This is a genomic window from Streptomyces sp. R818 (assembly GCF_056172735.1).
Genome location: NZ_JAOCNE010000003.1, coordinates 367,830 through 456,559 on the forward strand (window position 1 = coordinate 367,830; position 88,730 = coordinate 456,559).

Genomic DNA, 88,730 nt, shown 5'->3' on the forward strand with positions numbered 1-88,730 from the left:
GAGCACGGCTTCCGCGGCACCGCGCAGGCGGGCGGCTCCGAGGGCCGCTACGACGACCCGGCGACCGGACTCCCCGTCTACGACACGTACCTGAAGAGCGGGCAGGCGCTGGCCGACATCTTCACGGCGTCCGGCGTCGACACGGTCGTCTTCGACATCCAGGACGTGGGCGCGCGCTTCTACACGTACATCTGGACGCTGTACGACTGCATGGAGGCGGCGCAGCTCGCGGGGAAGCGGTTCGTGGTCCTTGACCGCCCGAACCCGGTTACCGGCCGGAACGCCTACGGCCCGATCCTGCACAAGGAGTTCGCCACGTTCGTCGGCCGCCGGGAGATCTCGCAGGCCCACGGCATGACGGTCACGGAGCTGGCCCGCCTGTTCAACGCCGAGTACCTCGCCCACCCCGTCGAACTGGCGACGGTGACCATGACGGGCTGGCGGCGCGACGACTTCTACGACGCCTCGGGACTCCCCTGGGTGCCCCCGAGCCCCAACATGCCCACCCCGGACACGGCGCTCGTCTACTCCGGCACCTGCCTCTTCGAGGGCACGAACCTCTCCGAGGGCCGCGGCACCACCCGCCCGTTCGAACTCCTGGGCGCCGACGGCATCGACGGCCGCTGGGCTGCGAAGGCCAACGAGGAGAACCTGCCCGGCGTGAAATTCAGGGAGGCCTACTTCGCCCCGACGTTCTCCAAGTTCCAGGGCAAGACGATCGGCGGCGTCCAACTCCACGTCGACGACAGGGAGAAGTTCGACCCGGTCCGCACGGGCATCGCCCTCCTCATCACAGCGAAGTCGACCTGGCCCGGCTTCGCCTGGCGCCCCGACAACTGGATCGACAAGCTGACGGGCTCCACCCAGGTCCGCACGATGATCGACGCGGGAGCGACCACGACCGAGGTGGTGGCGGCCTGGCAGAACGAACTACGCGCCTTCCGCGGAACCCGAGCGAAATATCTGTCGTACAGGTAGCCCCCGCCAGGGGCGCGGGGAACTGCGCGACCAGCCACGACGAAACCCGCACCCGGCAACGATCTCACCACCCGAGACATCGCATCCCACCCATTGACTGCAAGATACAGCTACCGCAAAAGTACGGAGCGTGCTCAAAGAAGACCCGACCAGCCAGAACACGGCCCCGGCCACGCCGAATCCGCACCCCCAGGCGGAGAGCCTGAGACGCGTGGCGGTGGCCAGCTTCATCGGCACAGCCATCGAGTTCTACGACTTCTACGTCTACGGAACGGCCGCCGCGCTCGTCCTGAACGAGGCGTTCTTCCCGAACCTGTCCTCGCTCAACGCGACCCTCGCCTCGTTCTCGACGTACGCCGTCGCGTTCGCCGCCCGCCCCATCGGCTCGCTGATCTTCGGGCACTTCGGCGACCGGATCGGCCGCAAGTCGGTCCTGGTGGCGTCGCTGCTCCTGATGGGCCTGTCGACGGCGTGCGTCGGTCTGCTTCCCGGCTACGACACGCTCGGCGTCTGGGCGCCGCTGCTGCTCGTCCTGCTCCGGTTCCTGCAAGGCGTGGGCCTGGGCGGCGAGTGGGGCGGCGCCGCGCTGCTCGCGGTGGAGCACGCGCCGCGCGGCAGACGCGGCATGTTCGCGGCGTTCCCCCAGCTCGGCCCGTCGGTCGGGTTCTTCGCGGCGACGGGCATCTTCTGGCTGCTCTCGGAGTCGCTGTCGGACGACGCGTTCCAGTCGTGGGGCTGGCGCGTCCCGTTCCTGCTCTCCTTCCTCCTGGTCGCCGTCGGCCTGTTCGTCCGGCTGAAGATCAGCGAGACGCCGGTCTTCGCGAAGGTCATGGAGAACCAGGAGGCGAGCAAGGCGCCTGCCCTGGAGGTGTTCAAGCGCCATCCCCGGGAGATCCTGCTCGGCGCGGGCGGCATGGTCGTCGCGTACGGCCTCTTCTACACGGCGACGACGTACTGCCTGGCCTACGGCACGAAGACGCTCGGCGTGCCGCGCTCCACGATGCTCGCGGTGTCCCTGGTGGCGTGTCTGTTCCTGGCCGCCGGCACGTGGCTGGCCGCGACGCGCTCCGACGCGGGCGGCCGGCGCAGGACGGTCCTCGCGGGCTCGGCCCTCGCCGTCGTCTGGGGGCTCGCCCTCTTCCCGCTGATGGACACCGAGCAGCCCGTGCTCATCGCGCTCGCGCTCGGCGGCGCCCTGTTCTGCATGGGTGTGGTCTACGGCCCGATGGGCGCCTACCTGCCCGAACTGTTCGGGGTCCGGGTGCGCTACTCGGGCGCCTCCTTCGCGTACAACCTGGGCGGGGTCCTCGGCGGCGCGGTGGCTCCGCTGGTGGCGACGCGGCTGCAGGACGCGTTCGGGTCGTCGTCGGTCGGCTGGTACGTGAGCGCGATGGCGGTCGTCTCGCTGCTCTGCGTCCTCGCGCTGCCGGAGACCCGCGAGCGCGAACTGGCCTGAAGCGCGCGGCGCGGTCCTGACGCACGTATGGCCAACCCCCGGCTCCCGCAGGACGATGCGGCACACCGTACGGACTACTGCCACGGGGGTGGGCCATGGCCGGACCGGAAGTTCATGTACGTCCCTACTGGGAGCTGGTGTTCGACGCCGACGGGGACACGGAGCCGGGGCGGCGCGACCGGCTGCTGCGTGAGGTGCGCGAGCGCGGCGTCCGGGACCTCATCGTCCTGACGCACGGCTGGAACAACGACCGGGACATGGCGGTCCGGCTCTACGACCGCTTCTTCGCGCCGTTCCCCTCCCTCGCGCCCGGCGCCGAGATCGGGTACGCGGGACTGCTGTGGCCGTCGATCCGCTTCACCGACGAGGAGATCCCCGACTTCGACCCGGCGCGGGCCGCCGCCCCGCAGGCGCCGCGCACGACCCTCGACAAGGGCACCCGGCAGGCGCTCTCCACGACCTTCCCGCACAGTGACACGGTCGTGCGGAAACTGGCCGAGCTGCTCGACCGGCATCCGGACCAGGCGGACGCCTTCGACCAGTTCGGCGGCCTGACCAGGCAGCTCGTCGGAATCCGCCCGACCGCGCTCGGCGCGGACGTCGAGGGCGAGGGCTCGCCGCACACCGCGCCCGCGATGCTCCAGGAGAACACGCGGGACATGTGCGAGCAGTTCGCCGAGGCGCTGGAGGCCGCGGCGAACCTGGCGCAGTTCAAGCTGCCCGGCGGCCTCGCCAAGGCGTGGAAAGGCGCCCACGAACTCCTGCGCCAGGCCACGTACTTCGCGATGAAGAAGCGCGCGGGCAAGGTCGGCAAGGACGGTCTCGGACCGCTGCTCGGCCGCCTCGCGCACGACGCCCCGGACGTGCGGGTCCATCTGGTGGGGCACAGCTTCGGGGCGCGGCTCGTGTCGTTCGCCCTGGCCGGTATGCCGGACGCCGCGCGCAACGTGAAGTCGGTGACGCTGCTCCAAGGTGCCTTCTCGCACTACACGTTCGCGGGCCGCGGCGCGCTGAAGGGGAAGCAGGCGCGGATCGACGGCCCGCTGGTCTCGTGCTACTCGCACTTCGACACGGCGCTGTCCACGATGTACCCGCTGGCGTCCCGGCTCGCCGGGGACGACCGGAGCGCCATCGATCTCGGCGTCCGCTGGGGCGCCATGGGCTACGACGGGATCCAGGACGTCCCGGGCGCGGCCCGGCTCACGCTCGCGGAGGCGCTGCGGACGGGCGTGCCGGGCAAGGGGTGCGTGAGCGTGGACGCGGCCCAGGTCGTGCGCCGCGGCGCGCCCCCGGCCGGCGCCCACAGCGACATCCTCCACGAGGAACTGGCGCGGGTGGTGCTCGCGGCCGGACGGGTGCGCGCGTAGGGCTCACGCGGCGGGCGGCTCGCGCTGCCGCCCGCCGCGTTCGTGCGCGTCTCAGCGGTGCGTCCCGTCTCAGCGGTGCGTCGGGAACTCCACCACCTGCTGGTACGTCGGGCGGTTCTGCCACTGGATCCCGCGGTGCGTGATCCCGCCGAGCGCCCGGTGCACGATGGTGTCCGCGCACCACTGGTCCCCGGCCTTGCAGCTGTCGTCACCGGGGTAGACCTCGGTGGCGGGTTTGGCCGCGGCCGTGGCGAGGCTGGCCAGCAGCGCGGTGCGGCAGGCAGTGAGCGACCCGGCGCCGCAGTACGTGTCGCCGAGCTTGCCCTGGACCGGGCGGCCGAGGACCGTGCGCAGGTCCTTGTCGACGTAGCCCCACCAGCCGTACTGGAACGAGGACCCGGCGTGCGACCCGGTGGGTCCGTGTCCGGCGGACGGCGCCTCGTCGATGCTGAGCTGGCCGCTGAGCGCCTGGTAGAGATCGGCGCCGAGCCCCGGCTTGAACTCGGCCTCGACCAGGAGCGGCCACCAGGCGTCCATGATCCGTACGGCGTCCGGGTGCGCGTACGTCTTCGAGCCCGCGGCCGTCTGATTGCGCTGGGCGCCCGCCTTGCCCCAGGCCTCCAGCTGCTGCACGGCCTTCTCGGCCGCCGGGTCGGTGACGGGCGCGCTGCGGATCACCGCGAGCAGCTCGGGAAGGACCTGTTCGCCGCGCAGGTCGGTGACGGCGGCCTCCTCCATGGCCTGGGTGAGGGAGGCGCGGGTGACGCCGCCCTTGGCGGTCAGTTTCTTCACGCGGTCGTCGAGGAGGTTGCCGCGGTGCACGGCGCCGAGGCTGAAGTTGGCGGCGGTGAAGTCCTTGGCCTGTTTGTTGTTCCAGGAGATGTAGTAGTCCTGGTTGAGGGAGTTGGGGTGCTGGGACGGCGGGGTCAGCGCCGCCGTGTTGTTCGCCGGGTCGAAGTCCTGCCACTCGTAGGCCTGTTCGCCCTTGACCGGCAGCGACATGTCGACGTCCTTGGCCCGGACCGGGTTGCTGCCGCTGTTGTAGTACGCGATGTCGCGGCTGTCGGCGTAGAACCAGTTGAAGGCGTAGCTGATGTTCTGGGCCGCCTTCTGGAAGGACGCGGCGTCCGTGACGTAGGACGGGTCGTTCAGCATCTGGAAGCCGATGATCGAGTCGGCCTCGTGGCGGTAGGTCGAGCGCAGCGCCGTGTAGGCGACGGGTTTGCCGTCGACGGTGGCGCGGTGCGTGACGATGCCGTACTTGGTGCGGAAGACCTGCATCCGGTAGGAGCCCGCGGCGGTGGAGTCGGCGACCGTCGGCTTCCAGGAGTTGGTCTTCTCCAGCTTCTCCATCGGGGTGCAGGTGCCCCGGTAGACGTAGGAGGTCGAGTTCTTGGTGGGTGTGCCGCCGCCCGGTTCACAGAGCGGGACCGCGTAGGTGTCGGTGATGTCCTGCCCGGCGGACGTCGCCGACCAGGAGTAGTCCTGGCCGCGGCCGAGCTGGATGTACATGCCGACGCCCGCGAAGGAGACGCCGCGCGCGCTGATCCCCGGCCCTTGCAGCTCCTGCATCATCAGCAGCTGTGGCGCGAAGTAGCCGGTCTGCGGTCCGAACACGGCGACCGGGTGGCCGGAGGCGGTGTGCTTGCCGGAGACGAGGAGGGCGTTGGACATGCCCTTCTTGGAGGCGGAGTCCTTGAACATGTCCGCGGGGAGCACCCCGTCGTCGTACATGCCCTGGAGCGGCTTGAGCTTCGCGGACGTCTTGACCGGGTCCTTGGCGACGGTGCCGGATCGCGCGGCCGTCGCCGCCGAGCCCGTACGGTCGTGGACGAGCTGCTCGCGGGTGACGGAGTTCTTGTCGGGCATGGCCTGGCCGCGCGCGTTCGCCGGTTTCTGGCCGTAGGGGAAGCTCGTGCCGTCGTGGATGGTGGTGACGGTCTCGGGGTCGTTGCGCTGGCGGAAGGACTCCCAGACCTGGGTGCCCTTCTCGACGCCGTACTTCTCCTGCGCCTTCATCAGCGAGAGGGCCGCGTCGACCTCTCCCCCGCCGCCGTTGCCGAAGAGACCGCCGACCACCGAGGCCAGCGCGATCATGTCCGTGATCTTGAACGGCTGTATCTCGCCGCTGTTGGTGATCGCGTCGATCTTGCCGGTGAGCACGTACTCGCCCGGGAAGTAGCGGCCGTTCTTGGACTTGACCCGGTAGGCGTTGAGGCCGTCGATGTAGGCCTGCGCGTCCTCCATGGCCTGCTGCCCGCGGGCGCCGCCGGTGGACCTGATGTAGTCGACCTGCTTCTGCAGATCGTCCTCGGTGTACGGGGCCTGCGGCCAGAACTCCTGCTCGAGGCCCTGGTTCGCGAGGGCACCGCCGGCGAACGAGGTCAGCTCGCCCCGGCCGATGTGCCGGAACAGGTCGATCAGCCACATGCGGTCCTGACCTGCGGCGTATCCGGCGCCGAACTCGGTTCCGTAGCGCGTGGAACCTTTGATGTGGGGTACGCCGTTCTTCTTGTCACGGGTGATCGTCACATCGTCGCGAGGGCGGGTGACGGATTGCACCTGACCGTCGGGGACACCGAAGGAGGCATCGTTGAAGAAGTTCGTGAGCGTGTCATCCGTGAGTGAGGGGTAGCCGGAGGACAGGGCGTCATAAGGGCCGAGCTGATCGTCGGCGTGAGCGGGCTGGGTACCCAGCAGCTTGTGGGCGAGGATCTCGGCGAGCGTGGCGCTGCCGTTCGCCCCGGCGGCAGGATGTCCGCGCACTGCCCCTTGCAGTAGTCGCTGACGGGTGCGGGTTCGTCGGCGGCCGTGGCCGTCGAGAGAGGGGAGAGCAGTCCCGCGGTGAGCACGAGCGCCGCGGCGGCCGTAATTCTCCGCAAGGAGCCGCCGGACTGGCCGACCGGCTTTCTGTGCAGGGTGGTTCGTGGGATGCGTCGTCGCATGCCTGTTCCTCCCGACGATGGTGAGCCGGAGGTTACCGGCGGTTAGCCGACGACAGAAGATGAACATGCGTCACGTTTTCGGAATCCACACAGGGATCAGAAGAATCACCGTCTGGAAAAGGGATCCGATTCGCGTGTCGATACGTCTACTCGGCGACGTCGTTCTTTTGCTGCGGCGACGCCGACGTACGTGTGACGGAGGTGCAGGGCGATGGCTGGATTCCGAAGTCTGGCAAGACAGGTGCGCGATCCGAGGAGCGATCTGGCGCTGAGGCGCTACTCGCTGCGCAAGTGCCTGGAGCGGTTCGCTCCCTACGGTCACCGGGCCACCTGGGACCATCTGTGCTCGCGGGCCGGGTTCGGCCCCGAGGACCGCTCCCCCGAGTCGGCCCGCCTGGTGGCGGCCCTGGAGGAGCTGGAGGAGGCGCGGGCCGTCTGGCTCGCCTACGAGGCGTCCTTCGCCCAGCGGCGGCGCAAGGAGAAGCACGACGGGCTGCGCCGCCCGGGCAGCGTCGACGACTGGCACCGGCTGACCTGGGGCGGCTTCGGGGTGGCCTGGTGCGACGACCCCACGGTGCACCCCGGCGCGCCGCTCGCCGAGGTGCTGCGCAGGCTGATCGCGGCCCTGGAGCGCGAGCCCGGCGACAGCTGCCCCGTGTGCGCGGACACCTCCCTCGTCTGGCAGCACGACCTGGCGCACGAACCGTCGTCGGGCCCCGTCTGCTCCCACTGCGGCATCGTCGTGCCGCGCCCGGTCCTCACCGACGAGGCCGTGGCGGCGTCGAGGCGGGTGCGGCAGCTGGTCACGGCGTAGGGGACGCGGGGACGCGGGGAGGACGTACAGCGCGACGGGGGTGCGCCGCACCCCCGGCTCTCACCACTGCTCTCACGACTGCGCGGGGACGTGCTCCAGGCGCTCGCGGTTGAGCAGGTGCTTGGGCAGGTACGGTGCGTCGACGGCGACCGGGAACTCCATGTCGTACGCGAGGCAGGCGAGCGCGAGCGGACCGAGCGCCACGCGGGCGCGCGGCGCGGCCGAGCTCCCCCAGTAACCGCCGTGCTGCGCCAGGGCTTCCTTCAGCGCGTCGGCGAACGCGTCGTGGTCCTGCGTGAGCAGCCGGTGGAACAGGGCGACGGGCTGGTAGTCGACGGCGTTCAGGAAGTCCTTCGGGGCGAGCGTCGCGCTCTTCGGGTGCGACGCCTCGATGGTCGCGACGAGCTTCTCCACGACGTCGTCCACGGGCCGGCCCAGCCAGTGGCTCTGCAGCGTGTCGATCCAGTGCAGGACGTACGCGTCGACCGAGGTGTCCGGGGTGCCCGGGGTGTCCGGCATCTCATGGCCGCGCAAGGCGTCGAGCGGGACCTCGCACAGCCGGGTCGTGCGGTCGCGTTCGCGCAGGACCAGGCTGACGTAGAAGGCGTCGAGCCAGGCGCGGGCCTCGCCCCGCACGCCGGGTCCGGTGGCGGGCACGGTCAGTTCGCGCTCGCCCAGCCGGCACGCGACGGAGCGCGTCCGCGTGAACAGCGCCGTGCCGAGGTGCAGGGCGGCGACCCAGGCGTCCAGGGTCTCGACGCGGTCGGCGGCCGGATCGGCCTCGGCGCTCGCGTGGGCGAGGGTGAGCGCGCGGCCGAAGGCGTCGGCGAGGGCGTCCGGGTCCGGCCGGTCGGCGTCCAGCCCGCTGATCGCGTCGGCGGTGGCCGCCGTACGGGCGTCGAGGCGGGCCGTGTCGGCGGCCGACGTGTCCGAGGCGAGGTGTCCTGACCGGTCGAGCCGGTGCAGCGCCCGCATCGCGGCGAGGAGTTCGGGCGGCGGGCGCAGCGAGAAGGTGCGCGTGTCGTGGTCGATGGCGGTGAGGGAGGTCAGCTGTCCGTCGTGCCACCAGTACACGCGCGGCGAGAGCGGCCCGGGGCCGTCCTCGTGGGCCCGGAAGGCGTACGTGGCCAGGTCGTTGATCGCGTCGGCGGCGCCGCCGTCCACGATCGGGTGGAACGCGAGCAGGTGCCGGGTCGGGACGACGACCAGCGCGCCCGCCTCCGGCATCCGGCGCCCGGTGACCTCGGCGACCAGCTCCGGCAGGACCAGCGCCTTGGTCGACACGAACGGCGAGTCCCCGTACACGGAGTACAGCACGGCGTGCCCGTCGAGCCGCACCTCCTCCGAACGCAGCGGCTCCCGTACGAGGTTGCGCCCGGCCGCCTCCCACAGCGCGGCGGCGCCCGCGCGCTCCACGTCCTCGTCGCTGAGCAGCCGCACGGAGGCGGGCCCGTCCAGGGCGAGCGCGAGGTGCAGCCCCTCGGCGACCCCGCGCACGTACGTGAAGCCGTCCGCCGCCTCCGCGGGGACGACCCCCGGCGGCACCAGGCGCAGACAGGTCCGCGCCAGCAACTCCTCGGCGCTCTCGCCGCCTTGGGAAGAACCGTGCGGGCGGTCGGCGGTCTGCGGGGCCCCGGGGGTCTCATGTGCTGTCACGCCCCCGACTCTACGAGGCGTCAGGGCCTGATCACGTCCGTCTGGATCGCCAGTTTGAACTCGGCCAGGGTGATCGGCACCGCGAGCTTGGTGTCGCCGGTCCGCGCCGACACCTTGAAGCCGACCGGGGTGCCCGGGTGGACGAACATCTGCCAGGTGTAGGAGCGGTACTGGCCGCCGCCCGTCGCCGAGATGTCCGTCGTCGCCGTCGAGTCGTAGCGCGTCGACAGGTTCAGCGGGTCGCGCACGAAGCGGGCCCGGTACTCGGTCGCCCGGCTGTCCGGCGCCCAGAAGATCAGCGCGGACAGGGTGGCCCAGCCGTCGTGGCTCGGCCAGATCAGGCCGGAGCGCGCGTCCGGGTACGTCGAGGTGCCGCCGCCCGCGGCCGGGTCGTGCATCTGCCACGGGTCGTACGACTCCTCGGCCGTCGCGTACGGGTAGCGCACGAGGTGGTAGCCGTCGCTGTCGTAGGTGATCTTCTGCGCGCCCGAGTGCGCGGACTCGTACTTGAGTGAGCAGACTGCTACTGGCATGTCGTGTCCGATCCCCGCCGCCGGTCGCTGCCGGCACCATGCTGGCACCATCGAGTGCATGGTGTTCGTACAAGTGTGTCTGAACGGTGCGCGCGGGGCGAGCGACGGAGCGGTGGTGCCGCTCTCGCCCGGGGCGCTCGCCGAGGCCGCCGCGGCGGCGGTCGCGGCCGGCGCCTCGGATGTGCATGTTCACCCCAAGACACCGTGCGGACAAGACACGTTGGCGCCACGTTCGGTCGCGGCCACGCTCGACGCGGTCCGGGAGCGGGTGTCCGTGCCGGTCGGGGTGACCACGGGGGCGTGGGCCGAGCCGGATCCCGCGGAGCGGGTGGCGCGGATCCGGTCCTGGACCGTGTTGCCGGACCACGCTTCCGTGAACTGGCACGAGGAGGGGGCGGAGCGCGTCGCCGCGGCGCTTCTTGAGCGGGGGGTCGGGGTCGAGGCGGGTGTCTGGTCGGGGACGGATGCGGCGGAGAGGTTCGCGGCGTCTCCGCTGGGGCCGCGGGTTCTGCGGGTTCTCGCCGAGGTGACCGAGCATGGCGCCGGGGGCGCCGAGCCGGCCGCTCGATCGTTGCTGCGGGATCTTGGTTCGGCCCATGGGCGGCCCGTGTTGTTGCACGGGGAGGAGGGTGGGGCCTGGCCCGTGGTGCGGCTGGCGGTTCGGCTGGGGCTGCCTACTCGGGTGGGGCTTGAGGATGTGCTGGTGTTGCCGGACGGGGCGCGGGCCGCGAGCAATGCGGAGCTTGTGCGGAGTGCGCTGGGTTTTTGCTCGGGTGCCTGAGCGTCTGCCCGGTTGGGCTTGTGTGTGCGTGTGACCGTGGTACGTGGTTGCTCGCGCAGTTCCCCGCGCCCCTCAAGGGGCTTCGCCCATCGCCAGGACTCTTGTTCCTGGCAACAACGGGCTTCGGCGGTGGGGGCGTTGGGCGGCTGCCCCTCCTGATGCTGCCGGGCGGCGGCGCCCGGCGATCTTCCTGCGTCTCGCCCAGGAGTACGGCCCGGGGCCCGGCATCGCCACGCTCGTGTTGCGGCTCCTCGGCCCCGCGCTCACGCCCGCGCCGGACGCTGCCGAGACGTCCGGCTCTCCTCGCCCGCTCGACCCTCCCGACGGTCCCGGCGCTCCGCCATCAGCCGGGAACCCGTGAGCCGGTCGCCGAAGACGTCGTCCGGGTTGGAGAGGACGCAGGTCTCCATCGAGAGGCAGCCGCAGCCGATGCAGTCGGTGAGGTGGTCGCGCAAGCGGCCCAGCTGCTTGATGCGCTCCTCCAGTTCACCGCGCCACGCCTCCGAGAGCCGCGCCCAGTCCTCGCGGTTCGGGGTGCGCTCCTCGGGCAGTTCGGCGAGGGCGTCGCGGATCGTGGCGAGCGGGATGCCGACGCGCTGCGCGGCGCGGATGAAGGCGACCCGGCGCAGGGTGTCGCGGGGATAGCGGCGCTGGTTGCCCGGGGTGCGACGGCTGCCGATCAGCCCTTTGGACTCGTAGAAGTGCAGGGCGGAGACGGCGGCCCCGCTGCGCGCCGAGAGCTGGCCGACGGTGAGCTCGTGGATCTTCTCCGGAATCTGGGGCACCCGGCCGAGCCTAGTCGGGGGCGGGGGACGTTGTTAGCATGACCAGAGAGCTGAGCAAGCGCTTAGACAGCGCTTGGACAATGGACCTGGGAGGTCACTGGAGATGGCGGAGCCGCGGGTTTTCAAGGATGCCGACGAGCTGAAGGCCGCGGTCGGCGAGCAGCTGGGCCACACGGACTGGGTGGCGGTCGAGCAGGACCGGATCGACCGGTTCGCCGAGGCCACCGGTGACCACCAGTGGATCCACGTCGACCCGGAGCGCGCCAAGGAGGGCCCGTTCGGCACGACCATCGCGCACGGGTATCTGACGCTGTCGCTGCTGCCGCTGTTCGGGCCGCAGCTGATCTCCGTCGAGGGCGTGAAGATGGGCGTCAACTACGGCACGAACAAGGTCCGCTTCCCCGCCCCGGTGCCGGTCGGCTCGCGGCTGCGGGCGACGGCGAAGATCACGTCCGTGGAGGACGTGGCGGGCGGGGTGCAGGTGTCCGTGGCGTTCACCGTGGAGCGCGAGGGCGGCGAGAAGCCGGTCTGCGTCGCGGAGTCGGTGTCCCGCTACTACTTCTGAGCCGCTAGGGCCTGTCGTCAAATTCCCGTCTGCCCCGCGACGCCTGGCACGCTCCCCCAGCCTTCGGCCGGGGGGACCCCCACTCGCCGCACCGGGCACAAGGCCAAGTACGTCCAGTACGAGGCCTTGCACCCGGCACGCCGAGAGCACGCACCAGACGCCGCGGGGCCGCCCTCCGGGCGACGACGGGAATTTGACGACAGGCCCTAGTTGCGGGCACCCACCATGCGGAGCACGAGGTCGGCGTAGAGCGCGCCGACCTCGTCGGGCGTCCTGCGGCCCTCCGCGTTGAACCAGCGGGCCACGTCGATGCAGAGGGAGAGCACGGCGACGGTGGTGCCGGGGACGTCCGGGACGTCGAACTCCCCCGCCTGGACACCGTCGTCGATGATCTCGCGGACGGCGGCGTCGCTGCGGCGGCGCAGGGCGACGATCGCGGGCCGGTGCTCCTCGCCGAGCGAGTCCAGCTCGTACTGGACGACGCGGGCGGTCGTGTGGTGCCCGGCGTGCCAGCGGACGAAGGAGCGGACCGCCTCGGTGAGCCGCTCGGTGGCGCTGCCCCCGCCGTCGACCGCGCGGCGCAGGATCATCAGCGCCTTCTCGTGGCCGATGGTGCTGATGCGGAGGAGCAGCTCCTCCTTGGTCTTGTAGTGGATGTAGAGCGCGGCCGGGCTCATGCCGGCCCGGCTCGCGATGTCGCGGGTCGTGGTGGCGTGGTAGCCGCGTTCGGCGAACGCCTCGACGGCCGCGACGAGCAGCCGCCGGGCCGCGTCGGGGGTGACCTCGGCCCACGGCACCTCGTCGACGGCCTGGTCCAGAGCCCGCTCGTCCTGCGTCATCGGTCCGCTCACATCCTCTTGGGTACGTGCGCCCACACCATACCTCCCGGGGTGAGCGGGCGCTTAGCACCCGTACGAGGATGATCGTCAAGAGGCCGGTCGCCCGGCTCAGGCGACCGGCTTGAACGGGTCGTGGTCGGCCAGGATCTTCTCCAGGCGGGCCTGGTCGACCCGGCTCACGATCTGCCCGGCCTCCTGGCGGTCGCGGATGACCTTGGCCATGGTGAAGGCCGAGGTCGTCAGGTAGAGCACGGAGATGGCGAGGAAGGCGCGGATCCAGCCGCTCACGTCGAGGCGGTAGATCCCGACGGACACGGCGGTGAGCGCGAGGGCGAAGGACGCGATGGCCTGTCCGTAGTAGGCGGCGGTGTTCTGCTGCTTGACCGGTGTGTCGTTCATGCCGCACAGCATGGAGCGGATGTGGCCGCGGCCACATCCGCTCACCTACTCACCGCCGCTCACCGCCGCCTAGGTATGTACTCAGCGTGCGGTCACGCGGTCCCGGAACCGAAGCGGCGGCTGAACTCGTCCGCGAGCGTGCCGCCCGCGGCTTCGACCAGCCGGCCGACGATCGGGTGGACCACCAGGCCGGTGACCGCGCCGGCCATGGCCGGCAGATGACGGCCGAACCAGCGGCGCACGTACTCCATCGTGGACAGATCGGGCTCCGGCGCCGTCGCCGACTCCTCCAGTTCGTCGAGGAGCTCACCGGCCCGCTCCGGGGCGTCCGCCGGGAGTGACGCGCGTACGCGGGCGAACTCGGCCCGCAGTCCGGCGAGGTCCTCTTCCGTGACGGGTGCGGCGGAGGCCGGCGCCTCGACCCGGCTGACGGTGTTGTCGCGGCCCACGACCACTTGGCCGGAGACGTCTCGCGTGTGAATGTCGTAGCGGTCACCCGGGGTGTGGGACATGGGACCTCCTCAGTCGGTTTCCGGGCCTGGCGGGGGCGTGGACGGCGTGTCGGTCGGGGACGGCACGGAGGTCGACGGCTCGGGCACGCCGGTCCCTGTCACCGTCAGCGTGATGTCCTGATCGCCGTCGTCGTCGGGGATCACGACCTGTGCGCTGTAGTCGCCGGGCTTCTGCGGCCGGAAGGTCACCTGGAACTCGCAGGAGCCTCCTGGTCCGGAAGCGGGCGGGCACGACGTCAGCCCCGTGTCCCAGTTGCTCCGGTCGTCGGCCCGCAAGGCGTTCTCGTCGTCGCATGCGAGCCACGGGAAACTCTCGGCCTCGGTCTTCTGCTCGCCGACGATCACGGTGCCGAAGTCACGGGGGCTGAGCGGAACGGGGGGACACGGGTCGCCACCGGAGCCGATCGGCCGCCCGGGGACGACAGGCGGGGCCGAGGGTGACGAGGGCGATGCCGTGGTGCCGGAGCCGGACGGGACGGGGCTCGTCCGCGGAGCCGACGTGTTCGGGTCGGTCGGGAGCAGGTCGCTCGGGATCGCGGGAGGGCGGGGCACCACGGCCGGTGGTCCGCTGTCGCCGCCGGCCAGGTGGACGGCGGCGAACGCCCCGCTCGCCACCAGTGCCACCGTGCCCGCACCCACCGCCACCGGATGTGCCGAGACGGTGCTCCACACCGACCGGTGCGCCATGCGGGCTCCCCGCGCGCCGACGGCGCCGGGATGGACCGCGGGGCCGTGCCCCGGCGCGCCGCCCCCGGGCGGACCGGGTGGCGCGGGTCCCGCTCCACCGCCGGGCGGGCCGGGCGGTGGAGGGCCCGGTGTACCGCCCGCCGGGGCGCCGGCGCCGAGTCCGCCACCGCCCTGGACCGCCACGTACCCGGCGCCACCGCCACCGCCGCCCGCGCCCATGGCCACTCCGCTCAGGGCGAGCCGCCGCTTGTGCGCCTCGTGGCGGAAGTACGTCTCGCCCGCGTCGTCCCCGAGCGTGTGCGCCGCTGTCCTGCCGTGTTCGAGGATGCGCCGCCACATGCCCCAGCGCAGGGACAGCGCGAGGAGCGGGGCGGCGGCGCGTGCGAGGTCCCGCGCCACCGCGTGGTCCTGGCGCCAGGCCGCCGACGCGAGGATCCGGCCGGTCACCGCTGCCGCCGCGCCCGCCTCGCGCCGGGTGGCGCGGAGCCGCAGCCACTGGGTCAGCGGGGGCGCCAGCCACGCGGCGTCGCCCACGGGACCCGTCCGCCGGGCGACGAGCGCGGCGAACCGCCCGCAGGAGCGGAAACCGTCGCCGTCGGCCTCGACCAGGCGCAAGGTCGTGAGCTCCGCCACCGCCGACCGGTCGGCGCGCGCCCCGAACACCTCGAGGAGCAGCAGGGGTACGGGAAGCGGATCGAGTACGCAGAGCAGCCGCAGGAGGCCGACGGCTCCCGGCGACAGCCGGGCGGCGACGCCGACGGCGAGAGCGGTCTCGTCGACGCGGAACGCTTCGGGCGGCCACGGGTCCCGGGCGGCGCCGTGACCGCGGACGGCCGCTTTCATCGCCGCGGCCGTCTGCACCAGGGTCTGCGGATGTCCCTGGACGGTGGCGATCAGGTGCCGGGCCGCGTCCGCCTCGGCTCCCTGCGGCAGGTGCCCCAACTCCCGTACGAGCAGTGCGAACGCGGCGTCCGCGGGGAGCCCTTCGAGCCGCATGGGCCGGCTGTCGAAGCCCTCGATCCACTGGGCCGAGGCGGTGAGCAGATCACAGCCTGCCGTCATGTCCCGGAGGAGGGTCATGTCCTCGGCGGTGGCGGTGAGGTCGTCGATGACGAGCAGGATGCGCAACGCGCCGAGCAGGCGGCGCAAGGTGCTCGGCACCGGTTTGTACCCGCCGGACTCGTGGCCGCTCTCGGTCTCGTAGCAGGTGTGGAACAGCTCCTGGAGCAGGTCCTCCAGCGGCATCCCTGTCGCGGTCAGACGGACGACGGGGCGGCCTCGGTCGGCTTGGTCGGCGGCGAACCGGTGCAGCAGCGCGCTCTTCCCGACGCCCGGCGGGCCGAACACCTGCACGGGTTTCCCGCCGTCCAGCCAGCGTCCGATCGCCGCGAGTTCGCTGTCCCGGCCGATGAGCGCGGGCCGCCGGGGCCGCTGCGAACCGAGCGGGTGCGGACGCGGCCGGACCCGCGGCGGCCCCTCGGCGCGGTAGGAGACATGCGCGCCTTGCCGGGCGTTGATGACGACGTTGCGGTCCCCGACGACGACCTGACCGCTGACGTCCCCGCGCAGGTTGATCCCGCTCATGTCACCCATGGGCTCGCCTTTCCCCCGTCAGCCCATACCAGCGGTGTACGCCTGATCCGGGCCCTTCTCAAGGGGGAGGCGGCGTCAGAACGCGGAGACCCCCGTCAGGGCGCGGCCGATGATCAGTTTCTGGATCTGGCTCGTGCCCTCGTAGAGGGTCATGACGCGGGCGTCGCGGAGCAGCTTGCCGACCGGATACTCGTCGATGTAGCCGTAGCCGCCGAAGACCTGGAGGGCGTTGTTGGCGGCGCGGACGGCGGCCTCGGACGCGAAGAGTTTCGCCTTGGAGGCGGCGGTGGCGAAGTCCTCGCCGCGGTCGATGAGGTCGGCGACGCGCCAGGTGAGGAGGCGGGCCGCGTCCACGTCGACGGCGATGTCGCTGATCAGCTCCTGGACGAGCTGGTACGAGGCGATGGACTTGCCGAACTGCTCGCGCTCGCCCGCGTAGCCGACCGCGGCGTCGAGAGCGGCCTGGGCGATGCCGACGCAGCCCGCGGCGACCGACATCCGGCCCTTGGCCAGGGCGGACATGGCGATGGAGAAGCCCTTGCCCTCGGGGCCGAGCATGGCGGTGGCGGGGACGCGGACGTCCTCCAGGACCAGTTCGGCCGTGGCCTGGCCGCGCAGGCCGAGCTTGCCGTGGATGGTGCGGCGGGTCAGGCCGGGGGCGTCGGTGGGTATGAGGAAGGCGGAGACGCCCTTGTGGCCGGGGGCGTCGGTGGAGCGGGCGAAGAGGAGCACCACGTCGGCCCAGGTGCCGTTGGTGATGAACATCTTGGAGCCGTTGACTATGTAGTCGTCGCCGTCGCGGACGGCCCGCGTCGAGAGGTTGCCCGCGTCGGATCCCGTGCCGGGCTCGGTGAGGCCGAAGCAGCCGAGCGCCTCGCCCGCGGTGAGCCGGGGCAGCCAGTGCCGCTTCTGGTCCTCGGTCCCGTAGGACTGGATCGTCTTGGTGACCAGGCCGAGGGAGACGGAGACGATGCCGCGCACGGAGGAGTCGCCGCGCCCCAGCTCCTCGGTGACCAGGCAGTACGCGAGGTGGTCGCCGCCCGAGCCGCCGTATTCCTCGTCGATGGTCAGGCCGAGGAAGCCGACCTCGCCGAGCTTCTTCACGATGCCGCGGTCGACCTCCTCGGCGCGGTCCCAGGCCACGACGTTCGGTGCGATCTCGCGGTCCACGAAGTCCTTGGCGAGCCGACGGACGGCCGTCTGCTCCTCGCTCAGCTCCAGATGCACGGACGACTCCCAGGTGACCTTTAATTAGCACTGCTAGTTTTATGGGGACAGCCCTACTATGTGCCGCATGGCCCGACCGCGCAAGCCCCTCCTGAGCACCGACCGCATCGTGGACGCGGCCCGCGCCCTCGTCGACGCCGAGGGGCTCGCGGCCGTCTCGACCCGGCGGCTCGCCGCCGAGCTCGGGGTGAGCGGGCCCTCCCTCTACAACCACTTCCGCACCAAGGACCAGATCCTGGAGGCGGTCGCCGACTCGGTCAGCGCACAGGTCGACCTGTCGATGTTCGAGGCCGGGGATTCGCGCGGGTGGCGGGAGGCGCTGCACGACTGGGCCGTGTCCTACCGGGCCGCGCTGCGCGAGCACCCCAACATCGTTCCCGTACTGGCGCAGGGGCCCGGGCGGCGGCCCGCCGGGCTGCGGCTCGCCGACGCGGTGTTCGGGGCGATGGTGGACGCCGGGTGGCCGCCCGCGCAGGCCACGTCCATCGGGGCGCTCATGCGGTACTTCGTGATGGGGTCGGCGCTCGGCTCGTTCGCCGGGGGGTTCGTCGACGACGAGACGGCGTACGACCCCGCCGACTATCCGCACCTCGGGCAGGCGCACCTCCTCGCGGAGCATCAGGACGTGGTCGACGACCGGGCCTTCGAGACGGGGCTCGCCGCGCTGCTCGACGGGCTCGGGGTGCAGTACGAGGCGGTCGTCGCGGCCGCGCGCTGACGGTTCGGCCCGCGCCGAACCGTTTCCGGCGCATCCTTGGCGCATGGCTGCTTCCGCTTCCGCCTCCAAGGAACCCGGCGCCGCGCGGTTCGCCGCGCTGGCGTCGCTCATCGCCGACGAGACACGGGCGGCGATGCTGCTCGCGCTGCTTGACGGGAAGGCGTGGACGGCCGGTGAGCTGGCCCGGCACGCGGGGGTCGCGGCGTCCACGGCGAGCGAGCATCTCGGCAAGCTGGTCGTGGGCGGGCTGCTTGCCGAGGAACGGCAGGGGAGGCACCGCTACCTCCGCCTCGCCGACGCGGCCGCCGCGCAGCTCGTCGAGGGCTTCGCCGCGTATGCCGTGCCCGGCGGGGGTGAGCGGGCTCCTACGTTGCGGGCGGCTTCGGCGCGGGATGCGATGGCGCGGGGGCGCACCTGTTACGACCATCTGGCCGGGCGGTTGGGGATCGCGGTGACGGAGGGTCTTGCGGGGCGGGGGTTCTTGCGGGTGGAGACGGGGTTCTCGCTGACGGAGGCGGGGGTTTCCTGGTTCCTGGGGCTCGGGGAGCTCGGTGCGCGTCGGGGAGGGCGGCGGCCGCTTGCGCGGGGGTGTCTGGACTGGACCGAGCGGAGGCTCCATCTGGCCGGGGTGGCCGGGGCGGTGCTTTGCCGGCGGGCGTTCGAGGCGGGCTGGGTCGAGCGGATCGGCTCGGAACGGGCCGTTCGGGTCACTGGGACGGGGGCGGAGTTCTTTGCGGCGGAGCTTGGGATGCGCGGTGAGTTCTGACTCCGGCCGGACCCGCCTCCCCGTCTGCCGCATTGCTCGACGCCGGCGAGTGCGGCTCCCGTCGTGGCTGGTCGCGCAGTTCCCCGCGCCCCTGAAAGCCTGCGGCTCCGCCGCGCCTTCAGGGCCACACACTTGCGCGCGCCCCTGAGGGGCGCGAGGAACGGCGCGGCCAGCCACCACGAGAGCCGCACCCTCCCACAACCCCCACCAGGCAGCGCACGCAGTGCGCACGCCCAGGGGCGCGGGGAACTGCGCGACCAGCCACCACGAGAGGCACACCCTCCCACGACCCCCGACAGGCAGCGCACGCAGTGCGCACGCCCAGGGGCGCGGGGAACTGCGCGACCAGCCACCACGAGAGGCGCACCCTCCCACGACCCCCAACAGGCAGCGCACGCAGTGCGCACGCCCAGGGGCGCGGGGAACTGCGCGGCCAGCCACCACGGCGGTGCGCGCGAAGACGGACCGGACAGAAGCGACCCGCAAGGAGAAGACCCCGCATGTTCACATCCCGCTCCGGCGCAGCCACACTCGCCGCCGCCGCCACCGTCACCCTCTGGGCCAGCGCCTTCATCGGCATCAGGAGCGCCGGCGCCCACTACTCCCCCGGTGCCCTCGCCCTGGGCCGCCTGCTCACCGGCGGCCTCGTGCTCGGAGCCATCTGCGCCGCCCGAAGAGAGGGCCGGCCCCCACGGGCGGCCTGGCCCGGGATCGTCGTGTCGGGCGTGCTGTGGTTCGGCGTGTACATGGTCGCCCTGAACTGGGGCGAGCAGAAGGTCGACGCGGGCACGGCGGCGCTGGTCGTGAACATCGGCCCGATCCTCGTGGCCCTGCTCTCCGCCGGGCTCCTCGGAGATCCACTCCCGCCGCGCCTGCTCGCGGGCATGGCCGTCTCCTTCGCGGGCGCGATAGCCGTCGGCTTCTCCATGGCGGGCCGGGACGCCAACGGCACCGCCTCCGTCGCGGGCGTGGCGCTCTGCGTGATCGCCGCGATCGGCTACGCCTGCGGCGTCGTCGCCCAGAAACCGGCGCTCGCGCACGCCAGCGCCCTGCAGGTGACGACGTTCGGCTGCTGGATCGGCGCGGCGGCGTGCCTGCCCTTCGCCGGACAGCTCGTGCACGACGCGGCCCGCGCCCCCGCCCCGGCGACCCTGAACGTCGTCTACCTGGGCGTCTTCCCGACCGCCCTCGCGTTCACGACCTGGGCCTACGCCCTGGCCCGTACGTCGGCGAGCCGGATGGGCGCGACGACGTACGCCGTGCCCTCCCTGGTCGTCCTGGCGTCCTGGCTGCTCCTCGACGAGATCCCGGGGATCGTCACGCTCGGCGGGGGCGCGCTGTGCCTCGTCGGGGTGGCGGTGTCCCGCTCCCGCCGCCGCCCCGCGACGAGCGAGGCACCCGTACCGGTCAGAAGATGACCAGCGCCCGGCCGCCCTTGCCCGCCCGCATGGTGTCGAAGGCGGTCGGGATGTCGTCCAGGGTGATGTGTTCGGTCACCATCGAGGCCAGGTTCAGGCGGCCCGCACGGATGTGCGCCGCCAGGACCGGGAGGTCGGCCGCCGGGTCGGAGTTGCCGTAGACGCAGCCGGCGAGGGTGCGGCCCCAGTGGAAGATCTCCAGGGCGTTGAAGGTGACCTGCTGGTCCTTGCCGCCGATGCCGACGACCGTCGTCCGGCCGCCGCGCCGGGTCGACTCCCAGGCCGTACGGATGGTGACGGCCCGTCCCACGCACTCCACGGCGACGTCGACCCCCTGCTTGCCGGTGAGACCCCGGATCTCGCGGGCCGTGGTGTCCGACGCGACGACGTAGTCCGTGGCGCCCGCCTCCCGCGCCAGCGCCTCCTTCTCCGGGGACACGTCCACCGCGATGATCTTCGACGCGCCCGCGATCCGCGCCGCCTGCAGCGTGGCGAGCCCGACCCCGCCGACGCCGAACACCGCGACCGTCTCGCCCTCCCGCACCCGCGCCGAGTGGTGCACGGCGCCGTACCCGGTGAGGACGGCGCAGCCGAGGAGGGCGGCGTCGGTGAGCGGAACGCCTTCCGGCGCGGGCAGGACGCACTTGGCGGCGACGACCGTCTCCTCGGCGAACGCGGCGACGTTCAGGCCGGGGTGGAGGTCGGAGCCGTCGGAGGCGCGTCGGGCGTAGACGTTCCCGGCGCCCGCCAGCGCGTCGGCGCACAGCCAGACCTCGCCCAGCGCGCACGCGTGACAGCTGCCGCACGACGGCGCCCAATTGAGGACGACCTCGGCACCCGGCGTCACGTGCGTGACGCCCTCGCCGACCGCCACGACCGTGCCCGCGCCCTCGTGGCCGAGGACCGCGGGGACCGGTACGCGCATCGTGCCGTCGCTCAGCGACAGGTCGGAGTGGCAGACCCCGGCGGCGGCGAGCCTGATGCGGACCTGGCCGGGACCCGGCGCGGGCAGGTCGATGTCGGTTATCTCCAGCGGGGAGCCGACGGCGGGCAGGACAGCGGCGCGGACCATGAAGAGATCGATCTCCTTCGGGACGGAAGCGACAGGGCTGCGGCGACGACACCGCGAAGGGACAGAACCGAGGGGTCAGAACTGGAGCGACTTCGTCTGGAGGTACTCCGACAGGCCGTGCGGGCCCAGTTCGCGGCCCACACCCGACTGCTTGTACCCGCCGAACGGGGCGAGCGGGTTGAACCGGCCGCCGTTGATGTCGACCTGCCCGGTGTCCATGCGCCGCGCGAAGGCGACGGCCTCCGCCTCGTCCCCGGCCCAGACCGCGCCCGCGAGCCCGTAGACGGTGCCGTTGGCGATCCGTACGGCGTCGTCCTCGTCCTCGTAGCGGATGATCGAGACGACCGGGCCGAAGATCTCCTCCTGGGCGATGGCCATGTCGGGGGTGACGTCGGCGAAGACGGTCGGCTGGACGTAGTAGCCCTGCTCGCGCGGTGCGTCGGCGCCGCCCGCGACGATGCGGGCGCCCTGCTCGACACCCTTCTCGATGTAGCCGCGCACGCGCGCCTGCTGCTTGGCGTTGACGAGCGGGCCGATGCGGTCGCCGTACTTGGCGGCGGCGGTCGCGGCCAGCTCGACGGCTTCGTCGTACTGGGACGTGTGGACGAGCATCCTCGTCCAGGCGCTGCACGTCTGGCCCGAGTTGCCCATGACGTTGGCGACGCCGACGTTGACGGCCTTGCCGAGGTCGGCGGAGGGCAGGATGACGTTGGCGGACTTGCCGCCGAGCTCCAGGGCCACGCGCTTGACGGCGGCGCCCGCCGTCGCGCCGATCTGCCGTCCGACCGCCGTCGAGCCGGTGAAGGAGACGAGGTCGACGTCGGCGTGCTCGGCGAGGGCCTGGCCCGCGACCGCGCCGATGCCGGTGACCAGGTTGAAGACGCCCGCGGGGATCCCCGCCTCGTCGACCGCCTCCGCGAAGAGCTGCGCGGTCAGCGGGGTGTCCTCGGCGGGCTTGAGGACGACGGTGCAGCCCGCGGCGAGCGCCGGGGCGACCTTGGCGACGATCTGGTGGAGCGGGTAGTTCCAGGGCGTGATGGCGCCGACGACACCGACCGGCTCGGCGTAGACCGTGGAGTTGCCGATCTTCTCCTCGAACGGGTACGAGGCGGCCAGCTCCGCGTACGAGCCGGCGACCAGGACGGGGACGCCCGCGTGCACGGTCTGCGAGAACTTCAGCGGGGCACCGAGTTCGGCGGTGACCGTCTCGGCGATCTCCTCCTTGCGGGCGGCGAGCACGTCGCGCAGGGCGGCGAGCTTCGCGGCGCGCTCGGCGGGCGGGGTCGCGGCCCAGCCGGGGAAGGCGGCGCGGGCGGCGCGCACGGCGGTGTCCACGTCCTCGGCGGTGCCCGCGGGGACGTGACCGATGACCTGTTCGTCGGCCGGGTTGACGACGGCGATGGTGTCCCCGCCCGCGGCGGCCCGCCACTCGCCGCCGATGTACATGCCGTCGTGGGCCTTCATGGCTCCTCCTCCTGGTGCGTCTACGCTCGCGCTCGTCCTGCCGGGACCTAAACTAGCGGCGATAGTTTTGGGGCGCCAGAGACGTCGGTCACGTGTTCCCGCGGGGCTTCGGCGGGGGGCGCCTACGCGCCGTTGCGGGTCGAGGTTTCGTCGGCGGGTGACGGGCTCGTCGTGGTTGCTCGCGCCGTTCCCCGCGCCCCTTCGGGGCGCTTCCTCAGCGCCCCGGACGCGACCTACGCGCCGTTGTCTGCCGTGCTCTCCTCGGCGGGTGACGGGCTCGTCGTGGTTGCTCGCGCCGTTCCCCGCGCCCCTTCGGGGCGCTTCCTCAGCGTCCCGGACGCGACCTACGCGCCGTTGTCTGCCGTGCTCTCCTCGGCGGGTGACGGGCTCGTCGTGGTTGCTCGCGCCGTTCCCCGCGCCCCTTTGGGGCGCTTGCCCAGAGCCGATGCGACCAGCAGCAGGGCGCCCAGCATCACGAACGGGGCCGCCGTGCCCGCCGCGCCCGCGACGAGCCCGGCCGTGGCCGGCGCCGCGACCTGGCCGAGCCGGTTGCCGGTCAGGCGCAGGGCCAGGGCGGTGGAGCGGGCACCGGGCGGCGCCGCCTGCACGACCGTCGTCATCGACAGCGGCTGGCCCACGCCCAGGCAGAATCCGAGCAGGACCAGCATCACGCCGAGCGCCCAGACGGGGACGGGCAGCGCGATGCCCGCGCACAGCACCGCGGCGAGCAGACAGGTCGTGGCGATCAGGGCGGAGCGGCCGAGCCAGTTGATGAGCGGCGTCATGACGAGCCGGCACGCGATCGTCGCCCCCGCGCGCAGGCTGAGCAGCACGCCCACGACGGCCGGCGCGATGCCCCGGTGCTCGCCGACCACGGGGAGGTAGGCGGTGAGGATGTCGGTCGCGGAGAGCACGGCGAGGCTGATGAAGATGCCGCCGGGGACGCCGCGCGTGCGCAGGATGCGGTGGACGGGGACCCGCGCCGCACCACTCCCCGTCGCCCTGGCCCCCGTACGCCGGTGCTCGATGCGCCACAGTGACGTGAGCGCGAGCGCGCAGCCGCCCGCCGCGACGAGCAGGGCGAGCGCGCTGGTGCCCGCCAGGTCCGGGCCGCCGATCAGGGCGCCCGCCGCGACGGGCCCGACGAGCTGGCCGAGGGAGGCGCCGATGGTGAAGTGGCCGAAGTTGCGGTCCTGTTCGTCGGGGGCGGACTGCCGGGCCACGATCGACTGGGCGCCGATGACGAAGCAGAGGTGGCCGAGGCCCATCACCCCGCTCCACGCCGCCATGGCCGCGAGGGAGTCCGCGAGGCCGCTGAGCGCGCAGCCGCCGGAGATCAGCACGACGCCGACGGGCAGCAGCGGGGCGCAGCGGCCGTGGTCCGTGCGGCGGCCGAGCGGGACCGCGGCGAACAGCGGGAGCAGGGCGTAGACACCGGCGATGACGCCGACGGCCCGTTCGTCGGCGCCGAGCGCGAGGGCCCGGTAGGAGACGGCGGGCCGCGCCATCGACACCGCCGCCTGCGCGCAGCTGAAGGCGATGACGAGGCGCAGCAGCCACGTACGGCTCACCGGTCACACGATCCCGAAGAGCAGGCCCGCGCCGAGGACCACGAGGGCGGTCAGCGCGGCCCATTTCACAGTGAACTTCGTGTGGTCGCCGAACTCGACCTTCGCCATGCCGACGAGCACGTACACGGCGGGCACCAGCGGGCTCGACATGTGCAGCGGCTGGCCGACGAGGGAGGCGCGGGCGATCTCCAGGGTGGAGACGCCGTGCGCGTTCCCCGCCTCGGCGAGGACGGGCACGATGCCGAAGTAGAAGCCGTCGTTCGACATGAAGTACGTGAACGGGATGGACAGCACGCCCGTGACGAGGGCCATGTGCGGGCCCATCCACTCGGGGATGCCGTTCACGACCCACTCCGCCATGTGGTCGACCATGCCGGTGCCCTGCAGGACGCCGGTGAAGACGGCGGCGGCGAAGACCATCCCGGAGACGTTGAGGACGTTCTCGGCGTGCGCGCCGATGCGGGCCTTCTGGTCCTGCATGTGCGGGAAGTTGACGGAGAGCGCGAGCGCGGCGCCGAGCAGGAACAGGACCGGGATGGGCAGCAGCTCCATGATCATCGCGGTGAGCAGGGCGACGGTGAGCAGCGCGTTGAACCAGTACAGCTTGGGGCGCAGAGTGGGGCGGTGCGGGTCGAGCCCGGCGAAGGTGTCGCCGTCCTCGTTCTCGTACGAGGGTGAGGGCGCGGGGTGCTCCCCCCCGCCGGCGACACCGGCACCGCTACCGGTCGCGGCACCGGCACCCGCGCCGACCAGGACCTTCTCGTCGGCGGTCTCGGTCACGGCCTCCTCGGCGACGGGCTCCAGGGACAGGTGGCCGAGCCGCTTGCGCTCGCGGCGCCCGAGGACGTAGGCGAGGAGGAGGACGGCGGCCATGCCGACGGCGAGCGCCGGGATCATGGGGACGAAGATGTCGCTGGCGTCGACCTTGAGGGCGGTGGCGGCGCGGGCCGTCGGGCCGCCCCAGGGCAGGGTGTTCATGACGCCGTTGGCGGTCGCGGCGACACCGGTCATCACGATGAGGCTCATCTTCAGGCGCTTGTACAGCGGGTACATCGCCGAGACGGTGATCATGAAGGTGGTGGAGCCGTCGCCGTCGAGGGAGACGATCGCGGCGAGCACGGCAGTGCCGACGACGATGCGTACGGGGTCGGCCTTCGCGAACCGCAGGATGGCCCGCACGATCGGGTCGAAGAGGCCGACGTCGATCATCACGCCGAAGTAGACGATCGCGAACATCAGCATCGCCGCCGTGGGCGCCAGGTCGCCGATGCCCGCGATCACGTAGTCGCCGAGGTGCGCGCCCTTGCCCACGAGGACGCAGAAGAGAGCGGGGATGAGCACGAGCGCCGCGATCGGCGACACCTTCTTCGCCATGATCAGCACCAGGAAGGTGGCGATCATGGCGAAGCCGAGGATGGTCAGCATGGAGTGGGTCCCTAAGGTCTCTGTTCGCCGTTGAACTGCCGCCCGGGGAGGTGGCGGTCAGCGAGACGTTAGGGGCGCCGCGAACGCGTTAACAAGACGTTGACACGTGAGCAATAAGCGCAAAACTCCAGGTCACGCGGGTGACAACGGGGCGGCCTCGACCTCTACGGGGACGGCGTTGAGCACGGCGGTGCCGGAGAGCGGGTCGAGGAGGCTGCCGTCGAGGAGCTGGTTGACGTTGACTCCGGGGTCCTGCGCGGCGACGCCGAGCCGGGTCCCGGGCCGGTCGTGGCCCCAGCCGTGCGGCAGGCTGACGACGCCGGGCCGCACCGCGTCGGTCACCTCGACCGGCGCCACGACCTCACCGCCCGCCGCCCGCACGCGCGCGGGCGCGCCGTCGCGCAGCCCGAGCCCGGCCGCGTCGTCGGGGTGGACGTGGAGGGTGCAGCGGTTGGTGCCGCCGACGAGCGCGGGGATGTTGTGCATCCAGCTGTTGTTGGAGCGCAGATGGCGCCGTCCGACGAGGACGAGCCCCTGGTCGTCGTCGGCGAGGGCCCGGCGCAGGCGCGGCAGGTCGTCGGCGATCGGCTTGGGCAGGAGTTCGACGCGGCCGCTGCGGGTCTTGAGGAGGCCGGGCAGGCGCGGCTCCAGCGGGCCGAGGTCGATGCCGTGGGGGTGGGCGAGGAGGTCGTCGAGGGTGAGGTCGTACGGGCCGAGGCGCAGCATCATGTCGAGCCGACGCTCGGGGCCGGTGTCTCCTCGCAGTGCGCGGGCGAGCCGCTCCGGGTCGGCGCCGAAGACGGGCGAGTGCGGAGTGGCGACGGCCTTGGCGAGCGCGGCGCCGATGACCATGTCGTCGACGGCCTCGACGGGCGCCCCGTGCTGTCCGCTCGCGGCGAGGATGAGGCGGGCGTGGAGCGTGCACTCGTCGGGCTGCCCGTCCGCCAGGGGTATGGCCGCGCGGGTGTAGCGGACCTGGTTGCGTACGGCGAACGTGTTGAACGCGAAGTCGAAGTGCGCGCTGCGCGAGGGCGGGGGCGGCGGAAGGACGACGTGCGCGTGGCGTGACGTCTCGTTCAGGTACGGGTCGACGCTGACCATGAAGTCGAGCGAGTCCAGCGCCTTGTCGAGGCGGTCGCCGTCGGGCGCGGAGAGGACCGGGTTGGCGGCGATGGCGATGACGGCCCGGATGGCGCCCTCGCCGGGGGTGTCGATCTCCTCGGCGAGCGCCGCGAGGGGCAGTTCGCCCTTGGCCTCGGGGTGTCCGGAGACGCGGCTGTGCCAGCGGCCGAGGGCGAATCCCTTGCCGGGTCCGGCGGGGCGGGGCGCGGGGGCGGTGGCGGAGAGCGGGAAGAGGGCGCCGCCCGGGGTGTCGAGGTTGCCGGTGAGGACGTTCAGGACGTCTACGAGCCAGCTCGCCTCGGTGCCGAAGGCGACGGTGCTGCTGCCGACCCGGCCGTAGACGGCGGCGGTGGGGGCGGCGGCGGTGGGGGCGGCGGCGAGTTCGCGGGCGAGGGTGCGGAGGATGTCGGCGGGGACGTCGCACCGACCGGCGACGGCCTCGGGACTGAACTCCGCGACCGCGTCCGCCAGTTCATCGAGCCCCTGCACGTGATCGGCGAGGTGCGGTCCGACATCGACGAGCTTCTCCTCGAAGAGCACGTGCACGAGCGCGGCGAGGAGCAGGGCGTCCGTGCCGGGCCGGATCGCCACGTGCCGGTCGGCGAGCCTGGCGGTGCGGGTGCGGCGCGGGTCGACGACGGTGAGGGTGCCGCCGCGGGCGCGCAGCGCCTTGAGCTTGCCGGGGAAGTCGGGCGCGGTGCACAGACTGCCGTTGGACTCGACGGGGTTGGCGCCGAGAATTAGGAGGTGGTCCGTGCGGTCGAGGTCGGGCACCGGAATGGCGTTGGCGTCGCCGAAGAGCAGACCGCTGGAGACGTGCTTGGGCATCTGGTCGACGGTGGACGCGGTGAAGAGGTTGCGGGTGCGCAGGGTGCTGAGCAGGACGGGCGGGTAGAGGGCGCCGGCCATGGTGTGCACGTTGGGGTTGCCGAGGACGACGCCGACGGAGTTCGCCCCGTACGCGTCGACCACGGGCCGCAGCCCGGCCGCGACGGCGTCGAACGCCTCGTCCCAGCCGACCTCCTGGAGCCGCCCGTCCTTGCGCACGAGGGGCCGGGTGAGCCGGTCGGGGTCCTCGTCGAGGGCCCCGAAGGAGGCGCCCTTCGGGCAGATGAACCCGGCGCTGAACACGTCGTCGCGGTCGCCCCGGGCGCCGGTGACGCGGGTCCCCTCGATGGTGAGACTGAGTCCGCACGTCGCTTCGCAGAGCGGGCAGATGCGCAGGGCGGTGCGGGGCATGTCGTCTCCCGGGGCGGTCGCTGAGCGGTTGCTTGGCAAGCGGGCGAGTCGAGCATACCGAGCGGTATGGAGAAGGGGGAGCGGGTCGGCGGAAACCCGAAACCGGACAGGCCGGCCGCGCGGTCCGTTCAGCGGGCTCGATCAGCGGGCTCGATCAGCAGGTCCGATCAGCAGGTCCGATCAGCGGGCCCGTTCAGTCGAGCACCCGGGCCAGGTACGCCCACAGCAGCTGCCTGGTCTCCTCGATGATCCGCTCATCCCCGGCCGGGTCGAGCCGGAACGCCAGGCGGACCAGGGCGTCGGCGGCCTCGACCGCGACGAGGAAGGTGCGGCGCAGGGCCGCGTCGGGGGTGCGGCGCAGGTGGGGGGTGAGGAGGTCGGTGAGGGTGTCGGCGACGCGGTGGTTGGGGTTGGCGTCGGGGTCGCCGACGGGGATCTGGGTGCCGAAGTCGACGAGGGAGAAGCCGGGGGCGGTGCGCTTCATGGCCAGGTACTCGTCGAGGACGGCGTCCATGGCGCCGCGCCAGTCGTCCGTGGGGATGGCCGCGAGCCGCTCGGCGACGCGCTCGGCGTAACGCTCCAGATTGCGCTCGGCCAGGGCGTCGACCATGGCGCGCTTGTTGCTGAAGAACCGGTAGACGGAGCCGATCGGCACGTCGGCCCGGGTCGCGACGGCCCGCGTGCTCAGGTCGTCGTAGCCCTGCTCGTCGAGGAGTTCCGCACAGGCGTCGAGGATCCGGCTCAGCCGCTCGGCACTGCGCTGCTGGACGGGGGCGCGCCGCAGGGACGTGGGGTGGGACATGCCGGTCAGCCTACGGGGCCCGCCTACGGGGGCGGTTCGGCGTCCGATGCGGTGGGGTCGGGGCTTGTCCCGGGCGGGGATGGCTCGGCGTCCGGCGCGGTGGGGGCGGGGCTTGTCCCCGGGGACGGTTCGGCGTCCGGCGCGGTGGGGTCGGGGCTTGTCCCGGGCGGGGACGGTTCGGCGTCCGGCGCGGTGGGGGCGGGGCTTGTCCCGGGCGGGGGCGGTTCGGTGTCCGATGCCGTGAGGTCCGCCGTCGCCTCGACCGGTTCGCCGTCGACCGCCCAGACCGTGTGGTCGTCGGCGTAGAGGCGGGCGGTGAGGTGGTGCGTGCCGCGGGCGAGGCGGGCGGGCGGCAGCCGGTAGGCGGTGGTGTGGAGGCGGGCGAGGGGGCGGCCGTCGAGATAGAGCCGGGCGTAGCCGCGGCCGTGCGCGGCCTCGGCGGGGGTGCCCTCCGGGCTGAGCCGGAAGTCGCGCACGCGGATCCGGACGTGCCAGCCGCCCGGCCGCGCACCGTCCGGCTGGACGACGACGCCGATCTCCGGGGCGTCCTCCTCGGGGATCTGCCGGTACGGCCTGCCCTCGTCGTCGGTGCGGTCGGTGAGGACCTCGCCGGCCGTGCGCGGACCGCCGCCGTCGCCCCCGCACCCGGCGGCGGGCCCCGTCAGCACGGCGCACGCCACGGCGGCGACGGCGGCGCGCGGCCACGGTGTCCTGAGCCTGACCGGAAACCCCGGAGTCCTGACCGGAAACATGACCGGGAGAGTAGAGCAACGCTCACTTTCATGGATCCCCTCGGGGAGGAGGTCGGCCCCCGAGAGCCCGAGGGGCCCCGCACGTCCGGAAAGGGCTCTTGCGCGGGTGATCTCCGAATCCTACGGTTGAGCATAGGAATCAGGGACGAGGGAGCGAAGATGAGCGGGGACGCACGCAAAGCGGCCGAGGGTCTGGCCTATCTGTCCGGTTTCGGGAACGAGCACCAGTCGGAAGCGGTGCCGGGCGCCCTGCCGCAGGGCCGCAACTCCCCCCAGCGCGCCCCGCTCGGCCTCTACGCGGAGCAGCTCAGCGGCACGGCCTTCACCGAGCCCCGCGCCCACAACCGGCGTTCGTGGCTCTACCGCATCCGCCCGTCCGCCGCGCACCCCGAGTTCACCCGCGTGGACAACGGCGCCCTGCGCACCGCCCCCTTCACCGAGGCCGTCCCCGACCCCAACCGGCGCCGCTGGAACCCGCTGCCCGACCCCGCGCCCGGCACGGACTGGCTCTCCGGCCTGTGGACACTCGGCGGCAACGGCGACGCGACCCAGCGCACCGGCATGGCCGTCCACCTCTACCACGCCAACTCCCCCATGACCGGGCGGGTGTTCAGCGACTCCGACGGCGAACTCCTCATCGTCCCCGAACACGGCGGGCTGCTCCTGCGCACCGAGTTCGGCCTGCTCGCCGCCGAACCCGGCGAGGTCGCGCTGATCCCGCGCGGGGTCCGCTTCCGCGTCGAGCCGCTCGACGACACGGCCCGCGGCTACGTGTGCGAGAACTACGGCGCCCTGTTCCGCCTCCCCGACCTCGGCCCGATCGGCGCCAACGGCCTCGCCAACGCGCGGGACTTCCGGGCGCCGGTCGCCGCGTACGAGGACGATGCGGAGGGCGCGGGCTCCGTCGAGGTCGTCAACAAGTTCTGCGGCAACCTCTGGACGGCCACGTACGACCACTCCCCGCTGGACGTCGTCGCCTGGCACGGCAACCACGTCCCGTACGTGTACGACCTGCGCCGCTTCAACGTCCTCGGCACGATCTCCTACGACCACCCCGACCCGTCGATCTTCACGGTGCTCACGTCGCCGTCCGACACGCCCGGTCTCGCCGGGGTGGACTTCGTGGTGTTCGCGCCGCGCTGGCTGGTGGGCGAGGACACGTTCCGGCCGCCCTACTTCCACCGGAACGTCATGAGCGAGTACATGGGGCTGATCGAGGGGGCCTACGACGCGAAGGCCTCCGGCTTCCTGCCCGGCGGGGGGTCGCTGCACAACATGATGTCCGCGCACGGGCCCGACCGGGAGACGTTCGACCGGGCGAGCGCGGCGGAGCTGGTCCCTCAGCGGGTCGACGACGGGCTGGCGTTCATGTTCGAGACGCGGTGGCCGATCACGGCTACGGCACAGGCGTCCCGGGCGGGGCACTTGCAGCGGGCTTACGACGATGTGTGGCGCGGGCTGGAGCGGCACTTCAGGGGGTAGGGGGTGCGCCTTGGCTGCTGCCGCCGGGTGGCGTTCCTGGGCGGCTGGGTGCGCCTCGGCGTCTGCCCGGTGCGGATCCCTCGCGGCCGCCGGCCGGTGGGGGCTGGTCGCGCAGTTCCCCGCGCCCCTGAGATGCGCACTTCGTGCGCCATCTCAGGAAGGCGCGCGGGGGCGGAGCCACGTGCTCCGTGGGGGGAAGGCGCGGCGGAGCCGCAGGCCTTCTGGGGCGCGGGGAACTGCGCGACCAGCCACGACGCGCCCGCACCCGGCAACACCCCGGAGGGGCACCGCGGGGAACTGCGCGACCAGCCCCCACCGGCCGGTGGCCGCCCACGACCAACACCCGGCAGACGAACAGGCGCATTGCAAGACCCCGGCCCCGACAGATACGGATACCCCGTGACGTCATTCGCCCCGGACTCGATCGTCCTGAACCGCAAACTGCCCCTCTGGTACCAGGTGTCGCAGTCCTTGCGCGCCTCCATACTGGGCCGCTCCCCGCAGGACCCCCTCCGCCTCCCCACGGAGGAACAGCTCGCGCTGCATTACGGGGTCTCGGTCCTCACGATGCGCCAGGCGCTGAAGGAGCTGGAGGACGAGGGGCTGATCACGCGGCACCGGCGCCGCGGCACGTTCATCGAGCCGACGGCCCAGCAGGGCGCCCCCGTACGGCTGCTCGGCTCGGTCGACGCGATCGTGGCGCAGCAGTCCGGCATGGTGACGGAGGTCCTCGCGCACGGCACGGCACCGGTCCCGGTGCAGTACGCCGAACTGTTCCCGGGCACGGAGTCCGTGGCGACGTACCACCGGCTGCGCTGCGACGAGAAGACCGGCGAGCCGACGAACCACGCCCGCAACTACGTCCGCCCGGACCTCGGCGACCGGGTCGACGTGGCGGATCTGGCGCGCTGGCCGATGACGAAGGTCCTCCGCGACGTGCTCGGGGCCCGCATCAGCCGCATCACGGACTCGGTGGAGGCCCGCCTCGCGGACCCGGAGACGGCCCGGCTGCTCAAGGTGCCGCTGCTCAGCCCGATCCTGCACTACACGGGCGTCACCTACGACGAGGAGGGCCGGGTCCTCGACGTGGCCGTCATCCACTACCGCGGGGACCGCTTCTCGTTCACGGTCACGCTGGACGCCCACTGACCGGACGCGGAGGCCACGTACCATGCCGGGCGTGACGAACGACGGGCCGCTCACCGACGCCATGCCGCTCGCGGACCTCATGCCGTGGTCCGTGGCGCCCCTGCGCCTGGGCCGTGGCTGGCCGATCGCCCCGGACGCGGCGTCACTGAAGGCGCGCTGGGACGCGTTCGTCGCCGCCCCGCCGGACCGCCGCGAGGCGCTGCTCCAGCCGTCGCGCGCCCGCACCCTGCGCATGGGAGCCGCCCAGCTCCCGCGTCAACGCGCCGGGACCGAGCCCCTGGCCCGCGCGGAGGGGCCGTGCCCGGAGCCGGTACGGATCCTGCACGGACCGTTCGACGAGCAGTGGCTCATCCCCGACCAGCGCCTGATCGACGCGACCCGTCCGGAACTGTGGCGCGTGGCGGACGACCGCCAGCTCTTCCTCGTCGAGCAGGGCTACGTCCCCGACGCCGGCGGCCCCGCGCTCCTTGCCTGCGCCATCCTCCCCGAGGGCCGCTCCCCCGCCGGCCGGCCGGGCCGCATCCGCCCGCTGTACCGGCGCCCCGGCGCCGCCGAACCCAACATCGCCCCGGGCCTGCTCGCCCACCTCTCCACCCTCTACGGCCACGAGGTGCACCCCGAATCCTTCCTGGCCTGGACTTTGGCCACCGCCGCCCGGGACGCGAAGGAGGTCCGCGTGCCGCTGCCCGTGGACCCGGAGGTCTGGGCGCGCGGCGTGGAGCTCGGCCGCCGGACGCTGTGGCTGCACCGGCGCGGCACCGGCACCGACCGTCCGAAGCTCCCCGGCGGCCGCCGCCCGTACGTCCGCGCCCCGCTGCCGCCCCGCCCCGCCGAACTCCTCTACGACCGCGAGGAGGAGGCCCTCCTCATCGGCGACGGCCGCATCTCCCCGGTCCCGGCATCCGCGTGGGACTTCCACGTCAGCGGCGTCCGTGTCCTGGACCAGTGGTTCGCCCGCCGCACGACCCCGGCGGACCCGGGCACGCTGGCGGCGATCCGCCCGTCGACGTGGCCCCAGCAGTGGACGTCGGAGCTGCTGGAACTCATCGCGGTTCTCGCGCTCCTGGCCGAACTGACGCCCCAGCGCGACGACTTGCGCGCCGACCTGGGCAGCCTCCTCGGCCCCCACCACCTCCGCCAAGCCGGCATCCTCCCGATCCCCGCACCATCCCGCCGCCCGGCAACAGTCCTGGACCAGCCGGAGGAGGGCCCGGGCGGCCAGTTCGCGTTTCTCTGAAATGCCGCACGCAGTGCGCATTTCAGGGGCGCGGGGAACTTCGCGACCAGCCACGACGCCGCGTCGATCGCACACCGACGGAACCCCCCGCCCCGGCGCGCTCACCCACCCACAAACCCCGCCAAGGTCCGCCGCAACGCCCGCTCGAACACGGCCTCCAGATCGATCGGCCCGGAATCCTCACTGAACGCGGCAGCCAGGCGCGGATACCGTCCCGACGCCACCTGCCCGCCCAGATAAGCGATCCGCACCGCCTGCTCCTCCTCCGCGCTCCACGGCAACGACCGCGTCCGCTCGACACCGGAGATCTCACTGGAGACGTACGTCGTCACCACCCCCGTGACAGCGGCGATCAACTCCATCTTCGTCCCGTACGGAAGCTCGAGCGGATCCAGGCACCGCAGGCAGTACTCCAGATACGTCAGCGCGTTCGGGCTGAACCCGTACACGGGTGACATCAGCCGCGGCAGCCACGGATGCCGGTGCATGATCAGCCGAGTTTGCCGCGCCAGCGACAGCACGTCCTCCCGCCACTCACCGCTGGGCTCCGGGAACACGTACTCAGCACTGACCGCGTCGACCATCAGCTCGTACAGGTCCTCTTTGCGCGGCACGTAGTTGTAGAGCGACATCGTGCCCATGCCGAGCTCACCGGCGATCTTGCGCATGGAGACCGCGTCGATGCCCTCCGCGTCGGCCACACGCACGGCCGCGGCCGCTATGTCGTCCCTGCTGTGCGCGGGACGGGGCCCGCGGCCGGTGCGCTCGGGGCGCGCCCAAATCACTTCGGGTACGGCCGGTCGGCCCGCCATTGATCATCACCTCGCGCACCATCGTAGGCACGGAGACAGTTACGTACACCGTACGTAATGCGCTACGGTGCACCCATGACTTCTACGTACGCTGTACTTAGTGAAGGTCTGAAGAAGCGATTCGGAAGGGCGGACAAGGCCGTACACGCCCTGCGCGGCCTCGACCTGTCCGTGCGCGAGGGCACGGTGTGCGGCCTGCTCGGACCGAACGGGGCGGGCAAGACGACGGCGGTCCGGCTGCTCACGACCCTGCTCCGCCCGGACGCGGGCACCGCGCGCGTCGCGGGGCACGACGTCGTGCGCGCCCCGGACGCGGTCCGCCGCAGCATCGGTGTCACCGGCCAGTACGCGTCGGTCGACGGGGAGCTGACCGGGCGGGAGAACCTGCGCCTGTTCGCCCGGCTGCTGCGCGCGCCCCGGTCGAGAGCGGACGAGCTGATCGAGCGGTATGCGCTGACCGAGGCCGCGGACCGTCCCGCGCGCACGTACTCGGGAGGCGTGCGCCGCCGCCTCGATCTCGCGTCGAGCCTGCTCACACGGCCCGCCGTGCTCTTCCTCGACGAGCCGACGACCGGACTCGACCCGCACAGCAGGAACGCGATCTGGGACGCGGTCCGCGAACTGGCCGGCGCCGGCACGACCGTCGTCCTGACCACGCAGTACCTGGAGGAGGCCGATCAGCTCGCCGACGAGATCGTGCTGATCGACGAGGGCCGCGCCGCGCACTCCGGCACGCCCGCCGCGCTCAAGGCGCTGGTCGGGAGCTACGCGGAGGTCGTCGTCCCGGACGGCGCGGGCGAGCGGGCGCTGCACGCGGCGGCCGTCGTCCTCGACCAGCTCACCGGCGCCCGGCCCCGCCTGGACGCGGAGCGGCGCACGGTCGGCGCGGTCGTCCTCGACCCGGCCGTCACGCTCCCCCGCGTCGTACGGGAACTGGACGCGTCCGGCGTCCCGTTGATGGACGCCACCCTGCGCCCGCCGACGCTCGACGAGGTGTTCCTGCGCCTCACCCGCCGCACCAGCCACCAAGAGACCCGGGGAACCAGGGAGGTCGCCGCATGAGCACCGCGATCCTGTACGACGGCACGGCGATGCTCGGCCGCCACCTCCAGCGCGTCCGGCACGCCCCGGCGATCACGGTCATGACGCAGACGATGCCGATCGTGTTCCTGCTGTTCTTCGGGTACGTCTTCGGCGGCGCGCTCGCCATGCCGGGCACCGACTACCGTGCCTACCTCGTGCCGGGGATGCTCGTGGCGACGGCCGCCAACGGGGTCATGACGGGGATGTTCGCGGCGGCGCAGGACACGCACCGCGGGGTCATGGACCGGTTCCGTACGCTGCCGATGAGCCGGGCCGCCGTGCCGCTCGGGCAGGCCGCCGCCGATCTGCTGACGACCGCGGCCGGTCTGGTGCCGCTGGTGCTCGTGGGGCTCGCGATGGGGTGGCGGATCGAGGGCGGGGCGGCCGGGGCGGTGGCCGCGTTCGGGCTGCTGCTGCTCTTCCGGTTCGCCACGACGTGGGCGGGCATCCTGCTCGGGCTCGTCTCGCGGAGCGAGGAGGCGGCGGGGCAGCTGGGCAGCGCCACGTTCATGCTGCCGCTGCTGTCGAACGCGTACCTGCCGACCGACGGGATGCCGGGGTGGGTGCGCACGCTCGCCGAGTGGAACCCGATCAGCGCGGTGTGCACGGCGGTCCGTGACCTGTTCGGCAACGCGCCGGTGCCGGACGGCGCTTCATGGCCGGTGGCGCACCCGGTCGCCGGTTCGCTCGGCTGGTGCGCCCTCCTGCTCCTGCTGTGCGTGCCGCTCGCGGTCCGCCGCCACACCCACGGCGGGCGCTGAGCGGCGGAGCAGGCCGTGGACGATGTGGAGACGGAGAAGGGCCCGCACCCTGCCTCCTCGCCGGGACGTCCGCCGCAAGCCGTGGGGATGACGGTCGCGAAGATGCGCAGCGGTACGCCGGACGGCGCGAAGGTCGGACGCGGGCCCGAATTCTGCTGGACGGGCGGCCCGCTAGTGGCCGCCGAACAGCGTGCGGCGCAGGCGCCGCAGTGGTGCGAAGAGCGAGACCCGCCGCACCCGCGCGGCGCTGCCGCCGCGCCTGTGCGCGGTGTCACGCGCGGTGAGCTCACGCATCAGTGTCGTCGCCTCCGCCACCTCGCCCTGGGGCACGGCGGGACCGCCGAGCACCGCGAGATGGCGGTCGAGACGCGAACTGGTCGCGCTGCTTCCGCACGTGATCGCAGGCACACGAGGCCTGCTGCGCACTGTTATCTGTTCCATGTCACTCCCCACCCGTACGAGGGCACCCGGCCCGGGCAGGTTAACCCTATCGCCCCATCGGGACACTCGTGTATCCCGGCCGCACGATTCACCTACCCCGCGGGCAGGTTGACGACCCAAAGTCGATTACTCTCCGAATCCGACTGAATATAGGGCGAGTTGGACAAGCGGGGCACTTGACGGCCGTTCGGAGCCGCCGTCGGGCTCCTCGGTGACAGCCAGTGAAGAAGCGCTCGGCGTCAAGCCGGAGGCGAGCAACGGCGTGTCGGGGCCTCTGTCGGGCAGCACGGCAAGGGATCGCGGGGGTTCCGCGTCCGACATCAACCAGAGTTGGTGATCTTGTCCGCGGGGCGGGGCGGCAAGATCCGTGACCGTGATCACTGCCTCGCGCCGCGCCGGGGAGACGACGGCGGCGAGCCCGTCGGTCCGCGCCGCGCGGGCGTCGGGGGCGGCGAGAACGTGGGCCATCTCACGTGCCTCGTACCGCTTTTCGTCCAGCCGGTCCTGAGTACGGGTCAGTTCCACGCCGAGCAGCGCCGTCGCGAGCAGCGCGAGCGCGGCGGCGCAGGCGGCGAGCGGCACGAGGAGCGGGCGGCGCGCGCGGGGCGGCGCCACGGGCCGCGCGGGCGGAGCGGGCCACGGGTCCTGGTCCACCGCCCGGATCCCGGTCAGCACCCGGTCGCGCAGGCCCGCCGGGGGCGGCGCCGTCGTCACGCGGGCCAGGCGCACCGCGTCGGCGGCGTACGACCGTGCCTCGGCGGCGCAGCGCCCGCAGCGGGACATGTGCCGTTCGAACGAGGCGAGTTCGCGCGGGGCGAGTGCGTCGAGGGCGTAGGGCGCGGCGAGCGCGTGGCGGTCGTACGGCCACCGGGGCCGGGGGCTCACGCCGATGCCCCGTCCAGGCAGGCCCGCATTCGCAGGAGGCCGTCGCGCATGCGGGTCTTCACGGTGCCGAGCGGTACGGAGAGGCGGCGGGCGACCTCGCGGTAGGTGTAGCCGTCGTAGTAGGCGAGGGTGACGGCCTGGCGCTGGAGGTCGGTGAGGCGGCCGAGGCAGCGGCGCACCCAGTCCCGTTCGAGGCCGCTCTCCACCTCCTCGGCGACCTGGTCGAAGGGCGGGACCTCCGCGCGCCGGGCCACCCGCTGCTCGCGCTCGCCGGCGGCGCGGACGCTGCGCACGCGGTCGACGGCCCTGCGATGGGTGAGGGTGAGGACCCAGGAGAGGGCGCCGCCGCGGGCCGGGTCGTAGCGGGCGGCTGTCCGCCACAGTTCGAGGAGGACCTCCTGGGCCACCTCCTCGGCCTGCGCCGGGTCGCGCAGGACGCGCCGCGCGAGGCCGTAGACGGGGCCGGACACCACCTCGTACAGCTCCTCGAAGGCCCGTTCGTCGCCGCGTCCCACGCGGGTGAGCAGTTCGTCGGCGGCGTCCGTGACGTCCATCAGTCCCCCATCGGTCCCGTTGCGCGCATTGTGCTGCCGCGAGTGGTTCGGAGACAGGGGCACGCCCGGATGGGCAGCACGGTATGGGCGCCGCCCAGGGGCGCGGGGAACTGCGCGCTCAGCCCGCGAAAAGCCGCGGACGCGTCTGCTCATGCACCGAGCAGACGCGTCCGCGGCTTTCGTCGTGGCTGGTCGCGCAGTTCCCCGCGCCCCTGGGGGGGCGGCTGGCACCCCGTACCCATTCACCGCGCGCCCCCATCCCCACCAATCCGCGAAGCGCCCCGCCCCGAATGGCCGTCATGAAGCTCGCGGCCGTGCGGGCACCGAGGACAGACCCGAAAGGGGTTCGGACGCGATGACAGCAACTGCCAGGAGTCGCCGGGGGGTTCGCCCCCTGGCCGCGCTCGTCGCGGGCGCGCTGGCCGCAGGGGGGCTCGCAGCCGCCGGTGCGACCGCGCTTCAACCAGGACAGGCCCATGCCTCCAGCCACCGGGAGGCCCCGCTGATCTCGGGGGACCCGCTGCACGACAACACGGACGTGTACGCGTTCGTCAGCCCCGACAAGCCGGACACGACGACGCTCGTCGCGAACTGGCTGCCGTTCGAGGAGCCGGCGGGCGGGCCGAACTTCTATCCGTTCGCCGAGAAGTCCCAGCACGACATCCACATCGACAGCGACGGCGACGGACAGGGCGACCTGCTCTACCGCTGGACGTTCGACACGCAGACCAAGAACGGGAACACGTTCCTGTACAACACGGGCCCGGTCACCAGCCTCGACGACCCCGACCTCAACGTCACGCAGACGTACGACATCGACCTCCTCAAGCTGAAGGACCAGAAGGTCGTCTCCACGTCGAAGATCGCGAACGATGTGCCGGTCGCGCCCTCGAACGTCGGCAAGGCCTCCATGCCGAACTACAAGACCCTGCGCGACCAGGCGGTCCGCAAGGTGGAGGGCGGCGGCGCCGCGTTCGCCGGGCAGGCCGACGACCCGTTCTTCCTGGACCTGCGCGTCTTCGACCTGCTCTACGGCGGCGACCTGTCCGAGGTCGGCCGGGACACGCTCGCCGGGTACAACGTGAACACCATCGCGCTCCAGGTGCCGACCGCCGAGCTGCGGCAGTCGGAGAAGCAGCCGGTCATCGGCGTCTGGTCGACGACCCAGCGCAAGAACGCCAAGGGCGGCTGGACCCAGGTGTCGCGGCTCGGCTCACCGCTGGTCAACGAGGTCGTCGTCCCGCAGAAGGACAAGGACAAGTTCAACGCCTCCCACCCGTGGAACGACGCGGACTTCCTGCCGTACGTCACCAAGCCCGAGCTGCCGAAGCTGCTGGAGAAGATCTACGGGCTGAAGGCTCCGAAGGAGCCGCGCAACGACCTCGTGTCGGTGTTCCTGACCGGCGTGAAGGGGCTGACGCAGCCGCCGAACGTCCGGCCCTCCGAGATGCTGCGCCTGAACACGTCGATCAAGCCGACGGACTCGCCGAAGCGGCTCGGCGTGCTCGACGGGGACAACGCCGGGTTCCCGAACGGGCGGCGCCTCGCCGACGACGTCGTCGACATCGAGCTGCAGGCCGTCGAGGGCGAGCTGCTCGGCAACAAGAACGACCTGGGCGACGCGGTGAACACCAACGACCAGGCGTTCGGCTCCACCTTCCCGTACGTGGCCCTGCCCACGTCCGGGTCGCGGGGCCCGACGGCGAAGAAGGCGGACGGCGAGGACCGGACCCGCTCCGCGCTGACCGGCGGCGCGCAGAACACGGGCGCGTCCACCGGATCGTCCGGCGACACCGACACCGTGCTGATCGCGTCGGCGGCGGCCGGTGCGGCGGGTGCCCTGCTCATCGGGCTCGGCCTCGCGTGGTGGCGGACCCGGGGGCGGCGCGGAAACGCCGCGTGACCCCCACCTGAACGGCGCGGCCCGTGTGAGCCCCCCACGGGCCGCGCCTCCCACCCTCCCTACTCCTTCGAAAGGCATCAAGCCATGGCTCCGCGCTTCTCAGGACGTACCGCTGCCGCCGCGTGCGCCCTCGCGCTCGCGCTCACGGGGGGCGCGATCGCCATCGGCGGGAGCGGCGGCGAGCGGGGCCCCGCGCCCGCCGCCGTCGCGCCCGCCGCGCCGCTCCAGGGGCTCGGCGCCGGGACACTCGACGCGGGCGTACGGGCGTTGCAGGCACACCTGCGGGCCCAGCCGAAGGACCACGCGGGGTGGGCGAACCTCGGTACGGCCTACGTCGAGCAGGCCCGCACCCGGGGCGACCCGTCGCGCTACGCCGAGGCGGACCGCGCCCTCGCCCGCTCCCTGGAGCTGCGCCCGGACGGCAACGACGCCGCGCTCGCCGGCCGTGCCGCCCTCGCCGCCGCCCGGCACGACTTCACGGGCGCGCTGCGCGACGCCCGCCGCGCCCTCGCCGTGAACGCGTACAGCGAGCGCGCCCTGTCCACCCGGATCGACGCGCTCGTCGAACTCGGCCGCTACGGGGAGGCGTCCCGCGCCGCCGACGAGGCGGACGCGCGGCGCCCCGGGGTGCCGGTCTTCACGCGTTTCTCCTACGTGCGCGAGCTGCGCGGCGACACAGCGGGTGCGCGGCGCCCGCTGGAGCAGGCGCTCGCCGGGTCGACGGCACCGGGCGACGTCTCCTACACGGCCACGTCCCTGGGCCAACTGGCATGGCGGCAGGGCGACTTCAAAGCAGCTCTGCGCCACTGCGGGCGGGCGTTGCGCGCGGACCGGGCCTACGTGGCCGCGCTGGAGTGCCGCGCCAGGGCCCGCGCCGGCCGGGGCGACGAGGCGGGCGCCGTCCGTGACCTGCGGAACGTCGTGGCCCGCTACCCGCTGCCCGGCCCGCTGGTCGCCCTCGGCGAGCTGTACGAGGCGCGGGGCGACAAGGCCGCGGCCCGCGAGCAGTACGGCCTCGTGTCCGCCTGGACGAGGCTGGCCCGCGCCAACGGCGTCGACGTCGACCTGGACACGGCCCTGGCCGCCGCGGACCACGGCGACCGGCGCGCCGCGCTGCGAGCGGCCCGCGCCGAGTGGTCCCGCCGCCACACGGTCCACACGGCGGACGCCCTGGCCTGGGCCATGCACGTCAACGGCCGCGACACCGAGGCCCTCCCCTACGCCCGCCTCGCCACCCGCACCGGCTACCGCGACGCCGCCTTCTTCTACCACCGCGGAGCCATCGCCCGCGGCGCGGAACGCGAGCGGTGGCTGACCCGGGCACTGCGCCTGAACCCCGGGTTCTCCCCGACGGGCGCGAAGGCGGCACGGGCGCTGCTGCGGGGTGCGTCATGATCCGGGGCGTCTCGGTGCGGGTCCGCCACACCCGCTGGGTCGCGCCCGGGCTCCTCCTCGTGCTCGCCCTCCTCCTGATTCCGGCCCCCCGCGCCCACGCGCATCCGCTCGGGAACTTCACCACCAACACCTACGACGGCCTCGTCACCGGTCCGGAGCGGCTGCGGATCACGCACGTCGAGGATCTCGCCGAGATTCCGGCGACGCAGGCGCGGGGCGCGGTCGAGCGGGCCGGAATCAAGGGCTGGGCGCGGGAGCGGTGCCAAAAGGCCGTGCGGGGTACGGGCGTCGTCGTCGACGGGGCCCGGGCCGCCGTCACCCTTCGCACCAGCCGCGCCGTCCAGCGGCCCGGTCAGGCCGGTCTCCGCACCCTGCGCGTCGAGTGCGAGGCGACCGCCCCGCTCCCCCGCGACCGCGCCGCCACCGTCGGCTTCCGCGCACCGGGGCGGCAAGGGCCCGGCTGGCACGAGATCACCGCCCGGGGCGACCGGACGACCCTCGCGCGCAGCGACGTCCCGCGTACGTCGCTCTCGCGTCAGCTCACCCGTTACCCCGAGGATCTGCTCAAGTCGCCACCGGACGCCACGAGCGCCAGCCTGCGCGTCAGCCCCGGCGGGCCCGCCCTGCGCGACGAGAAACCCGGCGGGCCCGACGCGTCGAGCGTGCTGCCGCGCGGCGCCGACCGGTGGACCAGCGCGCTGACCGGCCTCGTCGCCCGGCACGACCTCACCGCGGGGTTCGCCGCGCTCGCCCTGGCCACCTCGCTCGTGCTCGGCGCCCTGCACGCCCTCGCCCCCGGCCACGGCAAGACCCTGATGGCAGCCACCGCGGCGGCCCGCGGCCGGGCCCGGCTCCGCGACGTCCTGCCGCTCGCCGCATCCGTCACGGTGACGCACACGCTCGGCGTGGTCGCGCTCGGCGCCCTGGTGATCGGCGGCTCGGCGGCGGCGCCGTCGGTCGTGGCCTGGCTCGGCGTGGCCAGCGGCGTCCTGGTCACGGCCGCGGGCGTGACGCTCGTACGCAAGGCGTGGCGAACCAGGACGCACCCGCACGGGCACGACCACGGACACAGTCACGGACACGGACACGGACACGATCACCCGCACGGGCCCGACCACGAGCACCCACACGGGCACGGTCACCCCCACCCCGGCACAAGCCTGCGCGGCGCGCTCTTCCTCGGGTTCGCCGGAGGGCTCGTGCCCAGTCCGTCGGCCGTCGTCGTGCTCGTCGGCGCCGCCGCGCTCGGGCAGGCGTGGTTCGGGGTGCTGCTCGTGCTGGCGTACGGGGCCGGGCTCGCCGTCACCCTGACCGCCGCCGGGTTCGTCGTCGTACGGGCGGGCGCGTTCGCGGCGCGGCGGATCGCGGGGAGCAGGGCGCGGGGGCGGCGCGCGGCACGGCGGCTCGTGCCGCTCGGGTCGGCCTGTGTCGTCCTCGCGCTCGGCTGCGGATTGGTCTTCAAGGGGGCTGCAAGCGCGCTCGGTTGAGCTACTTTTGTTCAGGCTTGTCTTGCCGCGGATCCGCGAATGGGGGCACCCGTTGAGTGAGCGTGTGGTCGCGGGGCGGTACCGGCTGATCGACCCGCTCGGCGAAGGCGGCATGGGCACGGTGTGGCGGGCCCGGGACGAGGTCCTCGGCCGTGAGGTCGCCGTCAAGGAGGTGCGGGCCCCGGCCGGGCTGCCGACGACCGATGTCGAGCGGATGTACGCCCGCCTGGAGCGGGAGGCGTGGGCCGCCGCCCGCGTCTCGCACCGCAATGTGGTGACGCTGTACGACGTGGCGACCGAGGATCACCGGCCCTGGGTCGTCATGGAGCTGGTGCGCGGCGTCTCGCTGGCCGAACAACTGGAGGCCGAGGGGCCGATGGCACCGGACCGGGCCGCGCACATCGGCGCCGAGGTCCTGGCCGCGCTGCGCGCCGCGCACGACGTGGGGGTCCTGCACCGCGACGTGAAGCCGGGCAACGTCCTGCTGTCGAACGACGGCCGGGTCGTGCTCACCGACTTCGGGATCGCCATGGTCGAGGGCACCTCGGCGCTGACGATGACCGGCGAGATCATCGGCTCCCCGGAGTTTCTGGCGCCCGAGCGGGCGCTGGGCCGCGCGCCGGGACCGGAGTCGGACCTGTGGTCCCTCGGGGTGCTGCTGTACGCGGCGGTCGAGGGGTCCTCGCCGTTCCGGCAGGACACCCCGCTCAGCACCCTGCGCGCGGTCGTCGACGAGGAGCTGCCGCCGCCGCGCCGGGCGGGCGCGCTGGCCCCGGTCATCGAGGGCCTGCTGCGCAAGGACCCGGCCGCGCGGACACCGGCGGCGGATGCCGAGCGGGACCTGCGGATCGTCGGCGCGGGCGGCAGTCTGTTCGGCCGTCCGGGCCCGACGGCGGGCCTGCCGACGGTGACGTCGCAGCAGCCGGCCGCGCCCACACCGCCGATGCCCCTTCCGGCGCCGGTCCCGTTCGCGTCCGGCGACGCGACGACCACGGCGACGTATGCGAACGGTACGGACGGCGCTGACGGTGCCGACGGCGCTGACCAGCGCCGCGCGCGCCGCGCCTCGCTCGCCCTCATGGCCGGGATCGTCGTCCTGCTCCTCGCCATCGGGGGCCTGACGTACGCGCTGCTCAACCGGGACGACGGCGGCAAGAACGGCAGCTCAGGATCGTCGGGCGGCAGCGGCGGCAGCAGTTCCGGCGGCGACAGCACAGCCGGTGGCGGCGGTGCGGGCGGCGGGAGCACCACCGCACCGGCCCAGTCCGTCCGCGTCAGCGTGAGCGCGATTCGGGGCAGTTACTCGGGGACGTGCCCGCCGTCGTCCGCGCGGGCGCCCGCGTTCGCGGCGCGGATCACCGTGGGGCGCGTCCCGGCCCAGGTCGAGTACCGCTGGGTCACGAGGAGCGGGAGCGCGTCCGAGCCCGGCTGGAAGACGCTGAGCTTCGGCGCGGGCGGGGCGCGCAGCCGTACGGTCGACACCACGCAGACGGCGTACGAGCCGGGCGGGACACTGCGCAACCGGATCGGCGTCGAGGTGCGCAGCCCGCGCTCGACGACCTCCAACTACGTGGCTTACGTGATCACGTGCAAGGTGGTGGCCCCGCCGACCTCGTCGACGACGTCGAGGCCGCCGGCCTCGTCGACACCCTCACCGTCGTCGACACCGTCCACGTCGCCGAGCGGGACCCCCACCGGTTCACCGACTTACTAGGTACCGGTGCTCACGCGGCGGACGTCAGCACGGGCAGGTAGCCGCCCGACTGGCCGGCGGCCGTCGGGTGGTAGGACTCGCCGATGTTGGTCCAGTTGACGCTGTGCAGCCACGGGCTGCCCGAGCAGATCTCGTGCCCGCTGAACTTGGCGGCCACGTCGCCGTAGGTGAAGCCGTGGTCGGCGACGCGCTTGGCGATGGTGCTGTTGAGCAGGTCGGCGGCGGAGTTGATGGCCGACCGCTTGGTGTCGGACAGGCCGGCGATGCAGGAACCGCCGAGCTTGTAGAAGCGGGGGTAGCCGAGGACCACCACGTGGGCGGAGGGTGCCTTGGCGCTGATCGCCGAGTACACCTTGTCGAGGTTGCCGGGGAGGGTCGAGGTCACGTAGGCGCGCGCCTGGTTGATGCGGTTGATGCAGGTGGACTCGGAGTTGAGGACGCAGGTCGTCATCACGTCGGCGAACCCGGCGTCATTGCCGCCGATGCTGATCGAGACGAGACCCGTGCCGGAGCCGAGCGGGCCGAGCTGACCGGAGAGGACGTCGGCGGTCTTGGCGCCCGAACACGCGGTGAAGTTGAAGCTGGAGGGCGAGTGGGCGGCGGCCCACAGCGCGGGGTACGCCTTGGTGGAGCGTTTGCAGTCGCCGCTGGCGCTGTCGTAGCTGCCGGACCCGACCCCGGAGGAGTACGAGTCACCGAGGGCCACATAGCCGGTGGCGGCGGCGGTGCCGGACGCGTGGGCCGCGCCCGCCCCGGTGAGGGCCGCCGCGGTGGCGAAGAGGAACGAGGTCACGTATGCCGCAAGTCGGAAACGTCTCATGGAGCCTCCTTTAGCAGGATCTCTGCCGATAACTGTGGTACCACGCGCCACAGTTACCGGGAAGTACCCCAGACGGACATTCGACCAGTGTTCAATTACGCGTACATGCCACGCACCTGACTTACCCTCACCTCGCGTCTTGACGCCTCTGCGGTGCTGCGCCACATTGAAGTCCGGCATCCGGCGCGTCGGGGGGCAAAGTCGCCAATGCAGACCAATCGGATCAAGCTCCCGTTCAAGCTCCCGTCGAGAAGCGACGCGCCCCGCCTGCTCGCGGGCGCCGCCGTCGCGGCCGGCGCCGCGGGTCCGGTCCTCGTCCTCGCGGACGTCCACTCGCCCCTGCGCGGGCCCCTCGCGCTGTTCTTCCTCCTGGCCGCGCCCGGCGCCGTGTTCGCGGCGGCGCTGCGCGGCCTCGACCCGTGGGCGCGCGGTCTCCTGTCGGTCGCGGGCGCGGTCACCGTGGTGATGCTGGTGGCGCAGGGCATGCTCGCCACCCGGCACTGGTCGGTCGGGGGCGGGGTGATCGTCGTGGGGGCGCTGAGCGCCCTCGCCTTCCTGTGCGGACACGTGTTCCGGTCGCGGCACCACCCGTAGGACCCGGCTGTCGAGAGCGCCACCGGACGAGAGGGCCAGACCTGTGAGCAGCCCCGCCGCGCGCCAGGCACCACCCGCCGTCCCCGCGCCCGCCCGGCACGCCGCGCCGCGCGTCAGCGTCGTCGTCCCCGCCATGAACGAGGCGCGGAACCTCCCGTACGTCTTCGCCACCCTGCCCGACTGGATCCACGAGGTCGTCCTCGTGGACGGCGACTCCACCGACGGCACGGTGGCGGTCGCCCGCGCGCTGCGGCCCGGGGTCGTCGTCGTGCCCCAGCCCGGCAAGGGCAAGGGCGACGCGCTGATCGCCGGGTTCCGGGCGTGCTCCGGCGACATCCTGGTGACGGTCGACGCGGACGGCTCCGCCGACGGCCGCGAGATCGCCTCCTACGTCGCCGCGCTCGTCTCCGGCACCGACTTCGCCAAGGGCTCGCGGTTCGCCGCCGGGGGCGCCACCGACGACATGACGACGGTCCGCAAGCTCGGCAACCGGGCGCTGTGCGCCGTCGTCAACGCCAAGTTCGGGGCCCGCTACACCGATCTCTGCTACGGCTACAACGCGTTCTGGCGCCACTGCCTCGACGCGATCGACCTCGACTGCACGGGCTTCGAGGTGGAGACGCTGATGAACATCCGGGTCGCCACGGCGGGGCTGCGGGTGCGGGAGATCCCGAGCCACGAGCACGTGCGGATCCACGGGGCGAGCAACCTGCGCGCGGTGCGGGACGGGCTGCGGGTCCTGAAGGTGATCGTCAGGGAACGGCGGCCGAAGCGGTGGGCGCGCCGCGCGGGGCCGGTCGCCGCACTGCCCGACGCGGCGCGCGGGCGGCTGCCTTGACCGGCCGTCAGGAGGGGCGGCGGCTCTCGGTGTCCGTCGTCGTCTGCGCGTACACCGAGGACCGCTGGGCGGAGATCCTGGCGGCGGTCGGCTCCGTACGGGCGCAGTCGTACCCGGCCTTCGAGGTCGTCCTCGTCGTCGACCACTGTCCCGCGCTGCTCGACCGGCTGGGTGCGGAGTACGGGCGGGCGGCCGGTCTCCGGGTCCTCGCGAACGCCGGGCCGCGCGGGCTGTCCGCCGCGCGCAACACCGGCATCGCCGCCTCGTCCGGCGAGATCGTCGCGTTCCTCGACGACGACGCGGTCGCGGAGCGGGAGTGGCTGCGCCACCTCGCCGCCGCCTACGCCGACCCGCGCGTGATGGCGGTCGGCGGACGCACCGAGCCGGTCTGGGCCTCGGGGCGCCGGCCCGGCTGGTTCCCGGCGGAGTTCGACTGGGTCGTGGGCTGCACCTACCGGGGGCTGCCGCACGGCAGGGCGCGGGTCCGCAATGTCCTTGGCGGCAACGCCTCGTACCGCCGCACCGCCCTGGCGGCGGCGGGCGGCTTCGCCACCGGTGTCGGCCGCGACGGCGGCCCGCGCCCGCTCGGCTGCGAGGAGACGGAGCTGTGCATCCGCCTCACCCGCGCCCGGCCCGACGCCGTCCTCCTGCTCGACGACCGCGCCGTGATCCACCACCGCGTCCCACCCGAACGGGAACGGTTCGCCTACTTCCGCGCCCGCACCTACGCGGAAGGGCTCTCGAAGGCCCGGCTGACGAGGAGGGTCGGCACGGGCAGCGGGCTCAGGTCCGAGCGCGCGTACGTCACCCGCGTGCTCCCGGCCGCCCTGGCGCGCGCGGCCCGGGACGCCCTCCTGGCCCGCCCGGCCGGAGCGGCCCGCGCAGGGGCCGTCGTGACCGGGCTCGCCCTGGCGACGGCCGGCTACGTACGGGAGAGGGCGAGGACATGAACGCGCCCGCGCGGGGAGCCGACGGTCCGGCGGTGCCGGTGCTGATGTACCACGCGATCACGCCCGAGCCGGGCCCCGCGGTCCGGCGGCTCTCGGTGTCGCCCGCGCAGTTCGCCGTGCAGATGGAGATCCTCGCGGCGCACCGGTGCACCCCGCTGACCGTCGCGGAACTCGCCGCTATCTGGCGCGGACACGGCGGTGAACTGCCGGTGCGGCCCGTGCTCATCACCTTCGACGACGGGTACGAAGGGGTGCACCGGCACGCGCTGCCCGTGCTCGCCCGGTACGGGTTCGCGGCCACCCTGTTCGTCGCGACGGGCTGGCTGCGCGGCCCGTACGGCACCGGGGGCGGGCCCGGCACGATGCTCGACTGGGGCCAGGTGCGGGCGCTGGCCGCGCACGGCGTGGAGATCGGTGGGCACAGTCACACGCATCCGCCGCTCGATCAACTCGACGCCGAGGCACTGCGGTTCGAGCTGGCGCGCTGCCGGGACATGCTCAGGGACGAGCTGGGCGTCCCGCCGCGCTCCTTCGCCCACCCTTACGGGCACTCCGACCGGCGGGTGCGGCGGGCCGTCCGTGCGGCGGGCTTCGCGCAGGCCGTCGCCGTCGGCAACGGGCTCGCCCGGCGCGGACAGGGACCGTACGCCCTGCGGCGGATCACCGTGCGCAGGACCACCGGGCCCGCCGCGTTCGAGCGGCTGGTCGAGGGCCGCGCGGTCGGGCCGTACTTCGCCGGGGACAGGGCGCTGACCAAGGCGTACGCCGTGCTCCGCGCTGCCCGGAGAGCCGTACGGGCCCGTGGCTGACACGATGGCGGGCACCGAGAGCGCCCGGGGCACGCCGCCCGGGCCGGGGCCCGACGGCGGCCAGTTGTTCCGGAACGCCTACGCGCTGATGCTGAACACCGTCGTCTCCGGCGTTCTCGGTGTCGGTTTCTGGCTGGCCGCCGCGCACTGGTACACGGCGGACGCGGTCGGCCGGGGCTCCGCCGCGATCGCGGCGATGAAGCTCCTCGCCGGTCTCACGGCCGTGGCGCTGACCGGCGCGCTCGCCCGTTTCCTGCCCGTCGCGGGCCGCGCCACCGGCCGCCTCGTCCTGCGGGCGTACGGGTGGAGCGCGGGCGCCGTCGCCCTCGCGGCCGTCGTCTTCCTTCTGACGCTCGACGCCTGGGGCCCCTCGTACGGCTTCCTGCGCGGGCCACTGCCCGGCCTCGGGTTCGTCGCCGCCGTCGTCGCCTGGTCGCTGCTGACCCTTCAGGACGGTGTGCTCACCGGGTTGCGCAGCGCGCTGTGGGTGCCCGCGGGCAACGCCGTGTTCTCGGCGGTGAAGCTCGCGCTCCTCGTCGCGTTCGCGGTCGCCCTCCCGGCCAGTGGCGTCTTCGTGTCGTGGGCGGTCGCCATCGCCTTCTCGCTGCTGCCGCTCGGCTGGCTGGTCCTGCGGCGGCTCGTGCCCCGGCACGTGGCTGCCACGGGCGACGGGGCCGGGGCGCCCCCGACCGCGCGCGATCTTGCCCGCTTCCTTGCGGGCGACTCCACGGGCTCCCTGTTCTCGCTGGCCGTGGTCTTCCTCGTACCGGTGCTCATCGCCTCGCAGGTCTCCTCCGCCGACAACGCCTACTTCTACGTCGCCGCGACGATCGGCGGCACGGTCAACCTCCTCGCCGTGAACATGGGCGCGTCCCTGACCGTCGAGGGCGCGCACGACCCCGCCCGGCTCGCCGCGCACACCCGGGCCGCGCTGCGCCGCATGGCCCGCATCATGCTGCCGGTCTGCGGACTGCTGCTGCTCCTCGCGCCGTACGTGCTGCGGGTGTTCGGGCGGGACTACGCGGACGCGGCCACGCCGCTGCTCCGCCTGCTCGCCCTCGGCGCGGCCCTGCGCGTGCTCATGGAGATCTACTTCGCGGTGCTGCGGGCGCAGAGCAGGACGTCGGGCCTCGCCTGGCTGCAAGGTCTGCTCTGCGCCCTGGTCCTCGGCCTGACGCTGCTGTTCCTGCCGACGATGGGGCTGACCGGGGCGGGCGTCGCCGAGGTCTGCGCGCTCACCGCGGTCCTGGCGGTCGCCGCGCCGAAGCTGTGGCGCGTCGTACGCGTCGCCCCGTCCACCGAGTCCGTCGAGGACGCCGCGCCCGACGGCGACCTCGCCGATCTCGGCCCGCCGCCCGTGGAGCGCGCTCAGCGGCAGACGGCGGCGGAGGCCCTGCGCGACGCCGTCACCCGGCTCACCGTCCGCCTCCACCTGGATCTCCACGCGGGCCCGCGCGCCAAGACCCCGCACCCCCTGTACGACGCCGCCGAGGTTCCGGGGACGGCACCGCCGCGCCCGGCCGCGCGGCCCACCGTCGTCGCGCTAACGCTGCTGCTCCTCGCCGCGCTCGGCCTCTACTGGGGCCCGGTCCTCGCCCTGGACGACGCGGATCTCGACGCGATGGGCGGGCTCGGCCTCGTCTCGGTGCTGCCCCCGGCCACGCTGGCCGGCGCCGCGCTGCTCGTCGTCGCCTTCACGTCACTGCTCTGGCTCGAATCCCCGCACAGACCCCTGCTGCTGCTCACCCTGCTCGCCACCGTCGTGTCCCTGCACGCGCTGCCCGCCGTCGTCGAGGAGGCGCCCCGGTTCGCCACCGCCTGGCGGCACCTGGGCTTCCTGGACCACATCGACCGCACCGGCACCGCCGCACCGGATCTGGACGCCCGCTGGAGCTGGCCAGGCTTCTTCGCCGCCGCCGCGTTCGTCGCCCGCGCCTGCGGCGTCGACGACCCGGAACAGCTCCTGCGCTGGTGGCCGCTTGCCCTCCACCTGCTCTGCCTGGCCCCGATGTTCCTGCTGCTGCGCTCGGTACGGGCGAACTGGCGGGCCAAGTGGACCGGGGTGTGGATCTTCGTCCTGAGCGGCTGGGTCGGCCAGGACTACTTCTCGCCGCAAGGCTTCACGTACCTGCTGTACCTGATGTTCGTGGCGATCCTGCTCGTCTGGTTCCGGCCGCCGCGCGTGCTGTGGGACAAGCGGCGGCCGGGCGAGACCGAGGTCGAACCGGCCGACCCCCGCCAACGCGTCGCGCTCCTCGCCCTCCTGCTCGCCCTGTTCGCGGCGACCGTCCCGGCGCACCAGCTCACCCCGTTCATGATGCTGGGCGCCGTGACCGGCCTCGTCCTGGCGGGCCGCTGCGAACTGCCCGGCCTGCCGCTGCTCTGCGGCGTCCTGGTCGTCGGCTGGCTCGGCTTCGCGGCGGAGCCGTACTGGGCCGGGCACCTCGGCGACCTCCTCGGCGGCGTCGGCGGCCTCGGCAAAAACGTCTCCTCGTCGGTCGCGGGCCGCCTCCGGGGCGCCGACTCCGACCACGCCCTCGTCCTCTACGCGCGCGTGCTCCTCGCGGGCGGCGTCCTCACCGGCGCCCTGTACGGCTGGTGGCGCCGCCGCGAATGGCGCTACCGCGAACGCTCCCTGCCCGTCCTCGCCTGCGTCCCCTTCCTCGCTCTCGCCCTGCAGTCGTACGGGGGTGAGATGGCGCTCCGCGTCTTCCTGTTCGCCCTCCCCGGCGCCGCGCTCCTCGCCGCTCTCGCCCTGTTCCCCCGCGCCGGGCTGACCGTCAGGGAACGCGACCGGGACCGGATCAGCGTCGCCCCGCTGGCCGCGCTCCTCGCGGGGCTGCTGCTCATGGGCGGCTTCCTGGTGGCCCGCTGGGGCAACGAGCCGTTCGAACGGGTGCGGCCCGGCGAGGTCGCGGCGATGGAGTACGTCTACGCCCATGACGAGCCGAGCGTCCGGCTGCTGTGGCTGAGCCGCGACCCGGCCGCCGACGTGACGCCGTCGCTGCCGTGGGGCGCCCGCGACATGGAACGGGTCACGTACGTGCCGGTGCGCGCGCCCGTCGACCCGGTCCTGGTCGACGGCCTGGTCGAGGCGGTCACGGACGCGGGCCCGCACACGTACCTCATGGTCAACGAGAGCCAGGCCGCGTTCCTCCGCCTCGACGCCGGTTACCCGCGGTCCTGGCCGGACCGGCTCCTGCGCAGCCTCGACGCCCGGCAGGAACTGGAGAAGGTCTACGTCAATGAGGACGCGGCCCTGTACCGGTCGCGCGCGCGGCCGGCCGGGCCGGTCGAGCGGGCCGACTCCGGTCCGGCCGGGCCGCACATCACCTGGACACCGTGGACGGTCCTCGGCGCCCTGGCGGCGCTCGCCCTGGCCGTGCTGCTCGCGGCGCGCGAGGTGGTCCGGGTGGCGGGCCCGCCGAGCGTGCCGCGGCTGCGGTGGCTGAACCGTACGTTCCGGTGGGCGCTGGCGCTGCTCGCGGTGGTGGTGCTGGCGCTGGTGCGGCGCTTCTTCACGCTGGGCCTGCCGTGATGCCGGGCCTGCCGTGCCGCGGGGCTGTCCTGACACCGGGGTTGTCGGCATCAGCGGGGCTGTCCTGACACCAGGGCTGTCGGCACCAGCGGAACTGTCCTGACACCAGGGCTGTCGGCACCAGCGGAACTGTCCTGACACCAGGGCTATCGGCACCAGCGAGGCTGTCCGGACACCAGGGCTGTCGGCACCGGTGGCTTCCTGGCGTCCGGCCGCCCGTGTCACCGGTTCAGCCACGTCACCTCGTAGCCCTGCATCCGCAAGCGTCGGCCGTCGACCTCGGTGCTGATCGGGTGGTCGCGGGTGTTCACCACCAGGACCGCCTCGTCGTCGGCGAGGACGCGCACCCGCTCCCTGCCCGCCTCGGCGACGGCCACGCTCCGGAAGGTCGTGCCCGGCCCGAACTCCTCGTGGAAGCGCGACACCAGGCCGTACATGGGGAGCGCGCCGCCGCCGGAGGCGCGGCCGGTGGGCCGCCACATGCACCCGGCGCACGAACTCCCGTTCTGTGTCTCGGGGTTCCAGTGGAAGGCGGTCGTGACGCCGCCCTTCGCCAGGGCCATCAGACCGGCGGCCTGGACGGCGACGCGGTGCCGCTCGCTCCAGCCCTCGCGGGCGCCACCTGAATCGGCGGGCTCCACGTAGAACTCGGCCCACCACAGCGGCAGACCGCCGGTCCGCCGCCTGATCCACTCGCTGACGTCGGTGAACTTGTCGGTGGCCGCGAACGCGTCGGGCAGCAGCTCGTCCCCGGTCGTGTACGTGGCGCCGTCGACGACGACGAAGTCGGCGCCCGCCTTGTGCGCGTTCCAGTAGTCGAACGCGTCGACGACCCGCTGGTCCATCCGCCCCCAGGCGCCTGCGGCCCCGTCCGGCGCCCCGCGCTCCGTGTGGAGCGGGCCGACGCTGTCCATGGCCAGGTAGGGGCCGCCGACCTGGAGGTCCGGGTCGACCTTCTTCAGCGCCCGGTGCACGAGGTTGTAGAGCCGCGTGTAGCCCTCGTAGTCCCAGCGGCCGCGTTCGTCGTCCCAGAACCCCTTGAACTCGTTCCACACGAGGAAGTGGCGTACGGAGGGGTAGTGTTCGGCGATCGCCGCCGCGAGGTCCGCGAAGTCCTGGTAGTGCTCGGGCAGGGGCGCCTTCTCCAGGTTCTCCTGGCTCCAGTCCGTGTTCTGCGCGCCCGGCTTCCCGCCCTTCATCCAGTCGGGCGCGCAGCACAAGGTGATCACGGGGGTACCGCCCGATCTGCGGATCAGCTCCATGCGGCTGTCCATCGCGGCGAAGTCGTAACGGCCCGGCGCCGGTTCGGGGTTGCCCGCTCCCCAGCCCATGATCGCCTCGTTCTGCGGCACCGGCCGGGACCTGAGCAGCCTCTCCACACGGGTGCGGGCGGCGGGCGCACCCTCGTCGGCGGAGTGCTCGGTGTGGGTGAGGCCCCAGCCGACCCCGGGGCGCTGCGACCCCGGCGGCGCGGACGGCGTGCGGTGCGCCGTGCCGTCAGGGCCGGGCCCGGTCTCGGCGAGGGGGCCGGGCACGGCGAGGACCAGGGTCAGCGCCGCCACCGCCGCACCGAGCGGAGCGGTGAGCCTCCGCCACCGCGCCCCCGGACCCCACCCATGACGTCCCATCAACTCCGAGGGTAGTCAGCCGGGTCGGGGCCGCACACCGGAAATCTCCGTGCGAACCGGCCGTTCGTGACGGATCATGGCGGCATGTCCGCGAACCCTTTCGACGCGTTGCCCGTCCGGCTGGGTGTAGACGACAGCGACTCACCCTCCGACGTCGTCGACGCGCTGTTCCTGGGCCGCTTCGCCACGGGCGAGCAGCCCCACTCCCGTGCCACCAACATCGACCGGGTCCGCTCCGGCGCCACCCTGCTGCCGACGGGCGCCCGCGTGCTGCGCTCCGCCCGCGACGACGACCGCAGCGCCACGCTCGCCGACGGCGACGGCTGGACACTCCTTGTCTCCCGCTGGAACCGGGGCGCGGACGTCACCGTCACCGCGACCAGCGCCGAACTCGCCGAGAAGGTGCTCAAGCAGGCCACCGACGGCGCCGCCGACGAACCGGAGCCCCAGCCGGAGAACGTGACGATGGGGTTCTGGTACGTGTCGCCCCGGCGCGGCCCGCACCGCACGACCCGGCAGATCTCGGCCGGTACGTGGGAAGAGGTGCGGGGCAACTACACCGAGCCGGTTGCCGAGGCGATGGACCAGCTGATGAAGGTGCGGCCCGAGGACATCGCGGGCCGGCTCCTGCTCCTGCACGGCCCGCCCGGGACGGGCAAGACGTCGGCGCTGCGCACCCTGGCCCGGTCCTGGCAGGACTGGTGCCAGGTCGACTGCGTGCTCGACCCCGAGCGGCTCTTCTCCGACGTCGGCTACCTGATGGACATAGCGATCGGCGAGGACGACGGCACGGCGAAGGGCCGCTGGCGGCTGCTGCTCCTGGAGGACTGCGACGAGCTGATCCGGGGCGAGGCCAAGCACACGGCGGGCCAGGCCCTGTCCCGGCTGCTCAACCTGACGGACGGCCTGCTCGGCCAGGGTCGCAACGTCCTCGTGGGCGTCACCACCAACGAGGACCTGGAGCGCCTGCACCCGGCCGTGGTCCGGCCAGGACGCTGCCTCGCCCGGATCGAGGTCGGCCCGCTGACCCGCCGCGAGGCGACAGGCTGGCTCGGCACCGAGGAGGGCATCGGCCGCGAGGGCGCGACCCTCGCCGAGCTGTTCGCACTGCGCCGGGGCATCTCCCCGACGTCGGTACCGGACCAGCGCGGGGGCGCGGAGGCGGGCCTGTACCTGTAGGCCTGGAGGCTCCGGTAGGCCCTGCGGCTTCAGGCGTACGCACCGCGCACCACGTATGCAGGGCCTGCGGCTTCAGGCGTACGCGGCGCGCACCGCGTCCCGGGCCGCCGCGAGGGCCGCCTCCTCGGAGAGGCCGAGGCGCCGGGCGCGTTCGGCGAAGGTCTGCGCGGCGACCGAGGCCTCGCGGGCGGCGGCGTCACCGGCGGCGGCGATCAGGGTGCCGTTGCGCCCGCGCGTCTCGATCACGCCGTCCGCCTCCAGGGCCCGGTACGCCTTGGCGACCGTGTTTGCGGCGAGCCCCAGCTCCTCGGCGAGGCCGCGCACGGTGGGCAGCTTGTACCCGACGGGCAGCGCGCCCGCCCTGGCCAGCTCGCTGATCTGGGCCCGCACCTGCTCGTAGGGCGCGGCGCTGTCGTCAATGCGGATCTTCAGGGTCACCGCACGATTGTCGCGCAGGGACCGCCCGGCCGCCGTGGAAGGGGAGACGGAAAAGGGGAGGCAACCCGGGGCGCCCGGCACGTAGCGTGCGCCCCATGAGCACAGTGACTCCCTCGGCTCCCGGCGGCGTGGTGCGGGTGAAGCTCGTCAAGGCGGGCCGCACGAAGATCGGTTACCCGGCGCGGCTCCTCTCCGACGACGGTACGCGCATCACCGTGCGGGCCGACTGGGCGGGCGACGGCGTCCGCGACTTCGGCTTCGTGCGCTTCGAGCCGGGCGACGTGTACACCGAGCACTACTGGCGCGACCGCTGGTACGCGATCAAGGAGGTCCGGGCGGGCGACGGCACCTTGAAGGGCTGGTACTGCGACATCACGCGCCCGGCGGTCCGCGAGACCGGCGGGGACGGAGCCGCGGGTGACATCGTCTCCGTCGACCTCGACCTGGACCTGTGGGTCTCCGCCGACGGCGCCCAGGTGCTCCGCCTGGACGAGGACGAGTTCGCGGCCAGCGGCCTCGCCGCACAGGATCCGCCCGCCGCCGACGCGGCGTCCCGGGCCCTGGACGAGCTGGAACGCCTGGCCCGGGACGGGACGTTCGAGGCGCTGCTGCGCTGAGCCGCGCTCAGTCGCGCACGGCGACGACCGCGTACCGCTCGTCACGCACCTCCTTGCCCCAGAGCCGCGCGTCGGACGACAACTCCTCGTGCCGCACGCCCCCCTGCAGCACCTCGCGCACGAGGCCGAGCAGCCGGTCCGCCGATATCCCCACGGGACTGATCTCGCCCCACACACCCTCGACCAGCACGAGCCGCCCGTGCGGCCGCAGCAGGGACACCCAGGTCCGCAGGACCGCCGCCGGGTCGGGCAGGGCCCACAGCACGTGCCGGGCGAGGACGACGTCGTACGAAGCGGGCGGTACGGGCGGGAACGCGGCGTCCCCGAGGAGGAATAGGGCGTCACGGCCCACAAATTTTCTGCGGGCCGCCGCCAGCATGTTGGCGGCGAAATCCACACCGGTCACGCGGTGTCCGCGCTCGGCCGCGAGGAGTGCGAGGGAGCCGGTGCCGCAGCCGAGGTCGAGCAGGTGTCCTGGCTGGTCAGGCAGCCAGTCGGCCATACGCGCGGCCCAGGCGTCGCGGACCTCGGGATCGCGCAGACCGTGGTCGGGTTCGTCGTCGAAACCGGCCGCGGCGGCGTCCCATTCCGCTTGCCTCAGTGAGTGCGTCATCCCCACATCCTGACAACCGCCACTGACAATTGCGCTTCGACGAGGAATCAGCCGGGAACAGGTCTACAACGGCACGATGTTGGAACTCGTGTAGGTACAGGAGGCACCATGCGCCGAGTGACCATGCACAAACCGACCGGAGCGTCCACCGTGACGCGCCGGTTGCGGGAAGAGGCGGCGGAGACGGTGCGTGAGCGCCCCGAAGTACGCAAGGACGTGCGCAAGACGTGGTGGCCCGACGAGTAGGCGGGCCGCTCGGATGCGGAGGAGACGCTTGCGGTAGTGGATACGGTCGTAGAGCCCGTCGGTACGGCGCTCCACGACCTCGTGTCCGTACCGCGGACGGATCTGGTGGCAGGCGGCGTCGGTGACCGCCTCGACGGCCGGTGCGTCGGCGGCCGTCGCGCGGCGGATCGCAGGACGGATCGGTCGGTCTGCGCTGGTCATGCGACCTTGTCCACGTCACCACCCCTCCCCCGCGCCACCAGCTTGCGCACCAGCGGCCAGGCCACGATGGCGAGCACCACCGCGTACACGGTCACGGAGAACGGCGTGTCGACGAGGCCGTGGACACTGCCGTCGCTGATCTGGAGGGCGCGGCGCAGCTGTTGTTCGGCGTTGGGGCCGAGGATGACGCCGATGACGGCGGGCAGGACGGGCAGTCCGTAGCGGCGCATCCCGAAGCCGATCAGGCCGATGATCAGCAGGATGACCAGGTCGACGGGTTCGCCGCCGACCGCGTAGGCGCCGACCGCGGCGAAGAAGAGGATGCCCGCGTAGAGGTAGGGGCGCGGGATGCGCAGGAGTTTCGCCCAGACCGGGGCCAGCGGCAGGTTGAGGGCGAGGAGCAGCACCATGCCGACGAAGAGCGAGGCGATGAGGCCCCAGACGAGGTCGGGCTCGCGTTCGAAGAGCAGCGGTCCGGGCTGGATCCCGTACTGCTGGAAGGCGGCGAGCATGACCGCCGCGACGGCGGTGGTGGGCAGGCCGAGGGTCAGCATCGAGACGAGGGTGCCGGCCGCTGACGCCGAGGACGCGGACTCCGGGCCCGCGACGCCCTCGATGGCGCCCTTGCCCCATTCGTCCTTGTGCCGGGAGAGGCGCTTCTCCGTCACGTAGGAGAGGAACGTCGGGATCTCGGCGCCGCCCGCGGGGATCGCGCCGAACGGGAAGCCGATGAGTGGGCCGCGCAGCCAGGACTTCCAGGTGCGGCGCACGTCCGCCTTGCCGAGCCAGGGGCGGCCGACGGGGATGGCCTCGCCGCTGGTGCGCCGCAGATGGGCGGCGACCCACAACGCCTCGCCGATGGCGAAGAGGCCGACCGCGACGATGACGACGTCGACCCCGTCGGCGAGCTGCAACGAGCCGAAGGTGAGCCGCTGCTGCCCGGTCATCTGGTCGAGTCCGACGAGCCCGATGGTGAGCCCGATGAGCAGGGACGCGAGCCCGCGTACGCGGGACGAACCGAGCACCGACGTCACCGCGATGAACGCCAAAACCATGATCGCGAAGTAGTCGGGGGCGCCGATGTCAACGGCGAGCGAGGCGACCTTCGGGGCGAGCGCGACGAGCAGGATCGTGCCGATCATGCCGCCCGCAAAGTGCCCGATGGCGGCCGCGGCGAGGGCCTGCGCGCCGCGCCCGGCCTTCGCCATCGGGTTGCCTTCCATGGCGGCGACGACGGCGGCGCTCTCGCCGGGCGTGTTGAGCAGGATCGAGGTCGTCGAGCCGCCGAACATCGCGCCGTAGTAGATGCCCGCGAACATGATGAACGCGCCGGTCGGTTCGAGCCCGTACGTGACCGGCAGGAGCAGGGCGACGGCCATGGCGGGCCCGATGCCGGGCAGGACGCCGATGGCGGTGCCGAGGAGGACGCCGAGGGCGGCCCACAGCAGGTTGACGGGGGTGAGGGCGGTGCCGAAGCCGTCCATGAGGGAGGAGAGGGCGTTCATGGCGTCACAGCGCTCCCATCAGGGGCCCGCCCGGCAGGGGGACGCCGAGCAGGTTGTTGAAGAGGGTGTAGGTGAGCAGGGAAAGGACGGCGGCGATCAGCGGGTCGCGCTGGAGGTGGCGGCTGCCGAGCGCGTAGGCCGCGCCCCAGAAGAGGAGGGCGCCCGCGATCGGGAACCCGACCGGCTCGATGAGGACGGCGGTGGCGAGGAAGACCCCGGCGAGGAGCAGCACCGTGCGCCAGTCGGCGGGCTCGGAGAGGTCGATGTCCTCGCCGCCCTCGGCCTCGCCGCGCCCGCCGCGCAGGACGTCGACGGCGAGCAGCACGGCGACGAGCAGCAGCCCGCCGCCGACCACGAACGGCACGGTCCTCGGTCCGACGGGCCCGCGCTGGGTGAGGTCGACGTCCATCGTGAGCGCGTCGGTGAGGACGAGGACGCCGAGCGCGAGGAGCAGGACGCAGACGCCGAGTTCGGAGTGGTCGCGCAGCCAGGAGCGGGCTGGCGCCTCCGGCGGGCGGGTCTCGGTGGAGGTCGTCACAGCCCCAGCTCCTTCAGTACGGAGACGACGTTCTTGTCCTGGGTGGTCAGGAACTCCCCGAAGTCGTCGCCGACGAGGAAGGCGTCGTCCCAGCCGTTCTTCTCGAGGGACCGCTTCCACTCCTCGGAGGCGTGCAACGTGCGTGCGAGGGTGATGAGTTTGGTGCGCTGGGTGTCGGAGAGGCCGGGCGGGGCGACGATGCCGCGCCAGTTGGTGAAGTCGACGTCGTAGCCGGACTCCTTGAGGGTGGGCCCGTCGAGGCCGGGGACGCGTTCGGGCCCGGTGACGGCGAGCAGGCGCAGCTCGCCGCTCTTGATCTGGTCGAGGTACTCGCCGACGCCCGAGACGCCGAAGGCGACCTTGCTGCCGAGGATGGAGGCGAGCAGTTCGCCGCCGCCGTCGAAGGGGATGTAGTTGACCTGTCTGGGCGAGATCCCGGCGGCCCGCGCCATGAGCATGGGCGCCAGATGGTCGGGCCCGCCGGGCGACGATCCGCCCCCGACGGGCAGCTTCCCGGGGTCGGCCTTCCAGGCGTCGACAAGCTGCTCGATGCTCTTGTACGGCGAGTTCTTGGCGACGACGACGACATCCGCCTCCTCGGTGAGGCGGGCGATGGGGGTCGTGTCGGCGAGGGTCTTCGGGGAGTGGTTCGACCGCGCGGCGCCCACGACCCCCAGCCCCATGGACATGGCGAGCTTGCCGTTGCCGTGCTCGCCGACGAGACGGGTCAGGCCGACGGTGCCGCCCGCGCCGGGCAGGTTGAACACCTCGATGTTGTGGGTGAGTCCGGCGTCCTCGGCGTTCTTGGCGGCGGTACGCGCCGTGATGTCGTAGCCGCCGCCGGGCGTGTTGGGGACCATGAGGCGCAGGCCGGGGATCTGCGTGCCGGTGTCGGCGCCGCTGCCGGTGGTGAGCAGCGGCGGCCCCACCAGGACGAGAGCCGCGGCCCCGAGCAGGGCGAGGGGTGTGCGCAGGCGCACGGGTGCCACCACCTGTCGAGAGATACGGGGTTCGGATGCGGGGGGGGGTTGTGAGGTGGCCCACATGTTGCCCGCGCGTGAACAGCCTGTCTCTCTTCCGCAAGCAAGAATCGTTGTGGTCCTTGTGGTCGCGCACCTACCCTGCGCCAGTGACAAAGGTGCTGGTGACAAAGGTGTTGGTCGTGGACGACGACTTCATGGTCGCCAAGCTCCACAGCCGGTACGTGTCCGCCCTCGACGGCTTCGAGGTGGCCGCGGTGGCGCACAGCGGCGCGGAGGCGCTGCGCGCGGCGGAGACGGTCCGGCCCGATCTGGTGCTGCTCGACGTGTACTTGCCGGACATGGACGGCATCGACGTGCTCCGGGAGCTGCGCGCGGCGGAGGAGCGGGACCCGTCGCGGGCGCCGGTGGACGCCCTGTTCATCACGGCGGCGCGGGACGCGGAGATCGTACGGGCGGCGCTGCGCGCGGGTGCGCTGCACTATCTGATCAAGCCGTTCAACCAGGCGGCGCTGCAGGAGCAGTTGCGGCACGTGGCGTCGGTACGAGCACGCCTGGACACGTTGAGCGAGGCCCGCCAGGAGGACGTCGACCAGATTTTCGGCGCGCGTCCCCCGGGCTCCCGGGAACTGCCGAAGGGCCTGGCCGCCCACACGGCAGACCTGGTCGAACGCACCCTGCGCGCCCACCCCCAGGGCCTCTCGGCCACGGAGTGCGCCCAGGAGGCGGGCTCCCTGTCCCGGGTGAGCGCCCGCAGATACCTGGAATTCTTCGCGGGAACGGGAAGAGCGCGGGTAACCCTGAAATACGGCGGAACAGGCAGACCAGAACGCCGGTACACATGGACCCCTTAAGGGGCGCGGGGAACTGCGCGAGCAACCACGACGACGCGGCACCCGCCGAGAAAAGCAGACGCACCCACGGCGCGAAGGCCGCTCTACCTGAGCACAATCTGAGCCGCACCTTAAGCGCGCCATAAAGATCAACTCAGACCCCTCAGAAGGGCAGATCCGCGCAGCTCCCCGGGCTAACTTCGCTGCCACAACCCCCCCGTTCGAGAACGCCCAGGAGCCCCCATGCCCGCGCCCCGCAAACTCGCCGCCCTCACCGCGACCGGCATCACCCCCTTCGCCCTGCTCACCCTCTCCACCACCACCGCGGCAGCGCACGGCACACTCGGCGACCCGGCCAGCCGCGTCGCCGCCTGTTACGCGGAGGGCGCCGAGAACCCCACGTCGGCGGCGTGCAAGGCGGCGGTCGCGGCGGGCGGCACGCAGGCCCTGTACGACTGGAACGGCATCCGGGACGGCGCGGCCGGCGGCAAGTCGCGGGAGCGCATCCCGGACGGCAAGCTCTGCTCGGCGAACTCCGAGGAGTTCAAGGGCATGGATCTGGCCCGCACGGACTGGCCCGCGACGCAGGTCTCGGCGGGCTCATACACGTTCAAGTACAAGGTGACGGCCCCGCACAAGGGCACGTTCAACCTGTACCTGACGAAGCAGGGCTACGACGCGTCGAAGCCGCTGGCCTGGTCCGACCTGGACCTGGAGCACCCGGTGGCGACGAAGACGGACCCGACGGCGGAGGGCGGCTTCTACACCTTCACGGGCACGCTGCCCGAGCGCACGGGCCGCCAGCTGATCTACGGCATCTGGCAGCGCTCGGACAGCCCGGAGGCGTTCTACTCGTGCTCGGACGTGACGTACGGCGGTGACTCCGCGGCGTCGGAGGGTGCGGCCCCGGCGCCGTCCACCCCGACGGACGAGCAGATCGCGGCGGACGCCGACAAGTCGACGATCGACCACGGCGGCATGGACATGAGCGGCGAGGACACGGCCACGGAGCCGGGGACGACCGACGAGACACCAGCGACCCACGAGACCCACGAGTCCCACGAGGCGCACGAGACGCAGGAGTCCACTGAGCCGGCGACGACGACGGACGACAGCGCTGACCAGCAACTCGCCGCCCAGGGCACCACCCAGAACCTCGCCGAGACGGGCGGCAGCTCCACCACCTCCGCCATCGCGGTGGGCGGAGCCGCGGCGCTGGCGCTCGGCGCGGCGGTCCTGTTCCTCTCGGTGCGCCGCCGCGCGACGCGCTGACCCCTTCCTGAGGCCCGGCCGGCGGCGGACAGTCAGGCGGCCAGTGAGGCGGGCACGATCACCCCGGGTCCGAACTTCGCCCGTGCCCGGTCGGCCACCGCCTCCAGGGTCCTGGCCCGCTCGTCGACGGGGTCGAAGGTGAGCTGCCGGGTCGCGGCCCCGGCCGGGCCGAGTCCTTCCGCGCGCAGGGCGAGGGCGCGCACCCGGGCCCGTTGCAGCCCCAGCGCGTCGTACATCCGGTACGCCGCCCCGGTCAGGGCGGTGGAGTGGGCGCTCGGCTCGGCGAGCGTCCGGCTGCGTACGGTCGAGGACCGGTCGGCGTAGCGCACCGTCAGCGTCAGCGAGCGGCACACCTGCCCCTCGTCCCGCATCCGGGCGCCCAGCTCGTCGGCGGCGGAGAGGAGGGCGCGGCGGTGCCGGTGGGGGTCCAGCTCGTCGCGTACGAAGCCGCGTTCGGCGGCGAGGGAGCGCGCGGCGGCGTTCGGGACGACGCGGGTGCGGTCGATGCCGCGCGCCTTGTCGTGCAGCTCGCGTCCGACGCGGGCGGTGGTGAGGCGTTGCAGGGTGGGCAGCGGCGCGGTGGCGAGCCGGCCGACGGTGTCGAGCCCGTACTCGCCCAGGGTCCGCGCGGTGGCGGCGCCGACGCCGGGGAGCGCGCCGACGGGCTGCCCGTCGAGGAACTCCCGGGCGTCGCCCACGACGTGAGTAACCCCCGGGGCGGCCTCGCGGGCGGCCATCCGCGCGAGCATCGGCCCGGGACCGACACCGATCAGGCACTCGACGCCGTGCAGGGCGATGGCCCGCACCCGGACGACGGAGGCGATCTGACACGCGCCCCGCCCGAAGTACCGTACGGCGCCGCGCAGATCGACCAGGGCGGTGTCGGGCGGCAGCGCCTCGACGGCCGGGCTGATCCCGGCGAGGAGCCCGAGCAGCCGGGGCAGCGACGCCTCGTCGCCGGGCGGCAGCAGGAAGCGGACGCACAGCACATCCCCGGGCCCGCGCTCGGTCGTACTCATCCCGCACTCCCCTGGCTCTGGTGCCACAGCTTGCGCCGCGGACCCATGGTGCCGTCACCGGCCGGTTTGAGGTCGGCCCACGGGTTCAGCACGTAGCCGTTGGCCATCTGGATCCGCCGGCCGCTCTCGCCCTGTTCCCGGCCGGACTCGGCGCCGGGCGGCGGCTCGGCCATCCGCCGCGCCACCCCGTCGAGCCCTTCCTCGCCGTACACCTCGGTCAGCTCGGCCATGTTCCAGGCCGCTTCGCCCACCACGCTGAGGCTGCGCGGTCCGCGCCGCTGGACCGTGCCCCGTACGAGCAGGAGCCACGAGTGGAAGACGGTGTGCGCGCAGGCGGCGTGCGCGTCGTCGAAGAACGCGAGGTCGACGAGGCCCGTGCCGTCGTCGAGGGTGGAGAAGACGACGCGCTTGCCGGAGCGGATCGGCGGGGTCTGCGTGGCCGCCTTCGCCCCGGCAACAAGGACGGTGCTGCCGTGCTCGGCGTCGCGCAGCCGCCGCGCGGAGACGACACCCAGTTCGTCGAGGAACTTCCGGTAGTCGCCCATGAGATGGCGGGAGGCGTCCATGCCGAGGACGCCGAGTTCGGCGCTCATCCGCTCCGCGTCGCCGAGGTCGGGCAGCCCGGCGGAGGCGGTGCGCCGTCCGCCGGTCAGCGGGAGCTGCTCGCCGCGCGCGCCGTGCCCCGAGCGCTGCAGCTCGGTCAAGTGCAGTTGCAGGTCGCGGCGGTTGGCGCCGAACGCGTCGAGGGCGCCGACCTGGGCGAGCCGGGTGGCGAGGGGGCGGCTCGGGCGGGCCCGCTCCCAGAAGTCGAGCAGGGAGGAGTAGGGGCGTCCGGCGGCGATGCGTTCGGCCTCGGCCTCGCTGATGCCGTAGACGTCGGAGAGGGCGAGCCGGATGCCCCATTTGCCGCTGTCGGACGCCTTGTCACCGGACACCAGTTCGATCTGATGCTCGACCGCGGACTTGTTCACGTCCAACGGCAGCACCGGCACCCCCCGCCGCCGCGCGTCCGCGAGCAGCAGCCGCTTCGGATACATACCGGGATCGTGCGTGAGCAGCCCTGCATAGAAAGCCGCAGGGTGATGCGTTTTCAGCCACGCAGACTGATAGGTCGGGACGGCAAAGGCAACGGCGTGCGCCTTGCAGAACCCGTACGAACCGAACGCCTCGACGATGGCCCAGGTCTTCCGGACGGTCTCGGCGTCGTAGCCGCGCACCGTCGCGTGCTGGGCGAACCAGAACTTGATCAGCTCCTGCGACCCGGGGTCGGACAGTCCGCGCCGGACCCGGTCGGCCTCGTCGCGGCCGCAGCCGGTCATGATGTCGACGATCTTGATGATCTGCTCGTGGAAGACGACGACGCCGTAGGTCTCGCGCAGCGCCTCCTCCAGATCAGGGTGCGGATAGCGGGCCGGGGCCCGCCCGTGCCGCGCCTCGATGAAAGGGCGGACCATGTCGGCGGCGACGGGCCCGGGCCGGAACAGCGAAATGTCCACGACCAGGTCATGGAAGGTGGCGGGCTGCAGCCGCCCCACCAGATCGCGCTGTCCCGGCGACTCGATCTGGAAGCAGCCGAGCGTCTCGGTGGACTGGACGAGCCGGTACGTGTCCGGGTCGGTCCTGGGTACGGAGTCGAGGTCCACGCACTCCCCCGTCGCCCGCTCGATCTCCCCCACGGCATGCGCCATCGCGGACTGCATCCGCACCCCGAGCACATCCAGCTTGAGCAGCCCGAGCTCCTCCACGTCCTCCTTGTCGAACTGGGCCATGGGGAAGCCCTCGCCGCTGGTCGGCACGGTCGGCGTACGGGCGAGCAGGGAGGCGTCGGAGAGCAGCACGCCGCACGGGTGCATGGCGACGCCGCGGGGCAGCGCGTCGAGCGCCTCGACGAGTTCCCAGAGCCTCGGGTGGTCCCCGAACTCACCGGCGATCCCCCTCAGCTCGGGCAGCTCGGCCATGGCGGTGCGGGCGTCGCGGGCGCGGACGTGCGGAAACGCCTTGGCGACGCGGTCGATGTCGGCGGGGTCCATGGACAGGGCCGCGCCGACATCACGTATGGCATGGCGCACCCGGTAGGTCTCCGGCATCGCGACGGTGGCGACGCGCTCGGGCCCGAACCGGTCGAGGATCGCGCGATACACGTCCAGGCGCCGCGCGGACTCGACATCGACGTCGATGTCGGGCAGGACGGAGCGACGCTTGGACAGAAACCGCTCCATGAGCAGCCCGTGTTCGATCGGGTCGGCGTTGGCGATGCCGAGCAGATAGTTGACGAGCGACCCGGCGCCGGAGCCGCGCGCCGCGACCCGGATCCCCATCCCCCGCACGTCGTCGACGACCTGGGCGACGGTGAGGAAGTAGGTGGCGAAGTCGTGGTGGGCGATGATGTCCAGCTCGCGGTGGAGCCGCTCCCAGTACGAGCGGTCGCCCGCGTGGCCGAGACGGACCATGCCGGCGGTCGCGCGGGAGGCGAGGACGCGCTGGGCGGTACGACGCCCGGCGCCCACGAGATGCGGCTCGGGAAAGCGGACGGAGCCGATGCCGAGGTCCTCCTCCGCATCGACGCGGCAGGCGGCGGCCGTCAGCTCGGTCTGTTCGAGCAGCCGAAGCGCGGTGGAGCGCTGAAAACCGGCCGCCTCCACGATCCGCTCGGCCTCGGCCAGCATGGCGGCGGGCTCCTTGAGCCACCGCTCTCCGCTGTCGAGCTCCTTGGTCGGATCGATGGGGACGAGACGCCGCGCGGCGTCCAGAACGTCGGCGACGGGCCCCGAGCCCGGATCGACATAACGGACGTCATTACTGAGAACCGGCCGAACGCCCTGCTCAGCGGCGAAACCGACAGTGCGGGCGGCGAGACGCAACGAGCCGGCCCCGGTCCCTCCCCTCCCATGATGGACGGCTTCGAGCCGCAGGGAATCGCCGTAGACCTCGCGCCAGGGGGCGAGCAGGACAGCCGCCCGGTCGGGGCGCCCGGCGGCGAGGGCGCGGCCGACGTCGGAGTCGGGCCCGAGCAGCACGACGAGGCCGTCACCGTGATTGTCCTCCCAGGGCAGGCGGACGTCCTTCGGGTCGTCCCCGGCGTGCGCGGCGGTGATCAGGCGGCACAGGTCGGCCCAGCCGCGGGCGCCGTCGCGGGCGAGAAAGGTGGCGCGGGGGGCGGACTCGTCGACGAAGGCGCCGCCGCGTACGGGCGCCGGACGCCTGACCCCCGGCGCATGGGCGCCCACAGCAAGATCGACGCCGAACACCGGCCGCACCCCGTGCTTGGCGCACGCCTTGGCGAACCGCACACTGCCCGCGACGGTGTCCCGATCGGCGAGGGCGACGGCGGTCATCCCCCGCTCGGCGGCGCGCTCGGCGATCAGCTCCGGATGGGAGGCGCCATAGCGCACGGAGAAGCCGGACACGGTGTGCAGATGCGTGAAGTCCACCGCACGCACCTCCAGCACACTCGGGCCAATCGGATCTCACCTCCCCCACCTCCACCATAGACCAACTTTCGAACGCATGTACGACACAGTTCGACAGACGCCACCCGCGCGTTGCCCAGAGCCCCCGTTCGGCCCACCCCACCTGCGGGACCCGCGCCACGGCCGGAGCGTTGGGGCATGAGGTTCGCCGATGAGTTCAAGAGCGCCGTCACCCCCCGGGCCACCCTGCTGGTGATCGGCGTGCTGGCCCTCCAGCTGCTCTTCATCGCCTCCTACGTGGGGGCGCTGCACAATCCGACCCCGAAGGACGTGCCGTTCGGCGTCGTGGCCCCGGCGGAACAGGCGGCGAGCCAGGCAAAGCAGCGCATGGCGAAACTGCCGGGCTCCCCCCTGGACCCGCGGGTAGTGGCCGACGAGAAGACCGCACGGCACCAGATCATGGACCGAGAGATCGACGGCGCCCTGATCCTCGACCCGCGCGGCACCAAGGACACCTTGCTGGTCGCGTCGGGCGGCGGCACAGTCCTGGCGAGCGCCCTGGAGACGATCGCCACGAAGGTCGACGGCGCCGAACGGCGAACCGTGCAGAAGATCGACGTGGCACCCGCCTCACCCAGCGACTTCGACGGACTCTCGGCGTTCTACCTGGTGGTCGGCTGGTGTGTAGGCGGCTACCTGTGCGCGTCGATCATGTCGATCAGCGCGGGTTCCAGGTCCACGAGTCCGCAGCGCGCGCTGATCCGGCTGGGCGCGATGGCGGTCGTCTCGATCATCGGCGGCATCGGTGGCTCGTGGATCATCGGCGACTCGATCCTCGGCGCGCTGCCCGGCTCCTTCTGGGGCCTGGCCGGGCTCGGCGCCCTGGTCACCTTCGCGGTAGGCGCGATCACCCTGGCACTGGAGGAGCTGACCGGCATCGTAGGCATCGGCCTGGCCGTGCTGCTCGTCGTCATCGCGGGCAACCCGAGCGCGGGCGGCGCCTTCCCGCTGCCGATGCTGCCCCCGTTCTGGCAGGCGATCGGCCCGTGGCTCCCCCCGGGCGCGGGCACGTGGGCGGCCCGCTCGATCGCCTACTTCCAGGGCAACGCCCTCACGAAGTCACTCCTGGTCCTCTCCGGCTGGGCGGTACTCGGCGTCGTCGTGACACTGGCCGTGTCGGCCCTGCGGGAGCGGAGGCGCGGAGACACGCACCACGGACACCACGCGGCCCGGGGCCCGGGAGGAGGCTCGACGCACGTAGGCGTGGCTTCCTGACCCTCACCACACCGAGGTGCCACCGGCGTGCACCCCCGTACGAGACGGACGGGTGGGGACGGGTCGGGGTGCCCCCGCAGGACTCCGCAGGCACAACACCCCGGACCACCCGCCCACGGCGGACAGCAGGCGCCCGGACCGATCCGGCCGAGGAGGCACCCCGGCCCGGCCCCACCCAACCCACGACGATGCCCCTGTGCGGCGCACGAAGCGCCCCGCCCCACGAGAATCCGGGGGCGGGGCGCAGGGCTCCGCTGGTCAGCCGATCTCCGCCCCGAAGGTGGAGAGCGCTTCCGGTACGGGCTGGAAGAACGTCTCGCCGCCCGACGTGCAGTCGCCGCTGCCGCCGGAGGTGAGGCCGAGCGCCGTGTCGCCGGCGAAGAGGGAACCGCCGCTGTCGCCCGGCTCGGCGCAGACGTCGGTCTGGATGAGGCCGGTGACGACATCGCCGTTGCCGTAGTTCACGGTGGCGTCGAGCCCGGTCACCGTGCCGTCGTGGACCTGGGTGGTGGACCCGGACCGGACCACCTGCTGACCGACGGTGGCATCGCCGGCCCGGGTGATCGCCTGCGCGGACCCGTTGTAGAGGTCGACCTCACTTGGATGGGGAACATCCGCGGTGTACTTCACGAGGCCGAAGTCGTTGCCCGGGAAGCTGGACTGTTCGTTGGTGCCGATGACCTGGCCGCTGGAGTCCGACCACGTCGAGATCGACTCGGTGCAGTGCCCCGCCGTGATGAAGTACGGCTGCCCGTCCTTGACCACGTTGAAGCCGAGGGAGCACCGCCCGCCGCCGCCGGTGATGGCGTCGCCACCGGCGATGAACTTCCTGAACTCACCCTGCGTCCGCTTGAGTTCGGCCTTGGAGCCGAGCCCCTCGACGACGCCGCTCAGCTTCTCCCAGGCCGCACCCTTGACCGTACGGTCGGCGGTGACGACGACCTTGTTGGTGGCGGGGTCGATGGCCCACGAGGTGCCGGGGATGGTCGCGTCGCTCTTCAGTGTCGCGCGGGCGCCGTCGAGCGCGGCGAGGGAGTTCTCGACGACTCTGGCCTTGGCGCCCGCGGCCTCGACGGCGTCCGCGGCGTCTCCGTTCAGCACGTTGACGACGAGGTGCTTGGCGTCGGCGTCGTAGTAGCTGCCGGCGGTATCGGTCCCGAGGGTCTCCGTCAGGGACGAGGCGAGATTTCCGGCCTTCGCGACGGAGAGGGTCCGGGGCGCCGGATCCGGCGACGGGGTACTGGCGTTCGCAGTCTGGAAGGTGATGCCCGCGGCGACCAGAGCGGCGATTCCCGCCCCGGTCACGGCGACACGCCGCTTGGATATGCGTCGGTGCTTCAACTCACGTCCTCCTGTGGGGGGTTCGGAACAGGCCCGATGTGGGGGTGGGCCGGATCCGTGAGGGGTGACGCACCCCACTATCCCGAGCGTCACACGGAGCACACAAGGTCGACTTCAGGACGCGCGTGCGGGAACTCGGGTGCGCCTTTCGTACCTTGTACGCCCCCACCACCCCACGTCGGTCCCCATTGCAAACACTCTGCGCTCGACGCGCTCGGCGGAGAGTAAGGTCTGCCCCTGTCTCAAAATCGACGGCGCAAGCCACCCCAACCCCCCGCTTCACGTGCTCCGCGGAGCGTCTCCCTCCACTCCGACGTCGCTCACGGACCGGGCGTCACGGTCCAGTTCGGTCAACTGCTGCACGGCGGCCTCCGCGGCCCGCCCGGCATCCCCGGGCGTGGCCCGCTCGAGGAACCGCAGCAGCTCCACGGGGAACGGCAGGACCAGCGTCGAGTTCTTCTCGGCGGCGACGGCCACCACGGTCTGCAGCAGGCGGAGTTGGAGCGCGGCGGGCTGGTCGGACATGACCCCGGCCGCTTCGGCGAGCTTCTTCGAGGCCTGCAGCTCGGCGTCGGCGTTGATGACGCGGGCCCGCCGCTCGCGGTCCGCCTCGGCCTGCCGGGCCATGGACCGCTTCATGGTCTCGGGGAGGGAGACGTCCTTGATCTCGACGCGGTCGATCTGCACGCCCCACCCGATGGCGGGGCTGTCGATCATCAACTCCAACCCCTGGTTGAGCTTTTCGCGGTTGGACAACAAGTCATCGAGGTCGCTCTTGCCGATGATGGAGCGCAGCGAGGTCTGCGCCATCTGCGAGACGGCGAACCGGTAGTCCTCGACCTGTACGACGGCCTCGGCCGCGTCGACGACCTTGAAGTAGATGACGGCGTCCACCCGCACCGTGACGTTGTCCCGGGTGATGCCGTCCTGCGCGGGCACGGGCATCGTGACGATCTGCATGTTGACCTTGTGGAGCCGGTCCACGAAGGGGACGATCATCGTGAACCCGGGCCCGCGCACCGCCGACCGGAGCCGGCCGAGGCGGAAGACGACCCCCCGCTCGTACTGGCGCACGACCCGCGCCGCCGCCATCCCGTACACCGCTCCGGCGCAGACCGCGGCCACTCCCGCCGCCACCAGCTCCTCGACCATCCCACGGCCCCCCTGGGTCCGAAGTGGACGCAGCAACGCACCACTTCGACGGTAACCCCGGCAGGGGGCGGGGCGGGAGAGCCGGGAATCCCGGGAAACTCGGGAAACGAGGAGAAGCCCCCGCCGGTAGAACCGGCGGGGGCTTCTCACACTGCCTGCGTCCGTGCTGGGCCCGGGGCCCGGGGCCCGGGATTAGAAGACGTGCATCCCGTAAGCGTTGAGCGCCTCGACGACCGGCTGGAAGAACGTGGTGCCGCCGGAGGAGCAGTTGCCGCTGCCGCCGGAGGTCAGGCCGTAGGCGGTGGTGCCGCCGTACAGCGGGCCGCCGGAGTCGCCGGGCTCGGCGCAGACCGTGGTCTGGATGAGGCCGGAGACGATGTCGCCGCCGCCGTAGTTCACGGTGGCGTTGAGCGCGGTGACCCGACCGCTGTGGATGCCGGTGGTGGAGCCGCGCCGGGTGACCGTGGTGCCGACGGACGGCGTGGCCGCGTTGGTGATGTCGACGCTGCCGACGGTGCCGGACTTGGTCACGGAGGTGTTGGTGTACCGCACGAGGCCGTAGTCGTTGCCCGGGAAGCTCGACCCGGCGGTGGTGCCGAGGGTCGTGGTGTGGCCCGAGTTGGACCACCAGGTACCGGCGCCGTCGGTGCAGTGCCCGGCCGTCAGGAAGTAGTCGGCACCGGCGCTGTTCTTGACGTTGAAGCCGAGCGAGCAGCGCCAGCTACTCGCATAGATGGCGTCGCCGCCGGAGATCAGCTTGTTGAACGTGCCGGGGGTGTGCTTGATCTTTATCGCCCCGGCGGTGGAGCCCGCCTCCTGCTTCATGCGGGCTATCTCGGCCTGCGAGACCGACTCGTCGACGGTGACGACGACCTGCTTGGTCGCGGGGTCGACGGCCCACGCCGTACCGGCGATGTCGGCGCTGCGCACCGCGTCGCTGGTCTGCGTGAGTTCGGTGGCACTGAAGGTCTGGGGCGCGTCGGCGGCGTGCGCGGAGGGTACGGCGAACGCTGCCGCGGCGAGGAAGCCGGTGCCCGCGGCGATCAGCCGAGTCCGTCTTACCGTGCCACTGGGGGTGGTGCGCTTGATCCTCACTGCTCGTTCCTCCCGGGGGGAAGTCGGGGGCCCGCGTGGGGTCGGGGCCCGTGAGGCGCGGCCAGGGGCAAGCGTCCGGATTCCGAACATGCCGTGCTCCTGACAAGCGCTTGCCCGGGAGTATTCGGCGCTTCAACTGATCGACTCAAGAGCGCCTTTCGGACGTACACGGGATCTCCGCATGCACGACGGGATGCCCCGACGGCTTCACTCGTACATCCCGTACGCCGTCGGGGCTCGGTCTCTTCCAGGAGACGGGCCGGGCGCCACTCAGGTTCCACCGCCCGTTCCCGCCGCCACGGGTTGGCCGGAAGTCGGCGCTCCGGATGCCGGGCGCGGACCCGGGTGCGCGCGGAAAGTGGTCCCCTCGCACGCGGTCACGACGGGGGGGGTAGTCCCCTCGTACGCGGTCATGACGGGCCTCCCGGGAGAACGGCGTACGGGCTGACGGCCCTCGCGAGCCCCAGGTGCTCCCGGAGCGTGCTGCCCGGATAGAAGGTGCGGAACAGGGCCCGGTGCTGAAGCAGCGGCACCGTCCCGTTGACCAGGCGCTCCAGGTCGCGGCGCGGATCGAGCGGCGTCAGGTGGAAGCCGTCGGCGGCGCCCGCGCGGTGCCAGTCGGTGATCAGCTCGGCGAGGTCGACGGGCCCGCCGCGGTACAGCGGGCCCTCGCTCGTGGGCAGCAGGCCGCCGCCGTGCCCCGGCTGGGCGGCGCGCTCGCCGTCGCCGAGGTCGATGCGCAGGGCGGCGAGGACGCGCAGGGTGCCGGGGTCGCGCCCGTGCCCGGCGGCGCGGCGCCGCAGCTCCTCGCGCACGGCGGCGAGCCGGTCCGGCTCGGCGACGGCGACCAGGGCGACATCGGCGTGCCGGGCGGCGACGTCGTACGCGTACGGCCGGGTCGCGTCGATCACGACGACGGGGTTGCCCTGCGGCGGGCGGGTCACGATGGACGGGCCGCGCGCGGAGAACGCACGCCCTTCGAAGTCGACGTGATCGGCGGGCGCGGCGGCGTCCCGGCGACCGGAGAGGCGTGCCTCGTGGTCGCCGCTGGAGACGTCGGGCCGCCAGCCGGCCCGGCCGCGGCTCTCCCGGTCGAGGGTGGCGACGGCGGCCTGGACGTGGAAGGGCTCGGTGTGGGTGGTGGTGACGGTCGGGACGAGGCCGATGCGCGAGGTGCGCGGGGCGATCCGGGACAGCGCGGAGAGGGCGTCGGTGCCCGGCCCGCCGAAACCGTCGTGGAGCGTGACGAAGTCGAGGGCGCCGTGCTCGGCGAGCCGGGCGAGCTGCAGATGGGGCTCGGCGTCGAAGGTGCCGGGCAGGTCGACGGCCGCGGCGAGGTGCAGCAGGCCCCGGCCCGGTTGGCTGGTCATGGCTGGTGGACCTTTCGGGGGCGTAAGACCTTTCGGGAACGGAACCCCTTTCCGGGGCGTATGCCCTTTCGGGGGCGGGAGAGGAGGCGGTGGCTCACGGCTTCGGCAGGCCCTTCGGGTTGATCTCGGACTTCGGGACGGCCTCGCTCGACAGACCCCAGCGCTTGAGGACCCGCCCGTACGAGCCGTCGGCGATCACGTGGTCCAGGGCGGCGGCGTAGGCGTCGACGAGGCCGCTGCCCTTCTTCGTCGTGGCCGCGATCTTGCCCTGCACGAGGTCGCCGGCGCCCGAGATGGAGCCGATGATCTGCGACTGCCCGGCGGAGGCCACGTGGTAGGCGGCGGACGGGTTCGGGCCGAGGTAGGCGTCGATGCGCCCGGACTGGAGCGCCAGGTAGTAGTCCGTGTCCTTCTGGAAGTACTTGATGTCGACGGGCTTCAGCCCGGCCTTCTCGTCCTGCTTGCTCCAGTCGACGAGGATCTTCTCCTGGTTGGTGCCGGAGGAGACGGCGATGGTCTTGCCCGCGACGTCCTTGGGCCCCTTGACCCGCCAGTCCGTGCCCTTCTTCGCCTCGAAGGCGATGTTGTCGAGCCGGTACGTCGCGAAGTCGTACTTCTCCTTGCGCTCCTCGGTGACGGTGACGTTGGAGAAGACGGCGTCGAACTTGCCGCTGTCGAGGCCGACGAAGAGGTTCTCCCAGCTCACCTGCTCGGACTGGAGCTTGAGGCCGAGCGTGTCGGCGACGAGGGTGGCGATGTCGATCTCGGAGCCGATCCGGGTCCTGTCGTCCGTGGCGAAGAAGCCGAGCGGTGGCGAGGCGTCGGCGCTGCCGCCGAGCCGCAGCGTGCCGCGCTCGCGGATCGCTGCGGGCACCAGGGCGGCGATCTTGGCGTCCTTCTTGCCGCGGACGCGGTTCTGGTCGGGGCCGATGTTGATGCTGCCGACCTTCTTGGTGCCGGCGCTGCCCGTGGTCGTGGCGGCGCCGCTGTCACCCCCGCAGGCGGTGAGCAGCGGGGAGAGGGCGAGCGCGGCGACGGAGGCGGCGAGAGTGCGGCGGGACAGCATGGATGTACTCCTCAAGGGTCGGTGGAACAGGGGTGAGCGGGGTTCAGAGGACCTTCGACAAGAACGCCTTGGTACGTTCCTCGCGCGGCGCGTCCAGTACGTCGCCGGGGGCGCCCTGCTCGACGATGCGGCCCTCGTCCATGAAGACGACGGTGTCGGCGACCTCGCGCGCGAAGCCGATCTCGTGCGTGACGACGATCATCGTGGTGCCCTGGTGCGCCAGGTCCTTGATGACGTCGAGGACCTCGCCGACCAGCTCCGGGTCGAGCGCGGACGTCGGCTCGTCGAACAGGAGCAGCTTCGGCTCCAGGGCGAGGGCGCGGGCGATGGCGACACGCTGCTGCTGGCCGCCCGAGAGCTGGCGCGGGTACGCGTCGGCTTTGTCGGCGAGCCCGACCCGGTCGAGGAGGGTGCGCGCGGACTCGACGGCCTGGGCGCGGGGCCGCTTGAGCGCGGCGACGGGCGCCTCGGTGACGTTCTCCAGGACCGTGAGGTGCGGGAAGAGGTTGAAGTTCTGGAAGACGAAGCCGATGTGGGTGCGCTGCTTGAGGACCTCGCGTTCGCGCAGCTCGTACAGCTTGTCGCCGGAGCGGCGGTAGCCGACGAGCGCGCCGTCGACGCTGATCCAGCCGCTGTCGACCTTCTCCAGGTGGTTGATGGTGCGCAGGAGGGTCGACTTGCCGGACCCCGAGGGGCCGAGCACGACGGTGACCTCGCCGGCCCGCACCTCCAGGTCGATGCCGCGCAGCACCTCCAGCGAGCCGAAGCTCTTGTGGACGGCCTTGATGTCGACCATGGGGACCTGGGCCTGGGCCTCGGTGGCGGGGGCGCTCATCGGGTCGTGCCTTTCGCGAAGTGGCGCTCCACGTAGTGCTGAAGTACGGAGAGCACGCTGGTCAGGAGGATGTACCAGGCGGTGGCGACCATCAGGAGCGGCACCACGCGGCCGTTGCGGCCGTAGATGACCTGCACCTGATAGAAGAGTTCGCCGATCGCCATGACGGAGACGATCGAGGTGCCCTTGAAGAGGGAGATGACCTCGTTGGCGGCGTTCGGCAGGATCGAGCGCATCGCCTGCGGCAGCACGATCCGGCGGATCTGGCGCAGGCGCGGGATGCCGAGCGCCGCCGCCGCCTCCAACTGGCCGCTGTCGACGGCCAGTACGCCGCCGCGCACGATCTCCGCCGCGTACGCCGCCTGGTGCAGGGCGAGCCCGAGGACGGCGGCGCTCATCGCGCCGACCAGGCCCATCGTGTCGAAGGAGAAGAAGCCGGGCCCGAACGGGATGCCGAACTGCAGCTCCTTGTAGAGGTAGGCCAGGTTGAACCAGAAGAGGAGCTGCACGATGAGCGGGATCGAGCGGAACGCCCAGATGTAGCCGAACGCCACGGTCTTCAGGAACCGGCTGCGGGAGAGCCGCATGAAGGCCAGCACGATGCCGAGCGCGAAGCCGAGGGCCGTGCCGTAGAACGTGAGCTGCAGGGTCGTCCAGACGGCCTTGAGGATGACGTCCGCGGTGAAGAACTCCGCGAACACCTCCCACTCCCAGCCGGCGTTGGTGACCAGGCCGTGCGCGAACTGGGCGAGCACCACGGCGGTCGCGGCGATGGCGACCCAGCGCCAGGGGTGGCGGACGGGGACGACGGTGAGCTGGGCGTAGTCGTCGGGCGGTGGCGCCGCCTTCACGCCGTGCTCGTGCTGAACGGGTGGGTCGCTGGTCAGAGACATAGGGGTACCCCAAAGCGATCAAAGGTGAGGGAAGGCCGCGGGCCGCTCAGGCGGCGCCGGCCCGACAGGACAGATCACGCAGGAACGCGAGGATCGCGCGCGCCGTGGCGTCGTTCTGCCGGAAGGACGGGCTGTTGGTCCGCGGCCGGGTGAAGCCGCCGGCGCCGCGCGCGTTGGTGTGCGGGCCGAGGGCGAAGCGGCGCGGATGGGCGCCGCCGTCGCGGTACAGGACGCGCCCGTCGTCCGGGGCGACGGCGAGCAGCCCGGCCGGGGTCGCGAGGGCCCCGTCCGCGTGCAGCTCGCGCAGGAGCCGGTCGCGGGTGCGGGTGAGCGTGGGTTGCGGCAGCCGGGCCTCGACCAGGGCGCGGGCCTCCACGACGTGGCCCGGCACGGTGGCACCGGTCGCCCGGAACACCCCGTCCTCGGCGCTGACCCGCATGTCGGCCCCGACGAACTTCACGATGCCCGCGCGGGACAGCGCGAGGAGCTGCCGAAGCCGGGGTCCGGGCGGCCCCGACGCCAGGTAGCTGAAGAAGCCGTGCCACCAGTCGCCGATGTCGCCGAGCCGCATGACCTGCCCGTACACGGAGAGCAGGCCGATGAAGACGGCGAGGTCGGGGCTGTGCGCCGGGTCGTGACGGCGGTCGAGATCGGCGGTGATGTAGGCGCGCAGTCCGGCCTGGAGGTCGTCGGAGGAGGTGTGCCGGACCCCGGCGAGGGGGTGGTCGAGGGCGTCGAGGTCGAGCCGGTCGGCGGGGTCGGGCACGGCGGAGGCGACGAGGGCGTGCAGTTCGGCGCCGAGCGGGGCGGCGGCGGCGTACTTCTCCTCGAAGTCGGTCCAGGCCATGGCGGTGCGCTCGGGGTGCGCGGTGAACAGGCGGTGGTAGTGCGCGAAGCCGAGCTCTTTGTCGATGAGGGGCCACACGTCGGTACGGAAGTCGAACCCGCCCGGTCCGGCCAGGAGTGCGTCGATCTGGGCCGGGCCGAGGAAGCGCGGCAGCGGCGGACGCTCTCCCGCCGCCGCGTCCCAGTCGTAGCCGATCTTCGAGTGGTACGGGACGCCGCGCCGCGAGCCGACGTGCAGGACGGGCTCACGGCCCGAGGGTATGTACCGGTCGCCTTCGTAGCGCCCGCCGCGCCCCTCGGTGAGGAGGACCATCAGGTCGACGAAGGCGAGCCCGAAGCCGCGTACGAGCACGTCCTGGCCCGGTGCGAGCGCGCTCAGGTCGGAGTCGGCGGTGAAGTCCGGCGGCAGATGGACAAGGCCGTGTCGCAGGGCGTACGCGCGCAACTCCCGCTGCTCGTCGTCGAGTTCGGCGTCGAGGTGGCCCTGGGTGAGGAGGACGGCGTCGCCGAGCAGCGGCCGGGTGCGGCCCTCCAGCCACACCCGCTGGCGCCCGTCGCGCGGCCCGTCGACGCGCAGGGCGCGCCGCGCGTGGTGGTGGACGACGACCCCCTCGGGCAGCGCCGCGACGGCCTTCTCGTAGACCCAGCGCAGGTACCGGCCCTGGCTGCGCCGGTCGGCGAAGACGCGGCCGTCGATGCCCGCCCACTCGTGCAGCGCGGGGCCCGGCCGCACGGGCCCGTCGACCTGCACGGTGTCGTCGGTGAACATGGTGACGTCCTGCGCCTGCGAGTTCATCCAGAGCAGCGGCGACTGCTCGCGGCGCCAGATGCGTCCGGCGCCCGGCGGGTAGGGGTCGACGAGGTGGACGTCGAGGAGCACGTCCGGGGTGTGGGCGGCGATGCGCTCCAGGATGCCGGTCGCCCGGGGCCCCGCGCCCACGACGACCAGGGACTGCCGCACCGCGCTCATCGGGTCGTCCCGCGCGCGTAGTGCCGCTCGATGGAGTACTGGCCGGCGCTGAGCAGCGAGGTGACCACGATGTACCAGATGGTGGCGACGAGGAGCAGCGGGATGACCTGGTAGGTGCGGTGGTAGACGAGCTGCACCGAGTACAGGAGGTCCTGCACGGCGATGACGCTGACGATCGAGGTGCCCTTGAGGGTGCCGATCAGCATGTTCCCGGCCGGCGGCACGATGGAGCGCATGGCCTGCGGCAGCACGATCCGCCGCCAGCGCCGCGAGCGGCTGAGCCCGAGCGCCTGGGCGGCCTCGATCTGGCCGCGGTCGACGGAGAGGATGCCGCCGCGCACGACCTCGGCGGCGTACGCGGCCTCGTGCAGGGTGAGCCCGATGATGGCGACGGTGACGGGGCCGAACAGGTCGACGGTCTTCACGCCGAGGAGCGTCGGGTACAGGGCGCCGATGTTGAACCAGAACAGCAGCTGCACGAGGATCGGCATGGACCGGAACAGCCACACGTAGCCCCAACTCACGGCGCGCAATACGGGGTTGGCGGACAGCCGCATGATGGCGAGCAGCGTGCCGAAGGCGAAGCCGAGCGCCATGACGAGCGCGGTCAGCCACAGCGTGAGCCCGAGCCCGCGCAGCACGGACGACGAGGTGAAGTACTCCCCCACGACGTCCCACTGGAAGGCCTCGTTGCGCAGGACCGAGTTGACGGCGAGGCCGAGCAGGACGAGGACGAGGGCGGCGGCCGCCCACTGACCGGGACGGCGGCGCGCAACGATGCGCGGTGCGGTGGCGGCGGCCGGCGGGGCCGAGGGCGGGACTTTGGCGAGCGTGTCCGATGACATGAGAAGGCTCCGTGGGACCGGACGTCCTCGGACGGCCGGCCTGGTCTTGCCTTCGACACTGCGTGCGCACGGGAACGGCACCGGAGCCCCTCAGCAGCGGTACCGCCCCTGAGAGTACGGGGCGTCGCGCGCGCCCTGTCAAGGGTGTCCACAGTATGAGCCGTACGTCTCATGTGAGTTGACGCCGAAACGGATGCCTGTTCCACTTGGCGCATGCATCCGCAGCCATGGCTGGTCACGCGCTCCCACATCGACTTCGGTCGAGTGTGGTCCGCGTCCTGTTGATGCCCTTCTGACGCCCTGACGGTGTTCTGACGTCTCGGCGTACCGACGCTTCCCGTACGCGTCGGCTTTCTTTTTTCCCGGCACCCCGCGACCGCGTGCCCGCGTCGTCGCGCGCCCCGCCCCACCCCCTGTTCACGCGTCCCGGTACGCGCGCTTTCGCGTACCCGCCCGCGCCTTCACCCTGCTGCGCCTCCCCTCCCCTCGCGTATCCGTCCGTTGCGCCGTCCTGTTGTGCCGTCCTGTTGTGCCGTCATCGAAGGGCAGAACCCCACGCCATGCGCTCCACCACCCTGACCTCCACGTTCGCGCTGATCACCGTCGCCGCGCTGGGTCTCACCGCCTGCGGCTCCGGCGACGGCGGCGGCGGCGCGGAGACCGCCGCCGCCAAGAACGCCGAGATCCCCACGACGGACGTGGTCTCGGGCCTCGCGAGAGATCCCGCGGCGGCGGGACTGCTGCCCGCCGACGTCCGGAAGAGCGGCAGTCTCAAGATCGCCGTGACCGTCGGCGGCAACCCGCCCGGCTCGACGTACCTGCCCGACGGGAAGACGATCGTCGGCCAGGACATCGACTTCGGGAACGCCGTCGCGAAGGTGCTCGGCATCAGGCTCGACCAGGAGGTCGCCGGCTTCGAGGCGATCCTGCCCGCCCTCGGCAGCGGCAAGTACGACCTCGGCACCGGCAACTTCGGCGTCACGGACGAGCGCCGCAAGACGATCGACTTCGTCACCTACATCAATGACGGCCAGGGTTTCGCCGTCCGCAAGGACAGCGACCTGAAGAAGGTCACCGACCTGAAGCAGCTGTGCGGCCTGAACGTGGCGACGGGCGCGGGCACCACCTTCGAGGCGACCCTGGAGGAGAACAGGAAGGCCTGCTCGGCCGCGGGCGAGAAGCCGTACGACGTGAAGACGTACTCCGAGCCGAGCGCGGTCTGGTCCTCGCTCCAGCAGGGCCGCTCCGACGTGGTGATGAGCACGATCAACGGTCTGCGGTACGCCGTGAAGCAGCAGGAGGGGCTGAAGTTCCTCAACGAGTTCCACCGCCTGGACGTGGGCTTCGCGTTCAAGAAGGGGACTCCCCTGGCCCCGGCGTTCCAGGCGGCGGTGAACAAGCTGATCGCGGACGGCACCTACGACAAGATCCTGAAGAAGTGGGGCACGACCCCGTCGGGCATCGACACGTCCAGGATCTCTCCGCCGGAGATCAAGGACTGACCCTGCCGGGCCCGGGCCCCCTCAGCCGCAGTCGCAGCACGAGCAGCATTCGCAACAGTCACAGCAGTTGCAGCAGTCGCAGGCGTCGCAGCAGTCACCGCAGTCGCAGTCCCGGCAGACGCCCTCGCGCTTCTTCCGGGACCACGGCCCCTCGTACTCCTCCGCGCAGCACAGCTGACATGTGCAGCACAGTCCGATGGCGACGGCGCACCCGACGAGCAGGCCGCGCTTGCCCGGAGGCTTGAGGGGCCCGTCCGGGCCACCGGACCCGCCCGGCCCGCCGAACCCGCCCGGCCCGCCGGGGGGCTGGGAGGGCCCGCCGCCATAGGGGTTGTACGAGGTGTACGCCCCCGAACCGGCCGGCGCGTAGGGGCCGCCCGCCCCGGCCGGGACCCGGCCGTCCGGGGTGCCGCCCTGCTGGGGTGTGGAGGCGGTGGCGGCGTGCGCGCCGTGCCCGGTGGCGCACGCCTCCGTCCCGAAGGCCCGGTCCACCGAGCGCTTCAGCTCGTGCGCGAGCAGCAGGTGGGCCAGTTTCCCGTCGGCGAAGTCGACCTCGCGCAGTGTGCGCCGGATGCGGTGCACGGCGTCGTCGGCGAGCCCGCGCGCCTCGACGAGCCCGGTCCCGGTGGCGGTGAGCGGGTTCCAGGCACCGGCGGCGGCGTCGGCGGCGCGGTCCTCGACGGCGTCCAGGAGGTGCGCGAGCCGGCCGAACATGCGGCCCACCGCGGCGAGCGGCTCGGCGTTGTGCGGGCGGCCCGCGAGGTGCGCGGTGTGGGCGAACGCGGCGCCGGTCGCGGTCTCGGTCGGCTCGGTCACCTCCGGCACGGCGGTGCCGGGCCCGGCGAGGGCCTCGATCCCGGCCTGCCGTTCGACGGCGTCGACGAGGACGGCGGTGTCGAACCCTATGGCGGATCCGCTGCGGGCCCCGGCCTTCCCCCAGCTCGCGGCGACCCTCTTCGCGGCGGCGGCCACGGGCTTGCGGGCGAACATGCCGTCCCGGTCCTCGACATGGTCGCGGACCTTCGCCGAGGCGAGGACGAGGGAGACGGCGGCGGCGAGGCGTGCGCCCTCGCCCTGGGCGACGGAGGCGGTGCGCATCCCGCGCAGGGGGCAGGGCCCGGCCCGCCTGCGGCCGTCGCCCACGGTCGCGGCCCCGGTCTGAGCCTCCGTCAGTACGGAGACGAGCAGACCATCATAGTTGGTGACGATCCGGGCGAACTGCCCGTGGTCGCGGCGCAGCGCCAGGCAGAGCCCGCACAGATGCGCCATCCACTGGGTCTTCAGCCCCTCGCCGAGCCGATGACTGCAAGGCCGGACAATTCCGAACAAGACGTCTCCCCCGTACGTCGGATGATGGCCCGTCAACAAGCGAGAACGCGGTGTCAACTCGCAAGGACCGGGTACGTCCGATCGTACCGAGCGATCACGACACCCTTTCGTTCACCCGTACGCACCCGAGATCACCCGAACGCCGCGAAGGATCATATTTCATGCCCAGTCAGCACCCTTGACTCGCACAACCCTTGAAAACCTTGGGACAACCCCGTGTTGACTGTGCACCAGTACCGTCACGAAAACCCCGCGCGGCGACTATCCACTTGGCGCGGCATCAGCATCATGGACGACCATAGGGATACAGACGCAGAGGAACCGCTGTGAGAGGAGGCGTCCATGGGATCGGTGCGTAAGGCAAGTGCCTGGCTTGGCCTCGTCGACGACAACGATGACGAGCGTTACTACGACGACGACTACGACGAGGGCCCCGAGCCCGCCGCGAGCGCAGCCGCCTGGGTGACGGACCCGCGTGTGAAGGTCGCGTCGGAGGAGGCCCAGGAGGAGGGGCGCCGCATCGGCACCGTGACGCCGGACAGCTTCCGGGACGCGCGGCGGATCGGCGAGATGTTCCGGGACGGCACTCCGGTCATCATGAACCTGACGGCGATGGAGCCGTCCGACGCCAAGCGCGTCGTCGACTTCGCGGCGGGCCTCATCTTCGGTCTGCGCGGCTCGATCGACCGCGTGGCCACCCGGGTCTTCCTGCTCACCCCGGCCGACACCCAGATCGTGTCGGGCCGTGAGTCCCGTACCCAGCCGGATGGTTTCTTCAACCAGAGCTGACAGCCGGAGCCGACAGCCCAGCAGCAGAGCCGCCGGTCAGGCGACCGGCGCTTCCGCGCGGGGTGCGAGCTCCTCGTCCGCAGGGGTCTCACAGTCCATGCGGCGCGGGAGCCGGAGCGCCGCGCCCGCCCCCACCAGCAGCAGCACCGCACTGACCACCAGGGTCACGTGCAGGCCGTGCACGAACGAGCTGCGTGCCGCCTCGCGCAGGGCGGTCCCCGCCCCGCCGCCGAGCCGCGCGGCGATCTGGTACGCCTCCCCCAGCGAATGCCCGGCCGCCCCGCTCGCCACCCCGGAGACGCCCGTGACGTGGGTGAGCCCGGGGGCGTACGCCGCGTTCATCACCGAACCGAGCAGCGCGATGCCCATGCCCGCGCCGAGCTGGTAGGACGTCTCGCCGATGGCGGCGGCGCCGCCCGCGTCGTCGGCCGGGGCCTCGGTGAGCATCGACTCGTAGGCGCCGAACAGCGTGGACTGGAAGCCGAAGCCGAGCAGGACGAACCCGGCGCCGAGCAGCCACGGCCGGTCGTGCTCGCCCATCAGGCAGAGCAGCAGGACGGCGCAGGCGGTGAGGGCGAAGCCGCAGCTGACCATGGTGCGCGGGCCGAACTTGCGCAGTATCTGGGAGCCGAGGACGCCCGCGACCATCGCCGCGAAGGTCAGCGGCAGCATCCGCAGGCCGGTCTCCAGCGGCGTCATCTCCAGGACGAGCTGCAGATACTGCACCGCGATCAGTTCGAGCCCGACCAGGGCCAGCATCGCGATGACTATGCAGCCGACCGAGGTGGAGAACGCGGCGCGGGAGAACAGCCGCATGTCGATCAGCGGGTGCTCGCGCCTGCGCTGGCGGCGGACGAAGAGGACGAGGAGCGCGAGGCCCGCGAGGAAGGGCAGGACGGCGCCCGCGTCGAGCAGGTCGCGGTCGATGCCGAGTTCCTTGATGCCGTAGACGACACCGAGGACGCCGAGCGCGGCGAGCAGCGCGCCGAACAGGTCCCAGGGTCCGTCCGCGCGGCCCTTGGACTCGGGGACGAGGATGCGGCACAGCGGCAGCATGACCGCCATCAGCGGGATGTTGATGAGGAAGACCGAGCCCCACCAGTAGTGCTCGACGAGAAAACCGCCGAGGACGGGTCCTGTGGCGGCGCCGATCGCGGCGACCGCCGTCCACACGCCTATGGCCACGGCCCGCTCGCGCCGGTCGGGGAAGACGTCCCGCACGATCGACAGCGTCGCGGGCATGATCATCGCCCCGCCTATGCCGAGCAGGGCGCGGGCCAGTATCAGCACCTGCGCGCTGTCGGCGAGGACGGCGAGCGCGGAGGCGGCGCCGAACAGGCCGTAGCCGAGCAGCAGGATCCGTCTGCGGCCGACGCGGTCGCCGAGGGTGCCGAAGAGGATGAGGAGCGAGGCGCAGATCAGCGGATAGGCGTCGCCGATCCACAGGAGCTCGACGGAGGTGGGCCGCAGGTCCTCGGTGACCGAGGGCAGGGCCACGTACAGGATGGTCGAGTCGAGGGCCACCAGGAGCAGGCTCGTGCACAGGACGACGAGGACGACCCAGCGGTTCGCGCGGCCTCCGAGGGCGGCGAGGCGATCTTGCAGCCGCCCGGCGGCCGTGCTCGTCCCGGACATGTGCGTACCTCCCAGTGAATCCTCGTGTCCGGCGGATCCGCGGGCCGGGGATGCCCGTGGTCTTCGGCTCGGGAGGAGCGGTTCTCCCGGCCCCGCGACGGAAGGCGAGTGAGCCGTCAGCGTACGCGAGTTCAGGCCACGTACACGTGGCGGACCTCTCATGGAGCCCGTCGTCCCGTGTGGCGTGCGCCACTGGGGCGGCGGGGGCGGCGCACGGGTCCCCGGGGCACGGCGTCGATAATCGGGGCCGTGAACGACGTCGATCAGCACGACCCTCCCACTCTGCGCAGAGCGCTGCCCGCCCTGCTCGGCTATGCGGGGGTACGCGCGCTCGGCCTGCTCGCGCTCGCCCTGTGGAGCGCCGCCGAGGGCAAGAGCCCGCACACCTTGCTGAGCGCGCGCTGGGACTCGCTCTGGTACACGCGGGTCGCCGGGGACGGGTACGGCTGGTCGGTGACGCTGCCGGACGGCAGTGTCCACTCCAATCTGGCATTCTTCCCGCTCCTGCCCTGGCTGGAACGTGCCGGGGCCGCGATCAGCCCCCTCTCCCCCGCCGACGCGGGTCTGGTGGTGAGCTGGCTCGCCTCGCTCGCGGCGGCCTGGGGGATCTTCGCGGTCGGCTCACATCTGTACGGGCGCCGGGCCGGTGTCTGTCTGGCGGTGCTGTGGGGCGCGCTGCCGGTCGGGATCGTCGCGTCGATGGCGTACAGCGAGGCCCTGTTCACCGCGCTCGCGGCCTGGGGTCTTTACGCGGTCCTGCGGCGGCACTGGGTGAGCGCGGGCCTGCTCGCCTCGCTCGCGGGTCTGACCCGGCCGATCGGCGCGGCGGTCGTGGCGGCGGTCTGGGTGGCGGCTGCGCTGCGGATCGCCCGTGAGCGCGGCGCGTCCTGGCGCATGGTGCTCGGCGTGCTGCTCGCCCCGGTGGGCGCGGCGGCGTACGTGCTGTGGGTCGGGCACCGCACGGGCGGCGGCCTCTTCGGCTACCTCGACGTGCAGGGGCAGTGGGGGAACGGGTTCGACGGGGGCGCCGCCTTCGCCCGCTTCGTCGCCGACAAGTTCACGTCACCGCTGGGCGCGCTCGCCGGCCTCGGCCTGATCGTCGGCGTGGCCCTGGTGGTGTGGCTTTACGTGGCGGGGGTGCGGCAGCGCCAGCCGGTGCCGCTGCTCGTGTTCACCGGAGTCGTCGTCCTGCTTGCCCTGTGTGCTTCGGGGTACTTCGGATCGAAGCCGCGTCTGCTGCTGCCCGCGTTCCCGCTGCTCCTGCCGATCGCGGTGGCCGTGGCCCGGTGGCGTACCAGCAGGTCGGCGTGGTTGCTCGGCGGGCTCGCGCTGGTCTCGGCGGTCTACGGGGCGTTCTGGCTGAACGGGTCGGGGCCCCCTTGATCCGGCCCGACCGGTCCCGGCCGGGACCGGTCGGGTCCCGACCGGCCGCGACCGGACCGGGCCGACCTTGATCGACTTCGACCGGCCCGATGAGCGGACGGAGAATTCCGTGCCAGCACGCGGTGAACGCATTCATAAGCGCGCGACAAGGAGATCCGGAAAACGATCGCCGCATTCACGCGGACTTCCGGCCCCCGTTACCGGATTACCCGGAATAAGGGGAGCCCTGAGATCAATCCCACATCACATCGTCATCACAAAGCCACTGTTCCGTGCTGGTCGGCAGCGCGTCCGCTGTAGCGTCGATTGGGTGCGTACCGAACGAAACCTGACCCGCCGCCTCGAGCGGGTCTTCGCGAGACTCGACCGTGAGCCCGAACGGCCGGGCAACCTGGTCATGCCCAGGATGAGCCGGCACCGCGTCGTGCTCCTCGGTCTGACCCTCGCCTTCTACCTCGCGATCGTGGTCGCCGTCCTGACCACGTCGTGGCTGGTCGCCTTCGACTGGCAGGTCATGTTCTTCCGGCCCTACCAGCAGTGGCCGGAGATCCACGCCTTCCTGGACTACTGGGTCGTCCTCGGCCAGCGCGGGCCGACCGCCGTCATGGTGATGGCCTGGCTGGGCTGGCGCGCCTGGCGGCAGCACACCCTGCGCCCGCTCCTGATGTTCGGAGCCGCGCTGCTGCTGCTCAACGCCACGGTGGGCGCCGCCAAGTACGGCATGGGCCGCGCGGGCCCGCACTACGCCACCGTCATCGGCTCGAACGAGATGTGGAAGAACGGCGATATATTTCCTTCGGGACACACCGCGAACGCGGTGGTGACCTGGGGGATCCTGGCCTATCTGGCCTCCACGCCGCGCGCCCGCCGCTGGCTCTCCGCACTCTCCGCCGTGATCTCCCTGAGCGTCGGCCTGACCACCGTCTACCTCGGTACGCACTGGCTGAGTGACGTCCTTCTCGGCTGGGCCGCCGGTCTGCTCATCCTGCTCGCGCTGCCCTGGTGCGAGCCGCTCGTCACCCGCGCCGAGGCGCTGATCCTCTCGCTGCGCGACCGCGGCCGCGCCCGCCGCGCCGGTGTCGGCGCCGCCGCGCCGCAGCCCGCCGCGTCGCCCGCGATGGCCGTGCGGCCCGCCGCAGCACCGGCCGCCGCGCCCGCCGAGGACGCGGCCCGCGCGCGCGAGCCGGTCTCCGCCGCGCGTCCAGGCGCCCGCCCCTCCGCCCTGCTCGCGCCGGGTCCGCACACCCCGCGCGGCGAGCGCACGCCACCGGCCGCGAGCAGACGCCCGGCGGCGGTGCGCGGCACCGCGCGGACGGCCACGACGGACCCGCAGCGGGCCTGACGGGCGCGCCGCCAAGAACCGCGGGCACGGTACGCACAACCCGCCCGCACAGACGAAGGGCCCGGAACCGCACAGGTTCCGGGCCCTTCGCCGTGGGTCGGCGCCGGGGGTCAGCCCTTCCAGCAGCGGGTCACTCTGCCGTCCGTGACCTCGAAGTTCAGGCGTCCCGCGCGGTACTCCATCGTGATGATCGCCCCCGGCGGCACCTGCCGCACGGTCGACCAGCCCCGGCCGCGCGCCCGCCGCTCGGCGGGTTCGGCGTCGAGTCCGACGTAGGCGTCCGGGGTGTCCTGGGGCTCTGCGGGCGGGGTCGGGATGGGTGCCATACGGCCACCGTATGCGGTGTGCGCGGGCGACGCCAGGGCCGGCCCGACGAGCCGCCGACGAGCCCCGAACGGCCTTGTACGGTCACGCTTTCGTCACAAGATCACGACGGTTGTTTTGGTCGAACTCTCTCACACGATCGGGCGGTTCCTTACTTCTCATACTGTTCTCATCCGCGCACCCCAGGCCCCCGCGCTCGGAATTCCGGAAGGCGTCCGGATTCCGCCGGAGCGCACCCCTGCCCTTCGCCGGGAGCCCCGCGCGCAATTCCCCGCGCATTCCGAATGCGGTGCGGTTCCGGGCGAGTTGAGATCGTCCGGGAAATGCCTGTCCGTGCCACAAAGAGGTGTACGCACCCTGTCGCGGCGGGGGCGGCGCGAGCATCATGGCGTGAGTTCGGCAAGCAGGCCCGGGGCGCGTGGGCAGCGAGGGGGCAAGCGATGGGAACGACCGGTGTGCAGGCCGGTACCGAGGCGGCGGCACGGCCGCGGGAGCGGCAGCCGGGCCGGGTGGCCGTGGAGTGGCTGACCACCACCGACCACAAGAAGATCGGCCACCTCTACCTCGTCACGTCGTTCGTCTTCTTCCTCATCGGCGGCCTGATGGCATTGGTGATGCGGGCCGAGCTGGCCCGTCCCGGCCTGCAGATCGTCTCCAGCGAGGAGTACAACCAGCTCTTCACGATGCACGGCACGATCATGCTGCTGCTCTTCGCGACGCCGACGTTCGCCGGGTTCGCCAACGAGATCATGCCGTTGCAGATCGGCTCGCCCGACGTGGCGTTCCCGCGTCTGAACATGCTCTCGTACTGGTTCTTCCTCTTCGGCGGGCTGATCGTGCTCGCCTCGCTGGTGGTGCCGGGCGGGGCGGCGGACTTCGGCTGGTTCGCCTACGCGCCGCTGAACAGCCTGACGCGCTCCCCCGGCATCGGCGCCGACATGTGGATCATGGGGCTCGCGCTCGCCGGTTTCGGCACGATCCTCGGCTCGGTGAACTTCCTGACCACGATCATCGGGATGCGGGCGCCCGGCATGACAATGTTCCGGATGCCGATCTTCACGTGGAACACGCTGTTCACGTCGATCCTCGTGCTGCTCGCGTTCCCGGTCCTCGCGGCCGCGCTGCTCTGCCTGGAGGCGGACCGGCGGTTCGGCTCGGTGGTCTTCGAGGCGCAGTACGGCGGCGCGCTGCTCTGGCAGCACCTGTTCTGGTTCTTCGGCCATCCCGAGGTCTACATCATCGCGCTGCCGTTCTTCGGGATCGTCAGCGAGATCCTGCCGGTCTTCAGCCGCAAGCCGATCTGGGGCTACACGATGCTGGTCGGCGCGACCATGGCCATCACGGGCCTGTCGGTGGTCGTGTGGGCGCACCACATGTTCACGACGGGCGGGGTGCTGCTGCCGTTCTTCTCGTTCATGACGTTCCTGATCGCCGTGCCGACGGGCGTGAAGTTCTTCAACTGGATCGGCACGATGCTCAAGGGGTCCCTGTCCTTCGAGACGCCGATGCTGTGGTCGTGCGGGTTCCTCGTCACGTTCCTGTTCGGCGGCCTGACCGGGGTCATCCTGGCGTCGCCGCCGATGGACTTCCACGTCTCGGACACGTACTTCGTCGTGGCGCACTTCCACTACGTGGTCTTCGGGACGGTCGCCTTCGCCACGTTCGCCGGGTTCTACTTCTGGTGGCCGAAGCTGACGGGCAGGATGCTCGACGAGCGGCTCGGGAAGATCCACTTCTGGACGCTGTTCGTCGGCTTCCACACGACGTTCCTGGTCCAGCACTGGCTGGGCGCGGAGGGCATGCCGCGCCGGTACGCGGACTACCTGGCCGCCGACGGGTTCACGGCCCTCAACACGCTGTCGTCGATCGGCGCGTTCCTCGTCGGCCTGTCGACGCTGCCGTTCCTCTACAACATCTGGCGGACGGCGAAGTACGGGGTGAAGGTGGAGGTCGACGACCCGTGGGGGTACGGCCGCTCCCTGGAGTGGGCGACGTCGTGCCCGCCGCCCCGGCACAACTTCACGACACTGCCGAGGATCCGCTCGGAATCCCCGGCGTTCGATCTGCACCATCCGGAGTTCGCTGCCTTCGCCGCGCACTCCGGCTCCGACTCCGGGCCCGACACCCACAACCCGGACACCGAGGCCCACGTGGGCGACTGAGAGCCTTCTTCACGAAGGCTCAGGTCCCCGCGTGCACCTCGATCGCGAGGTCGTTGTCGCCCGTGTAGTACGGCTCGGCGGTCAGCTCACGGCCGCCGGCCGCCACCTTCACCGCGGGGTACGCGAAGATCGGCTTCTTGTCGGCGATGTCGTCCAGGA

At 72.5% G+C, this 88,730-nt stretch carries 74 protein-coding genes and 1 pseudogene; 34 read left to right on the forward strand and 41 right to left on the reverse strand.

The annotated features are described in order from the left end of the window. From N5I75_RS06775 to N5I75_RS06785, 3 genes are all read left to right on the forward strand, one after another. Nucleotides 1-978, forward strand: a 978-nt coding sequence (locus tag N5I75_RS06775; protein ID WP_476675332.1) for an exo-beta-N-acetylmuramidase NamZ family protein, incomplete at its 5' end; no start/stop codon positions are given. A gap of 202 nt (nucleotides 979-1,180) precedes the next feature. Further along, the gene (locus N5I75_RS06780) at nucleotides 1,181-2,434 is read left to right on the forward strand and encodes an MFS transporter (protein ID WP_476676938.1); all 1,254 of its coding nucleotides are present in this window, start codon (nucleotides 1,181-1,183) and stop codon (nucleotides 2,432-2,434) included. A 95-nt stretch (nucleotides 2,435-2,529) separates the two neighbouring features. Continuing rightward, a complete protein-coding gene (locus N5I75_RS06785) occupies nucleotides 2,530-3,801 on the forward strand; it encodes a serine-threonine protein kinase (RefSeq protein ID WP_476675334.1) in 1,272 nt (423 codons plus the stop codon). A 69-nt stretch (nucleotides 3,802-3,870) separates the two neighbouring features. Here N5I75_RS06785 and N5I75_RS06790 read toward each other — a convergent pair. Then, nucleotides 3,871-6,746, reverse strand: a pseudogene (locus N5I75_RS06790) (penicillin acylase family protein). A 211-nt stretch (nucleotides 6,747-6,957) separates the two neighbouring features. Here N5I75_RS06790 and N5I75_RS06795 point away from each other — a divergent pair. Continuing rightward, nucleotides 6,958-7,560: a hypothetical protein gene (locus N5I75_RS06795; RefSeq protein WP_476675336.1), complete on the forward strand. Its 603-nt coding sequence runs from the start codon at nucleotides 6,958-6,960 to the stop codon at nucleotides 7,558-7,560. Between the two features lie 72 nt (nucleotides 7,561-7,632). On the opposite strand, the gene N5I75_RS06800 is transcribed toward N5I75_RS06795, so the two are convergent. Together N5I75_RS06800 and N5I75_RS06805 are read right to left on the reverse strand one after the other, a co-directional pair. Next, entirely contained in the window at nucleotides 7,633-9,216 is a 1,584-nt protein-coding gene (locus tag N5I75_RS06800; RefSeq protein ID WP_476675338.1) for an immunity 49 family protein, read from the reverse strand. A 20-nt stretch (nucleotides 9,217-9,236) separates the two neighbouring features. Beyond that, entirely contained in the window at nucleotides 9,237-9,749 is a 513-nt protein-coding gene (locus N5I75_RS06805) for a hypothetical protein (protein WP_476675340.1), read from the reverse strand. A 58-nt stretch (nucleotides 9,750-9,807) separates the two neighbouring features. Here N5I75_RS06805 and N5I75_RS06810 point away from each other — a divergent pair, with 58 nt between their 5' ends. Continuing rightward, entirely contained in the window at nucleotides 9,808-10,530 is a 723-nt protein-coding gene (locus N5I75_RS06810) for a 3-keto-5-aminohexanoate cleavage protein (RefSeq protein WP_476675342.1), read from the forward strand. A 263-nt stretch (nucleotides 10,531-10,793) separates the two neighbouring features. Here the strand turns inward: N5I75_RS06810 and soxR are convergent, their stop codons facing one another. After that, a complete protein-coding gene (gene soxR / locus N5I75_RS06815) occupies nucleotides 10,794-11,315 on the reverse strand; it encodes a redox-sensitive transcriptional activator SoxR (protein WP_476675344.1) in 522 nt (173 codons plus the stop codon). A 103-nt stretch (nucleotides 11,316-11,418) separates the two neighbouring features. On the opposite strand from soxR, the gene N5I75_RS06820 reads away from it, so the two are divergent. After that, nucleotides 11,419-11,880 (forward strand): MaoC family dehydratase, encoded by a 462-nt coding sequence (locus tag N5I75_RS06820; RefSeq protein WP_476675346.1) that lies wholly within the window; start codon nucleotides 11,419-11,421, stop codon nucleotides 11,878-11,880. A gap of 206 nt (nucleotides 11,881-12,086) precedes the next feature. On the opposite strand, the gene N5I75_RS06825 is transcribed toward N5I75_RS06820, so the two are convergent. The 5 genes from N5I75_RS06825 to N5I75_RS06845 form a co-directional block, all read right to left on the reverse strand. Then, nucleotides 12,087-12,719, reverse strand: coding sequence for a TetR/AcrR family transcriptional regulator (locus N5I75_RS06825; protein ID WP_476676940.1), 633 nt, complete (start codon nucleotides 12,717-12,719; stop codon nucleotides 12,087-12,089). Between the two features lie 108 nt (nucleotides 12,720-12,827). After that, the gene (locus N5I75_RS06830) at nucleotides 12,828-13,118 is read right to left on the reverse strand and encodes a YiaA/YiaB family inner membrane protein (protein ID WP_394435282.1); all 291 of its coding nucleotides are present in this window, start codon (nucleotides 13,116-13,118) and stop codon (nucleotides 12,828-12,830) included. 92 nt (nucleotides 13,119-13,210) lie between these two features. Continuing rightward, nucleotides 13,211-13,630, reverse strand: a complete 420-nt coding sequence (locus N5I75_RS06835; RefSeq protein WP_476675349.1) for a hypothetical protein — start codon at nucleotides 13,628-13,630, stop codon at nucleotides 13,211-13,213. A 9-nt stretch (nucleotides 13,631-13,639) separates the two neighbouring features. Further along, nucleotides 13,640-15,910, reverse strand: coding sequence for a hypothetical protein (locus N5I75_RS06840; protein ID WP_476675351.1), 2,271 nt, complete (start codon nucleotides 15,908-15,910; stop codon nucleotides 13,640-13,642). 75 nt (nucleotides 15,911-15,985) lie between these two features. Further along, nucleotides 15,986-17,137 (reverse strand): acyl-CoA dehydrogenase family protein, encoded by a 1,152-nt coding sequence (locus N5I75_RS06845; protein WP_476675353.1) that lies wholly within the window; start codon nucleotides 17,135-17,137, stop codon nucleotides 15,986-15,988. A 67-nt stretch (nucleotides 17,138-17,204) separates the two neighbouring features. On the opposite strand from N5I75_RS06845, the gene N5I75_RS06850 reads away from it, so the two are divergent. The 3 genes from N5I75_RS06850 (at nucleotide 17,205) to N5I75_RS06860 (ending at nucleotide 20,039) form a co-directional block, all read left to right on the forward strand. After that, entirely contained in the window at nucleotides 17,205-17,855 is a 651-nt protein-coding gene (locus N5I75_RS06850; RefSeq protein ID WP_476675355.1) for a TetR/AcrR family transcriptional regulator, read from the forward strand. 43 nt (nucleotides 17,856-17,898) lie between these two features. Beyond that, nucleotides 17,899-18,621 carry an ArsR/SmtB family transcription factor gene (locus tag N5I75_RS06855; protein WP_476675356.1) on the forward strand — a complete coding sequence of 241 codons (723 nt, stop codon included), beginning with the start codon at nucleotides 17,899-17,901 and terminating at the stop codon, nucleotides 18,619-18,621. A 500-nt stretch (nucleotides 18,622-19,121) separates the two neighbouring features. Next, entirely contained in the window at nucleotides 19,122-20,039 is a 918-nt protein-coding gene (locus N5I75_RS06860; RefSeq protein ID WP_476675358.1) for a DMT family transporter, read from the forward strand. Here N5I75_RS06860 and N5I75_RS06865 read toward each other — a convergent pair. The 7 genes from N5I75_RS06865 to N5I75_RS06895 form a co-directional block, all read right to left on the reverse strand. Next, entirely contained in the window at nucleotides 20,029-21,111 is a 1,083-nt protein-coding gene (locus N5I75_RS06865; protein WP_476675360.1) for a Zn-dependent alcohol dehydrogenase, read from the reverse strand. The two genes, N5I75_RS06860 and N5I75_RS06865, sit on opposite strands and share 11 nt — an antisense overlap. Nucleotides 21,112-21,186: 75 nt before the next feature. Next, nucleotides 21,187-22,575 (reverse strand): aldehyde dehydrogenase family protein, encoded by a 1,389-nt coding sequence (locus tag N5I75_RS06870; RefSeq protein WP_476675362.1) that lies wholly within the window; start codon nucleotides 22,573-22,575, stop codon nucleotides 21,187-21,189. A gap of 344 nt (nucleotides 22,576-22,919) precedes the next feature. Beyond that, complete coding sequence (locus tag N5I75_RS06875) at nucleotides 22,920-24,146, reverse strand: MFS transporter (protein WP_476675364.1); 1,227 nt, start codon at nucleotides 24,144-24,146, stop codon at nucleotides 22,920-22,922. A 3-nt stretch (nucleotides 24,147-24,149) separates the two neighbouring features. Next, entirely contained in the window at nucleotides 24,150-25,571 is a 1,422-nt protein-coding gene (locus N5I75_RS06880) for a CitMHS family transporter (RefSeq protein ID WP_476675366.1), read from the reverse strand. Between the two features lie 132 nt (nucleotides 25,572-25,703). Further along, a complete protein-coding gene (locus tag N5I75_RS06885; protein ID WP_476675368.1) occupies nucleotides 25,704-27,932 on the reverse strand; it encodes a molybdopterin oxidoreductase family protein in 2,229 nt (742 codons plus the stop codon). Between the two features lie 193 nt (nucleotides 27,933-28,125). Then, on the reverse strand, nucleotides 28,126-28,734 hold the full coding sequence (locus tag N5I75_RS06890) for a TetR/AcrR family transcriptional regulator (protein WP_476675370.1): 609 nt from the start codon (nucleotides 28,732-28,734) through the stop codon (nucleotides 28,126-28,128). 23 nt (nucleotides 28,735-28,757) lie between these two features. Next, nucleotides 28,758-29,486, reverse strand: coding sequence for a hypothetical protein (locus N5I75_RS06895; RefSeq protein WP_476675372.1), 729 nt, complete (start codon nucleotides 29,484-29,486; stop codon nucleotides 28,758-28,760). 159 nt (nucleotides 29,487-29,645) lie between these two features. Here N5I75_RS06895 and hmgA point away from each other — a divergent pair, with 159 nt between their 5' ends. The 3 genes from hmgA (at nucleotide 29,646) to N5I75_RS06910 (ending at nucleotide 33,354) form a co-directional block, all read left to right on the forward strand. Then, entirely contained in the window at nucleotides 29,646-30,968 is a 1,323-nt protein-coding gene (gene hmgA / locus N5I75_RS06900; protein ID WP_476675374.1) for a homogentisate 1,2-dioxygenase, read from the forward strand. A 399-nt stretch (nucleotides 30,969-31,367) separates the two neighbouring features. After that, nucleotides 31,368-32,117: a GntR family transcriptional regulator gene (locus N5I75_RS06905; RefSeq protein ID WP_476675376.1), complete on the forward strand. Its 750-nt coding sequence runs from the start codon at nucleotides 31,368-31,370 to the stop codon at nucleotides 32,115-32,117. A gap of 22 nt (nucleotides 32,118-32,139) precedes the next feature. After that, nucleotides 32,140-33,354 carry a type ISP restriction/modification enzyme gene (locus N5I75_RS06910; RefSeq protein ID WP_476675378.1) on the forward strand — a complete coding sequence of 405 codons (1,215 nt, stop codon included), beginning with the start codon at nucleotides 32,140-32,142 and terminating at the stop codon, nucleotides 33,352-33,354. A gap of 101 nt (nucleotides 33,355-33,455) precedes the next feature. Here the strand turns inward: N5I75_RS06910 and N5I75_RS06915 are convergent, their stop codons facing one another. Continuing rightward, on the reverse strand, nucleotides 33,456-34,166 hold the full coding sequence (locus N5I75_RS06915; RefSeq protein WP_476675380.1) for a TetR/AcrR family transcriptional regulator: 711 nt from the start codon (nucleotides 34,164-34,166) through the stop codon (nucleotides 33,456-33,458). Between the two features lie 75 nt (nucleotides 34,167-34,241). Between N5I75_RS06915 and N5I75_RS06920 the strand changes: the two genes are divergently transcribed. Then, entirely contained in the window at nucleotides 34,242-35,228 is a 987-nt protein-coding gene (locus N5I75_RS06920; RefSeq protein WP_476675382.1) for an ATP-binding cassette domain-containing protein, read from the forward strand. Further along, on the forward strand, nucleotides 35,225-36,010 hold the full coding sequence (locus N5I75_RS06925; RefSeq protein ID WP_476675384.1) for an ABC transporter permease: 786 nt from the start codon (nucleotides 35,225-35,227) through the stop codon (nucleotides 36,008-36,010). The genes N5I75_RS06920 and N5I75_RS06925 overlap by 4 nt, the downstream gene beginning before the upstream one ends. Before the next feature lie 171 nt (nucleotides 36,011-36,181). Here N5I75_RS06925 and N5I75_RS06930 read toward each other — a convergent pair whose 3' ends face one another. The 3 genes from N5I75_RS06930 to sigK all read right to left on the reverse strand — a co-directional run bounded on the left by N5I75_RS06930 (nucleotide 36,182) and on the right by sigK (nucleotide 37,890). Then, nucleotides 36,182-36,451 (reverse strand): hypothetical protein, encoded by a 270-nt coding sequence (locus N5I75_RS06930; protein WP_476675386.1) that lies wholly within the window; start codon nucleotides 36,449-36,451, stop codon nucleotides 36,182-36,184. A 126-nt stretch (nucleotides 36,452-36,577) separates the two neighbouring features. Further along, entirely contained in the window at nucleotides 36,578-37,336 is a 759-nt protein-coding gene (locus tag N5I75_RS06935) for an anti-sigma factor (RefSeq protein WP_476675388.1), read from the reverse strand. Beyond that, nucleotides 37,333-37,890 carry an ECF RNA polymerase sigma factor SigK gene (sigK, locus tag N5I75_RS06940; RefSeq protein ID WP_476675390.1) on the reverse strand — a complete coding sequence of 186 codons (558 nt, stop codon included), beginning with the start codon at nucleotides 37,888-37,890 and terminating at the stop codon, nucleotides 37,333-37,335. Before sigK ends, N5I75_RS06935 begins: the two co-directional genes overlap by 4 nt. A gap of 355 nt (nucleotides 37,891-38,245) precedes the next feature. On the opposite strand from sigK, the gene N5I75_RS06945 reads away from it, so the two are divergent. From N5I75_RS06945 to N5I75_RS06960, 4 genes are all read left to right on the forward strand, one after another. Further along, complete coding sequence (locus N5I75_RS06945) at nucleotides 38,246-39,793, forward strand: DUF4331 domain-containing protein (RefSeq protein ID WP_476675392.1); 1,548 nt, start codon at nucleotides 38,246-38,248, stop codon at nucleotides 39,791-39,793. 84 nt (nucleotides 39,794-39,877) lie between these two features. Continuing rightward, nucleotides 39,878-41,188 (forward strand): tetratricopeptide repeat protein, encoded by a 1,311-nt coding sequence (locus N5I75_RS06950; protein WP_476675394.1) that lies wholly within the window; start codon nucleotides 39,878-39,880, stop codon nucleotides 41,186-41,188. Beyond that, nucleotides 41,185-42,675: a nickel transporter gene (locus N5I75_RS06955; RefSeq protein WP_476675396.1), complete on the forward strand. Its 1,491-nt coding sequence runs from the start codon at nucleotides 41,185-41,187 to the stop codon at nucleotides 42,673-42,675. Before N5I75_RS06950 ends, N5I75_RS06955 begins: the two co-directional genes overlap by 4 nt. 112 nt (nucleotides 42,676-42,787) lie before the next feature. Continuing rightward, complete coding sequence (locus N5I75_RS06960) at nucleotides 42,788-44,389, forward strand: serine/threonine-protein kinase (RefSeq protein ID WP_476676942.1); 1,602 nt, start codon at nucleotides 42,788-42,790, stop codon at nucleotides 44,387-44,389. A gap of 10 nt (nucleotides 44,390-44,399) precedes the next feature. On the opposite strand, the gene N5I75_RS06965 is transcribed toward N5I75_RS06960, so the two are convergent. Further along, nucleotides 44,400-45,209: an SGNH/GDSL hydrolase family protein gene (locus N5I75_RS06965; protein WP_476675398.1), complete on the reverse strand. Its 810-nt coding sequence runs from the start codon at nucleotides 45,207-45,209 to the stop codon at nucleotides 44,400-44,402. A gap of 207 nt (nucleotides 45,210-45,416) precedes the next feature. On the opposite strand from N5I75_RS06965, the gene N5I75_RS06970 reads away from it, so the two are divergent. The 5 genes from N5I75_RS06970 to N5I75_RS06990 all read left to right on the forward strand — a co-directional run bounded on the left by N5I75_RS06970 (nucleotide 45,417) and on the right by N5I75_RS06990 (nucleotide 51,938). Further along, nucleotides 45,417-45,803 carry a hypothetical protein gene (locus N5I75_RS06970; protein ID WP_476675400.1) on the forward strand — a complete coding sequence of 129 codons (387 nt, stop codon included), beginning with the start codon at nucleotides 45,417-45,419 and terminating at the stop codon, nucleotides 45,801-45,803. 133 nt (nucleotides 45,804-45,936) lie between these two features. Beyond that, the gene (locus N5I75_RS06975) at nucleotides 45,937-46,641 is read left to right on the forward strand and encodes a glycosyltransferase family 2 protein (RefSeq protein ID WP_476676944.1); all 705 of its coding nucleotides are present in this window, start codon (nucleotides 45,937-45,939) and stop codon (nucleotides 46,639-46,641) included. Continuing rightward, nucleotides 46,638-47,591: a glycosyltransferase family 2 protein gene (locus tag N5I75_RS06980; protein WP_476675402.1), complete on the forward strand. Its 954-nt coding sequence runs from the start codon at nucleotides 46,638-46,640 to the stop codon at nucleotides 47,589-47,591. The genes N5I75_RS06975 and N5I75_RS06980 overlap by 4 nt, the downstream gene beginning before the upstream one ends. Beyond that, nucleotides 47,588-48,400, forward strand: a complete 813-nt coding sequence (locus N5I75_RS06985; protein WP_476675404.1) for a polysaccharide deacetylase family protein — start codon at nucleotides 47,588-47,590, stop codon at nucleotides 48,398-48,400. Before N5I75_RS06980 ends, N5I75_RS06985 begins: the two co-directional genes overlap by 4 nt. Continuing rightward, nucleotides 48,393-51,938 (forward strand): lipopolysaccharide biosynthesis protein, encoded by a 3,546-nt coding sequence (locus tag N5I75_RS06990; RefSeq protein WP_476675406.1) that lies wholly within the window; start codon nucleotides 48,393-48,395, stop codon nucleotides 51,936-51,938. The genes N5I75_RS06985 and N5I75_RS06990 overlap by 8 nt, the downstream gene beginning before the upstream one ends. 221 nt (nucleotides 51,939-52,159) lie before the next feature. Here N5I75_RS06990 and N5I75_RS06995 read toward each other — a convergent pair whose 3' ends face one another. Next, nucleotides 52,160-53,566 carry a GH39 family glycosyl hydrolase gene (locus N5I75_RS06995; protein WP_476675408.1) on the reverse strand — a complete coding sequence of 469 codons (1,407 nt, stop codon included), beginning with the start codon at nucleotides 53,564-53,566 and terminating at the stop codon, nucleotides 52,160-52,162. Nucleotides 53,567-53,650: 84 nt separating this feature from the next. On the opposite strand from N5I75_RS06995, the gene N5I75_RS07000 reads away from it, so the two are divergent. Further along, on the forward strand, nucleotides 53,651-54,745 hold the full coding sequence (locus N5I75_RS07000; RefSeq protein ID WP_476675410.1) for a DUF5925 domain-containing protein: 1,095 nt from the start codon (nucleotides 53,651-53,653) through the stop codon (nucleotides 54,743-54,745). 72 nt (nucleotides 54,746-54,817) lie between these two features. Here the strand turns inward: N5I75_RS07000 and N5I75_RS07005 are convergent, their stop codons facing one another. After that, nucleotides 54,818-55,183 (reverse strand): GntR family transcriptional regulator, encoded by a 366-nt coding sequence (locus N5I75_RS07005; RefSeq protein WP_476675412.1) that lies wholly within the window; start codon nucleotides 55,181-55,183, stop codon nucleotides 54,818-54,820. 95 nt (nucleotides 55,184-55,278) lie between these two features. On the opposite strand from N5I75_RS07005, the gene N5I75_RS07010 reads away from it, so the two are divergent. Then, nucleotides 55,279-55,800 (forward strand): ribonuclease FAU-1 family protein, encoded by a 522-nt coding sequence (locus tag N5I75_RS07010; RefSeq protein WP_476675414.1) that lies wholly within the window; start codon nucleotides 55,279-55,281, stop codon nucleotides 55,798-55,800. Between the two features lie 7 nt (nucleotides 55,801-55,807). Here N5I75_RS07010 and N5I75_RS07015 read toward each other — a convergent pair whose 3' ends face one another. After that, entirely contained in the window at nucleotides 55,808-56,413 is a 606-nt protein-coding gene (locus N5I75_RS07015) for a class I SAM-dependent methyltransferase (RefSeq protein ID WP_476675416.1), read from the reverse strand. A gap of 108 nt (nucleotides 56,414-56,521) precedes the next feature. On the opposite strand from N5I75_RS07015, the gene N5I75_RS07020 reads away from it, so the two are divergent. Next, on the forward strand, nucleotides 56,522-56,659 hold the full coding sequence (locus N5I75_RS07020; RefSeq protein ID WP_476675418.1) for a hypothetical protein: 138 nt from the start codon (nucleotides 56,522-56,524) through the stop codon (nucleotides 56,657-56,659). A 197-nt stretch (nucleotides 56,660-56,856) separates the two neighbouring features. On the opposite strand, the gene N5I75_RS07025 is transcribed toward N5I75_RS07020, so the two are convergent. Genes N5I75_RS07025 through N5I75_RS07035 form a run of 3 tightly spaced genes read right to left on the reverse strand, consistent with a single transcriptional unit; the run spans nucleotide 56,857 to nucleotide 59,883 of the window. Further along, nucleotides 56,857-58,365, reverse strand: coding sequence for a tripartite tricarboxylate transporter permease (locus N5I75_RS07025; protein WP_476675420.1), 1,509 nt, complete (start codon nucleotides 58,363-58,365; stop codon nucleotides 56,857-56,859). A gap of 4 nt (nucleotides 58,366-58,369) precedes the next feature. Further along, complete coding sequence (locus N5I75_RS07030; protein ID WP_476675422.1) at nucleotides 58,370-58,903, reverse strand: tripartite tricarboxylate transporter TctB family protein; 534 nt, start codon at nucleotides 58,901-58,903, stop codon at nucleotides 58,370-58,372. Beyond that, nucleotides 58,900-59,883, reverse strand: coding sequence for a Bug family tripartite tricarboxylate transporter substrate binding protein (locus N5I75_RS07035; protein ID WP_476676945.1), 984 nt, complete (start codon nucleotides 59,881-59,883; stop codon nucleotides 58,900-58,902). The genes N5I75_RS07030 and N5I75_RS07035 overlap by 4 nt, the downstream gene beginning before the upstream one ends. Before the next feature lie 164 nt (nucleotides 59,884-60,047). Between N5I75_RS07035 and N5I75_RS07040 the strand changes: the two genes are divergently transcribed. Both N5I75_RS07040 and N5I75_RS07045 read left to right on the forward strand, forming a co-directional pair. Continuing rightward, complete coding sequence (locus N5I75_RS07040) at nucleotides 60,048-60,737, forward strand: response regulator (RefSeq protein ID WP_476675424.1); 690 nt, start codon at nucleotides 60,048-60,050, stop codon at nucleotides 60,735-60,737. Nucleotides 60,738-60,959: 222 nt separating this feature from the next. Further along, nucleotides 60,960-61,988 (forward strand): lytic polysaccharide monooxygenase auxiliary activity family 9 protein, encoded by a 1,029-nt coding sequence (locus tag N5I75_RS07045; RefSeq protein ID WP_476675426.1) that lies wholly within the window; start codon nucleotides 60,960-60,962, stop codon nucleotides 61,986-61,988. A gap of 32 nt (nucleotides 61,989-62,020) precedes the next feature. Here the strand turns inward: N5I75_RS07045 and N5I75_RS07050 are convergent, their stop codons facing one another. Next, nucleotides 62,021-63,007 (reverse strand): DNA polymerase Y family protein, encoded by a 987-nt coding sequence (locus tag N5I75_RS07050; RefSeq protein WP_476675428.1) that lies wholly within the window; start codon nucleotides 63,005-63,007, stop codon nucleotides 62,021-62,023. Continuing rightward, entirely contained in the window at nucleotides 63,004-66,456 is a 3,453-nt protein-coding gene (locus N5I75_RS07055; RefSeq protein ID WP_476675430.1) for a DNA polymerase III subunit alpha, read from the reverse strand. The genes N5I75_RS07050 and N5I75_RS07055 overlap by 4 nt, the downstream gene beginning before the upstream one ends. 159 nt (nucleotides 66,457-66,615) lie before the next feature. Between N5I75_RS07055 and N5I75_RS07060 the strand changes: the two genes are divergently transcribed. Then, a complete protein-coding gene (locus tag N5I75_RS07060; RefSeq protein ID WP_476675432.1) occupies nucleotides 66,616-67,692 on the forward strand; it encodes an ABC transporter permease in 1,077 nt (358 codons plus the stop codon). Between the two features lie 258 nt (nucleotides 67,693-67,950). On the opposite strand, the gene N5I75_RS07065 is transcribed toward N5I75_RS07060, so the two are convergent. From N5I75_RS07065 to N5I75_RS07105, 9 genes are all read right to left on the reverse strand, one after another. After that, on the reverse strand, nucleotides 67,951-69,033 hold the full coding sequence (locus N5I75_RS07065) for a S1 family peptidase (RefSeq protein ID WP_476675434.1): 1,083 nt from the start codon (nucleotides 69,031-69,033) through the stop codon (nucleotides 67,951-67,953). A gap of 279 nt (nucleotides 69,034-69,312) precedes the next feature. Continuing rightward, on the reverse strand, nucleotides 69,313-70,185 hold the full coding sequence (locus N5I75_RS07070; protein ID WP_476675435.1) for a slipin family protein: 873 nt from the start codon (nucleotides 70,183-70,185) through the stop codon (nucleotides 69,313-69,315). A 192-nt stretch (nucleotides 70,186-70,377) separates the two neighbouring features. Continuing rightward, the gene (locus tag N5I75_RS07075; RefSeq protein WP_476675437.1) at nucleotides 70,378-71,280 is read right to left on the reverse strand and encodes a S1 family peptidase; all 903 of its coding nucleotides are present in this window, start codon (nucleotides 71,278-71,280) and stop codon (nucleotides 70,378-70,380) included. A 410-nt stretch (nucleotides 71,281-71,690) separates the two neighbouring features. After that, nucleotides 71,691-72,650, reverse strand: coding sequence for an LLM class flavin-dependent oxidoreductase (locus tag N5I75_RS07080; RefSeq protein ID WP_476675439.1), 960 nt, complete (start codon nucleotides 72,648-72,650; stop codon nucleotides 71,691-71,693). Nucleotides 72,651-72,744: 94 nt separating this feature from the next. After that, a complete protein-coding gene (locus N5I75_RS07085; RefSeq protein WP_476675441.1) occupies nucleotides 72,745-73,716 on the reverse strand; it encodes an ABC transporter substrate-binding protein in 972 nt (323 codons plus the stop codon). A 43-nt stretch (nucleotides 73,717-73,759) separates the two neighbouring features. After that, nucleotides 73,760-74,551, reverse strand: a complete 792-nt coding sequence (locus N5I75_RS07090; protein ID WP_476675443.1) for an amino acid ABC transporter ATP-binding protein — start codon at nucleotides 74,549-74,551, stop codon at nucleotides 73,760-73,762. Beyond that, on the reverse strand, nucleotides 74,548-75,444 hold the full coding sequence (locus N5I75_RS07095; protein ID WP_476675445.1) for an amino acid ABC transporter permease: 897 nt from the start codon (nucleotides 75,442-75,444) through the stop codon (nucleotides 74,548-74,550). Before N5I75_RS07095 ends, N5I75_RS07090 begins: the two co-directional genes overlap by 4 nt. Before the next feature lie 46 nt (nucleotides 75,445-75,490). Next, complete coding sequence (locus N5I75_RS07100; RefSeq protein WP_476675447.1) at nucleotides 75,491-77,260, reverse strand: FAD/NAD(P)-binding protein; 1,770 nt, start codon at nucleotides 77,258-77,260, stop codon at nucleotides 75,491-75,493. Further along, entirely contained in the window at nucleotides 77,257-78,105 is an 849-nt protein-coding gene (locus N5I75_RS07105; protein WP_476675449.1) for an amino acid ABC transporter permease, read from the reverse strand. Before N5I75_RS07105 ends, N5I75_RS07100 begins: the two co-directional genes overlap by 4 nt. Before the next feature lie 560 nt (nucleotides 78,106-78,665). On the opposite strand from N5I75_RS07105, the gene N5I75_RS07110 reads away from it, so the two are divergent. After that, nucleotides 78,666-79,607: an ABC transporter substrate-binding protein gene (locus N5I75_RS07110; protein ID WP_476675451.1), complete on the forward strand. Its 942-nt coding sequence runs from the start codon at nucleotides 78,666-78,668 to the stop codon at nucleotides 79,605-79,607. A gap of 21 nt (nucleotides 79,608-79,628) precedes the next feature. Here the strand turns inward: N5I75_RS07110 and N5I75_RS07115 are convergent, their stop codons facing one another. Then, on the reverse strand, nucleotides 79,629-80,936 hold the full coding sequence (locus tag N5I75_RS07115; protein WP_476675453.1) for a DUF5685 family protein: 1,308 nt from the start codon (nucleotides 80,934-80,936) through the stop codon (nucleotides 79,629-79,631). Between the two features lie 342 nt (nucleotides 80,937-81,278). On the opposite strand from N5I75_RS07115, the gene N5I75_RS07120 reads away from it, so the two are divergent. Continuing rightward, entirely contained in the window at nucleotides 81,279-81,725 is a 447-nt protein-coding gene (locus N5I75_RS07120; protein WP_476675455.1) for a cell division protein SepF, read from the forward strand. 36 nt (nucleotides 81,726-81,761) lie between these two features. On the opposite strand, the gene N5I75_RS07125 is transcribed toward N5I75_RS07120, so the two are convergent. Then, nucleotides 81,762-83,360: an MFS transporter gene (locus N5I75_RS07125; protein ID WP_476675457.1), complete on the reverse strand. Its 1,599-nt coding sequence runs from the start codon at nucleotides 83,358-83,360 to the stop codon at nucleotides 81,762-81,764. A gap of 249 nt (nucleotides 83,361-83,609) precedes the next feature. On the opposite strand from N5I75_RS07125, the gene N5I75_RS07130 reads away from it, so the two are divergent. Next, on the forward strand, nucleotides 83,610-84,743 hold the full coding sequence (locus N5I75_RS07130) for a hypothetical protein (protein ID WP_476675459.1): 1,134 nt from the start codon (nucleotides 83,610-83,612) through the stop codon (nucleotides 84,741-84,743). 310 nt (nucleotides 84,744-85,053) lie between these two features. Beyond that, nucleotides 85,054-86,085 (forward strand): phosphatase PAP2 family protein, encoded by a 1,032-nt coding sequence (locus N5I75_RS07135; protein ID WP_476675461.1) that lies wholly within the window; start codon nucleotides 85,054-85,056, stop codon nucleotides 86,083-86,085. Nucleotides 86,086-86,195: 110 nt separating this feature from the next. Here N5I75_RS07135 and N5I75_RS07140 read toward each other — a convergent pair whose 3' ends face one another. Next, the gene (locus N5I75_RS07140) at nucleotides 86,196-86,411 is read right to left on the reverse strand and encodes an I78 family peptidase inhibitor (RefSeq protein ID WP_476675463.1); all 216 of its coding nucleotides are present in this window, start codon (nucleotides 86,409-86,411) and stop codon (nucleotides 86,196-86,198) included. A 438-nt stretch (nucleotides 86,412-86,849) separates the two neighbouring features. Between N5I75_RS07140 and ctaD the strand changes: the two genes are divergently transcribed. After that, nucleotides 86,850-88,571: an aa3-type cytochrome oxidase subunit I gene (gene ctaD, locus N5I75_RS07145; RefSeq protein WP_476675465.1), complete on the forward strand. Its 1,722-nt coding sequence runs from the start codon at nucleotides 86,850-86,852 to the stop codon at nucleotides 88,569-88,571. Nucleotides 88,572-88,730 lie beyond the last annotated feature (159 nt).

Coding starts and splice junctions, on each gene's coding strand:
- hmgA (WP_476675374.1), top strand. CDS start 29,646: ATGAGCGGGGACGCACGCAAAGCGGCCGAGGGTCTGGCCTATCTGTCC.
- N5I75_RS06820 (WP_476675346.1), top strand. CDS start 11,419: ATGGCGGAGCCGCGGGTTTTCAAGGATGCCGACGAGCTGAAGGCCGCG.
- N5I75_RS06955 (WP_476675396.1), top strand. CDS start 41,185: ATGATCCGGGGCGTCTCGGTGCGGGTCCGCCACACCCGCTGGGTCGCG.
- N5I75_RS06920 (WP_476675382.1), top strand. CDS start 34,242: ATGACTTCTACGTACGCTGTACTTAGTGAAGGTCTGAAGAAGCGATTC.
- N5I75_RS07010 (WP_476675414.1), top strand. CDS start 55,279: ATGAGCACAGTGACTCCCTCGGCTCCCGGCGGCGTGGTGCGGGTGAAG.
- N5I75_RS06825 (WP_476676940.1), bottom strand. CDS start 12,719: ATGACGCAGGACGAGCGGGCTCTGGACCAGGCCGTCGACGAGGTGCCG.
- N5I75_RS07110 (WP_476675451.1), top strand. CDS start 78,666: ATGCGCTCCACCACCCTGACCTCCACGTTCGCGCTGATCACCGTCGCC.
- N5I75_RS07090 (WP_476675443.1), bottom strand. CDS start 74,551: ATGAGCGCCCCCGCCACCGAGGCCCAGGCCCAGGTCCCCATGGTCGAC.
- N5I75_RS06870 (WP_476675362.1), bottom strand. CDS start 22,575: ATGAAGGCCCACGACGGCATGTACATCGGCGGCGAGTGGCGGGCCGCC.
- N5I75_RS07105 (WP_476675449.1), bottom strand. CDS start 78,105: ATGTCATCGGACACGCTCGCCAAAGTCCCGCCCTCGGCCCCGCCGGCC.
- N5I75_RS06860 (WP_476675358.1), top strand. CDS start 19,122: ATGTTCACATCCCGCTCCGGCGCAGCCACACTCGCCGCCGCCGCCACC.
- sigK (WP_476675390.1), bottom strand. CDS start 37,890: ATGGACGTCACGGACGCCGCCGACGAACTGCTCACCCGCGTGGGACGC.
- N5I75_RS07020 (WP_476675418.1), top strand. CDS start 56,522: ATGCGCCGAGTGACCATGCACAAACCGACCGGAGCGTCCACCGTGACG.
- N5I75_RS07100 (WP_476675447.1), bottom strand. CDS start 77,260: ATGAGCGCGGTGCGGCAGTCCCTGGTCGTCGTGGGCGCGGGGCCCCGG.
- N5I75_RS06950 (WP_476675394.1), top strand. CDS start 39,878: ATGGCTCCGCGCTTCTCAGGACGTACCGCTGCCGCCGCGTGCGCCCTC.
- N5I75_RS07060 (WP_476675432.1), top strand. CDS start 66,616: ATGAGGTTCGCCGATGAGTTCAAGAGCGCCGTCACCCCCCGGGCCACC.
- N5I75_RS06995 (WP_476675408.1), bottom strand. CDS start 53,566: ATGGGACGTCATGGGTGGGGTCCGGGGGCGCGGTGGCGGAGGCTCACC.
- N5I75_RS07000 (WP_476675410.1), top strand. CDS start 53,651: ATGTCCGCGAACCCTTTCGACGCGTTGCCCGTCCGGCTGGGTGTAGAC.
- N5I75_RS06985 (WP_476675404.1), top strand. CDS start 47,588: ATGAACGCGCCCGCGCGGGGAGCCGACGGTCCGGCGGTGCCGGTGCTG.
- N5I75_RS06975 (WP_476676944.1), top strand. CDS start 45,937: ATGAACGAGGCGCGGAACCTCCCGTACGTCTTCGCCACCCTGCCCGAC.
- N5I75_RS06795 (WP_476675336.1), top strand. CDS start 6,958: ATGGCTGGATTCCGAAGTCTGGCAAGACAGGTGCGCGATCCGAGGAGC.
- N5I75_RS07070 (WP_476675435.1), bottom strand. CDS start 70,185: ATGGTCGAGGAGCTGGTGGCGGCGGGAGTGGCCGCGGTCTGCGCCGGA.
- N5I75_RS07015 (WP_476675416.1), bottom strand. CDS start 56,413: ATGACGCACTCACTGAGGCAAGCGGAATGGGACGCCGCCGCGGCCGGT.
- N5I75_RS06970 (WP_476675400.1), top strand. CDS start 45,417: ATGCAGACCAATCGGATCAAGCTCCCGTTCAAGCTCCCGTCGAGAAGC.
- N5I75_RS06835 (WP_476675349.1), bottom strand. CDS start 13,630: ATGTCCCACACCCCGGGTGACCGCTACGACATTCACACGCGAGACGTC.
- N5I75_RS06850 (WP_476675355.1), top strand. CDS start 17,205: ATGGCCCGACCGCGCAAGCCCCTCCTGAGCACCGACCGCATCGTGGAC.
- N5I75_RS07025 (WP_476675420.1), bottom strand. CDS start 58,365: ATGAACGCCCTCTCCTCCCTCATGGACGGCTTCGGCACCGCCCTCACC.
- N5I75_RS07080 (WP_476675439.1), bottom strand. CDS start 72,650: ATGACCAGCCAACCGGGCCGGGGCCTGCTGCACCTCGCCGCGGCCGTC.
- N5I75_RS07125 (WP_476675457.1), bottom strand. CDS start 83,360: ATGTCCGGGACGAGCACGGCCGCCGGGCGGCTGCAAGATCGCCTCGCC.
- N5I75_RS07140 (WP_476675463.1), bottom strand. CDS start 86,411: ATGGCACCCATCCCGACCCCGCCCGCAGAGCCCCAGGACACCCCGGAC.
- N5I75_RS07050 (WP_476675428.1), bottom strand. CDS start 63,007: ATGAGTACGACCGAGCGCGGGCCCGGGGATGTGCTGTGCGTCCGCTTC.
- N5I75_RS06865 (WP_476675360.1), bottom strand. CDS start 21,111: ATGGTCCGCGCCGCTGTCCTGCCCGCCGTCGGCTCCCCGCTGGAGATA.
- N5I75_RS07045 (WP_476675426.1), top strand. CDS start 60,960: ATGCCCGCGCCCCGCAAACTCGCCGCCCTCACCGCGACCGGCATCACC.
- N5I75_RS06930 (WP_476675386.1), bottom strand. CDS start 36,451: ATGGAACAGATAACAGTGCGCAGCAGGCCTCGTGTGCCTGCGATCACG.
- N5I75_RS06805 (WP_476675340.1), bottom strand. CDS start 9,749: ATGCCAGTAGCAGTCTGCTCACTCAAGTACGAGTCCGCGCACTCGGGC.
- N5I75_RS06910 (WP_476675378.1), top strand. CDS start 32,140: ATGCCGGGCGTGACGAACGACGGGCCGCTCACCGACGCCATGCCGCTC.
- N5I75_RS07120 (WP_476675455.1), top strand. CDS start 81,279: ATGGGATCGGTGCGTAAGGCAAGTGCCTGGCTTGGCCTCGTCGACGAC.
- N5I75_RS06810 (WP_476675342.1), top strand. CDS start 9,808: ATGGTGTTCGTACAAGTGTGTCTGAACGGTGCGCGCGGGGCGAGCGAC.
- ctaD (WP_476675465.1), top strand. CDS start 86,850: ATGGGAACGACCGGTGTGCAGGCCGGTACCGAGGCGGCGGCACGGCCG.
- N5I75_RS06925 (WP_476675384.1), top strand. CDS start 35,225: ATGAGCACCGCGATCCTGTACGACGGCACGGCGATGCTCGGCCGCCAC.
- N5I75_RS06840 (WP_476675351.1), bottom strand. CDS start 15,910: ATGGGTGACATGAGCGGGATCAACCTGCGCGGGGACGTCAGCGGTCAG.
- N5I75_RS06890 (WP_476675370.1), bottom strand. CDS start 28,734: ATGTCCCACCCCACGTCCCTGCGGCGCGCCCCCGTCCAGCAGCGCAGT.
- N5I75_RS06895 (WP_476675372.1), bottom strand. CDS start 29,486: ATGTTTCCGGTCAGGACTCCGGGGTTTCCGGTCAGGCTCAGGACACCG.
- N5I75_RS06830 (WP_394435282.1), bottom strand. CDS start 13,118: ATGAACGACACACCGGTCAAGCAGCAGAACACCGCCGCCTACTACGGA.
- N5I75_RS06880 (WP_476675366.1), bottom strand. CDS start 25,571: ATGCTGACCATCCTCGGCTTCGCCATGATCGCCACCTTCCTGGTGCTG.
- N5I75_RS06960 (WP_476676942.1), top strand. CDS start 42,788: ATGGGCACGGTGTGGCGGGCCCGGGACGAGGTCCTCGGCCGTGAGGTC.
- N5I75_RS06915 (WP_476675380.1), bottom strand. CDS start 34,166: ATGGCGGGCCGACCGGCCGTACCCGAAGTGATTTGGGCGCGCCCCGAG.
- N5I75_RS06965 (WP_476675398.1), bottom strand. CDS start 45,209: ATGAGACGTTTCCGACTTGCGGCATACGTGACCTCGTTCCTCTTCGCC.
- N5I75_RS06855 (WP_476675356.1), top strand. CDS start 17,899: ATGGCTGCTTCCGCTTCCGCCTCCAAGGAACCCGGCGCCGCGCGGTTC.
- N5I75_RS06785 (WP_476675334.1), top strand. CDS start 2,530: ATGGCCGGACCGGAAGTTCATGTACGTCCCTACTGGGAGCTGGTGTTC.
- N5I75_RS06885 (WP_476675368.1), bottom strand. CDS start 27,932: ATGCCCCGCACCGCCCTGCGCATCTGCCCGCTCTGCGAAGCGACGTGC.
- N5I75_RS06945 (WP_476675392.1), top strand. CDS start 38,246: ATGACAGCAACTGCCAGGAGTCGCCGGGGGGTTCGCCCCCTGGCCGCG.
- N5I75_RS07085 (WP_476675441.1), bottom strand. CDS start 73,716: ATGCTGTCCCGCCGCACTCTCGCCGCCTCCGTCGCCGCGCTCGCCCTC.
- N5I75_RS07095 (WP_476675445.1), bottom strand. CDS start 75,444: ATGTCTCTGACCAGCGACCCACCCGTTCAGCACGAGCACGGCGTGAAG.